This is a genomic window from Pseudidiomarina marina, from assembly GCF_003987045.1.
GTDB lineage: Bacteria > Pseudomonadota > Gammaproteobacteria > Enterobacterales > Alteromonadaceae > Pseudidiomarina > Pseudidiomarina marina.
In genome coordinates this window covers 57672-173014 of the sequence record NZ_PIPZ01000003.1, presented here as the reverse complement: position 1 = coordinate 173014, position 115343 = coordinate 57672, and the positions used below count along the sequence as shown (strand labels likewise).

At 47.7% G+C, this 115343-nt stretch carries 109 protein-coding genes (2 of these 109 cut by a window edge); 47 read left to right on the top strand and 62 right to left on the bottom strand.

Translation table 11 applies throughout. The annotated features are described in order from the left end of the window. A protein-coding gene (locus CWI76_RS09370; RefSeq protein WP_126760085.1) for a nuclease-related domain-containing protein crosses the window boundary here: on the bottom strand, positions 1-440 show its 5' portion. The gene continues 331 nt to the left of window position 1, outside the view; the window shows 440 of its 771 coding nt (coding positions 1-440); its start codon is at positions 438-440; its stop codon lies beyond the left edge, outside the window. Between the two features lie 176 nt (positions 441-616). Here CWI76_RS09370 and upp point away from each other — a divergent pair, with 176 nt between their 5' ends. The 4 genes from upp to CWI76_RS09350 all read left to right on the top strand — a co-directional run bounded on the left by upp (position 617) and on the right by CWI76_RS09350 (position 4550). Next, positions 617-1246, top strand: coding sequence for a uracil phosphoribosyltransferase (gene upp / locus CWI76_RS09365; RefSeq protein ID WP_126760084.1), 630 nt, complete (start codon positions 617-619; stop codon positions 1244-1246). Between the two features lie 73 nt (positions 1247-1319). Then, positions 1320-2942: a hypothetical protein gene (locus tag CWI76_RS09360; RefSeq protein ID WP_126760083.1), complete on the top strand. Its 1623-nt coding sequence runs from the start codon at positions 1320-1322 to the stop codon at positions 2940-2942. Next, the gene (locus CWI76_RS09355) at positions 2935-3609 is read left to right on the top strand and encodes a hypothetical protein (protein WP_198678603.1); all 675 of its coding nucleotides are present in this window, start codon (positions 2935-2937) and stop codon (positions 3607-3609) included. The genes CWI76_RS09360 and CWI76_RS09355 overlap by 8 nt, the downstream gene beginning before the upstream one ends. After that, positions 3606-4550 (top strand): hypothetical protein, encoded by a 945-nt coding sequence (locus tag CWI76_RS09350; RefSeq protein ID WP_126760081.1) that lies wholly within the window; start codon positions 3606-3608, stop codon positions 4548-4550. Before CWI76_RS09355 ends, CWI76_RS09350 begins: the two co-directional genes overlap by 4 nt. Positions 4551-4559: 9 nt before the next feature. On the opposite strand, the gene CWI76_RS09345 is transcribed toward CWI76_RS09350, so the two are convergent. After that, positions 4560-5603, bottom strand: coding sequence for a GGDEF domain-containing protein (locus CWI76_RS09345; RefSeq protein WP_126760080.1), 1044 nt, complete (start codon positions 5601-5603; stop codon positions 4560-4562). Positions 5604-5739: 136 nt separating this feature from the next. Here CWI76_RS09345 and CWI76_RS09340 point away from each other — a divergent pair, with 136 nt between their 5' ends. Next, positions 5740-6540, top strand: coding sequence for a GNAT family N-acetyltransferase (locus CWI76_RS09340; RefSeq protein ID WP_198678602.1), 801 nt, complete (start codon positions 5740-5742; stop codon positions 6538-6540). Here the strand turns inward: CWI76_RS09340 and CWI76_RS09335 are convergent. From CWI76_RS09335 to CWI76_RS09325, 3 genes are all read right to left on the bottom strand, one after another. Next, on the bottom strand, positions 6530-7726 hold the full coding sequence (locus tag CWI76_RS09335; RefSeq protein ID WP_126760079.1) for an alkaline phosphatase family protein: 1197 nt from the start codon (positions 7724-7726) through the stop codon (positions 6530-6532). The genes CWI76_RS09340 and CWI76_RS09335 overlap by 11 nt on opposite strands. Before the next feature lie 98 nt (positions 7727-7824). Beyond that, positions 7825-10242: a YbcC family protein gene (locus CWI76_RS09330; RefSeq protein ID WP_126760078.1), complete on the bottom strand. Its 2418-nt coding sequence runs from the start codon at positions 10240-10242 to the stop codon at positions 7825-7827. Continuing rightward, positions 10239-11747, bottom strand: a complete 1509-nt coding sequence (locus tag CWI76_RS09325) for an NADH-quinone oxidoreductase subunit L (RefSeq protein WP_157980827.1) — start codon at positions 11745-11747, stop codon at positions 10239-10241. Before CWI76_RS09325 ends, CWI76_RS09330 begins: the two co-directional genes overlap by 4 nt. Positions 11748-11892: 145 nt before the next feature. On the opposite strand from CWI76_RS09325, the gene CWI76_RS09320 reads away from it, so the two are divergent. Next, entirely contained in the window at positions 11893-12762 is an 870-nt protein-coding gene (locus CWI76_RS09320; protein WP_126760076.1) for a LysR family transcriptional regulator, read from the top strand. 54 nt (positions 12763-12816) lie between these two features. On the opposite strand, the gene CWI76_RS09315 is transcribed toward CWI76_RS09320, so the two are convergent. Further along, positions 12817-14757 (bottom strand): S9 family peptidase, encoded by a 1941-nt coding sequence (locus tag CWI76_RS09315; protein ID WP_126760075.1) that lies wholly within the window; start codon positions 14755-14757, stop codon positions 12817-12819. 136 nt (positions 14758-14893) lie between these two features. On the opposite strand from CWI76_RS09315, the gene CWI76_RS09310 reads away from it, so the two are divergent. From CWI76_RS09310 to CWI76_RS09300, 3 genes are read left to right on the top strand one after another with little or no spacing between them, the layout of a single operon-like run. Next, positions 14894-15691, top strand: coding sequence for a DODA-type extradiol aromatic ring-opening family dioxygenase (locus CWI76_RS09310; protein ID WP_126760074.1), 798 nt, complete (start codon positions 14894-14896; stop codon positions 15689-15691). Positions 15692-15702: 11 nt separating this feature from the next. Then, positions 15703-15981: a peptidylprolyl isomerase gene (locus CWI76_RS09305; protein ID WP_126760073.1), complete on the top strand. Its 279-nt coding sequence runs from the start codon at positions 15703-15705 to the stop codon at positions 15979-15981. Positions 15982-16019: 38 nt separating this feature from the next. Next, on the top strand, positions 16020-16433 hold the full coding sequence (locus CWI76_RS09300) for a VOC family protein (RefSeq protein WP_126760072.1): 414 nt from the start codon (positions 16020-16022) through the stop codon (positions 16431-16433). A gap of 11 nt (positions 16434-16444) precedes the next feature. On the opposite strand, the gene CWI76_RS09295 is transcribed toward CWI76_RS09300, so the two are convergent. The 7 genes from CWI76_RS09295 to CWI76_RS09265 all read right to left on the bottom strand — a co-directional run bounded on the left by CWI76_RS09295 (position 16445) and on the right by CWI76_RS09265 (position 22717). Next, positions 16445-16690 carry a DUF1653 domain-containing protein gene (locus tag CWI76_RS09295; protein WP_126760071.1) on the bottom strand — a complete coding sequence of 82 codons (246 nt, stop codon included), beginning with the start codon at positions 16688-16690 and terminating at the stop codon, positions 16445-16447. 27 nt (positions 16691-16717) lie between these two features. Continuing rightward, the gene (locus tag CWI76_RS09290) at positions 16718-18049 is read right to left on the bottom strand and encodes an ATP-binding protein (protein ID WP_126760070.1); all 1332 of its coding nucleotides are present in this window, start codon (positions 18047-18049) and stop codon (positions 16718-16720) included. 146 nt (positions 18050-18195) lie between these two features. Then, positions 18196-18645, bottom strand: a complete 450-nt coding sequence (locus CWI76_RS09285; RefSeq protein ID WP_126760069.1) for a YaiI/YqxD family protein — start codon at positions 18643-18645, stop codon at positions 18196-18198. Positions 18646-18708: 63 nt separating this feature from the next. After that, the gene (locus CWI76_RS09280) at positions 18709-19293 is read right to left on the bottom strand and encodes an SOS response-associated peptidase (protein ID WP_126760068.1); all 585 of its coding nucleotides are present in this window, start codon (positions 19291-19293) and stop codon (positions 18709-18711) included. Between the two features lie 114 nt (positions 19294-19407). Further along, positions 19408-21285 carry a DUF885 domain-containing protein gene (locus CWI76_RS09275; RefSeq protein ID WP_126760067.1) on the bottom strand — a complete coding sequence of 626 codons (1878 nt, stop codon included), beginning with the start codon at positions 21283-21285 and terminating at the stop codon, positions 19408-19410. A 109-nt stretch (positions 21286-21394) separates the two neighbouring features. Then, on the bottom strand, positions 21395-22111 hold the full coding sequence (locus CWI76_RS09270; RefSeq protein ID WP_126760066.1) for a GOLPH3/VPS74 family protein: 717 nt from the start codon (positions 22109-22111) through the stop codon (positions 21395-21397). Between the two features lie 171 nt (positions 22112-22282). Further along, entirely contained in the window at positions 22283-22717 is a 435-nt protein-coding gene (locus CWI76_RS09265; protein WP_126760065.1) for a hypothetical protein, read from the bottom strand. Between the two features lie 130 nt (positions 22718-22847). On the opposite strand from CWI76_RS09265, the gene CWI76_RS09260 reads away from it, so the two are divergent. Continuing rightward, positions 22848-23729, top strand: a complete 882-nt coding sequence (locus CWI76_RS09260) for a LysR family transcriptional regulator (RefSeq protein ID WP_126760064.1) — start codon at positions 22848-22850, stop codon at positions 23727-23729. A 128-nt stretch (positions 23730-23857) separates the two neighbouring features. On the opposite strand, the gene CWI76_RS09255 is transcribed toward CWI76_RS09260, so the two are convergent. The 4 genes from CWI76_RS09255 to CWI76_RS09240 form a co-directional block, all read right to left on the bottom strand. After that, positions 23858-24223: a hypothetical protein gene (locus CWI76_RS09255; RefSeq protein ID WP_126760063.1), complete on the bottom strand. Its 366-nt coding sequence runs from the start codon at positions 24221-24223 to the stop codon at positions 23858-23860. Positions 24224-24362: 139 nt separating this feature from the next. Beyond that, the gene (locus CWI76_RS09250) at positions 24363-25460 is read right to left on the bottom strand and encodes a DUF262 domain-containing protein (RefSeq protein ID WP_126760062.1); all 1098 of its coding nucleotides are present in this window, start codon (positions 25458-25460) and stop codon (positions 24363-24365) included. A 67-nt stretch (positions 25461-25527) separates the two neighbouring features. Next, entirely contained in the window at positions 25528-26112 is a 585-nt protein-coding gene (locus CWI76_RS09245) for an SLATT domain-containing protein (RefSeq protein WP_157980826.1), read from the bottom strand. Positions 26113-26131: 19 nt separating this feature from the next. Then, on the bottom strand, positions 26132-27100 hold the full coding sequence (locus tag CWI76_RS09240; protein ID WP_126760060.1) for a 5'-nucleotidase: 969 nt from the start codon (positions 27098-27100) through the stop codon (positions 26132-26134). Between the two features lie 230 nt (positions 27101-27330). Between CWI76_RS09240 and CWI76_RS09235 the strand changes: the two genes are divergently transcribed. The 3 genes from CWI76_RS09235 to CWI76_RS09225 all read left to right on the top strand — a co-directional run bounded on the left by CWI76_RS09235 (position 27331) and on the right by CWI76_RS09225 (position 28994). Then, positions 27331-27642: a hypothetical protein gene (locus tag CWI76_RS09235; protein WP_126760059.1), complete on the top strand. Its 312-nt coding sequence runs from the start codon at positions 27331-27333 to the stop codon at positions 27640-27642. Between the two features lie 2 nt (positions 27643-27644). Continuing rightward, positions 27645-28151 (top strand): hypothetical protein, encoded by a 507-nt coding sequence (locus CWI76_RS09230; RefSeq protein WP_126760058.1) that lies wholly within the window; start codon positions 27645-27647, stop codon positions 28149-28151. Between the two features lie 117 nt (positions 28152-28268). Next, positions 28269-28994: an Eco47II family restriction endonuclease gene (locus CWI76_RS09225; RefSeq protein ID WP_126760057.1), complete on the top strand. Its 726-nt coding sequence runs from the start codon at positions 28269-28271 to the stop codon at positions 28992-28994. Between the two features lie 70 nt (positions 28995-29064). Here CWI76_RS09225 and dcm read toward each other — a convergent pair whose 3' ends face one another. The 3 genes from dcm to CWI76_RS09210 form a co-directional block, all read right to left on the bottom strand. Then, positions 29065-30333, bottom strand: a complete 1269-nt coding sequence (dcm, locus tag CWI76_RS09220) for a DNA (cytosine-5-)-methyltransferase (protein ID WP_126760056.1) — start codon at positions 30331-30333, stop codon at positions 29065-29067. 661 nt (positions 30334-30994) lie between these two features. Next, positions 30995-32626, bottom strand: a complete 1632-nt coding sequence (locus CWI76_RS09215) for a TIGR04141 family sporadically distributed protein (protein ID WP_126760055.1) — start codon at positions 32624-32626, stop codon at positions 30995-30997. Positions 32627-33141: 515 nt separating this feature from the next. Then, positions 33142-34005 (bottom strand): YicC/YloC family endoribonuclease, encoded by an 864-nt coding sequence (locus tag CWI76_RS09210; RefSeq protein WP_126760054.1) that lies wholly within the window; start codon positions 34003-34005, stop codon positions 33142-33144. 154 nt (positions 34006-34159) lie between these two features. Between CWI76_RS09210 and CWI76_RS09205 the strand changes: the two genes are divergently transcribed. The 4 genes from CWI76_RS09205 to pyrE all read left to right on the top strand — a co-directional run bounded on the left by CWI76_RS09205 (position 34160) and on the right by pyrE (position 36356). Beyond that, positions 34160-34510: a toxin-antitoxin system TumE family protein gene (locus CWI76_RS09205; protein ID WP_126760053.1), complete on the top strand. Its 351-nt coding sequence runs from the start codon at positions 34160-34162 to the stop codon at positions 34508-34510. Beyond that, on the top strand, positions 34510-34857 hold the full coding sequence (locus CWI76_RS09200; RefSeq protein ID WP_126760052.1) for an HVO_A0114 family putative DNA-binding protein: 348 nt from the start codon (positions 34510-34512) through the stop codon (positions 34855-34857). The genes CWI76_RS09205 and CWI76_RS09200 overlap by 1 nt, the downstream gene beginning before the upstream one ends. A 42-nt stretch (positions 34858-34899) precedes the next feature. After that, positions 34900-35613: a ribonuclease PH gene (gene rph, locus CWI76_RS09195; RefSeq protein ID WP_126760051.1), complete on the top strand. Its 714-nt coding sequence runs from the start codon at positions 34900-34902 to the stop codon at positions 35611-35613. 101 nt (positions 35614-35714) lie between these two features. Beyond that, positions 35715-36356 carry an orotate phosphoribosyltransferase gene (pyrE, locus tag CWI76_RS09190; protein WP_126760050.1) on the top strand — a complete coding sequence of 214 codons (642 nt, stop codon included), beginning with the start codon at positions 35715-35717 and terminating at the stop codon, positions 36354-36356. 143 nt (positions 36357-36499) lie between these two features. Here pyrE and CWI76_RS09185 read toward each other — a convergent pair whose 3' ends face one another. After that, positions 36500-38203: a type 1 glutamine amidotransferase family protein gene (locus tag CWI76_RS09185; protein ID WP_126760049.1), complete on the bottom strand. Its 1704-nt coding sequence runs from the start codon at positions 38201-38203 to the stop codon at positions 36500-36502. A 140-nt stretch (positions 38204-38343) separates the two neighbouring features. Here CWI76_RS09185 and CWI76_RS09180 point away from each other — a divergent pair, with 140 nt between their 5' ends. The 3 genes from CWI76_RS09180 to fieF are packed head-to-tail and all read left to right on the top strand — an operon-like array spanning position 38344 to position 41208. Further along, on the top strand, positions 38344-39765 hold the full coding sequence (locus CWI76_RS09180; protein WP_126760048.1) for a type 2 periplasmic-binding domain-containing protein: 1422 nt from the start codon (positions 38344-38346) through the stop codon (positions 39763-39765). 14 nt (positions 39766-39779) lie between these two features. Beyond that, positions 39780-40244: a tRNA (cytidine(34)-2'-O)-methyltransferase gene (locus CWI76_RS09175; RefSeq protein WP_126760047.1), complete on the top strand. Its 465-nt coding sequence runs from the start codon at positions 39780-39782 to the stop codon at positions 40242-40244. Then, positions 40234-41208 (top strand): cation efflux pump FieF, encoded by a 975-nt coding sequence (fieF, locus tag CWI76_RS09170; protein WP_126760046.1) that lies wholly within the window; start codon positions 40234-40236, stop codon positions 41206-41208. The genes CWI76_RS09175 and fieF overlap by 11 nt, the downstream gene beginning before the upstream one ends. On the opposite strand, the gene CWI76_RS09165 is transcribed toward fieF, so the two are convergent. The 12 genes from CWI76_RS09165 to CWI76_RS09110 all read right to left on the bottom strand — a co-directional run bounded on the left by CWI76_RS09165 (position 41141) and on the right by CWI76_RS09110 (position 59209). After that, on the bottom strand, positions 41141-42115 hold the full coding sequence (locus tag CWI76_RS09165) for an alpha/beta hydrolase (RefSeq protein WP_126760045.1): 975 nt from the start codon (positions 42113-42115) through the stop codon (positions 41141-41143). The two genes, fieF and CWI76_RS09165, sit on opposite strands and share 68 nt — an antisense overlap. Further along, positions 42116-43540: a HAMP domain-containing sensor histidine kinase gene (locus CWI76_RS09160; protein ID WP_126760044.1), complete on the bottom strand. Its 1425-nt coding sequence runs from the start codon at positions 43538-43540 to the stop codon at positions 42116-42118. 7 nt (positions 43541-43547) lie between these two features. Then, a complete protein-coding gene (locus CWI76_RS09155) occupies positions 43548-44225 on the bottom strand; it encodes a response regulator transcription factor (protein WP_126760043.1) in 678 nt (225 codons plus the stop codon). A 107-nt stretch (positions 44226-44332) separates the two neighbouring features. Beyond that, positions 44333-45727: a nitrogen regulation protein NR(I) gene (ntrC, locus tag CWI76_RS09150; RefSeq protein WP_126760042.1), complete on the bottom strand. Its 1395-nt coding sequence runs from the start codon at positions 45725-45727 to the stop codon at positions 44333-44335. Continuing rightward, the gene (gene glnL, locus CWI76_RS09145) at positions 45720-46916 is read right to left on the bottom strand and encodes a nitrogen regulation protein NR(II) (protein WP_241968002.1); all 1197 of its coding nucleotides are present in this window, start codon (positions 46914-46916) and stop codon (positions 45720-45722) included. The genes ntrC and glnL overlap by 8 nt, the downstream gene beginning before the upstream one ends. Continuing rightward, positions 46873-47466, bottom strand: a complete 594-nt coding sequence (locus tag CWI76_RS09140) for a DUF4124 domain-containing protein (protein WP_126760041.1) — start codon at positions 47464-47466, stop codon at positions 46873-46875. Before CWI76_RS09140 ends, glnL begins: the two co-directional genes overlap by 44 nt. Before the next feature lie 40 nt (positions 47467-47506). Further along, positions 47507-48919: a glutamate--ammonia ligase gene (gene glnA, locus CWI76_RS09135; RefSeq protein ID WP_198678601.1), complete on the bottom strand. Its 1413-nt coding sequence runs from the start codon at positions 48917-48919 to the stop codon at positions 47507-47509. A 910-nt stretch (positions 48920-49829) separates the two neighbouring features. Beyond that, positions 49830-52958, bottom strand: a complete 3129-nt coding sequence (locus tag CWI76_RS09130; protein ID WP_126760040.1) for an efflux RND transporter permease subunit — start codon at positions 52956-52958, stop codon at positions 49830-49832. Next, complete coding sequence (locus tag CWI76_RS09125) at positions 52951-53907, bottom strand: efflux RND transporter periplasmic adaptor subunit (protein WP_157980825.1); 957 nt, start codon at positions 53905-53907, stop codon at positions 52951-52953. Before CWI76_RS09125 ends, CWI76_RS09130 begins: the two co-directional genes overlap by 8 nt. Positions 53908-54027: 120 nt before the next feature. Further along, complete coding sequence (locus CWI76_RS09120; protein ID WP_126760038.1) at positions 54028-55698, bottom strand: 2Fe-2S iron-sulfur cluster-binding protein; 1671 nt, start codon at positions 55696-55698, stop codon at positions 54028-54030. Continuing rightward, positions 55695-56438, bottom strand: coding sequence for a PepSY domain-containing protein (locus CWI76_RS09115; protein WP_241968001.1), 744 nt, complete (start codon positions 56436-56438; stop codon positions 55695-55697). Before CWI76_RS09115 ends, CWI76_RS09120 begins: the two co-directional genes overlap by 4 nt. A 68-nt stretch (positions 56439-56506) precedes the next feature. Further along, the gene (locus CWI76_RS09110) at positions 56507-59209 is read right to left on the bottom strand and encodes a TonB-dependent receptor (protein ID WP_126760037.1); all 2703 of its coding nucleotides are present in this window, start codon (positions 59207-59209) and stop codon (positions 56507-56509) included. Between the two features lie 420 nt (positions 59210-59629). Between CWI76_RS09110 and CWI76_RS09105 the strand changes: the two genes are divergently transcribed. Both CWI76_RS09105 and typA read left to right on the top strand, forming a co-directional pair. Beyond that, positions 59630-60676, top strand: a complete 1047-nt coding sequence (locus CWI76_RS09105; RefSeq protein ID WP_126760036.1) for a CNNM domain-containing protein — start codon at positions 59630-59632, stop codon at positions 60674-60676. 89 nt (positions 60677-60765) lie between these two features. Further along, a complete protein-coding gene (gene typA / locus CWI76_RS09100) occupies positions 60766-62604 on the top strand; it encodes a translational GTPase TypA (RefSeq protein WP_126760035.1) in 1839 nt (612 codons plus the stop codon). 89 nt (positions 62605-62693) lie between these two features. On the opposite strand, the gene CWI76_RS09095 is transcribed toward typA, so the two are convergent. The 5 genes from CWI76_RS09095 to CWI76_RS09075 all read right to left on the bottom strand — a co-directional run bounded on the left by CWI76_RS09095 (position 62694) and on the right by CWI76_RS09075 (position 65106). Further along, positions 62694-62999 (bottom strand): helix-turn-helix domain-containing protein, encoded by a 306-nt coding sequence (locus CWI76_RS09095; protein ID WP_126760034.1) that lies wholly within the window; start codon positions 62997-62999, stop codon positions 62694-62696. After that, the gene (locus tag CWI76_RS09090) at positions 62992-63372 is read right to left on the bottom strand and encodes a type II toxin-antitoxin system RelE/ParE family toxin (RefSeq protein ID WP_126760033.1); all 381 of its coding nucleotides are present in this window, start codon (positions 63370-63372) and stop codon (positions 62992-62994) included. The genes CWI76_RS09095 and CWI76_RS09090 overlap by 8 nt, the downstream gene beginning before the upstream one ends. 170 nt (positions 63373-63542) lie before the next feature. Then, on the bottom strand, positions 63543-63953 hold the full coding sequence (locus CWI76_RS09085) for a GreA/GreB family elongation factor (RefSeq protein WP_126760032.1): 411 nt from the start codon (positions 63951-63953) through the stop codon (positions 63543-63545). A 193-nt stretch (positions 63954-64146) separates the two neighbouring features. After that, positions 64147-64803 (bottom strand): PAQR family membrane homeostasis protein TrhA, encoded by a 657-nt coding sequence (gene trhA / locus CWI76_RS09080; protein ID WP_126760031.1) that lies wholly within the window; start codon positions 64801-64803, stop codon positions 64147-64149. A gap of 21 nt (positions 64804-64824) precedes the next feature. Next, positions 64825-65106 carry a DUF3081 family protein gene (locus CWI76_RS09075; protein ID WP_126760030.1) on the bottom strand — a complete coding sequence of 94 codons (282 nt, stop codon included), beginning with the start codon at positions 65104-65106 and terminating at the stop codon, positions 64825-64827. Positions 65107-65246: 140 nt separating this feature from the next. On the opposite strand from CWI76_RS09075, the gene CWI76_RS09070 reads away from it, so the two are divergent. After that, the gene (locus CWI76_RS09070) at positions 65247-65870 is read left to right on the top strand and encodes a TetR family transcriptional regulator (protein ID WP_126760029.1); all 624 of its coding nucleotides are present in this window, start codon (positions 65247-65249) and stop codon (positions 65868-65870) included. A 10-nt stretch (positions 65871-65880) separates the two neighbouring features. Here the strand turns inward: CWI76_RS09070 and CWI76_RS09065 are convergent, their stop codons facing one another. The 3 genes from CWI76_RS09065 to CWI76_RS09055 are packed head-to-tail and all read right to left on the bottom strand — an operon-like array spanning position 65881 to position 67777. Next, entirely contained in the window at positions 65881-66393 is a 513-nt protein-coding gene (locus tag CWI76_RS09065; RefSeq protein WP_126760028.1) for an NADPH-dependent FMN reductase, read from the bottom strand. Next, positions 66393-67046 carry a DUF2959 domain-containing protein gene (locus CWI76_RS09060; protein ID WP_126760027.1) on the bottom strand — a complete coding sequence of 218 codons (654 nt, stop codon included), beginning with the start codon at positions 67044-67046 and terminating at the stop codon, positions 66393-66395. Before CWI76_RS09060 ends, CWI76_RS09065 begins: the two co-directional genes overlap by 1 nt. Positions 67047-67084: 38 nt before the next feature. Then, positions 67085-67777, bottom strand: coding sequence for an SDR family NAD(P)-dependent oxidoreductase (locus tag CWI76_RS09055; protein WP_126760026.1), 693 nt, complete (start codon positions 67775-67777; stop codon positions 67085-67087). A gap of 144 nt (positions 67778-67921) precedes the next feature. On the opposite strand from CWI76_RS09055, the gene CWI76_RS09050 reads away from it, so the two are divergent. From CWI76_RS09050 to CWI76_RS09035, 4 genes are read left to right on the top strand one after another with little or no spacing between them, the layout of a single operon-like run. After that, complete coding sequence (locus CWI76_RS09050; RefSeq protein ID WP_126760025.1) at positions 67922-68818, top strand: virulence factor BrkB family protein; 897 nt, start codon at positions 67922-67924, stop codon at positions 68816-68818. After that, the gene (gene dtd / locus CWI76_RS09045; protein WP_126760024.1) at positions 68815-69264 is read left to right on the top strand and encodes a D-aminoacyl-tRNA deacylase; all 450 of its coding nucleotides are present in this window, start codon (positions 68815-68817) and stop codon (positions 69262-69264) included. The genes CWI76_RS09050 and dtd overlap by 4 nt, the downstream gene beginning before the upstream one ends. A 2-nt stretch (positions 69265-69266) precedes the next feature. Beyond that, positions 69267-70172, top strand: a complete 906-nt coding sequence (locus CWI76_RS09040) for a bifunctional GNAT family N-acetyltransferase/hotdog fold thioesterase (protein WP_126760023.1) — start codon at positions 69267-69269, stop codon at positions 70170-70172. Positions 70173-70185: 13 nt separating this feature from the next. Beyond that, the gene (locus CWI76_RS09035; protein WP_126760022.1) at positions 70186-70434 is read left to right on the top strand and encodes a TraR/DksA family transcriptional regulator; all 249 of its coding nucleotides are present in this window, start codon (positions 70186-70188) and stop codon (positions 70432-70434) included. Here the strand turns inward: CWI76_RS09035 and hutH are convergent. Genes hutH through hutC form a run of 3 tightly spaced genes read right to left on the bottom strand, consistent with a single transcriptional unit; the run spans position 70431 to position 74426 of the window. After that, positions 70431-71972, bottom strand: coding sequence for a histidine ammonia-lyase (gene hutH, locus CWI76_RS09030; RefSeq protein WP_126760021.1), 1542 nt, complete (start codon positions 71970-71972; stop codon positions 70431-70433). The two genes, CWI76_RS09035 and hutH, sit on opposite strands and share 4 nt — an antisense overlap. After that, positions 71973-73649, bottom strand: coding sequence for a urocanate hydratase (hutU, locus tag CWI76_RS09025; RefSeq protein ID WP_126760020.1), 1677 nt, complete (start codon positions 73647-73649; stop codon positions 71973-71975). A 27-nt stretch (positions 73650-73676) separates the two neighbouring features. Then, the gene (gene hutC / locus CWI76_RS09020; protein ID WP_126760019.1) at positions 73677-74426 is read right to left on the bottom strand and encodes a histidine utilization repressor; all 750 of its coding nucleotides are present in this window, start codon (positions 74424-74426) and stop codon (positions 73677-73679) included. Between the two features lie 98 nt (positions 74427-74524). On the opposite strand from hutC, the gene hutI reads away from it, so the two are divergent. Continuing rightward, on the top strand, positions 74525-75715 hold the full coding sequence (hutI, locus tag CWI76_RS09015) for an imidazolonepropionase (RefSeq protein ID WP_126760217.1): 1191 nt from the start codon (positions 74525-74527) through the stop codon (positions 75713-75715). Here the strand turns inward: hutI and CWI76_RS09010 are convergent. The 9 genes from CWI76_RS09010 to rpmE form a co-directional block, all read right to left on the bottom strand. Then, positions 75697-76743, bottom strand: coding sequence for an arginase family protein (locus CWI76_RS09010; RefSeq protein WP_126760018.1), 1047 nt, complete (start codon positions 76741-76743; stop codon positions 75697-75699). The genes hutI and CWI76_RS09010 overlap by 19 nt on opposite strands. Positions 76744-76758: 15 nt before the next feature. Further along, positions 76759-77244 carry a ribonuclease E activity regulator RraA gene (gene rraA, locus CWI76_RS09005; RefSeq protein ID WP_126760017.1) on the bottom strand — a complete coding sequence of 162 codons (486 nt, stop codon included), beginning with the start codon at positions 77242-77244 and terminating at the stop codon, positions 76759-76761. Positions 77245-77338: 94 nt separating this feature from the next. Beyond that, positions 77339-78676 (bottom strand): HslU--HslV peptidase ATPase subunit, encoded by a 1338-nt coding sequence (gene hslU, locus CWI76_RS09000; protein ID WP_126760016.1) that lies wholly within the window; start codon positions 78674-78676, stop codon positions 77339-77341. Further along, positions 78669-79205, bottom strand: coding sequence for an ATP-dependent protease subunit HslV (hslV, locus tag CWI76_RS08995; RefSeq protein WP_126760015.1), 537 nt, complete (start codon positions 79203-79205; stop codon positions 78669-78671). The genes hslU and hslV overlap by 8 nt, the downstream gene beginning before the upstream one ends. A gap of 67 nt (positions 79206-79272) precedes the next feature. Further along, complete coding sequence (locus CWI76_RS08990; protein ID WP_126760014.1) at positions 79273-79824, bottom strand: SPOR domain-containing protein; 552 nt, start codon at positions 79822-79824, stop codon at positions 79273-79275. 2 nt (positions 79825-79826) lie between these two features. After that, the gene (gene argS / locus CWI76_RS08985; protein ID WP_126760013.1) at positions 79827-81569 is read right to left on the bottom strand and encodes an arginine--tRNA ligase; all 1743 of its coding nucleotides are present in this window, start codon (positions 81567-81569) and stop codon (positions 79827-79829) included. A gap of 150 nt (positions 81570-81719) precedes the next feature. Further along, on the bottom strand, positions 81720-83894 hold the full coding sequence (gene priA / locus CWI76_RS08980; RefSeq protein WP_126760012.1) for a primosomal protein N': 2175 nt from the start codon (positions 83892-83894) through the stop codon (positions 81720-81722). A 199-nt stretch (positions 83895-84093) separates the two neighbouring features. Then, the gene (locus CWI76_RS08975; protein WP_126760011.1) at positions 84094-85338 is read right to left on the bottom strand and encodes a malic enzyme-like NAD(P)-binding protein; all 1245 of its coding nucleotides are present in this window, start codon (positions 85336-85338) and stop codon (positions 84094-84096) included. Between the two features lie 271 nt (positions 85339-85609). Then, positions 85610-85825 (bottom strand): 50S ribosomal protein L31, encoded by a 216-nt coding sequence (gene rpmE / locus CWI76_RS08970; RefSeq protein WP_126760010.1) that lies wholly within the window; start codon positions 85823-85825, stop codon positions 85610-85612. Between the two features lie 366 nt (positions 85826-86191). Here rpmE and argC point away from each other — a divergent pair, with 366 nt between their 5' ends. Genes argC through argH form a run of 5 tightly spaced genes read left to right on the top strand, consistent with a single transcriptional unit; the run spans position 86192 to position 92014 of the window. After that, positions 86192-87211 (top strand): N-acetyl-gamma-glutamyl-phosphate reductase, encoded by a 1020-nt coding sequence (gene argC, locus CWI76_RS08965; RefSeq protein WP_241967999.1) that lies wholly within the window; start codon positions 86192-86194, stop codon positions 87209-87211. Next, the gene (gene argB, locus CWI76_RS08960) at positions 87208-87975 is read left to right on the top strand and encodes an acetylglutamate kinase (protein ID WP_126760009.1); all 768 of its coding nucleotides are present in this window, start codon (positions 87208-87210) and stop codon (positions 87973-87975) included. Before argC ends, argB begins: the two co-directional genes overlap by 4 nt. A 44-nt stretch (positions 87976-88019) precedes the next feature. Then, positions 88020-88934, top strand: a complete 915-nt coding sequence (gene argF / locus CWI76_RS08955; protein WP_126760008.1) for an ornithine carbamoyltransferase — start codon at positions 88020-88022, stop codon at positions 88932-88934. Beyond that, a complete protein-coding gene (locus tag CWI76_RS08950; RefSeq protein WP_126760007.1) occupies positions 88931-90169 on the top strand; it encodes an argininosuccinate synthase in 1239 nt (412 codons plus the stop codon). The genes argF and CWI76_RS08950 overlap by 4 nt, the downstream gene beginning before the upstream one ends. 3 nt (positions 90170-90172) lie before the next feature. Further along, complete coding sequence (argH, locus tag CWI76_RS08945) at positions 90173-92014, top strand: argininosuccinate lyase (protein ID WP_126760006.1); 1842 nt, start codon at positions 90173-90175, stop codon at positions 92012-92014. 52 nt (positions 92015-92066) lie between these two features. Here the strand turns inward: argH and metJ are convergent, their stop codons facing one another. After that, positions 92067-92393: a met regulon transcriptional regulator MetJ gene (metJ, locus tag CWI76_RS08940; protein ID WP_126760005.1), complete on the bottom strand. Its 327-nt coding sequence runs from the start codon at positions 92391-92393 to the stop codon at positions 92067-92069. Between the two features lie 206 nt (positions 92394-92599). On the opposite strand from metJ, the gene metL reads away from it, so the two are divergent. Further along, on the top strand, positions 92600-95050 hold the full coding sequence (metL, locus tag CWI76_RS08935; protein ID WP_126760004.1) for a bifunctional aspartate kinase/homoserine dehydrogenase II: 2451 nt from the start codon (positions 92600-92602) through the stop codon (positions 95048-95050). A gap of 22 nt (positions 95051-95072) precedes the next feature. Here metL and CWI76_RS08930 read toward each other — a convergent pair whose 3' ends face one another. Continuing rightward, positions 95073-97535, bottom strand: coding sequence for a penicillin-binding protein 1A (locus tag CWI76_RS08930; RefSeq protein WP_198678600.1), 2463 nt, complete (start codon positions 97533-97535; stop codon positions 95073-95075). Positions 97536-97747: 212 nt separating this feature from the next. Here CWI76_RS08930 and pilM point away from each other — a divergent pair, with 212 nt between their 5' ends. The 13 genes from pilM (at position 97748) to CWI76_RS08865 (ending at position 109123) form a co-directional block, all read left to right on the top strand. Then, on the top strand, positions 97748-98815 hold the full coding sequence (pilM, locus tag CWI76_RS08925; RefSeq protein ID WP_126760003.1) for a type IV pilus biogenesis protein PilM: 1068 nt from the start codon (positions 97748-97750) through the stop codon (positions 98813-98815). After that, positions 98803-99396 (top strand): PilN domain-containing protein, encoded by a 594-nt coding sequence (locus tag CWI76_RS08920; protein WP_126760002.1) that lies wholly within the window; start codon positions 98803-98805, stop codon positions 99394-99396. The genes pilM and CWI76_RS08920 overlap by 13 nt, the downstream gene beginning before the upstream one ends. Before the next feature lies 1 nt (position 99397). Continuing rightward, a complete protein-coding gene (locus tag CWI76_RS08915; protein WP_126760001.1) occupies positions 99398-99988 on the top strand; it encodes a type IV pilus inner membrane component PilO in 591 nt (196 codons plus the stop codon). Continuing rightward, entirely contained in the window at positions 99985-100524 is a 540-nt protein-coding gene (locus tag CWI76_RS08910) for a pilus assembly protein PilP (RefSeq protein ID WP_126760000.1), read from the top strand. The genes CWI76_RS08915 and CWI76_RS08910 overlap by 4 nt, the downstream gene beginning before the upstream one ends. Next, positions 100524-102713: a type IV pilus secretin PilQ gene (locus CWI76_RS08905; protein WP_241967998.1), complete on the top strand. Its 2190-nt coding sequence runs from the start codon at positions 100524-100526 to the stop codon at positions 102711-102713. The genes CWI76_RS08910 and CWI76_RS08905 overlap by 1 nt, the downstream gene beginning before the upstream one ends. 124 nt (positions 102714-102837) lie before the next feature. Then, a complete protein-coding gene (gene aroK, locus CWI76_RS08900) occupies positions 102838-103356 on the top strand; it encodes a shikimate kinase AroK (protein ID WP_126759999.1) in 519 nt (172 codons plus the stop codon). A 30-nt stretch (positions 103357-103386) separates the two neighbouring features. Further along, positions 103387-104490: a 3-dehydroquinate synthase gene (gene aroB / locus CWI76_RS08895; RefSeq protein ID WP_198678599.1), complete on the top strand. Its 1104-nt coding sequence runs from the start codon at positions 103387-103389 to the stop codon at positions 104488-104490. Positions 104491-104505: 15 nt separating this feature from the next. Next, positions 104506-105384: a Dam family site-specific DNA-(adenine-N6)-methyltransferase gene (locus CWI76_RS08890; RefSeq protein ID WP_126759997.1), complete on the top strand. Its 879-nt coding sequence runs from the start codon at positions 104506-104508 to the stop codon at positions 105382-105384. Continuing rightward, the gene (locus CWI76_RS08885) at positions 105381-105827 is read left to right on the top strand and encodes a GNAT family N-acetyltransferase (RefSeq protein ID WP_126759996.1); all 447 of its coding nucleotides are present in this window, start codon (positions 105381-105383) and stop codon (positions 105825-105827) included. Before CWI76_RS08890 ends, CWI76_RS08885 begins: the two co-directional genes overlap by 4 nt. Continuing rightward, positions 105824-106504, top strand: coding sequence for a class I SAM-dependent methyltransferase (locus CWI76_RS08880; RefSeq protein WP_126759995.1), 681 nt, complete (start codon positions 105824-105826; stop codon positions 106502-106504). Before CWI76_RS08885 ends, CWI76_RS08880 begins: the two co-directional genes overlap by 4 nt. Further along, complete coding sequence (locus CWI76_RS08875) at positions 106497-106979, top strand: peroxiredoxin (protein ID WP_126759994.1); 483 nt, start codon at positions 106497-106499, stop codon at positions 106977-106979. The genes CWI76_RS08880 and CWI76_RS08875 overlap by 8 nt, the downstream gene beginning before the upstream one ends. 4 nt (positions 106980-106983) lie before the next feature. Then, complete coding sequence (locus CWI76_RS08870; protein ID WP_126759993.1) at positions 106984-108174, top strand: BaiN/RdsA family NAD(P)/FAD-dependent oxidoreductase; 1191 nt, start codon at positions 106984-106986, stop codon at positions 108172-108174. 121 nt (positions 108175-108295) lie between these two features. Continuing rightward, entirely contained in the window at positions 108296-109123 is an 828-nt protein-coding gene (locus CWI76_RS08865; RefSeq protein ID WP_126759992.1) for a MipA/OmpV family protein, read from the top strand. Between the two features lie 65 nt (positions 109124-109188). Here the strand turns inward: CWI76_RS08865 and dbpA are convergent, their stop codons facing one another. The 7 genes from dbpA to CWI76_RS08830 form a co-directional block, all read right to left on the bottom strand. Then, positions 109189-110577, bottom strand: a complete 1389-nt coding sequence (gene dbpA, locus CWI76_RS08860) for an ATP-dependent RNA helicase DbpA (protein ID WP_126759991.1) — start codon at positions 110575-110577, stop codon at positions 109189-109191. A 63-nt stretch (positions 110578-110640) separates the two neighbouring features. Beyond that, positions 110641-111327, bottom strand: coding sequence for an SGNH/GDSL hydrolase family protein (locus CWI76_RS08855; RefSeq protein ID WP_126759990.1), 687 nt, complete (start codon positions 111325-111327; stop codon positions 110641-110643). A 13-nt stretch (positions 111328-111340) separates the two neighbouring features. After that, complete coding sequence (locus tag CWI76_RS08850; protein ID WP_157980824.1) at positions 111341-112069, bottom strand: DsbA family protein; 729 nt, start codon at positions 112067-112069, stop codon at positions 111341-111343. After that, complete coding sequence (locus CWI76_RS08845; protein ID WP_126759988.1) at positions 112066-112575, bottom strand: protein disulfide oxidoreductase; 510 nt, start codon at positions 112573-112575, stop codon at positions 112066-112068. Before CWI76_RS08845 ends, CWI76_RS08850 begins: the two co-directional genes overlap by 4 nt. Then, positions 112572-114644, bottom strand: a complete 2073-nt coding sequence (locus CWI76_RS08840; protein WP_198678598.1) for a protein-disulfide reductase DsbD family protein — start codon at positions 114642-114644, stop codon at positions 112572-112574. The genes CWI76_RS08845 and CWI76_RS08840 overlap by 4 nt, the downstream gene beginning before the upstream one ends. A 75-nt stretch (positions 114645-114719) precedes the next feature. Then, positions 114720-115088 carry a hypothetical protein gene (locus CWI76_RS08835; RefSeq protein WP_126759987.1) on the bottom strand — a complete coding sequence of 123 codons (369 nt, stop codon included), beginning with the start codon at positions 115086-115088 and terminating at the stop codon, positions 114720-114722. A 51-nt stretch (positions 115089-115139) separates the two neighbouring features. After that, positions 115140-115343, bottom strand: partial view of an SDR family NAD(P)-dependent oxidoreductase gene (locus CWI76_RS08830; RefSeq protein ID WP_126759986.1) — the 3' end only. Its footprint extends 567 nt past the window's final position; only the last 204 of its 771 coding nucleotides appear in the window; its start codon lies beyond the right edge, outside the window — the gene reads right to left on this strand; it ends in the stop codon at positions 115140-115142.

Sequence of the window (115343 nt, the reverse complement as noted above, 5' to 3'; positions counted from 1 at the left end):
CTCGATTTCGACATAGTTTTCGTTTCAATCACGAACACACCAGAGCGGTGAATCACAACATGATCGAGGTTAAAGTTTTCACCTTCAATATCGTGAAATACTTGCGCACCATCCAAACGAAGCCGTTCAAGAAATTGACCTACCGCTTTTTCGCCGTCGCGGCCGAGTTTGATTTTATTTGTTTCTTTGAGCCCTCTAAAGATCTTGAAAATACAAAATAGAATAACTGGGACCAAAATAATTGAACTTATAATCGGATTCGGAATTTCTTGCTTGTACCAAATCCACCAGATGTTTCCTAACAAAAATGTTAATGCGAAGGCTAATATCACATAAAAGATGACTTTATCTAAAAAAATATCCATCAAGCGCCGATCAAGTGATTCACCCGGATTTCTGAGAGGCTTGTCTTTGAGGGGTGAAATTTTCTGACTTTTCATGGCTACTCCTTAGCGCTTCTTTCACTATTTAATAGCGTGAACAAAATGAAATGTCCATTAATGCACACAAATGCCAAGCTGTATCAATTTGTTAGGTCGCCAATTTGATGGAAATTTCCTAAACTACGTCACAGTTACTTTACGAAACAACAGATCGACTTAAAAGAGACTCCCACATGCCACTACACGTGATTAAACACCCGCTGATTCAGCACAAACTTGGTTTAATGCGCGAAGCAGATATTTCAACCAAGAGCTTTCGCGAACTTGCCAATGAACTTGGTAGTTTACTGACCTACGAAGCGACCAAAGATTTTGAGCTGGAACCACATACGATTAACGGTTGGAGCGGCGAAGCGATTGAAGTTGAAAAACTCAAAGGCAAGAAAGTGACAGTGGTACCTATCTTGCGCGCGGGAATTGGCATGTTAGATGGTGTACTCGATTTAATTCCTAGCGCGAAAGTGAGTGTGGTTGGGTTATATCGCAATGAAGAAACCTTAAAGCCGGTGCCCTATTTCCAAAAGTTGGTAAAAGACATCGACCAACGAACAGCTTTGGTTATTGACCCCATGCTAGCAACTGGCGGCACGATGGTGGCGACACTCGATATGTTGAAACAACATGGTTGCAAAGATGCGCGAGTTTTAGTGCTTGTTGCCGCGCCAGAAGGTGTGGATAAAGTGCTCGAAGCTTACCCAGATATCCACATTTATACCGCTTCGCTCGATTCTCATTTAAATGAGCATGGCTACATTGTTCCAGGTTTAGGTGACGCCGGAGATAAGATATTCGGCACACGATAAATTGTTTACCTTTTGTTGACGTTTGTTGAATAAAAATACTATAAAAGAACAAACGTCACACAAAAGTTAAGCTATGAAAACAATAAAAATACTCGGCTCATTGGCCTTGATTAGTATTTCTACTCTCTTCTCGCCTTCAAGTCACAGTTCTGATGTTTTAGTCTCGGCAGATTTTAATGTCGGCCAAGGGTTTAATTATTTGGTCAATGGCACCTGCTTTGTCGTGACTCCAAAACATGTGATGGGCGATGCCAAAACCGCCAATATCATGCTGCCAACGCGGCAATACTTCACTGCTGATCTTGCCCATGTATTTGATGTCGACATGGCCGTTCTTGAGTCAAATATTCCTGAGGCGCAATGTAATCGAAACACGTTCTTGCAGGTGAGTGATTTAAAGAAGCTGTTGGATGTATATCAAACTGGTGTTCTGAAAACACGTTTGGCTGATGGTAGTGTGTTGCAGTCGAAAATCGTGATAAATACGGTTGATGAAACAGAGTACTTAGCAATAAAGCCTGAGCGTGCCGACGAACCATTTAAGCAAGGTTATAGCGGTAGTATTTTGTTCGTGGCTGAACAGGCTGCTGGCGTGTTACTTGAAGTGGATGACCAAGGTGGTGTGGTTTATCGAGCGGATGCACTCACAAATATGCTAGATGATCACTTCGGCGTCGACGATAAACCTGCGGCGGCTACAACAACTGAATCTCCAACTGATACAACCGACGACTCAGCGGTTACAACCAACTCACACTTAACTGGTCGCTTGGCGGCAAATCAGGTTAAAGATCACGAAGTGAAAATGCTGGAAAATAGTCCGGTAGAGTTTGTTTTGAAGCGTACTGATGGCAATCAGATGCGGTTCACGATTCAAATAATGGATCGGCGCGAAAATATGTTGTTGGATTACGACTTTTATAGCAGTGACGATTATAACTTTGCCTTTACGCCTCCAAAATCAGATACCTATATTGTGCGTCTTTTAGGGCTTCGATCCTTTGGCGAATTTGATATCCAGATGACTGACTTTGCTTTCGATTCTGAACTTCGTGGCACTGGAAATACAATTGAGATACCAGCCACAATAACACCGAAAGTAGCTAAAGATTCAATTGCCGAATATCGATTTAATGGAGAAGAAAATAGTCCAATCGAGCTCATCTTAAATAAAGTATCAGGACAACAATTTCGATATAACGTGAAGATAATAAGCAGTGCTGGAGAATCTCTTCAAGATTATGATTTTTACTCAACTGATAACTACGCTTATGCTTTCACCCCGCCCAAAAATGATACATATACCATCAGGATAAGTGGGTTAAGAAGCTACGGCACAACAGATTTCCGCATTGAGCAATGGATTACAGACGCAGAGTTAAAAAGTGCCCAAAACGTTGTTGTTGCTGGGGACATAATGGCTGGAAAACTCGCGAACAACGCTGTTGCGGAATATCGAATGATGATGACAGCAAACGCACCTATCGATTTCAAATTTGAGAAGAATCCTGGAAATATGAGATTCCGTCTTGAGATTTTTGATGAAACAGGTGAAAAAAAATACGATGGCGATTTTTACACAAACGAGGACTATCGAATTGTGTTTACGCCATTGTCCTCCGACGTACATGTCATTCGTTTGACGGGAATTAGAAGTCATGGCACCTACACCATTAAGTTATTTGACTATGATTAAACGTCTATTTGCGGTTGCTGTGCTGGGCGCGTATGCGGGTTTAACGCAAGCGAATCAGGTGAGTGAATTTACCGAGTCATACAGTGAAACGGTGAAAGTGTCTGGGCAATTTTTAAAAGGTCTACAGTTCACGGATGTGGACTATGCCGTTGCGCCTCACCTTTATTTTCCAAGTGCTTATCAAGGCCGCGTTTGTATTTTTGTTAGCAGCGCCGATGGCCGCTATAAATCTCAATATCAATATACCTTTACAGAACCTGCAGAAGGGTTAGTCAGCATTGAATTCCCAACTAAATACATCGATGAGTTAGAAGAATTCGCACCGGGTGAATTGGGTTTGCTTGCAACGGCGCAACCAGATTGCTCGTCCCTAAATGGTAATTATTTAGTGGGTTCTTGGGGTACACCAAAATCGATGACCAATATCGCCGTATTTCTTCGTAGCAATGCGCGTCGGGATGTAGCGACAGTTTTTGGCAATAGTCATGAAGTAAGTGATACGTCACCTGTTACCGTGAAGTGCCAAGATCTGCGTAGTAATTATCGCGTATCTTATGACAAAGAATGCGTATTACAGGATGTTGATGCCAGTCAAATGACACGTGTGATCATCAAACGTAGAAATTTGCGCGCCATGCCAGATGAAGTCGTCGAGTTATTTCAATGAAATCATTCAACTTCAAAACCATATTTCGCAAAACCGCCAAATTTTTATTCGGTATTTTTCTAACGAACGAAGATTTACCCTATTCTGCAACCGAGTTTCGTGATCGCATAGCGACAAGCCCATTGCGGTGGTTATTACATATTTTGGTAGGGCTATTTTGGTTACTCTTAGCATATATTGTCTTTATTTCGCTTCGATTTATCACTACACCCGATACTCTTTATAACGTCACCGCGCGGTCGGAAATTATCGCCATTGATTCATTCCAAAACAGTGCTTTTGTGCCGTGGCAACTTGATGGCGTTACCCGTTACTCAGAGTGTGGTAGCGAAACATCCCTTGTATCTGGGCAACTTCAAGTTGCTCAAGATACCTCCGTTTATATTGAACGCATTGGAACTGATTCGGTGTGGATAACGTTAAGCTCCGCGACACTTGCACCGGTTGGGTTTATTCAAACCCCAAACGAGCGAATTGAATTAAGCGACTGTGAAGCATTTGAATTGCAGGCTTCTGCGAACAACAGTTATACGTTACCAATAGATGGTGTGATGACGATTGGTGGAGAGGTGAAGGAAGCATCAGCGCGTGAGCCTATATTGCATCAAGGTTCTGTCGCAATTTCGGACAAAGGCGCTTGGTCTGGGCAATATTATCAAACGGAGCCGTATGCGCTTGAACTAGGCGATAAGTTCTTTATTCAGAATCCATCGATTCAAAGCTCTGGATTTATTTATGTTGATGATTCACCTGGCATGCAGATTACTTTTAATGGCAAAGGTGATGCAGGTGCCATTCAACGCTACAAATCTGAAGATATTATTCTAAAGAACAGTATTTGGACCAAGTTAGCGCATGATGAGAGTTTATTATTTCTTTGGCTATTTCTCGTTGCGGCCTTTTCACTCTTGAAGTTTGTCATTCGAGTGAATATTGAATAAACGGTAGCCTTAGGGTGTACCAAGCACTTGGTTGCGCCCTGCATGTTTTGCGCGATATAAGTTTTGGTCGGCACTAAGCAACAGCTGATCGATCGTGTCTTCGCCGTCATTCATATACGTTGCCGAACCGATACTCACGGTAATATGGATATCATTTTCGATCGCCTCAGCACGCACATTTTCGATAATTCTCTGGCCTAATTGAATTGCCTGTTGTTGGTTAGTATTCGGGCAAATAATCAAGAACTCTTCGCCACCCCAACGGCCTACAGAATCTGTTTCACGAATCGTTTCTCGCAGAACATCACAGAGTTTGATAAGAACTTTATCCCCAACAAAATGGCCATATTTATCATTCACTGCCTTAAAATGATCCACGTCGAGAAGTAAGACGGAAACCGGTTGATTAAAACGATTTGCCTGAGCAATCACTGCGTTAAGTGTGTTATCTAAATGCAGTCGATTAAATACTTTGGTCAATGGATCAGTGATCGCCGTTTTCTGTAATTGATCATAGGCCTCTTGACGTGAGTTTTCATAAAAACGAAATAGAAATACTTGTGCGGTGGCCACTTCAATAAAGTTAAATAAAGCACCGAGGCCCAAGTTAGCGGTGACTTGTTGATTAATGAGCTGATACAGATACCAACTGCAATATCCCAATATGATGGCACTCACCCAAGAGCCATCTCGACGCCCCAATAAAAAGAATGCAAACGGCGGTAAAATTGTGACCCACATCAACGAGTAGTTACGTCCTTCAGCTAGGTGCACAAACGCCAACAATATGGTCGCAATGGAAATGATGACAGCCCAGCTCGCAATTCTGAAATTTCCGCCCTGGCTAACATACCGAAGAATTAATAACGCAAGAATAAGACCAAGATAGTCGAAAAATGCAATTTCGGGAGCATGAAACAAGGTAACGTTAAGCGTACCGATAATGGCAAAATAAGCCGTCATGATCAGTAATACGCTATAAATTAGCGAAACTTGTTTGAAGCGCGGATCTGCTGCATCAATATCGGGATGGTATTTGCGCCAAAATTTCATAACGTCACTTCGTTGTATCACTTTGAAGTATCCTAACGGTGTTTTTAAGGAAATGGAATTAACTTTGTGAACGACTAGCCGAAAGTCTTAATCCATGATTTGATAGTGACTATACGAAGCAAATATTGAGTGCAAAATGAACGAAACAACGCAAGTTAAACTGCTCAGAGGCGCCATTATTTTGGGCCTTGCTTTATTGGTTTGCGGGCACATTATACTTGGCGTGACGTTTGCCAGCGACGATATCGGCCACCAAGGATTTATCTTAGGAGCTGCGTTAAGCGCATTCGGTGTTGTGCTCTCATTACCAACTAAAATTTATTTAACGCTATTGCTGATGGAACACGAAGAGAAAACCAACCCCAATTTTACGCGTTCTGCTGACGGTCAGGCTCGTCGCGGCACTTCTGTTGCACATATTAGAACAGCAACCGAAGAAGATGCGGCACGCCTTTCAGAAATTGCTCGGCGGACTTTCGTCGATACCTTTGCGGCTGACAATACCGAAGAAAACATGCGCTTGCATTGTGACGCAACTTACAGCGAAGCGTTGCAACTGGCGGAAATTCAAGACCCCAATCGATTAACACTACTGGCGACGCATGAGTGGAATATTGTCGGATTCGTGCAACTTCGCTGGGGCAATACACCAGAATGCGTTCAAGCTAAATCAGCTGGCGAGCTACAGCGTTTATATGTAGATAAAGACTGGCATGGCAAAGGCATTGCACAAGATTTAATGCAGGCAGCTATTGATGCCATGCTACACAAAGGTAACGACGTGATGTGGCTAGGCGTTTGGGAGCATAACCCGCGCGCCATCGCATTCTATAAAAAGTCAGGATTTATTGAGGTTGGTTCACATGTATTCCCGCTGGGGAATGACCCACAGCGGGATATTATTATGATGAAACCGTTAGCCGCTGCTACCGAATAATTGGCGTTAACACCTCGGCATCACCGTCAATTTCGGTCATCAATTCCAGTTCTAGCAACTTGGCCATAAACGGATAAATATGGATGTTGCTGAAACGATTAATTTGAGTGCCCTGCTGAATAGCTGGTCCAGCTGCTACGAATAAGCCATCCATGTCGCGACTTGAATGGAAACCGTGGGTGCCGCCATCTTTGCGCTGTTCTTCCGGACGCGTCGTAAAAGTTGCTGGTGCCGTTGTTCCCAATACTATAGCTGGCTTGCGCGGCCCGTCAGTTACACCGAGTTGCGCCAATTGCTGCTCAGATTCGATGACAAAGTTACCTTGTTTTTGCTTCAAGCGCTGTTCAAGTTGCTGAATCTGATCCGCAGATACGTCTTCTTTCGGATAAATCATCAAACGTGTTGATGCGTTGACGATTTCAAACAGTTCTTCGTCGATATTGAGCTCTTTCACATCAATCATGTCTTTCGCGGTAATTTGTGACATGCCGTGATCAGACACTAAAATGAGATTGACCGGCACCTCGGTTTCGTCATGAATACGTTGCCATAACTCGCCAATAAGCTCATCCACATGCTTTACAGCTTTTGCCACTTGATGTGACTCTGGGCCAAAACGGTGCCCCATGGTATCGACAATCGAAAAATAACCGGTGACCAAACGTGGGCGCGCGGCTTCGGGTAACTTCAACCATTCAACTATTTGATCGATGCGCTGGCGATTCGGTGCCGGTGTACTGTAGTTGAAATAGTAGCTTGGTGTACGTCCATTGATGCGCGCTTCCGACTCAGGCCAGAAGAAGGTTGCGGCTTTCACGCCCTGAAATTCGGCAAGGTTCCAAATCGGCAACGTGGTCAGCCAGGTACTGTCTTTCACGCCATCGCCCATTTTGTAGCGCTGCTTACGCTCGGTATCGTAGAAGTTGTTATCCACAATGCCGTGATTCGATGGGTATTGGCCGGTCACAATTGAAATATGATTCGGGAAAGTCTTTGACGGATAAACCGGAATCAAGCCCTCACTGCGAACACCCTGCTCGGCAATTTTGGCAATGTTTGGTGCGCCATGCAGCTCAATATAATCGTGGCGAAAACCATCAATTGAAATCAATACCACCGTCTGCTCTTCCGTTGCCTGCGCTTGCAGGCAAGCCAACGCCAGTAACAATCCAACTACATATTTCATCTATCTTTCTCGATTAGTTAATAATGCCGCAAAGTTTACCACAGCTTTATGACAATGGTGTGTAGGAGGAGGGGTGCAGTCCTTGGACTGCACCCCACTTAATGCTTAAAGCGGCGGGGCGGAGAGCCGGGCTCGGGCAGTTGAAACACGTAGAGCCAGTCGTTGCCGATGAGTTGCTGGAGTATTTCATGCTCAGCGACAATCGCAGCGATGCGCTCCATTGGCGCATCAATGTAAACGTTCAGGCGCAGCGGTTCGTGGCGGTATTGCTGGCCGTCGTGAATCGATTGCCAGGCGAGGCCGATACGCAAATCGCCACCGTTACCTTCAAACACACCCAAGCGACCGCCCACCACGTTATGCAGGGTTTTATTGCCACTACCAAAGCGCTGATTATCAACCGTCGAACCAAAGTACTGCAGGTTAATCCAGTTGGTGACAATCATTGGTGCGGTCATAATCTGCGTGAGTACGGCACCGTCGGCATCTTGCTTAGGGTGATAGTCGTGCAAGAAGCTACGCCCCTCTAGGCAAAGCCCTCGCGTGCGTTCACGCGGCGCAATCACAAATGCCGCGTTGTTGGTTAAACCCCATTCTGGGCGCGTTTGCGACCAGTCATAGGCGCGGCGAACAAATGCAGCACGGCGTTTTTCAATGCTCGCCTCAGTAAGTTCCAAACCTAAAGTTGGTGCTCGCTCTAAGCGTGCCGCATCACTGGCGCGCGCCAACTGCAACTCGACCTGTGCTAACTGCGATTGCCAACTAGCTGGAACCGCATCGGCCTCATACAGCGTGACATCTTCTGTCGTGGTATTGTGCAAAGCAGCCATGAAATAAGTGGTTTTCGGAATGACAATGCCACGCTCAGCTAAACCGCGACGAATTTCTTTGTGATTCAGCAGCTGCGCTAATGCGCGGGCGTTCACTTCGCCGGTTTGGCCACAACACGCACCACAATCCAAACCTGCCCGCTGCGGATTATTCTGGCTCGTACTGCCATGCCCCACTAACAATACCAGCGGCGCAAAGTTCGAGGTTAGCCCCATTCCAGTCAACACACCCGCGGCGAGATCCACGCGCGACGGCAGCACTTCAGCATCCACACCCAAAGTTGGTCGTAATGAGCAGCAGTCGTCTTCCGAGAGTCCAAGCTTATCAACGCCGTTATTATCTGCTTTAAAGAAGCTTGCCTTCAGTAACTTACCCAAATACCCCATGCCCAGCGTTTCAACCAAACTAAACGATGAAGCCGGCACATTACTAAATGGCCACAAGCTGGCTTTTTCTTGGAGTTTCACCCGACGAATTGTCGCTAACTCAACGTCTTTTGAAGCATCACCGCTGCTGTCAGTTACATTCAAGCTCGGCGCCAATAAGCCCGGCAACTGCGCGCGAGTGCTCTGCGTACCCAGCGGCGTGTAATCAATTGGAAGCCCAAAAAATCCAGCGAAACCACCGGTGCGAATGCCATCAGATTGAGCTTCAAAGTGGCGGCGGAAAACTTCGGAGCGCACATCAATACAGAAGAATGCTTGCACCTCAGGAGCCCCAGAAGCCGCCGAAGGTTTCTGCATTAACACTTGCGCCAACTGCTCTTGATAAGCGAGTTCATGCGCACGTTGCCAAACTAAAAGTTTGCTACGTGACAGCGAATCATAGTTGCCAATTTTGTCCCATAGTGCGCGCCAACGCACCCAAACGCTATCGTCTTCGCGACCACCACTGTCAACCAACCATTCCCAACTTGCGCGAATAGCCAATAGCTCCATCAGCGTGGTATCTGTTTCGCCGCGCAAGTTCGCTTGCCACGCACGATACGAGCAAGCAGCCGCCCACCCGCTCACACGCATGAGAACCGTTTCCAGCCACAAATCCCATTGCTCAGGTGGAATATCCAAAGATCGCAACACCTGCGTCAATTGTTCAATCGGGTCGCTATGCATGGCATCGGCACGCGCAATTAAATCATCGCTATGCATTAAGACTCGTACGCTACGATCATGACGAACCTCATTCAACCAACTCGCATACAGCGGCGCATCTTTGTGCGGATGCCAAGCGGCCTGATATTCATCAAAATAGGCAGCACAAAATTGCGACACTTGGAAGGTCACTGTTTCATGCCAACCTGGCTCATGATTTAAATCGCGCGTTTTGTCGTAGCAGTCACTCAGAAGCGGAAGAGCAAGCGGTTTATAATTTTTCCCACCGACAAAACTGACCAAGTGCGTCATGGAATGCTCAGAGCTCAGCTCATCCATCGCCTGCTGCAAATGTGATTCTTGTATCACCCCATCTTGCCAGAGCTGCGCGTAATAATCGTTGCGCATTGAAAGCGGCGACGCCGCAGTAAGCTCTAGTAGTTTTGCGGCTTTCGCGAACGACTGATGGGCACGTCCCCAATATGGGTTCACTGCAATCATCTGATCTAAAGGCCATGCCGGCGCAATGTGGGCACATGCAGATACAACAGCCGCTTCTACTTGCGCTCTTAAAGTGTCTTGCGCCTGACTCATGAAATAATCTCCTTCGAAGCATCTGTTTGAGCCGGCGGCAATGGCCAGATCTTAAAGGTTACCAAGGTAAACCGTTCATCGAGGTAAAAACCGTTGTAGGCCCACGGATATAAACTCCGCGACCATTTGTGTTGTGGGTATAGCTGCACCAATAGCTGTAAACCGAACAACGCCACAAACACCAATGCCACCCAAACAACTAAAGCAATGTGTGTCTTGCCCTGACTTGGTACTGCGGCAGCAAATAGTAGATGCCAAATAAAATACAGCTGAGTTAGTAACAATACACGTAGCAAACCCAGCCTAAAAAGCTTCGCCGTCATGTCGCGTTGCGGCCACAATAAGGGCGCAAAACCAATGGTAAGAATAATCAGCGCCACCCAACTTACATGAAACTGCGGCAGCACCCACTGCCAAACGACGAATGACACACCAATTACTGCTGCACTAATTAACGGGCTCAACACATACAATTTCTTACGCGTCACACTGTAAGCTGGCGCTAATAGACGTTGCAGCCGTGCCTGTTCTACCGCCTCTCCAGCGCTTAAGAACGCATAAGCTTTATAGAGTGAATGCGCAACAAGGTGTAACAACGCGAGCTCATATAATCCCAGCCCTATCTCCATGAGCATAAAGCCCATCTGCGCACAGGTTGACCATGCCAATCGCACCTTAATACTGATTCGGGTAAGCATCACCAGTGCGGCCAGCGCCGCTGATAAACTACCCACCACCACCAACAAGGCTTGAGCAATGTCACTTTGCGCCAGCATCGGTGCCATGCGTAACAGCACAAAACCAGACAGGTTGACGACACCGGCGTGAAGTAATGCCGAGATTGGTGTGGGCGCCTCCATCACTTGAATGAGCCAGCCGTGCAACGGCAACTGAGCGGTCTTTAAAATTGCAGCTAGCGCCACCAACACAATGGTCAGCTCTAGCCATATCGAAAGCTCTGAAAACTCCGCAACATGCGCATTAATAGCCGCAAGATTCAACGAGCCAACGTCAATATAGGTCAACGTAACCGCCAGTAATAACAACACATCGGCAAGGCGGCTAATGATGAACTTTTTGTGTGAAACAATTTGTGCAGCGCGGCGTTGATGATAAAACAGCAGTAGTTTATGTAGCCCCACACTGGTCAATGACCACCCTAGCAACATCAGAAGTAAGTGGTCACTAACAACAATTAAGCCCACATTGGTTAACGTGAACAACGTAAACTGAATGAACATGATTTGATTTGGTTCGCCTTGCAAATAATGCTTCGCAAAACGGGTCACCACCCAGCCCAATACGGCCACTAAGGCAATTACCACCAGCCCAACTCGGTCGGCAGGCGCAGCACTGAAGGCAGAGAACAGAACCAACATAACAGCACACAATAACGCACTGAGTGACGTTAACTTTGCGACTTGCCACAACATACGTGGCGGCGCGACTAAGCTAGCGAGCCAGCCAATCAACCAAACCGCGGCAAAGGGCCATGTTTCAAGCATGTGATTCATCCATATAACGTATCTAGTGTTATGTTAGTGTGCATGTTGCCAAAAAGCATACCTTCAGTAAAATAGATATAAAATATACAACCGTTCTGTTTTTACGAACATTTTACCGAGCAAACGCCACTGAGGTGCTCCGACCATGCGTGAACTGAACTTTCATCACTTATTTTACTTTTGGACAGTGGCCAAAGAAGGGCATTTAACTCGTGCCGCACAGCAGTTACACGTGTCTCAATCTGCGTTATCGTCACAAATCAAACAGTTGGAAGAGCGCCTAGGACAAGATTTATTTGTGCGTGAAGGTCGTAGCCTTAAATTGACCGAATTCGGGCATGTGGTACTCAACTACGCCGAGCGAATTTTCAATTTAAGTCACGAAATGATGTCAATGGTCGAGCGCGGCGACACGCACGTGGTACAAACATTTCGGGTTGGTGCTGTGGCAACGCTCTCACGAAACTTCCAAGAAAACTTCTTAAGACCCATTCTTGGTAACCCCAACATTCAGCTGACGTTGTTGTCAGCTAGTCTTGAGCAATTACTCGAACAACTGAGTATGCATAAACTCGATTTAATTCTCTCAAATCGAGCCGTCGCCTCTGATTTTCATTTGCCAATTCGTTGCCAGTGCGTAGCACAACAAAGCGTGAGCTTAATTGGCCCCAATACCGAAGCGTTACAAGGCAAAGAATTCCCTCGTGATTTAGATAAAGTTCCGGTACTCGTGCCCGGCGTAAGTAGCGATATTCGCACGCAATTTGATATGTATTGTGAGGAAAACAACCTGCAACTGACACCTTATGCTGAAGTGGATGACATGGCGATGCTACGGGTGATGTCGCGCAGTATTCAAGGCGTGACGGTAGTACCTGAAGTTGTGGTGCAAGACGAGTTACGAGCTGGTGTGCTAAAGAAATACTGCACGCTAGAAGGCGTGGTCGAAAAATTCTATGCCATCACGGCGAAACGCGAATTTGAATCAACCATTATCAGTACGTTACTGAATTAAAAACGCCGTACCTGCTCGGTAAGAATCGCAAGCACGGCGCTTTGTTAATTACACTTACTGTTTTAAGTGGGTATTGAGGAAATTAACGTAGGCTTCTTGTGCCTCAATTCGATTCGCTTTCGAGCTAAAGCCGTGCCCTTCATCATCGAATAAAACATATTCAACTGGCACGTTGTTGGCACGTATGGCTTCCACCATCTCGTCGCTTTCCACTTGTAGCACACGCGGATCATTTGCACCCTGCACCACTAATACCGGTGCTTTTATGTTGTCGGCATGGAACAACGGTGAAATACGGCGCAAGCGCTCGCCATCGGTTGCTGGATCACCTAACTCGTCGTATAGCGACTGACGGAAGCTTTCCCACCACGGCGGAATACTCTCAAGTGTGCGCACCCAGTTGGTGACACCGAAAATATTGATACCGGCATCAAACTCATCAGTAAACGCTAGCGCCGCCATGGTCAAATAGCCACCGTAGCTGCCACCCATGACTGCGATGCGATCGGGGTCAACCCAATCGAGGGTTTGCAGATATTTTTTGCCATACACAATATCCTGCAAGTCATCTTCGCCGTGGCGTTGATCATCAAGGTGGAAGAAAGTTTTGCCATAACCTGATGAGCCGCGGTTGTTCACTCCAAGCAAAGCATAACCATGATTGATCAAATGCTGAATCATTGCCGAATAGCCTTTACGCGCTTGTCCGCCTGGACCACCGTGAATCACGATAACAGCTGGTACTTTGTTTTCGGCACTAGCTTGATGTGGCTTATATAACAAGGCTGGAATCGACAGTTCGTCAAAACTTGGGTACCGAATGACTTGACTGTGAACAAGGTGCTCTGGTTCCATGCCTTCGGCTAACGTATTGGTGAGTTGCACCACGTTTTCACTACCGACCTGCCAGAACATCAAATTTGACGGCGACACATCAGAGTTGACATAAAACACCATGGTCGTATCATCATCTGAGAAATTCACGCCACGTAAATCACCCGGAGGATGCTCAGGTAATACAACTTCAGAGCCAGTCGTTGTATCAGTGATCGTCAGCTCAGTACTTGCATCAGCGTTCACGCCAACCACTTGGTACTTCCCAGAATCAGAGAAATACAAGAACGACACATCCCAATCGGCAACAAAGTGCTCGCTGTGTTCTTCTGATGCCATATCGTAAGCCCAAGCCTGATAGAACTCACCATGGCCGTCTGTGCCATAAATAAGTTTGCTGCTATCGTGCGTAAATGTGTAGGCATTATGCTGAACATTGCCATCAGTTGGGGTAATTAATTGAGGTTCAACGGCCTCTGCTTCAAGGTCAACCAAAAATAAATCAGAATCGGCGTTCGAATTGGTTCGGCTGAGCGCCATATAACGTCCGTTCGGACTAATGGCATCAACATTAAAGCCGGTATTATTTTCGAACACCATTTCACGACTGTAGTCTACCGCGTTGTACTGATACACATCGAAATAGCGATTATCGCGCTCGTTGGTCATCACGTAAAAATGCATGTCGTCTTCGTGCCAACCGCCAAACATCGCTTTTAAATTCTCGCCCGGTGTTAAATCTTGTGTTGTGCCATCTTCGCGGTGCACATATAAATGGTTCAGCTCGTTACCGCCTTGGTCTGCGGTATATAACATGCGTGCGTCGTTGGGGAACCAGCTCACCCCCATCATGGCATCGGTGGTTGAATTGGTCAGTTGCGTCGGTTCGCTACCATCAAGCGGATAACTATAGACATTAAAAATGCCGCTTTCATCGCTGGTAACAAGAACCGCAGTACCATCGTGATTAATTGACGACCCAAATAATGTCACGGTGTTGTAGAAGGTTTCAGCGCTAAACGTTGGCACCTCCGCTTTAGCGGATGCCTGTTGCGTTGACTGTGCATCCGCCGCTGGCTGTGTTGTCTCTGGCGCCGGTTTACCGCATGCCACCAGCAATAAACTGATGGCGACAATGGGAAACATGGAAATGAATCGCATAGCTCTATCCTGTTGTTCGTTATCGATAACTGCTCTCAAAGCTCTAGAAGTTTAGTTCACAATTACTATTCAACAAGAAATCAGGTATAAAACACTTACGGCACTTTCATAGCGTCGAAAATGAGGGAAGCGGTGAATGAAATACATTCTATACATTGCGCACGGTGGCGGGCCGATGCCGCTGTTAGGCGACAAAAGTCACGAAGATATGGTGACGAAATTACGCGAAGCCGCAGCGAAAATGCCTAAGCCGAGTGCCATTTTAGTGATCAGCGCTCATTGGGAAACCGACGTGCCGCACGTGACGACCGCGGCCAAACCTGAGCTCATCTACGATTACTATGGTTTTCCGCCTGAATCATACGCCATTGAGTACCCAGCACCTGGAGAGCCGACGTTAGCCGAGCAAGTATTAGGAGCAATTACAGCCGCCGGCATTGAAGCAAAAGGCGATGCAATACGCGGCTTTGATCATGGTCTATTCGTACCGCTGAAACTGATGTATCCCGATGCCGATATTCCCTGTGTGCAACTGTCGTTAATGAATCATTTAGATGCCGAAGCTCACATCAAACTAGGGCAAGCGTTACAAACTCTCGACTACGACAACCTGCTCATTTTGGGCTCAGGATTTTCGTTTCATAATATGCGCGCATTTTTCGCGCCTAATCATGCCGAGGCAGATAGCCAAAATGCCGCGTTCCAAGCATGGCTTGAGCTAGTTTGTAGCGACCAAGATATGAACGAACACCAGCGGCAACACATGCTGGCAAATTGGCAAGAAGCGCCTCATGCACGTTTTTGCCACCCTCGCGAAGAGCATTTACTGCCGCTACATGTGTGTTACGGCGCGGCTAGCCGCGCATGTGACGAAGCAACCACGGTATACGCACTGAATAAAGAATCGCGTATGTTCTACTGGCAAATTAATTAAGGTGATTAAGAATGGCACGCGCGCACGCTTTGCATATTTTGGTGAAAACTCGAGAAGAAGCCGAGGAATTAAAGAAGCAATTAGCAACTGGTAAGAAGTTTGGCGATCTTGCACGTAAGCACTCACTTTGCCCATCTGGCAAGAAAGGTGGTGACCTTGGTGAATTTGGTCGGGGCCAGATGGTGCCGGCTTTCGACAAAGTGGTATTCGGTAAGCCAACTCTTGAAGTGCATGGCCCTATAAAAACGAAATTCGGTTGGCATCTCATTAAAACATTGTCACGAAATTAACAGGTAAAAAAATGAAAATTAAATTAGGAGTTTTAATCATGTGTCTTGTTGTTTTGAGCGCAGGTGCAAGCGAACGTGAGAAAGTACTTGGTTTTGGCGGCGTCTTTTTCAAAGCAGAAGATCCGAAAGCTTTAGCGCTTTGGTATGAAGAACATCTCGGCGTGAAACAAACACCAAAAACTTACGAAGAACAACCTTGGGTTCAAGCAGGTGGTACCACGGTATTTGGGGTTTTTAATAACAAAACCAAGTATTTCGGAGCAGATAACCAACAGTTTATGTTTAATTTTCGCGTTGGCGATTTAGACGCGATGGTTCAGCAACTCCGCGAAGCTGGTATCGAGGTTGACGTTGATCCTGAAACCTACCCGAATGGTCGCTTCGCACGATTGGCAGATCCTGAAGGCAACCCGATTCAATTATGGCAAGAACTGACGCCAGTTACGGATTAACTGGCGGCACGTTATTTAGAAATGTCCTGCTCGTCACCCCACTCTTCGCCGAGGTATTTAAAGCGCGGCACTTCTAAACCATCAACACTAACTGACTGCAAAAACATGTCATAGGGGCGTACCCACAAACCCTGTTCGTCGCCATATAACGGTCGATACAACACCATCCATTCTTCGGTTTCAGAATGGCGCACCGTATCGACTACCTCGTACATCGGGCCTTTGTAGTGCTGATATTTACCTGGGGTAATTTTCATCTGTATTGCATGTCCAAATTAAGAACTTCACCAATCGTCACTCAAAATATGTGAACGAAGTGCGTGTTCGGTAAAGTATAGCGGGTATACAAAATGCTGTGTCTCTGTCGCCCCAGAACCCTGTGTACCTGTTAACTTGATTGTTTTACTCGGATGACACTTTTGAATATACGACTGAAGTGATTTTGCGCGAGTGCGCTTACCACTCTTAACTTCAATTGGAATAATTTGTCCTTGCCTATCGCTGATTATAAATTCAATTTCGGCACGAGCATCATTCCAAGAATAAGTTGGCGAGAAGCCAACTACTGCCATTTCTTGCTGTACAAAGTTTTCAGCAATATATCCCTTGTATTCGAATCCCTGTCGTTTTAGCTCTTGATAGCTAACCCCCAACATGTGATTGAGTAGCCCCACATCAAACATAAATAGCTTGAATTTGTTTTCCTGTGCATATGCTGCAAGGGGACTTCTTGGCCGTCCTTCAATTGGAAAGTTTTTTAACACCAAGCGACATTTTTCCAACCAAGCAATCGCACTTTCAAACTCTTGATAACGAGATTTCCGTGCATAAACATATTTGAATTTGAAACGTTTCACTGAGTCATCCATTACCTCGGAGAGTTGTGCCGGAACCGCATTGAATACCGCTTCAATTAAGTTTGCATCGGTTTTTCCTGAATATTTACCAAAATCACGTTGATACCCAGCAATCAGATCGCGTTGAACCTGTGAAACAGCATTAATTCGCTCCAGAATGCTACGATCCGACAACGCATACCAAGTACTTACGGCCTCTGGCATACCGCCAGTAAAGTAGTAGTCGGTTAGTTTATCGAAGAGTTGTTTATGAGCAGCAACAGAATTCATCTGCGCATCATAAGCTTTCAGCAATGGAAACTCGTTGCCTGCTAAGAGAAACTCTCTAAATGATAAAGGTCTAAGATAATGATGCTCAACTTTGCCAACAGGGAAACTGTTAAGTAAGCCAATGTTTGAACCACTAGCTACCACATACATTTGAGGTGCTTTTTCCGCAAAATATTTTAGAGACGTTACCGCTCTCTCGCATTCACCAATTTCATCGAGAATTAGTAGATCAGTCTGCGGATTGAACGGTTTCCCCGTCAATAATTCAATGTTTGTTAATACATCAGTGGGGGCTAACGAATCTGCAAAAGCGTCGGCCATCGCTGGCGATTCAAGAAAATCGATACGTACTACATTCGGAAAATCTTGACCAAATAATTGTTGAAGTAGATAAGTTTTCCCAGTTTGACGCGCTCCATCAACAAGCAAGGGCTTGCGTTCAGCCTGAGATTTCCAAACCAATAGCTCATCTAAAAGTGCACGATTCATGGTATCGCTCCGTTAACCTGTAGGGGTGAAAAACAGAAACAGAACTAGATATTACACTTTTATGCGCATAAATTCACAATAAACCAGCACTTTTATGCGCATATTTATGTATGAAATATCTTATTGTTGCGCATAAGTTTGATTGTTTAAATTTTTATACGCGAAAGAATTTTATCGAGCTCATTCGCGAAGGTCATACGATCGCGTTGGTGTAACGGTGGTGGGCCGCCTGTGTGCTCGCCGCTACTGCGCAACGTATCCATGAAATCGCGCATGTTTAAGCGGCTACCGATGTTCTCTTTTGTGAACAACTCGCCACGCGGGCTCAGTGCTTGGCCATGCTTTTTAATCACATCGGCCGCTAACGGAATATCGGCCGTAATCACCAAGTCACCCGCTTCACAAATTTCAGCGATGTAATTGTCGGCAACGTCAAAACCTGACTCAACTTGCTTGGTTTTTATCCATTTTGATGGTGGTACGCGCAAAGGCTGATTCGCCACCAAAATTAATTCAAGCTGTTTCCGCTCAGCAGCGCGATACAAAATGTCTTTAATAACCGCTGGGCAAGCGTCCGCATCTACATATATTTTCATTGAGGTTTCTGTGTTTTAATCAGTTTCATAAACCATAGATTAGCATTAAGCTAAACGCATCACCTAACGCGCAACAACGTTCAAAGCGATATCTTCTGGAGCTGCAAGCAGGGGCGTTAATGCTTCTGCTTGGCTGTTGAGCCAAAATTCGACTTCTGTAGGACGAATCAATAAAGGCATGCGGTGGTGATACGCTGCGCACTGTTCGGTTGGCGCTGTCGTTAGTGTGACCAGCTGTGCGCGCGAATCAACATGGGGGAAATAAATACCAGCCATATACAACGGCTGACCGGTCGCTTCGCTGAACAAGTACTTGGTTTTGCGCGATTGCCCTTCTTGTTGCTGCCATTCATACCAACCGCTACACGGCACCACACAACGATGCTGCTTAAACGCCAATTGAAAGGTGCGTTTGGTTGCAACCGTCTCGGCCTGTGCGTTAATGAGAATTCGGTTTGCCCAACTCGGTTGAATACCCCATTCCGTGCTGAGCTGATGCAACAAATCGTGACGCTGGGTGGTGGTGATCACTTCGACTTGCTGGGTAGGCCGCAAGTCTTGATTGGTGGGTGCATGAAATTTCAAGCCAAGCTGTTCGGTTACCAGCTGGCATAAAGGGTCAGTGACAACATTGAGCCTTCCACACATAGAAGCCTCCGTTTCAAATGAACGAAAAAGCCGCTCAGTTGCGCCAAAATTGATACAACTGAACGGCTGTTTTGATTGCGAGACTAGGAACTAATACCTTTTAAAAAAGTAATATTAGCTGGCGTTCTTAGTCTCGCGAATGTAGTCATCCACAAACTGCTCAAGAATATTGAGCGGCAACGGACCGTTTGCCAAAATCACATCGTGGAATTCACGAATATCGAAGTTGTCGCCTAACTCAGCTTTCGCTTTCTCGCGCAGCTCAAGAATCTTCAACATACCGATTTTGTATGCTGTTGCTTGGCTTGGCATCACAATATGACGCTCAACCATTTTGCGCGCGTCGGCTTCAGCGTTTGGCGTATTGGTTACGTAAAAATCGATACCTTCTTCACGAGTCCATTTTTTCGCGTGAATACCCGTATCAACAACCAAACGAACCGCGCGCCATAGCTCCATCGCTAAGCGACCAAAATCTGAGTATGGGTCTTTGTAGAAGCCATATTCTTTTGGCAATAATTCGGTGTACAAGCCCCAGCCTTCGCTGTACGCGGTATAGCGACCGAATTTACGGAACGATGGAATGCCTTCAAGCTCTTGCTGAATCGCAATTTGCATGTGGTGACCTGGAATACCTTCGTGGTAGGCCAGAGCTTCCATTTGATAGGTTGGCATAGAAGCCATGTCGTACAAGTTCGCGTAGTAAACGCCTGGACGTGTGCCATCCATTGACGGCTGCTGATAGAACGCTTTACCGGCTGATTTCTCACGGAATGGTTCAACCGCTTTTACAATCATGTCGGCTTTTGGCTTGGTGATAAACAACTCATCCAAAAACTCACGCATGTTGTCGATATACGCCGTTGCTTCTTCTAAATAACGCTGACGACCTTCTTCGGTGTCCGGATAAATAAAGTCTTGATTGTTACGCATGTGTACAAAGAACTCTTGCAACGTGCCTTCAAACCCGACTTTTTCCATGATCACACGCATTTCGTTGTGAATACGCTCCACTTCACTCAAACCAATTTCATGAATTTCTTCAGCGGTTAAGTCAGTGGTCGTGGTGCGTTTCAACGCATTGTTGTAGAACGCTTCACCATCAGGGAATTTCCACGCACCGTCTTTGGTGTCAGCCTGTGCGGCAATATCTTCCACGGTCGCAATCAAGCTTTCATAAGCTGGTTTCACCGATTCCACTAATGCTTTTTCAGCGGCGCTGGTTAGCTCTTGATATTGGCTTTCTTCAATATCAAGGTTACCTACTTTCTTGGTGAAATCTTCGAGCAACACGCTTGGCTCACCGTCTTCAAATGGTGCGCCTGAAATAATATTTTGGCTGTCGCTGATCACGTATGGGTAGACGAATTTAGGCGCAATAATGCCTTTTTCAGCGCGCAAACGAAGGTTCTCTTCAAGTTGCTCAAACAATGCTGGTAAGCCGTTCAAACGCGCAATATAGTCTTGGGCATCGTCAACTTCTTGAATGCGGTGCTGGTTGATTAGCATCGACACCACGCTTGAGTGCATGCCGAACATTTGATTCACAGGGTAGTTGTAATGACGCCATTTGTAGTCAGCAATATCTTCTTCTAAGCCCTGCTTCATCAGCATCCAGCTAATCTTGGTTTGCTCGTTTAGCTTGGCTTCGTCAATTGCATTCACTTTCGCAAGTTGTTCTTTTTTCAGCGCGAGCTCTTCTTCAGAAGCCTGCTCAGAAATGTCGTCCCACTTATCTTGGTCTTGCTTTATACCCAAGTACGACTGGTACATTGGGCTGCGCATGACATTTTCCATGAAAATGTCTTCGAACAGCTTGTTGGCTTTTTCAGATTCGGCTTTGATTTCCGCTTCGGTCACCGCAGCCGTGCTTGCTGCTTGGGTTTCTGCTGCAGGCGCTGTCGCTTCAGGTTTCTGCACATCAGAACATGCCGCTGCGCTCAGCGCCAGCGTCACCGCTAAGGCTAAGTGCTTCATTTTTAAATCAGACATCGGTTGTCTCCTTATTGTTATATTGGCCTTAGCTTAGCACCATACTGACTAGGCGGTCTATTTACGCGCCAGCGCTTGGGGTGAATCGCCGCCACTCTGCGGCAAGGTGTTAACAGCCGCTGGAACTTGATGTTGAAGCGGTTGTTGCAGCGAGCATCGCGGGTAACATGACGGCAACCATCACCGCGGCTTGCACCGCATCAATCACATCTTGCGTTAGAGCGCCGAGCTCTTCGCCCTTAGCAATTTGTTCAATGCGCTTTTTGTGGGTTTTCAGCTCTTCTTTGCTGAAGACATCTTTTAAAAGATAGGCACTTTTCGCCAAAGCCACCATCAACGCGACGCGCGGATCAATTTCTAATGGCTTATCCAGCACCAATCGACGCATCTCGTGACGCAAATGACGTTCTGGCTCTGGGTTCACTTCGGGATAGATTTTCTGGGTGAAAATCCACAACACCTTCTTTTCATCGCTTTTGATAATGCCGTCAGCCACCAATTGCTCAGCAACTTTGTGCTTCAATTTGGAAATGTTGGCGATGGACATAACCCAGTTTTTCAGGGTATCCGGACGCTTCTTGTCTGCAATTTTCTGCAGCACTTCATCCATAACTTGGTCACCCGTTGGCGAAGCATCAAGCACCTCAATTTTGTCTTTATTGTCAGCGTTCACCTGAATACGTTTGGCTAACAACAACTCAGCCAGCACGGCCGCCGCCACGGTGTACTCAATGTACCAACCTTCAGCGGTGCCCTTTTCATCGTGCAAGGACAGCAGCACAAGGCCTTCGTAGAGTTTTACTTGTAGTTCGTTAGTGTGATGCATGCGTCACCTTTTTATTGATGTTGTTTTAACCATCATAGGGAGGTTGGTGCGAATGCTCAATTTTAGTGTGTAAGTTTTTGTATCAACGAGAGCGAAGTGAATGAATCACGATTATTCGGCTCACACAATGAGCCGAAAACTGAAGTTAATCGGCTCATTGCTTCGTTCACGTTACATCCGATAACCATGATGGCTTGCCAAGTCAGCAAACACTTTATTCAATCCTGACCAAAATAATACGCGCGAGCTATTTTCAGTTTTCGGCTCAGTGACGCATTCACGGCATAACGCCACATCAGAATGACCAGGCACCCGCAAACGAATTGGCAATTCACATTCGCGTGTTGCGCCTACTGCAAACTGATGGCTGAACAAAGCACCATTGCGTTCTAATGCTGAAAGTAAACGCTTACTTAATGGCAAGCATTTCGTTGATCGGCTAGTAACATTCGCTACCGACGATGAGCAAACCGCTAAGCGCGAATCATCGGCTAATTCGAACTCAGCACAGGCTGCGTTTTGTGACACCATCGGCAAACGAAGTTGGTTTTGAATATAGTGAATACTTTCAGATAACTGACGGACAACAAGTGAATAGGTTTTCATGGCTGACACTCCAAAACGTTAGGTTGTATTCGATGAGAGGAGTATACTGTTTCCAAAATAAATGATTAGATAGCAAAAATAGAATTCATTGTTTCGCTTGAGAAACAATAGATAGTTAAAGGGGCTTCTCATGCTGAACCGCTTAGCCGATATGGCCATTTACGCCACCGTGGTCGAACAACAATCGTTTACTGCCGCGGCTGAGCACCTTGGTATTTCCAAAGGTGCTGTGAGTAAAGCCATTAAGAAACTTGAGCACGAGCTCAATTTACGGTTGCTGCAACGCACCACGCGAACCATGGCCGTAACAATTGAAGGCCGCGCGTTTTACGAATACTGCCGTGAAATGATGAGCCAGGTTGAGGCCGCCGATCAGCACTTGGGAAGTTTCCGCAATACACCAAGCGGCTTAATTCGCATTACCGCGCCGGTAACCTTTGGCAGCGTACAAATCGCCCCGTTAATTCCTGAGCTCCTTCAGCAATACCCTGATATCAACATCGACCTATTACTCGACGACAAACGCGTGGATCTCGTCACACAACAGGTGGATATTGCGATTCGCTGTGGTCGACTGGAGAGCTCTTCGTTGATTGCCAAGCGTTTAAATGACTTACCGTTGGTGGTGGTCGCTACGCCAGCATTTATAGACAAGCATGGCGTGCCAGCACACCCGCAAGAACTAACAAACTTCCCCTGTTTGAGTCACAGTTCGCATGTGGTGGATAGGCGCTGGACGTTCCTCGAAAACAATCAGGAAATAACCGTGCGCGTGAAGGGGCCAATGAACGCCAATAACAACGCGGCGTTGAAGCAAGGGTTGTTGGCATCGCTCGGCATCGCGTATTTACCTCGGTATCAGGTGACTGAGCAACTTGCCAACAGTGAGTTAGTGTCACTATTGGAAGACTATTTACCGACACCAACACCGGTGCATGCGGTTTATCGCCATCGGCAACATTTGAGTGCGGCCATGCGCGCTACGCTTGATTTTTTGACCGCGCGGTTGTGATGTGTTGTTGGATGTTCTGGATCTAAATGGATGATGTAAATATTGTATTCTTATACAAAAAATGATTACTTGCTTTAAGGCTAGCGTTTTTCGCATTTATGATCCATTTTTGGATCCAGTTGGCGCTTTTAAATACGACAAGCAAACGAATATAGTTTTGTGAAAATCGGATATGCTGCATCCAAGTTACCTAATAACATCGAAGGTGCTGGAAACACCGCGCCGGATAAGTCAGACCAAGTATGTGCAGCTTTATCTCTGTATTTTTTCATTTGATTCAACTGCGCTTCTAGAACCTGATAACTTCCGTCAGCTTCTAATAATCTTTCGAGTCGCTCCGCCTCAACAATCCCAACTGTTCTTATGACCATTGGTAAGAAATGTTTGTCATACATAAATCCATACGTTCGACCGACTATTTCTTTCTGAAATTTGCGCTTAAATTTATCTGTCTTGAGTTTCCCTTTAATAGATCTCTCCACAATCTGATCCATGCAATGCTCAATCCATCCACAATATTCAAGTACCGCAAGTTTGGAATAATAAATTGTGTCGGCGATATCCAATGTAGCGGCATTGTATCGTCTATCGAGGGTTTGAAGTGACCGTTGTATATCTCTTTTTTTTATCATGTTACGAGAATAGCTCAATCGCTCTTCCAATTCGGGCCTTAACCTTCTCGGTTGACGCAATACCTTCGTTGAGGTTTTCAAACGAGAAGTTTTGGTCTTCTCTTAGTGATTGATACTTTTCCCTCAACTGATCAGTATTGAGGTGTTCTAATTCATTGATGTTAATATACATGCCTACAAGCAATGCTTCAGTAGTTGCTTTGCTCAGCTTGGGAAGCTGGTTTCCTTCCATAATTCGTTCATAAAAAAGGTCGATGACTCTTATAAATTCTCTAGTCCTTTGGCGTATTTCGTCATCATCGATATTTCTATTTTTCTCCATATAGTCGTTCAAAAACTTCGCCAGCTTTCCGTTGTACGACTCGTACTCATCTGCGAACGCAAATACTCGAAGCACCAGTTCCTCATACGCATAACGCTTGGTTTCATGGGGCTTGAGTCCAAAAAGATGTCGCGTATTGGAATAATTGACTATGTCCTTTAACATGTCATTAAATGAACCTTGATAAATACAGTTTCGTATCTCTTGATTACTTAGCTTGTTACCTCCCGTGTTCAATCGATGAAAGATGGTGAATAAATAATTCAAATGGCTTTTTTTAGAGTAGTCACAACGAAGAACAGTAACCGGGATCGTCAGGTTTTCGATTCGGCTATAAATTTGCGGATATTTTTTCTTAATAAAACCGCTTGTCTTTCCTGATATTTTCTCATCAATATCATCGAGAGATGATAATCTCCAGTCTGCATCAGTTAAAAATTTGATTATACTAAAAATTCTTTGCAGCCCATCAATCATCAAGCGCTCTTGAGTGTTGTAATCAAGACTCAAACACATACTTGGGATCGGTAGCTGTTTAACTAATGAATCGATAAAACGAGTTTGTGCCGGATTGGGCCAAACTATGTCGCGCTGGAAATCGGGCTTAATGATTAACTGGTCATTCTTATACATACGAACCAAATCTGCGCAAGACCTTAACTCATTGAAGGCTACAATATCGGAGGGGGGAGTTTCAGAATAGTCATCCTCTGCAAGAAGTTCATTTTCTATTTCCTCAATTTTTTTATCTTGCTCATCTACATTTTCATTGGTCATAATATTTAGCTCTGCATTGGTAATCGGTAAGTTTCTAAAAATGAATTTGAGTCTGTGATGCACATCGTCACAATGCAACAAGAGGCCAAATCAATATCCCCTCAAATATAATAATCAACAAGTAGAAAACATACTCACTAAACCTTCGTATTCTTGTATAGCCATAAAACCACCATGGATTCTTGTAGTAATTAGTCATGTGAGATTTGGTGTACAGGTAATCAATTCTCGAGTGATTATCAAACCGTTGTAACGCATTGTCATAATCCTGAACATACTTTTCGTATTCTATACCACCTGCGTTTTCGTCAATCTTCTGATGAACCCGACGTGCAAGTGCATTGAGAATTAGTCCGCATTGGTGAAAGCGTTCAGCTCTTACTGAAAAATTGGTCATATTAAGAATAATAGATATAACCAAAATTACTATGGCGAAAAAGGTCTGTACAAATGCTGAATAACCCGACCGCAAGCCCGAATCTAAATCAAATGTTTCCAACAAGGGAACTAGGATTAGACCAATAGATAGTAAAGTGATTGTCCAAAGCGAAAGGCTATGGTGTAGCTTCAATCGGTTATGCGCATTAAACCTATTATTTGCAGTTTTTTGGATGCGATCATGAAGCTCTTCGAAAGGCTTTTTCTTTTGCACGTTAATAGTCCTCTTATCCTTAATTAGTATTCTTATCAAGCTGGGACATCGGAGATTCACTCGAATAAGGGACTTTCCCTGAGGGAACAATATTAGCGGCAGCGTCCAAGTGAACGTCTTGGTCGTCAAAAAATATGTGCGGATTGAATGCCTCTAGAACTTTTCGCTTCTCCACTCCACCGAGAAAGAATGCCTCATCAACATAAACGCCCCAAGCTCTGAGAGTTTTAATCACGCGCATTTCAGAAGGGCTGTTCCGCGCAGTAACTAGCGCAATTCGCACAGGTGAATACTCAACTCGAAACGGAAGCCTATCTTGTAAATTAGATAATTTTTTAAGGAAACTCGCATATGGCCCCTCTGATAGCGGAATGTCTTGATCGCGATCTTCGGCTGCGTGAAATGCCTCAAGCCCCTCCGTCTTATATACCAATTCACTCTCTTCTGAGAACAGGACAGCATCACCATCGAATGCCAATCGTACTTGACCCTCTGGTATGTTTAAAACTCCCCTTGGAGGTTCTTTTAAAACTGCGGCAGCGCAGGCTCTAGAATCAATAACAGTCTGAGCATCTGTCGCCGATGTGGTCAGAAATAAATCGACATCAAATGCATCAAGATATGCTGTAACAGCCTCTCCTGCTGTAAACGCAGACCGTGAAATGGACAATCGATCATGACGAATCGAGTTTAACACTCTCACACCTGTTTCAGGGCTATTACGTGACATAACTACAACTTCGACAAGAGGGGATGCATCAGTATTACTCTTATACTGATTCAGTCCAAGTAATGCTTTTACTAAATGAAATCCGGTACCAGGAAGTAAAGGTTCACTTTCATGTTGAAGCATAAATTCACGATATTTCTCGATAGCGGTATCAGGATCTCGCTCATATTCTTTAAACAAATTCTCGGAATCTGACATATCATACAAGGCAGTTGCAGAGATGCCTATGACTAAGGTATTTGAAAGATCCAATGGCATGAGTGCCTCCTTAAAGGGTTTAGTAAAACTTCATATCTTTTGTCTCATAATCACTTTTTATACAAGTACTATAACTAATGATTAACCAATGTATCAGGATTGTTCATACCCGATACAGTGATAGGTAACGTGGAATTTGGTCTCAAATATTTGAAAGATTACTAAGCTCAATTTGACTTTAAATTGCGCTTGGCATCAAATGGATTGTATAACAACGACAAGGATGCGACATGAACCAACTATTAAAAGTAATCACTTCTCTATTCTTCGTAATCATTCTTTCAGCATGCTCAAGCGATAAAGATCCCGGTCCTTTAGAAGGTACTTGGCAATCGGCTGATTTATTTGGACTAAAAGTAACTTTTCGAGAAGGTGAAACAGAATCGCTTGGAATGATTGATACAGTAACTTATGAAGTGAGAGGGAAAGACGTGATTGTGACATATCATGGCGGTATGACAGACGGTGCTAAGATGCGATTCACTGTTGAAAGTGAAAACTTTATGCACACTGAAATAGGTCGATTCACGCGAGTGAAATAATTATGGCATCAGGAGTTCATACTAGGCTTGTTGGCCAGATCGGAGAAAACCTTGTCGCCGCGAAATTGGGCACACTTGGATATTATGCATGTCCGTATGCGGGCAATGTCCCTGGATTTGACCTGACAGCCGTTGATAGCAAAACTCTGCGTTCCTTCCCCATTCAAGTTAAATGTAGTACTGGTAATACGCTGGTTCATTCGCAGATCGATAAATGGATTGATACAAAGATTGACCAAACGGGAAAATATTCGTTCGGTAAATTAAAAGAGATCGAACATCCTAATATGCTTTGGATTATCGTTAATCTTCCAAATGCCGAGATAGAGAGCGCGAAGTACTACATTTGTCAGCACAAGGATATCCAGCGACTAGCTGTTAAAAGATTTATGGAATTTATGGAAAGGAACTCATATAGAAGACCTAACGGTGGCACTTCAACTCAAGCAATTCTGACGATTCGAGAACTTGAGGTATTTGAAGACAACTGGGAGTTACTTAGCTCTTGAAGAGCGTCATAGGGTCAATCGTTCAAAAATATGGAAATATTTTAATAAATTTGTTTTGTTTTAGAGTGTGATGCTCTATTTTTCATTTCAAAGTAACTTACTTAATCGGTTGATATAATGTCATATTTAGAATATTTAGAAGATGACGTATTAATAAGTTTAGTTAAGGATGTTCTTGATGTTGGTCGGCACAAAAAAGAACAAGTCATCCGAGATTTTCAAAAAAATGTAATAGATCCTTTTGCATCTATATTTGATGCAGCAGTAAGTAATGTCGACCACGATACCTGGCGTGATTCCGAGATGGTCAGGCAATGTCAGAAAACTCTAACTAACCATATCGGTAACCTTCATCAGAAGATTTTAGGAAATGTAAGTGGTTGGCAAGATTTGGGAGTCGGCGGCGTAGTTGACTTGGTGTGTCATGACCGGAAAATCATAGCTGAAATTAAAAATAAGCATAATACTGTAACAGGTGGAAAACTCGCTGATCAGTATCAATCTCTCGAACGCCTCGTTACTCCAAAAGCTAGTCAATACAAAGATTTTACTGCTTATTTCGTCAATGTCATTCCCAAAAAACCAGAGCGTTTCAATATAACATTTGAACCATCTGACAAAGACAAAGGGATTAAGTGTTCAAAGAACGAACACATTCGTATTATTGATGGGGCGAGTTTCTACACACTAGTCACAGGGCGAGAGAGTGCACTTACCGAGTTATATGAGGCGCTACCTGAAGTAATTGAGCACATATTTCATGAAATTTACGGAGATAAGAAATTTTCTATTAGCGATAAAGAGCTATTTAGAAAGTACTTCGAAGACGCCTATGGCGAATAATTCGATTATACGCCATGAAAAATCTACTTTTTCATGGCGTATGTATCAATTTACCTGACATCACCTAACTTCATGTTTCTATTAGGTTTTCAGATTTTTCTGAGTGGTAAAGCTCAATTTTGTTGAGAGCCCGTACAACTGACTTCGCCACCGCTGTTGCAAGGTTTACAGGTACGGCATTACCAATTTGTTTGTACTGTGCTGACAATGGCCCCGAGAAAACCCAATTGTCTGGGAAAGTTTGAATACGTGCATATTCTCGAACGGTTAACGGTCTCGTTTCCTCTGGATGACATCGCTCAGTCTGCTTCTGTGCTGGAGCACAAGTCAACGTAAGACTTGGTTCATCCCATGATAATCTGCGAGCCATCCCTGTCTTTCCGCCACCAAGGAAGTAGCTTTTTTGCATATATTCACGCTGCAACTCGTCAGGTAGGTCTCTCCAATAGCCTCCTGGCGGGATAAGATCAAGAATCTGTTTTTTCTTTTCAGGATATTTTTGTCCAGGAGATGGTGGAACATCAGACTCGTATAGTTCTCCTGCTTTTAATGCATCTTTCACTGTCAATATTCGTTTGAACGGCGACGGCCAGTGGAATGTAAACTTGTCCGCAAGATCATTACGAACTCCAATCAAAAATAAACGCTCTCGCTTTTGTGGTACCCGATAGAAAATCGCCTTCAAGACTCTCGGCTCTATCAATGTGTAGCCTAGTTCGGCGATAACATTCTTAATGGCCTCTAGAGTTCTTCCGCCTTCATGGTTCAACAACCCTCTGACATTTTCGGCGATAAAAACTTTTGGCTTAATTTCTTTAATCGACCTAGCAAATTCAAAAAATAGAGTGCCTCGAGTATCCTCGAAGCCTAGCTTCTTTCCCGCGTAGGAGAATGCCTGACATGGAAAACCACCAGAGACAACATCTGCACCTCTGTATTTTTCAAAATCAACTTCACTTATATCTGATTGACACACATTCCATTCTGGACGATTAAATCGCAACGTATCACATGCATGTCTATCTATTTCGTTCAGCAAAAGTGATTTAAACCCTGCTCTTTCTAAGCCCAGAGCCAGTCCACCGGCGCCAGCGAAAAGTTCGACTAGCGTGTAGTTTCTATTAGGTTCAACCGAATGTTCTTCGTCCCAAGTGCTACTAAAAAGTAGTTTCGCTTGCTCGAACTCTTCCAATTGCTTTTTATGATAAACGCGATAGTTATTACCATCGTCTCTCACCGGTTTAAGTGTTCCATTTTTGTCCCAGCGTCTCAGGGTTTCTTTGGAAACACCCAAAATATCTGCCACTTGCGCAATACTAAAAAATTCGCTGTTTTTCATTTTAGGTTCCAATCATGTTAGGTGAGGGACTTCAATATCGAGCATCGGCAAACCCTTTTGACCTTGAAAAATACTGTATATCTATACAGCTAAAAAGTCAAACATTGATCATGGTTATTTAACGTTTCAAAGCTAGATTGGTCAATGGCAGTCGTCGCAAAAAATGAAATTTGTTGCTTGTTTCTCAGATTCTACAGCGTTGAAATCTATAGGGCGAAAGGAAAGGTAAAAACGTATGTGTAGGTTCCATTTAATACTATCGGGAGTCGATTCATACAGCATTAGTGAACCTTTCTTCCTCCACCAGTGCTTTGACATTATCGTCGGGGTATCCAGAGAAAAGGCATCAAAATAAACCACGCCAATCTCGATATCGCTATCTCGGCGAACGTTTACTCGATTTTGATAAGAACCTTGGATAAATACTCGAATATCTCGGTTCTGCAGTTTTGGACTTGCCTGAGTACGCTGCCTAATGTGGCGTTCAGCATTTTCCGCTATTTGTTGTTGCATTTTTCCGGCTTTGATTCCCAGTCTCTACTCATATGATGAACTTTCCTTCGCTGCGACTAGCAACTGACGCTAGGTTCACCGGAAAAATTGTAGTGTAGGGTAAAGTTTTTCCATTTGTAGCATCATTTAGAGAACTGCGAATCCGTGGTCATGTTTGTTTCTTTCCTTTTGCTGGTTTTCCTTTTTTCTTCACCTCTAGCAAAGGGTCAACCTTTATCGAAGTAACAGAGACCTTATAGTTTAACGTTTTCAGAGTCTTTAAAGCATTTTTAAGTGTGACTTTGGAAAAAAATGGCAATTCTTTCGGTACTGATTTATTGGTTGCAATCGCATAAACAATTCTATAGCTACTGGGATCAGGCCTGCTATCAGTACATTTGAGCTTTGTCGAATCGGGTAGTTTTTCATTTAACCGTTTTCTGAAAGCCGAGTCGCCGATAAATGCTTCTGATGCAACATAACCCTGTGAGAACAAATGGCTTAATGTAGAGGAGCTTCTATAGTATTTCACATGGATTAGTTCATATGAGTCCCTGATCAGATCACAAAACTCAAGTTTGTCATAAGGCCCGCCAACTTTTACAAACTTCTTATCCATGAGCTCAATATTATCATGTGTATCTGCGATAAAATCATTGTAGTCTTCCTCCCGATCATGTGAATAAACTGGAAATTCAAAATCGTATGGGTCGAATCCCTCCAGATACTTATCGATATACTCCACGAAGTTGCTGTTGACTATATACCACTGTCCGTTTCTAAGAATATATTGTTCTTTCCCAGCCGAAACCTCCGCATACAAACACCGATAAGCCGACCATTTTTTAACTGAATTGTACTCGTTATCATTGATGTGGATCGTCTGAAGCTTTAGGTTTTCTGTTGTTAAAGAGATGCCTTTATTTTTAAAATATTGAACCAAGTCTTCAATTTTTAATACAACGTGTCTTGGTGTTTTCTGGTAGAGATCGAAGGAATAGCCTATTTGATTTTCCCAATCAATTATCTCTGGTTCGCCAATCCACATTTTCTGGAATTCACTCTTAGACAAAACATCATCTAATTCTAAGTCGAGAACTTCTAAAAGCTCTTTATCTTTGACCCTTTGAATGTTCTCGACCCATTCAAACTCCTTTGGCAAGTCTTCTTCGTATTTGTTTAAGGCTTCTAAAAGAACATCCTTCAACTGTTTTAGATTGATGTCTAGCACAAGAGTTAATGCGTCTCTTCCGGTTACGTGTGAACCAAACTCGGGAACTCTTGATACCCCTGTGACCGCATACAACATATCCATCTCAGAGTCGACATCAAGATCAAACACTCCAAGGTCAATTGAACTCTGCGTTCTCGAGTTTAACGGATTGAGATCATAGTTGGCTTTGTCGAGGCTTCTCAGCTTATCCGAATCAACAGAGTTAAGTGTAACTCTAAGACCGAAGTCTCTCTCAATAGCTTCGTTTTTTACAAGGTGAAATCCTGTTCCAAAGGTCAATATAAACAACTTGTCCTTAAGATTTGCAACGAATGCTGCTCCTACTGCCCGTCTACTACCGAATAAATCATCTGGAAGTTCCTGATGTTCTGTAAACAGCCTTGTCCATGGAGGCGGGGGCTTCGGAGGCTCCTTTTTGACGTAGAGTGTTGTTTCCAACCCTTGAACCTTCATTTCGATTGGTGGCTTGGAGTTTTCAAGGTTAATCACCTTGGATGCATCGCTTCCCACGCCTCGCTTTGCAAGATATATGGACAACTTCTCTTTTCTTGTTTTTGTCTTTCTCATAAGCAATCCCTTATTTCAAATCGCTCTGGCAGCTAATATTGTACTAATGTGCACGCCTCATATCTCTAATACACCGGCATGTACACTTTAGAATTTTTCACTTTGCTTCTTATCTATCCCAGATTCACCCTAGAACATGCAGAAATAAAAGAACTAAAGCCGAAAAAAACACAAATAGAACGCAACAATGCAGCGAAACAAAATTTAAATAGGCGAAGAAAAACTTATGAGGAGGGCTCTTCCTTGAGGAAACAACTGAGCTGGCTCAATAATCGCTCGCCATAATTCCATTGGAGTGCTTTTTGCTAATGTTCGAGATTACTAAAACCGCTGCAGGGGAACAAGCGAAAGTAATGAGTCGTAGCTCAATCACTTATTGATATAGCTTTTTTGCTGCAACTGAACACAAAAATTTGGGAAAGGTATGGGGTATACCCTCAATGGTATGCATTGAGGGTGTGGTTAGCATAACGGCGTGAAGCGCCACCCGGCTTACCTTACGGAGCGAGCGACGGCTACTCGATGTTCTGGATCTGCTCACGCATCTGCTCAATCAACACCTTCAACTCCACCGCAGAAGCGGTAATGTCGGCGTTAATCGATTTCGAGCCTAAGGTGTTCGCTTCACGGTTGAATTCTTGCATCATGAAGTCTAAACGACGGCCACAGGCGCCGCCCTTGCGTAAAATCTTGCGCGTTTCCACAACGTGCGCGTTGAGGCGGTCGAGCTCTTCGGCTACGTCTACTTTTTGCGCCAGCATCACCATTTCCGCTTCAAGGCGCGTTGGGTCGAGTTCCACACGAGCTTCTTCAAAGCGCGCAAGTAATTTCTCACGCTGCCATTGCAGTACTTCTGGCATGCGACCGCGCACAAAGCTTACTTGCTCTGAAATACCTTCAAGGCGCTCTTCAATCATGCGCTCGAGTGCCTTGCCTTCGCTAGCACGGTTCTCAATGAATTCAGCAATGCAGGCTTCAAAAGCGCCAAGTACGTCGGCTTGAATCACGTCCATATCGTCTTCTTGCTGGGCAACAACACCAGGCCAACGCAATACGTCTAACGGATTCAACTGTGCGCTTGAGCTTTGGTTGGCGACCCAATTTGCTGATGAAATGACGCTACGAGCGAGATCTTCGTTCAGGCTTAAACCGCCTTCGGCTTTTTGCTCAATGTGCAAACGCAGGTTGCATTCTACTTTGCCGCGCTGCAATTGTTTGCGTAAGCGGTCGCGCAGACCATTTTCGAGTGAACGAATTTGCTCGGGTAAGCGAAAGTAGGTTTCTAAGAAGCGCTGGTTTACCGAGCGCATTTCCCACGTGGCTGTGCCCCACTCGGCTTTCAGTTCATGGCGCGCGTAGCCGGTCATTGATTGAATCATTGCTATTCCTTGTAAGCTTTGTCTGGTCATAGTTTAACACTGTTCGCTACGTCGTACAGTACGACTATTTCGCACGTTCAATTACGTTCGCCTAAAGAGTCGGTAGATGCTCAAATTATCTTAGCTAAATTAATTATCATCAGGTGATATTTATATGGATGTAGATTATACTATCGCGGCGCTTTTGGATTTAAGCGGAACCGCTCTCTATCAAGAAGAAGGTTACTGGGTTTTCATTGAGGCTCGAATTATTGACGCGAGTAAACGAGTGCCTCACGGAATCAAATATTCGCTAACACTTCATGACTTAAGCGGTAAACGAGTACTCGGAATGGATAATGCACACCGAATACGTAAAGCAACAGCATATGGGAAAGCACCTGAGCAAAGTGATCATATTCACAAAGCTGACGGAAGCGTCGTTCCTTACACGTTTATTAATGCGGCTAAGCTACTCGAGGATTTTTTCGACCTAGCCGATGCATACATGAAGGAGACTCATTAATGGCTATTTTACACATAGGCGTGAAGCCGCAAGAAGAAATTCGTGCCCGCCTTATTGCTATTGCTAAAGGCGAAGTGAAGCCAACTGAAAACGAGCCGAAAGTTTGGTTCCCTTCTATTCGCTCGCTCGCCGAAGTTCTATCTGATCATAACCGTGAGCTACTGAAAATGATTGCTGAAAGTGAACCGCAATCGCTTAAAGAGTTATCCGAACTTTCGGGCCGGGCACCGAGTAATCTTTCTCGCTCACTAAAAACCATGGCCAACTTTGGTTTAGTGAAAATGGAAAAATGCCAGAAATCAGTCCGACCAATTGCCGTCGCAACGGAATTTCACATCCATATCTGATATAATCGCCAGCCATAATTTTGCACAAAACAGGAGCCAACCATGCGTCCAAGTGGTCGTACTGCCCAACAGATCCGCCCGGTGACTATTACCCGGAATTTTACGCGTCATGCCGAAGGTTCGGTGCTCATTGAGTTTGGTGATACCAAGGTATTGTGTACAGCCAGTGTCGATAAAAGCGTACCGCGCTTTTTGAAGGGCAAGGGCCAAGGTTGGGTCACGGCAGAATACGGCATGTTACCGCGTTCAACGCACTCGCGTATGGATCGCGAAGCCGCCCGTGGTAAGCAAGGTGGCCGTACGGTTGAAATTCAGCGCTTAATTGGCCGCTCACTGCGTGCATGCGTGGATATGGCAGCGCTAGGTGAGAACACCATCACCATCGATTGCGACGTGTTACAAGCCGATGGCGGCACGCGTACCGCATCGATTACTGGTGCGTGTGTGGCATTGGTAGATGCGCTGAACTGGATGCGCAAAGAAGGCATTGTCAGAACCAATCCGTTGAAAGGTTTGGTGGCTGCGGTATCGGTGGGTATGTATGAAGGCCATGCGGTGGCGGATTTGGATTACACAGAAGATTCAAAAGCCGAAACTGACATGAACGTGGTGATGACTGAAGCGGGCAAATTCATTGAAATTCAAGGTACTGCTGAGGGCGAACCGTTCTCAAGCGAAGACATGAATGCCATGCTCGAGTTAGCGAAACACGCCATTCGCGAACTCATGGACTTACAGAAGCAGGCGTTGGCTTAAACATTAACGGCGCTTTGCGCCACCCGGCGTGCAACGCCGGGCTACGAACAGCGCGAAGCGCGCACGAACAGCAAAGCGTACGAAAAACGAGACACGGTTTTATGAAACAATATCAAAAAGATTTTATCGAATTTGCCATTGAACGTGGCGTGTTGAAGTTTGGTGAGTTTACTTTGAAATCGGGCCGCACAAGCCCGTATTTCTTCAATGCTGGGTTGTTTAATCAGGGTTCTGATTTGGCGCGTCTTGGTCGGTTTTATGCGGCGGCGTTGCAAGACAGCGGCGTGGAATTCGATGTATTGTTTGGCCCAGCTTACAAGGGCATTCCAATTGCCACAGCAGCGGCAATTGCCCTGTTTGATACGTATCAGAAAGATGTGCCGTATTGCTTTAACCGCAAAGAGAAGAAAGACCACGGCGAAGGCGGCAACTTGGTGGGTTCACCACTCAATGGTCGCGTGATGCTGGTGGACGATGTAATTACGGCGGGCACGGCTATTCGTGAATCGATGGAAATTGTGCAGGCCAACGGCGCTGAGTTAGCGGGCGTGTTGATTGCGTTAGATCGCCAAGAGAAAGGCAAAGGCGAGCTAAGCGCTATTCAGGAAGTTGAGCGCGATTACAATGCGCAAGTGATCAGCATTGTGCAGCTGAATGATGTGATTGAGTATTTGAAAGACTCGCCCGATTTAGCGCAGTACTTAGATAAAGTCACTGCGTATCGGGCGGAGTATGGGGTGTAGCTCGGCGTTGCACGCCGGGTGGCGCGTAGCGCCGTGAATGTCTGAAATTCTAGTGAATCTTGGATATCCCGAACAATCACCATGACTTCGTCATGTCCCGGCGTAAAACGCCGGGCTACCATGTCCCGGCGTGAGACGCAGGGCTAGAACGTGTCAGGTTGCCACGAGAGGCCGATGCGGGCATCGGTAACCTGACATTCGCCACCGGCTTTCACGCGTTTGGTGGCTTCGTCACCGGCCACCATCAAGCGGAAATCTTTCTCAATCAAGTTGAAGCTGTTGCGTTCTTGGCACAGCAAGCGCAATGAATCAACCATGCCGCGGTTGTTTAAGAAGCGCGTGGTAGGCGCCTCTTGCACCACTTCTTCACCTTTCGCAAACTTCACATTGGTCACGCCATCATCAGTGAACTGACCGCGAGCGCCCGCAGCTAAATAATGGAAAGTAGCAGCTACGGCATTCTCGGTTTGCTGTGCGCCAATACCAAAGAACACGCCACGCTCACCGAGCACCTCAAACGCACCATTCAGCACATTCACTGCAAGGGCCGTGCGCATATCAATACCCACCGCCACTGGCGTATTGGTCGTTGCGGCAACGCGTAACAAGCGGCCGTGACGCCCCATATCAGAAAACTGGCCATCGAGCGTGGCAACATTAAACAGCCCGACGCCACCAAGCGGATGATAGGTCGCGCTATCCGAGTTCATGTTGCGTGGGCACGAATCGTCTTTGTTACAGGCAAATGGCGGAGCCTCACCGGCAATAGCTCCGGCACGAAGGGCTTCTGCGCTCGTACCACTGGCTACCATTGAGCGCGCGGTCATCGCGTTCATGGCATCGCTGGTTGCACCTACCACGAGTTTATTCGCGCGCATTTTCAAATAAATACTGGTCATCAAGTCAGTTGGCTGACTTAACGGGTCTAAAAAGGCTTTTCGCACTAAGCTCGGATCATTACCGACAATCAACACCGCGTCGGCCCAATCCACAATTTTGGGTCCTTGCAGGGCATCTTTACAGAACGCTACTTGCTGCTTGTGTTGCTCTGGGAATACTCGCGCCCGTTTCCACGTACCGAGTTCTTGTTCGCGCAGTGCATCAAGATCATCGCATTTACCGCTGCGCTGTGCTGTATTCACGGCAGCGTCAATGGGTAACCAACGTACTTCAGCACCTAAACTTTCAAAGGCACTAATAAATGGTTCAACGGCCGTAATTGGGTCACGCGCACCCGCTGCTGCAATGGCGATGCGTGGCATATCGTCGCTGCCGCGTACCTTATCCGCTTGCCCTAACATGGCTTGCAGAATTTGGCGCTTCGCCAATATCTTAGTCAGCTTGATTCGCGCCGTATCATGTTTACCCTTAGGAGCCGGCATTTCGAGGTGATCAATAATGAGGTTCCACTCGCGCTCCGACAAACTATCATATAAATGGCGTGTGGCACGGCGAGTAAACTCATCTTGGAAGCTTCGCTCAGGCACCACTTCTGAACGCATGCGGTCGTACAATATCTCGAGCGCCATTTTCACGTCATCGCGCGTTTTACGGCGGTGAGCAGGCCACAATTTGTCGTCAAGTAACGGTTTAGTGTAGTTATCGCTTAAATTAATGTAGCGATCGGTTCGCATGGTTTTACCATCGAGCCAGTCAGTGTCGTTGCAATGGGTCCACGCCATACTTGAGCACAACGCCATCTCATCGCCCATCAAAAAGAGTTGATAATTCGGGCCAGTGGCGCGCTCAGCGTCTTGTGCTGACGCAGATTGCGGAAAAAACGCACTGCCTAGCGTTACAAAGGAAGCGCCAAACAAGAGCGAGGCAGCGAGTATTGATGTTTTCATGGTGTGCTCCTACAACTGAAGACGGTCAACCTAACGGCATTGACCGCAAAGGTCAATTCTAGTCTAGTTTCATAAAAGCTTCGACCTGATATACTGCTAAAGGTTTAACCAACAAGCACAACCACGAAAGGAAAGTTGTTTTGGCTATGTTTCTGCGAATATTCTGCGTATTGCTGATGGTCGCTTCGACAGTTGGTGCCGTGCGCGCTGAGCAAACAACATTAACTTTCCGTGCCCCTGATGATGGCCCTGTACCTGCGGCTGTGCAGCAAATTCTCGAAGAAGCCTACGCTGAGCTCGGCATCACATTGCGTTATGTGAATATGCCGCGTAATCGCAGCTTGGTTGAATCAAATGCAGGGCGAATTGCCGGCGAACTTGGGCGTTTGCCCGAGCTCGACAATGAGTTTAAAAACCTCAAGCAAGTGCCGTTTCCACTATTCGCATTCGAAATTGTGTTGGTGGCTGACCGCCGTGACTGTGGTTTATGCACCATTGATGATGTGGAAAATTTGGCCTTTATTAGCGGCATGCAAACCGTTATGGGTCTGATTGAGGAGCATCAGTTTGAAGGCCCAACGGTGCAAGCGCTCGATATTCAGCAACTCAATTTAATGTTCACTAATAAGCGCGTCAAAGCGGTGATGCTCAATGATTTTGAGGCGCGTCAATTAGGTTATTATGATAACCCGCACTTAATTATCACCCCCATGCTGGCCCTAATTGGCTATCACTTTTTACATGAAAAACATGCGCACTTAATTCCATCGTTGAACACAGTGCTTGAAGACATGCATGCTACCGGGCGAGTCGTCACGATATTCCGCGAGCATGGCGTAACCTTTGAACGGCGTAATGAGTTTATTGAACCGCCCACCTTCCCGACCCTGTCAGTAACCGCCGGATTAATGGAACAGCGCGCCCATGTTGATGGTTCGGGCAGATACTGGCAGCTGATACAAACTATTTTTTCGCCCATTACTGAAGAGCTTGAGCTGCATACCAACAGCTATCAGCGCGCCGTACTCGGCTTCAATGAGAATCGCTTCGATATGTTAGTCGGCGGTACGCGCACGCAAGTTTCGATTGATGGGGTGCCGTCGTACACCCACTTTGACTACGATAGTCCGATTGCCGCATTTGCGCTTGAACAAGCCGATTTGGATGCGATGTTAGCGGGAACATTGAAGCGGCCAATTTGTTTTGTGGCTGGCTACGATTACCACAGCTTCTTCAAAGAGGGGCTGAATTACTATCTGGCCAACAGCGTGCTCGATTGTTTTGCCATGCTCGACATGCAACGGGTTGGCGCAGTCGTGACTTTTGACGATAATAACGCCCCGGATTGGGCGGCGGCCGATTATGTGAAGCACCAACTGCGCGAAGCATTACCAATTCATGTGATGTTTCACGATACGCCACGCGGACGCGAGCTCAGAGATTGGTTTGATAAACGATTACGCGAACTTGTGAAGAGTGGCGAGATTGCCGACATCATGACCAAATCCCAATTACAGCATGCTCGTCTTAATACGAGTACTATTGATACATCAACGCCATAACGTCGAGTCACGGAATGTTCCATATCGCTTTATTTAATCCAGTAATGCCAGCCAATACTGGCAATGTGATCCGCCTTGCTGCTAACAACGGTTGCACGTTGCACCTGATTGAACCGCTTGGGTTTGATTTTGAAGAAAAAAAGTTACGTCGTGCTGGGTTGGATTACCATGATTTGAGCCGCGTTGAGCGCTACCCTGATTTCAACGCATTCAAAGAAGCGATGGGCAATCGTGCTATTTACGCCATTACCACAAAGGGCACCCGAGGCTATACTGAGGTGCAGTACCAACCGGGCGATGTGTTGCTGTTTGGCTCTGAAACCAGTGGCTTAGCGCCCGATGTCATGGCGCAGATTGCACCCGAGCAACGTATTCGTATTCCGATGATGCCAAATAATCGTTCGCTTAATTTATCCAACTCGGTTGCCATAGTGAGTTATGAGGCGTGGCGACAACAAGGATTTACTGATGGCAGCTAACAGCGCTCACGAGAACTATGTATTCTGGGTAAAAACGGCGACCCGTGCGTCAGTTTCTGTCGCACTAATCTTAATTGCCGTCAAAGTCGTTGCTTGGTTAATGACCGATTCGAGCAGTATGTTGGCGTCTTTAACCGATTCGTTGTTAGACAGTTTAGCCAGTTTGTTTACCTTTTTTGCGGTGCGCTACGCCGTGCAACCCGCCGATAACGAACACCGCTTTGGGCACGGCAAAGCCGAATCATTAGCGGCGCTCGTTCAGTCGGCTTTGATTACCGGCTCAGCTATGTTGCTGCTCATACATAGCGTGCAGCAGTGGATTCAAGGTACGCCGGTGCGACAAGCGGAAATTGGTGTGTATGTTTCGGTGTTCGCGATTGTGTTAACGCTGGCGTTGGTCGTGTTGCAGCGGGTGGCGATTAAAAAAACCGGTTCGCAGGCAATTTCAGCCGACGCTTTGCATTTTACTTCCGATTTACTCCTCAACAGCGCCGTTATTGTCGCACTAGTTCTCAGTGCCTACGGTTGGCTTTGGGCGGATAGCATCTTCGCCATTATTATTGCGGTGTTCTTGGCGCAAGGCGCGGTGCGTATTGGTTGGAGTGCATTTCAATCGCTTATGGATCGTGAGCTACCGGATGCTGAGAAACAGCTGATTATCGATACCATCAAAGGCATTCAGGGTGTTCGTGGACTACATGGCTTAAAAACGCGCTCGGCGGGCCCGACTCGCTTTGTGCAATGCCATATTGAACTCGACGATAACCTCAACCTTCGCCAAGCCCATGATATCGCCGATAAAGCGGAACTCGCTGTCGCCAACCTGTTCGATTACACCGAGGTGATTATTCACATGGACCCGCTATCCGTGGTTCCAAAAGAGATTCGCGACGAAGTTAGTCAGGCTGAAACCAGCCCAATACCGCATCAAGCGCCGGCTGACGATAGCGATCCGACTCCATAAAGAGCTCGTGTTTGGCGCCGTCGATGCATTTGATTTGGCTTTGGTCATTGCCAAGCTTATTGAAAAACTTAAGTTGCGCTTGATTATCCACAACCGTATCGGCACCTGATTGAAGCAGCAGAATTGGCACTTCAATACGATCCGCTTGTTGATGGGCGGCACGTATGGCGGCAAAGGCCTGCGCCAGCCAATTGAAGGTAGGGCCCCCTAATTGTATTTGCGGATTTTCTTCATAGGCATCGCGGAACATTTGATAGCGCGCTTCGCTATGGGTAAGTTCGTTTTCGTCAAAGGGCACATACCGATAGTCAGCCATGCCAAAAAAGTACCATGGATGCTTTGGGCTGAACCAACGATTTAATAGCGCGCCACCAATGGCAAACGTTTTTGCTAACCACTGTGGCTTATCACCGGTAAGCAACCCGAGCATAGGTGATGACAATACAGCTTTGCGTATGCTGTGTTTGTGCTGCGCTAAATACAATGCACTAATGGCACCGCCCATAGAGTGCGCCAGCAAATAATGGGGGACGCGAGGATAAATACGCGTTGCTTCTTGCGCCACAGCGTCAAGGTCATCAACAAAATCTTGAAACTGATCAATATGGCCGTGGTGTGGATTGTTGCTAAGACGGTCAGAGAAGCCCTGGCCGCGGTGATCGACAATAGCCACCGCATAGTTTGCTTGCGCCAACTGCCAAACCAACTCCTGATATTTTAATGACGCTTCAATGCGTCCTGGGCAAATGATAATAAGCCCTTGCGGATGCACTGGTCGGTGTAAAAACCAATGCAAGACCACACCATCAGGGCGAGGTAAGTGATTAGCTTCAACGTGATCGCGCCAAAATGGTTGTATTTGTTGCGTGAAGAAACGGATCCATTGCGGGTCGTCATCCGTGTACATTTAATTAGACTCCTGCGGCTCCTGCTCCGATATTTCAGTTTCGGTTGGTTCGTCTTCGGTGATGGTATCGATTGGCACAATAGGCAAGTTGACCGATACTTCAAGGCCACCGTCTGGGTGGTTGCGTGCGGAAACTGAGCCACCCAACACATTGGCTGCCCTTAAGCTTAATGCCATACCAAGCCCAACGCCAGCTTTATGATGACGCAATGGGTCACCGCGGAAAAACGGTTCAAACAGTTGGGCAAGTTGCGCTTCTGGTACACCATCGCCGTGGTCACGTACCAAAATAGTAAAATTTTTGTCGTCATGGCGTACGCAATCTAGCTCGATAATACCTGCGGTGTATTGCAGTGCGTTGCGCACTAGGTTTTCGATGACAAGACGTAGCAACTCGTCATCCGTTGCCGTAATTGGCCAGTCGGCATCGAGTACCAACACGCGCTCGCCGTATTTGGCATCCACATAGGCCAAATCCGCCGCTAACCTCTTCGCTAATTCATGTGTATTGATTGGTTGCGGATCAAGCTTCACCAAACCGTTCTCAAGCCGTGACAACGACAAGATACGCTCAATGATGGTGCCGAGGCGCTCCACATCACGGCTCATTTGTGTCAGATGCGGGTTCGTCGCATCGGGATTGTCGTCATCTTGACTGAGCATTAACGCCACTTGCATACGTGCTAGTGGCGAGCGTAATTCATGTGACACGTCACTCAAAAGACGGCGCTGGGCATCGCGTGACACTTTTAAATCGTGGGCGGCGGTTTCTAGTGCTCGCGCAAGCTCACCGAGTTCGTCGGTACGGCGCGGTAAACGTTTGAGGTGAAGTTTGTCTGCGCCGGCAGCAATTTCGCGCGTAGCACTGATTAATCGCTTCAACGGTAGCACCAACCAAAAACCGAGTAATACCGCAATTGCAAGCGAGCCAAACAACAGCACCATGGTTTGCGCTTGTTCGGCACGCTCTGAATTTATTTTCTGATCGACACGCTCGTCTTCGCTCAACGGACGAATCAACAGAATACGTTGCGTATCCAGTTTGAATGGCCCCACGAGCATGCCGTTTGGCAAGCGCAGTTGTTCAGGCTGGTCGGCATCGAGCTGACGTAGTAATTCGCGGCGGTGAGTATTGGCCAAGTTCGGTTCAAGTTGCAGCCGATTCGGGCCTTCTTCTGGCGTAACGGCGGCGGCAACCCGATAGTTACCGGCCAGCAGCCGCCCTGGCGTGAGTGATGCAAATGTTACCTGGTCACTCAGCAGCGGTGACAGCGTTTCTTGCACTTCTTGTGGAAGCGGCTTTGCCGTTTCCGGCTGGGCATACCAAATCGCTAACAAGAAACCGCTGCTGGCCACTGCGAAAAGCAGCGCCCAGAACAGGAGCAACAGTCGGAGTGTTAGCGAATGGTACCAGCGAATTTGCATGGCGGCCTCATGCTAATTGAAGTAAACGATATCCTCGGCCACGCACGGTTTGAATGCGCTCTGGATTATGATCAATTTTCTTACGAATATTACTGATATGCACATCAAGGCTACGATCAAATGGCGCCAATTGACGACCGAGTGCCGCTACTGAAAGTTGGTCTTTACTGACCACTTGGCCTTTGCCCTGCACCAGCGCCCGCAAGATATCAAATTCAGTTGGCGTGAGTTCTAATAGCTGCTCGTCACAACGCACTTCGTTCTGCAGTGGGTTCACGTGGAAACCGGCATACTCAAGCGGCTCTGGACGCACTGAGGTATTTGGCGTACGACGCAATAACGCTTTTACACGCGCTACTAATTCGCGTGGATTAAACGGTTTTGGCAAATAATCATCTGCGCCAAGTTCAAGGCCTTGTACGCGATCGTCATCATCGCCACGCGCGGTTAACATAAGTACGGGCGTACTGCGTAGTTGCTGACGTAAACGCTGTAATAGTTGGAAGCCATCAATACCTGGCAACATCACATCAAGTAGAATCAAATCATAAGAGCCGCTTAATGCACGTTGTAGGCCAATTTCACCGTCTGGTGCTAGGGTTAATTGATAACCTTCCTTGGTGAGAATTTGCTCCAACATACTGCTTAATTCTGCGTCATCATCTACAAGTAATAACTTAGTCATGGGGATGTCGTCCTGCCTGTTAGTCTACAGCTTATAATCGGTGTTCTTAATTATGTAAAGATTCAACGGCGCTTGATACCGTGTTTACAGAACTTTTACCGGTGCTGTTATTTTGATTCGTTCAGCTTACGAGCCACGGTATTGCGGCCCCAACCTAAAAGTTCGGCAGCTTTTTGTTTATGGCCTTCGGTATACTCTAAGGCAACATCAAGCGCTAACCGTTCAATGCTAGGTAGCAGGTCATCTAAGATATGGGTATCGCCTGCTTCGCATCGATTTTTTAATTCGGTGCGTAACAGTGTATACCATTGAGCGGAATTTTCCTGCGCCATTTTACTAACTTCAGGAAATAAATCTTCAGGTAAATCAGGCACATCGATCATTTGCCCCGGCGCCATGACGGTTAGCCAGCGACAGGTGTTTTCTAACTGGCGAACGTTTCCAGGCCATGGTGCTTGTTGCAATACTTGCTCGGCAGCTGCGGTTAATCGCTTTGCTGAGCCACCGAGTTCTTTGGCCGCATTTTGCAAAAAGTGTTGCGCCAGTTGCGGAATATCTTCGCGTCGCTCAGCAAGACTGGGGAGTTGCAGGCGAATGACATTGAGCCGGTGAAAAAGATCTTCGCGAAACGCGCCTTCGCTTACCCGTTGTTCAAGATGCTGGTGCGTGGCTGCAATAATTCGGACATCGACTTTTACCGGTTGATAGCTGCCCACCGGATAGAACTGCCCTTCGGCCAATACCCTCAGCAAGCGCGTCTGCACCGCCAATGGCATATCACCAATTTCATCAAGGAACAAAGTACCGCCGTGCGCTTGTTCGAAACGACCTTGGCGTTTGTGTGTGGCGCCAGTGAAGGCCCCTTTTTCGTGACCGAACAGCTCCGATTCAATGAGATCAGCAGGAATAGCCGCCATATTCAGGGCAATAAATGGCTTGTTGGCGCGCGGGCTGTGTTGATGCAAAGCGCGCGCGACTAACTCTTTCCCGCTGCCGGAAGCACCGGTAATCAGCACGGTGACACTTGAGTGGGATAAACGCCCGATAGCGCGGAAGACATCCTGCATGGCCGGTGCGTTACCGATAATTTCGCGTACTTCTGTGGCTGTATCTGCGTCATGATTGACATCTTGCGCGGTGGTTTCTCGCGTTAACGCACGACTGACAGTATGTACCACTTCATCTAAATCGAATGGCTTGGCGAGGTACTCAAAAGCGCCGCCTTGAAAGGCGCTAACGGCAGAATCAAGATCGGAGTGCGCGGTCATCACAATGACTGCCACCTGCGGATAGTCAGTCGATAGCTTCCGCAAAACCTGTAGGCCGTCGTCGCCCGGCATACGAATATCAGTCAGCAGTACCTTCGGCGTTGCTTGTTCAAGTGCATCATACAGGCTTTGCGCATCAGCAAAACTGGTAGTGGCAAGGCCTGCCCGCGCGAGGGCTCGCTCGAGTACCCAGCGAATGGAGCTATCGTCATCTAATATCCATATGTCACTCACGGCGGCTTTCCTTATTGCTTGTCGATTTCTGTTTGTCACCAAGCGGCGTGTCGACACGGGTTTCAATGTACGGTAAATAAACGCTAAATTCGGTATGCCCCGGTTCAGAACTCACTTCTATTTTGCCAGCATGTTGGTGTACCAAATTTTGCGCGATGGATAAGCCCAAACCGGTTCCACCAGCGCGACCACTCACCATCGGATAAAATAATGTGTCTCGTAGCGCCGCCGGAATTCCTGGTCCATTGTCTTGCACCACAACCACCGCACACTGGCGGTACCGCGTGCCATGTATGGTCTGTTGGTGCACGATGCGGGTACGTAAGCATATCGTCGGTTCGGGCGTGTGACTTTCTTGCAACGCATCGCAGGCATTCATGACTAAATTCAATAACACTTGTTCAAGTTGCTCAGACGCCATCGTGAGATCTGGCAGACTCGGATCGTAATCTTTCACCCAGCGGACATTCAAGTCAGCACCAAGACGCGCGACCTGTACGACATGTTCCAACAACGCATGAATATTGGCTGGCTCGCGGGTTTGAATTTGATTCGAGCCGAGCATCCGGTCTACCAGAGTACTTAAGCGGTCGGCCTGGCGAATAATCAAATCGGTGTATTCACGCAACGCTGGGTCATCGAGTTCGCCTGCTAATAATTGCGCTGCACCGCGCAAGCCGCCGAGCGGATTTTTAATTTCATGGGCCAGCCCGCGCACCATACTTTGCGCCGCTTGTAGTTGCTGTTGCTGACGGGTTTCTTGATTAATGCGGCGAATTTGATCAATTTGACGCAGCTCGAGCAAGATCGTGAGGCGACCGTCAGATTGCCGCAACGGCTGTGCGATAAACTCAATGGTAATGCGCTGGCCGTCATGCAGCACCAACGATACGTCGCTATCAGAAACCGATTGTTCGTCTTGGAGCGCTTGTTGTACAACCGAGGGATCAAGACTGCTGAAATGGAAGAGACTAAAAAAAGGCTGATGTTGAAAGCGCCGCAAGCTGCCATCTAAAATCGCTTCTGCTGCGGCGTTCATGTACTCAATATGAAGTTGCTCGTCTAACAGAATCACTGCCGTGAGCAATTGATTTAAATGCGGTTGCACCACGGTGGTGCAATCGCTTATCGGCAAACTATCGCGCTCAGGCTCCGCCGCCATTTGAACCCGCACCTGAAATTGCAACACGCAGTACATACACCACTAAGGTATCTGAGCGCGCTACTTCACCACCATTTGCATCAACAATGCGAAGGTAGATACGACGCTCACCGCGCGCAACATCCATCAGTGTGGCTTGATTGCTATCGCTACCCGACCACGACATCACGCCGTCAACGTATAACTCATAGTTGTAGCCTTCCGGCAGTTTTTCTGGCTCCGATTGCCAGAGCACATCAAACTGACCGTTATTGGCACGAATTGGTGCCTGATACTCCGGCGAGGTAATCGTCACCGAGAATTCTGTTGGGATTTCGTCACCGCCCTCTGCTTCGCCAGCTTGCTCGGCGGAAGGCTGCGACTGCTCAACTTGAGCAGCCGCATTTGACTTCGCGAACTCTGTCACTGGCGCCGCTTCCACTTCAACTTTCTCAGCACCTTGAATCGGCTGATCGCTGTAAGTCACGGTGCCATCCGCATTCCGTTTTTTATAAACCTGCGCCGTTGACGGATCAACGTGCAGCGCCAAGCCAATCAAAAACGTTAACAGAATGGCTGCGAGTGCCAGTGGTTTCATCGTTCGTTGTTTCCTCTTATGTAACTAAAGCGCTCTTTCGTTAAACGCTATAGTACAAATCAAACTCAATTGGGTGCGTGGTCATTTTCAGTTTCATCACTTCGTGGTGACGCAACTTAATGTACGCATCAATCATGTCATCAGTAAATACACCGCCAGCAGTTAAGAACTCACGGTCTTTATCCAATGCTTCCAAGGCCATCTCTAATGAGTGACATACGGTTGGAATTTCTTTCGCTTCTTCTGCTGGCAAATCATACAAGTCTTTATCCATCGCATCGCCAGGATGGATCTTGTTCTTAATACCATCAAGACCAGCCATCAACAGCGCTGCAAAACACAAGTAAGGGTTCGCCGCTGGGTCAGGGAAACGCACCTCAATACGACGCGCTTTTGCACTAGCAACCACAGGAATACGAATTGACGCAGAACGGTTACGCGCAGAGTACGCCAACATAACCGGTGCTTCGTAGCCTGGCACCAAACGTTTGTACGAGTTGGTGGTTGGGTTACAGAACGCGTTCAAAGCACGCGCATGTTTGATGATACCGCCAATGTAGTAAAGCGCCATTTCGCTCAAGCCACCGTACTGATCGCCTGCGAATAAGTTCTTGCCGTCTTTGCTAATTGACATGTGAACGTGCATACCAGAACCGTTATCACCAACAATTGGCTTCGGCATAAAGGTAGCGGTCATACCGTATGAATGCGCAACGTTATGTACTACATACTTATAGATTTGAATCTCGTCAGCTTTTTTCACCAACGTATTAAAGCGGGTTGCCACCTCGTTTTGACCGGCAGTTGCCACTTCATGGTGGTGCGCTTCAACGACTAAGCCCATGTCTTCCATCACGGTGCTCATGGTGCTACGAATATCGTGCGCTGAATCAACGGGTGGTACTGGGAAGTAACCGCCTTTCACACCTGGACGGTGCGCCAAGTTACCATCTTTGTATTCTTTGCCCGAGTTCCACTTCGCTTCTTCTGCTTCAATTTTATAGAAGCTACCGCTCATGTCGGTGTGGAAACGCACATCGTTGAACAAGAAAAACTCAGGCTCCGGACCGAAGAACGCCGTGTCGCCAATGCCCATGCTTTGCAAATACTCTTCCGCACGACGCGCAATTGAACGCGGGTCACGGTCATAACCTTGCATGGTGTCTGGCTCAAGAATGTCGCACACCACATTCATCGTTACTTCGTCAGTGAACGGGTCAAGTACAATCGAGCTACAATCAGGCATAAGCACCATGTCTGACTCATTGATGCCTTTCCAGCCACCAATAGACGAACCATCAAACATCTTGCCTTCTTCGAAGAACTCTTCATTAATTTGCGAAACCGGGATGGTCACATGCTGCTCTTTACCTTTAGTATCGGTAAAGCGTAAATCCACGAATTTGACATCGTGTTCTTCAATGTAAGCCATAACGTCTTGTGGTGTTGTCATGTGATCCTCCGCGATCGTGCATGTCTAGTTTCAGAATTGAGTATAGCAAGCATTGCTTGTTGCGCTTGCACCTTTGCACCAAATTAAAGCAAAAACGATGCCAAGATTGGTTTTGGCTCACTTTTCAATGGGTTAACGTTGTTCTGGTACGGCTAGGGTGCTGTGCATTGGCTATATTTGCACCATTGTAGTGCAAATTCATGCACCACGGAAGTGCAAGGGCTCGAAAAGCGTTGTTCGTTGTTCGTTATTCGTTATTGGTTATTCGTTATTCGAAAGAGCGAAGAGCGAAGAGCGAAAGACGAACTGCGTAGTTCTTGGTTTGTGCGCTACGCTGTTTTTAGGAGATCAACTCTGTTTGGCTCTCGCTCCCACAGAGCCTAGAGATCCCATTCACCTACTCACGTCATACACCTACTCACGTCATACACCTACTCACGTCATACATTTGTTCATCTCATACACCTGCTCATCTCGTACACTTACTCACGTCATACATTTGCTCATCTCATAGATCTTTCAGGCGAATCGTGTGATTTTCCGTGTTGAACCTATTCAACTTACCAAAAAGATAGATGTATGGGTGTGGGGCATGTGCTTTTATTTTGGCTGTTCAGTTGCATCAAAAATGGAGCAAAAAAGCCCCCTTCAAATGCTGCATTTTTGATGCAACTGAACACCCTTTTTCTGAGCCGACATACATGCTTGATAGGGCTTTCTATTATGGGTTCGGGGTTCGGGGTTCGGGGTTCGGGGTTCGGGGTTCGGGGTTCGGGGTTCGCGAACAGGGCGAAGCCCGGACGAACAGCGTAGCGCACGAAGCACGAACTACGCTGTTTGTTTGAGGGTTTCGTTATTGGCTTTCGCTTTTTCAAATAACGAATAACGAATAACCAATAACGATTAACGATTAACGCTCTCGAGCGGTCCGGCGCCGCAGGAGCGACGCGTACAGCAATGGAATGACCACCAGCGTCAACGCCGTAGAGACCGCGATGCCGAAGATCAAGCTGACGGCCAGGCCGTTGAAGATGGGGTCATCGAGGATGAAGAAAGCACCCATCATGGCCGCGATTGCGGTCAACGTGATTGGTTTGGCACGTACGACAGCAGCTTCAATCACGGCGGTGTTGAGGTCTTTGCCGGCGGCGACTTCTTCACGGATAAAATCGACCAGCAAGATGGAGTTCCGCACTATGATTCCGGCCAAGGCAATCATGCCGATCATGGAGGTGGCGGTGAACTGCGCACCGAGGATGGCATGGCCTGGCATGATGCCGATGAGCGTTAGCGGTATGGGTGCCATGATAACCAGTGGTGTCATGTAACTACCGAAGTGGCCGACTACCAGCAGGTAAATCAACAACAAACCGACTGCGTAGGCCAAGCCCATATCACGGAAGGTTTCGTAGGTGATTTGCCATTCGCCGTCCCACTTCAACGCGGTTTGGTCCCAGATATCAGGCTGCGCTATAAAGGTTTGTGGCAGTTCGATATCGCCGGCAGCGTCGAATAGGCCGTAGAGCGGGCTATCGAGTTCGCCAGCCATATCGGCAGTCACATAAACCACTGGGCGCAAGTCTTTGTGATACACCGGTTGCGCATAAGGTCGCTGTTCGCGCTCAATGAGCTCCGCCACTGGAATGGCTTGACCGGTGGTTTGGCTGGTTACGGTAAGGCTCTCAAGTTGCGCTAACTGGCCTTGCCAATCCGCTGGCAGGCGTAACTTCACCGGTACCGGTTGGGTTTGACCGGGAATCGCCAAGTAGGTGACATTCATGCCGCCAAGTGCGGTTTGCAATACCTGAACCACTTGTCCAGCGGTCACGCCGAGTTGTGCGGCACGCTCACGATTCACTTCCCAAACTTCTTCGGTGGCTTCAGCCACGAGAGTGCTATCGATATCGACGACACCTTCGGTGGCGCGCAATTGCGCAAGCACGTCACGAGCACCTAATTCACGTGCTGCCTCTGACGGACCATACACTTCTGCGACTATTGGTGCGAGCACGGGCGGACCCGGCGGCACTTCAACAATCTTTAGGGACGCACCAACGGCTTCGGCAATTGGCGTTAGCATTGGCCGAATTGCCAAAGCAATCTCGTGACTCGCACGATCGCGCTCACCAAGTTCAGCGAGCGTGACTTGAATGTCGCCCATGTTGGCGCCTTCGCGCAAATAGTACTGGCGCACAAGGCCATTAAAGCCAATTGGTGACGCGGTGCCGGCATAGATTTGGGTGGCAACGACTTCGTCCACTTCGTCGAGTTTCTGTGCCAATTGCATGAGCGTCGCATTGGTCTCTTCTAAGCTACTGCCTTCTGGCATATCCAGTACCAGTTTGATTTCACTCTTGTTATCAAATGGCAGCATTTTCATCACCACGGCCTGCACCACCGCAAGACCCATCATTGCGACAATGAGAACAATCAGGCCAAAGCCCATGAAGTAACGCCGCTTACGATGTGTGAGCAACGGCTGCATGATGCGCTCAAAGAAGGTATGTAGTTTGCTACTATGCGCTTCACCTTCATGATGTTCGTCTTTTAATAAATGACGAGCCAACCACGGTGTTACGGTGAGCGCGATAATCAGCGACAACAGCATGCCCAACGACGCGTTAATTGGGATGGGGCTCATGTACGGACCCATCAAGCCACTCACAAACGCCATCGGAAGCAGGGCGGCGATTACAGTAAAGGTCGCCAAAATGGTCGGTCCCCCAACTTCGTCGACCGCTGCCGGAATGGAGGTTTTCAGAGACTTACCCAAACCTAAATGGCGGTGAATATTCTCCACCACCACAATGGCGTCATCAACCAAGATACCAATGGAGAAGATCAGTGCGAATAGCGACACACGGTTCAGCGTAAAGCCCCATGCCCAAGACGCAAACAAGGTCATAGCGAGGGTCAGCACGACGGCGCTACCCACCACAACGGCTTCGCGTTTACCGAGGGTGAATAACACCAGTGCGACAACTGATATGGTTGCGAAGATGAGCTTTTGAATGAGCTTTGAGGCTTTATCGTCTGCAGTTTGGCCATAGTTGCGTGTAACGTCGATTTCTAGCTCAGGCGGCAGCCATTGTTGCTTCAACGTATCGAGGCGCGCTAAAACTTCCTGCGCTACCACCACCGCGTTTTCACCGGCTTTTTTAGTGACGGCAAGCGTCACCGCTGGCTGTGCTTCGCCACCCGCTGGACGCGACCACACGTAACGAGATGGTACCACTGCGCTTTCGCTGATTTCGGCCACTTGCTCCAGGCGAACCGGCTTGCCGTCAACGTTGGCAACAATCAGATGACGCAATGTGTTCACGCTATCGATAAAGCTACTCGCTTGCACAGGAATTTGCTGGCCTTGAGCCAGTCGATAACCTGCTTGCGCGCTTTGGTTTTGCCCCGCCAAGGCTTGGCTCACCGCATTAAAATCTAAGCCGATACGGCTCAGCGCGGTGTTATCTAAAGTCACGTTAATTTGCTCGGGCTCAGCGCCAATGACATTTACTTCGCGCACGCCGCTAACGTTTTGGAGTGGCTCGACTAAGGTGTCAGCAACCGATTTCAAATCAAGTCCGTCGGAGGTAATGGTTAGCCCAAGAATTGGTACATCATCGATACCTCGAGCTTTCACTAGAGGCTGTGAAAAGTTGGGGTGGCGAACTTGCCAGCTTGCTAGGCTATCAAAGAGCTCTACTAACGCTTTATCGCGCGGTACACCCACTTCAAATTGCACCGTCACCAGCGCTTGGCCTGGCTGTGATACCGAGTAAATATGCTCAATACCCTGCATGCGTGCAAAGTGCTGCTCTAGCGGCGTCGCTAATTGATCTTCAACTTGACTAACGGCGGCGCCCGGAAATGCCACCATGACATCGGCCATGGTGACGTCAATTTGCGGCTCCTCTTCACGCGGCGTAATTAGCGCCGCCATGATGCCAAGAATTAGGCCAAAAATTGCCAACAACGGCGTGAGCTGAGAACGTTCACCCCATGCCGCAAATTTACCTGCGATACCAAGGGGCTTGTTACTCATAGCTGATCACCTCACCGGCTTTCAATCCACTCACAACTTCTACAAAACCGTCTTGGCTTAAGCCTAAACGCACCGCACGCCAGCTATTATCTTGCATGCGAACCATGGTGAGCTCGCCTTGGTTATAAATGGCCTCGGCAGGCACTTGCACGCCTTGGTGCTCGCCCACCTTCACCAATACTGGCTGCCACTGCCCCGGCATCAATCCACTATCACTTGGTAAAATTAACCGCATGCGCACGGTACTCGATTGACTGTGCACCGTAGGAAACACTTGTTGCGAAGTTGGCTCTAACCCATTAACACGGGCCCACTGGTAGGTAGTTGCTAGATGGGCATAGCGGGCTGGCAAGTCCACATGTAAACGTAATTCAGCAGGGTCGAAACCAGACAATAATGGCATACCAGGTTGCACTAATTCGCCGGGCTCGACAAAACGCTCGCTGACAATACCACCGTAAGGTGCTTTCACCTCAGTGTAGCTGAGTTGTTCTTCGGCGCGCTCAACCGCAGCTTCGGCTGAGCGTAGTTGTGCTTTGGCGTTATCGAGACGCGCCTTGGCGCGGTCGCGCTCAGCCACCGGTACTAAATCGCGCTGCACTAAGCTAGTTACCCGATCAAATTCTTGCTGTTCGGCAATCAGTGTGGCACCAGCTGCGGCTAGTTGCGCTTGTGCCTGGGTTAGCATTTGATATTGCTCAACTGAGGTAATGGTCACGAGCGTTGCGCCGGCTGGCACATTGTCGCCGACATCAACCAATACCTTCTCAACGCGACCAGAAACTTGCGCTGATACGGTTGCACTGTTGGTTGACTCAACCAGCCCTTGCAAGCGCAGATATTCTGCAATAGTCGTAGACTGAACTTGATGCTCAGCTGCGACCGTCGAGGTTGCAACACTGGCAGTACTGACAACAAACAGGGCGATTGCCCAAGCACGCAATGACATATTCATCTCCTTGCCGAATTTTGCTCAGTTGAATTTCGTAAGTAACTAAAATTCACTAAAGTATAGAGCAAAAAACGGCAAGTGTGGATGATTTATTTCGTATTTATCTAAAGTACATAATTAAATTCCGAAATCATCGTAACGCACCTGTTCCGGTGCAACGCCGATTTCATCCAGCATCGCTCGCGTTGCGGCTAGCATGGCCGGAGGCCCACATACGTAGACATCAAGTTGCTGCACATCTTGCGTTTGAATCCACGCTTTCGCAATCTCATGAACAAAGCCGCTAAGCCCACGCCATGTGTCATCTTGTTCAGAAATAACCGGGTGGTATTGCAAACGTTGCTGCTCTTGTAATGCGATAAATTCATCGTAATAGCATAACTCTGATCGATTACGAGCTCCGTAGAAGAATTGAAGTGGATGCGCGGTTTCCACTCGTTCAAGTGCGTCTTGAATGAGCGCGCGCAACGGTGCAATACCCGCTCCACCACCGATAAACACCTGTTGTCGTTCACCAAGGGTTGCGGTGTTTAACAGAAAGTCACCCAGCGGACCAACTGCACCAACCGTCTCACCCATTTGTAAACCACATAGGTATGTTGAACCAATACCTGGCTGACATTTAGTATTCGGCGCTGGCATTTTACGGACTGTAAAGGTTAACTCGGGTTGCCCTGATGCTGTTGCGAATGAATAATTGCGATGCACGGTCACAGTGTTCTGACCAGCGTCACAAGGAATGAAAAACTGCATAAACTGACCAGCTTGGTATGAAAGGTCTACGCCATTCGCTGGTACAAACGTCAGCTCATGAATACTCGGCGTCAACACCCGATTATGGACTAATTTTAGTGTCAATGAACGGGCATCAGTGTTGGTAAGACCAACATTGTAGTTTTTGTTTAACCTATGCTGGCAGCTTAAGCGCAACCCTTCATTGAGTTCAGATGTCGATAAAATCGCTTGTTCGCTATCCGTTGGCGAGGGAGCACCTCCTTGGAAACGCACCTTGCAAAGCCCGCATGTGCCACCCCCGCCACAAGCGCTAGCAATCGTTTTCTGCTGTGTTTGAAAAAACTCTAAGTAGGTTTGCTTACGCCAAGGATTCAAATCTCCGCGTACGAGATTTCGTCCTAACAAAATAAGTCCAGATAAGGTAAACCATAACATCATCACGCCAGCGCTCACGATCAGCAGATGATTAAAGTTTCGCTCTCCGCTGTAATCCATAAAATGCAGTTTGAACGCCCAATCAGCCCATAGCCAAGGCGTATTGCGGTGTTCAACCACAGTGCCTGATGCGGCATCGATATAGATACGTGTATTCAAGTCATCACGAATATCAACACGATAACCTGGTTCACGCCAACCATTAACCTCATCGCTACCTTCTGTTAAGGGTGTCACACCAATAATTTCACCTGAGCCCGAATAACTTTCTTGAGCCAAGGTTGCCGCCATCTCTTCTGATGTTGACCAAGGTTGAGCTGTGGTCGCATCGATGTAGCTAACTCCGTCAGCATGTTCAATAACATATTGTGGCGTACCTAAAATTGTACGTAACTGAACATCTCGAATATCGGAAAATTGATTGGATATTTGCGGCCAGTCTAACGCTTGAGATGTGCCAATTGGTGAATGACTGTGTTCCATTTTAAAATAATGGTGACCAGACATCGCATGATGGCCAGCTAACGAAAAATAAAAGCCACTGATTATCCACAATAGAACTTGAATGATGATTATCAAGCTGGTCCACCGGTGCAACCATTGCAAAAAGCGCATCATAGCGAACCCTCCACATTAATTTTTGATTCGGGCTTAGTTTTTCGGAGGGTGTAGACCAAGAGCACGGCGCCAGTCATGAGGAAAACAAAATTGGCGATAATAAATCCTTTGAGTAGCCAACTCTCAATATCAACACGCTCTTCGTAATCCATAATATGAAGCATCCACATAATGTCGAAGCCTCGCCAGAAAGTGTGCCGTTTCGTTACAAGTTCACCAGTTGTTGGCGAAAAATAAAGACTTGTGCTGCCAAAGTCATCGAAATCCACTCGCCATACTGGTAAATGCGCTGGGTTTAGCTCAGTTGGCGGATTGTCAGCTAACCATTCAATACGGCTGGCGGGTTGATCGCCCAATGCATATATTTTTTCTGCAATGGCTTTAACCGCCGATTGTTCAAGATGAATCGATTCTAAGTTTTGCGCATCGATGAGCTCAGTAGTGCCATGATGACTAACGTGATAGACCGGTTGCCATTGGTTATTTAGCCACAACGATGACAGCTTTATGTCTGATGCATCGGGGTATTTATCCAATACATTGGTAAATGGTGCCACAGCTTGCGAATCGTGAATAACAGCATCATGTTGTTTTACTAAGTGGTCACCGTGAATAAATGGCAATTTAAAGAAAACCATGTAGGCACCGCTGATACTCCAAACGACCATTTGTAAGCCCACGATTAACGCCATCCAGCGATGCCAGACTCGCCAGCGGCTATTGGCTATTTTGACAGCCATAAAACTCTCCAAAAAATTCCAAAAAAATGCGGGAGAGCGCAACCTCTCCCGCAATTAAACGTCCAGGGTTAGAACGTGTAACGCATTTTAACGAACAACTGACGTCCCAAAAGGTTGTAAGTCATGGTATCTGTGTTCGCATCAGTCCAGCTTTGAATAAATGGAGGTTTCTTATCAAACAAGTTATTAACGCCACCAACGAGGCTCATTTTTGAATTAACAAAATAAGTGCCCTGTACGTTATGGTAAAACACACTTGGAGCGTGATCCCCGATGTCGCCAGGCGCCGCATTTATATCATCAGCGCCACCAATGTATTGAACACTCCAATGGGCTTGCCAGTCATCACGATCGACAGTGACCGACGCATTTGAACGCCAATTTGTATAACTACCGCTTCCTCCAGTAATTTTCCCAGCATAAGCAATTGGTGTGCCGCCGGCGAATGGCGTTACGGTGTATTCATCGAGATAACTAACTGTCCAGTTCATCGTTGTCGCAAAACCAGAAAGATCAGTTTTGTAGAATACCGCTGCATCTACACCCGACACTTCTTCGGTTGCAGCGTTCGTAGGTTGTGCTGAGAGAAAGTTAATTTCTCCAGTTAAACTATCCCGAGTAAATTGGCTGTCGTTACAAAACGGGTGCGACAGATTTTCTGAGTTATAACAAACCGATAATTTGGTTGAACCCGGGATGCGCTGAATGGCATTCTCAATATCAATTTTGTAGTAATCAACCGTGAACTGCAGATTTTCGGCGAAGGACGCATCCCACACCACACCCGCGGTAAATGTTTTTGCATCTTCAGGTTCAAGGTTAGGGTTGCCACCAACGGTGGTCAAAATAGTTGAACCTAGTTGTGTATAGCCTGCTGGAACACCATCAGCTTGACAGTTTGCCGCTACTGTAGCGTTTTTCCCAGGTTGGTCCCAACCATCACACGGATCCGTTGTGGTCAAATTTCCTTCGGCCACACCGCCAAACAATTCAGGAATGTTCGGCACGCGAAACGCAGTCGAGTTTGTTGCTCGAAGTTTCAAAGAATCGTTCAGTTGCCAGTGCAAACTCGCTTTATAGTTACCATCACTACCGAAAGTGTCATAGTCGCTATAACGATATGCAAGCTCTAAGTTCACACTTTGTGCAAATGGAAGGTCATTCAATAATGGCAACGCTGTTTCAACATAAATTTCATCAACACTGTAGCTACCGCTAATCGGATCGGCTTGGTTAGTATTCATTACGCCAGCCACAACTGCAGAATCTGGATTACGCCAACCTTTTTCCTCACGATGCTCTACACCAAATGCAACCGGAACAAAGCCTGCTGGCAGTTCGAATAAATCACCAGTAATATTTGCAGTTATCGACCGTTGCTCGTTACCACCTTCGGAATCTATGCGAAACATGATGTAATCAATCGCATCTTGACCGAAACCACCGAATCCAAGCAGGTCCAAACATGGAATGCCAGCCTGCCCACATTGTTCTGGATCAATAGAGCGGTTCAATCGCTCCATATTGGCGATATTAGTTGCGCCATCAATACCTGAGGTACGACCGAAGTTGTAAGCAATTTCCCAGCTCCAATCAGCAGCAAGCGTTCCATTTAAACCACCAACAAAACGCCAAGTGTTTACGTCTTGGAAGAAATCACGAGGTCCGGCTTCCAGCAAACGACGACTGTCAAGACGAATCGTCTCACCTGTCGGGTTATCAGGATGATCGGCTGCATATTCAATTCCGCCCACAGTGCCAGAGGTTGCGAGTTGGTTCGAGCGTCGATTGTTGTAAAGTACTTCGACAAAGCCGTAGGTATCACCTGTCAGGTGATAATCTGCAAAAGTTGAAAAATTCCAGTTGGTAATTGGGTTAACCGAGTTCAGTTGCGAGAAGAAATCAAAATTATGCTTGGCTGGATCATACGGTTCATAAAAATCGCTATCGCCACCCTGCTCTTGATTAAAGTTAATACGACTGCCTGCGTCAGGCCCAGTCAACACTGTTGCTCGGCCGCCAATAGTGCTTGAACTACCAAAACAACCGAGCTCGCCTGGGGCAACTTCAGCTAATGCACAACCAGCTTGCTCTTGCATATTGTAGGCATCACTTGAACGATAACCCACAGTACCCACGATTCGGGCACGATTCGTGCTCGCTCCAAATACGACATTTACAGCTCTCTCTTCGGCATCACCGCTATCTGTGGCACCTAATCGAGCATCAAGTGAAAAACCGTCATAATTTTTACGCGTAATAATGTTAACCACACCGGCAACAGCGTCAGCGCCGTAAATGGCTGATGCACCGTCTTTTAGTACTTCAATGCGCTCGATCATTTCAACCGGAATCATATTTAAGTCAACACTGCTGTTGGCTCCAGTACCACCATTAACAACACGACGACCATTTAGAAGAACAAGTGTGCGGTTAATACCTAAACCACGCAGGTTGACTTGTGCTGTTCCCCAGCCATTGCTGGTCCAGTAAGCATTGCTTTGACCGCCAGCGGCGCCAGCGGAAGCCGACATCCGTTGTAGAATAACCTCTAACGAATTCACACCGGAGTTTTCAAGATCCTCTGCGGTAAAAACTTGAATAGGTGCGGCACTTTCAGCTTCAGTGCGCTGCAAACGAGAGCCCGTTACCGTAACGCGCTCGACTTTATCTTCGTCAACTTGTTGTTGGGTGTCTTGAGCTACAGATTGAGTGGGTAATAGCAACGCAGAAAGTGCGGTTGCCACACCTGATAAGGTTAGTTTATTCATAGTGCCCTCTGAATATATTTTCATTGTGATTTTTCGTTCTAATTATTGATCAACCCGACGGCCCAACTGAGTTGTCTATACATCTACAACATAGCTAGTTTTGACGGGCTGTAAAGTGAAAATTCACATAAGTTGTCTAAATTTAAGCCTTTCAGGCGGGTTGTATAGTCAACTTTGGTACACATCGATGACAGGGTAACTTGTTATTTTTTGCGAAGGTTTCACAAAATAAGGCGGGTCTAAAAAAAAAGTTGTCGAACTATGCTCTAATTAAGAGTGAATATAACCTATCAATAAGTGAATATTTATTCAAATCATCGTTCGTTTCGTCTTTGCTTTAATGAAGTACAATACCTATTTATTGCTAAATAGACCGCTCTCTGCGAGAATTCATCATCATATTAACCATTCGTGAGCTTCATGTTTTTATTAGTTACCTTTGCCTTTATTGCTATTGGTATTTCATTTATATGTTCTATTTTGGAAGCGGCACTGCTTTCAATTACCCCAAGCTATATTGCGCATCTGAAAGAACAGCGCCCCAAGCTACACGCAAAATTACAGAAATTAAAAACCAATATTGACCGTCCGTTAGCGGCTATTTTGACATTAAACACCGTTGCGCACACCGCTGGTGCAGCCGGTGTTGGTGCGCAAGTTGGTGTGGTATTTGGTGATGGCTATTTAGCGGCTGCTTCAGCCGTCATGACAGTTCTTATTTTGGTGCTTTCAGAGATTTTGCCAAAAACGATTGGCGCGAAATTTTGGCGTCAACTCGCACCGACGTTACCAAGCATTTTAAATTTCATGATTATGATCTTACGTCCATTCATTTGGCTGTCTGATCAAATCACCAAGCGCATTGGCGGCGAAGAACATGTCGATGTGCGTTCGGAAATTAAAGCGCTCGCCATTTTAGGTTATGAACAAAAATTAATTGATGCCGATGAACGCCGCGTGATTGGTAACATGCTCGATTTGCATACCATTCGAGTTCGCGACGTAATGACGCCGCGAACTGTTTGTGAATCGGTGCGTCCTGACGAAACCATTAGTGAGTTTCTATATCGTGCGAAAACGATGCCTTACTCGCGTTTTCCTGTAATTGACGCCGACGAAGTACCGCACGGCATTATTTTGCGTAACGAAGCGCTCGAATCGGATACCGACAAAACCATTAACGAGCTGGCGCGCGATGTCGAAGTGGTTTCCGAAACCGTCAACGTAGAGCAAGTGATGCGGATGCTCTTAGATCAACGTCAACACATGGCACTAGTATTTGATGAGCACGGCACTTGGATGGGGTTAGTTACCCTCGAAGATATTATCGAGACTATTCTGGGCCAACCCATTATGGATGAAACCGATACCATTCCAAGCCTACGTCGCTATGCTCAGCAACGCTGGGACAAACGTCTGAAGCAATCTGACGCCGACAACGGCGACGCCACCAACGAAAAAAACTAGCTTGTATAAGCGCGCAAGCGTATAATACGCCGCTATTTTAACCAATGGCGGCTCATACCGTCTCCTCGCGTTTTTTACAGGCTTTATCAATGACAATTCAAGCGACTGAACTTTCCAAGCTGCGTAATATTGCAATTATTGCGCACGTTGACCATGGCAAAACAACCTTGGTTGATAAACTTTTACAGCAATCGGGCACTCTTGAGAGCCGCGGTGGCGTAGAAGAACGCATCATGGACTCCAACGATCTTGAGAAAGAACGTGGCATCACCATTTTGGCGAAAAACACTGCGGTAAACTACAAAGACTACCGCATCAATATTCTGGACACGCCAGGACACGCCGACTTCGGTGGTGAAGTAGAGCGCGTATTGTCGATGGCCGACTCGGTATTATTGGTTGTTGACGCGGTTGACGGGCCAATGCCACAAACTCGCTTTGTTACACAAAAAGCGTTCGCACACGGTTTGAAACCAATTGTGGTTATCAACAAAATTGACCGTCCGGGCGCACGTCCTGATTGGGTTATGGACCAAGTATTCGACTTATTCGATAACTTAGGTGCAACCGACGAACAGTTAGACTTCCCAGTGGTTTATGCTTCAGCGTTGAACGGTTGGGCGACTCTGGATTACAACGAGCAAACCGATAACATGACGGCCTTATTCGAGACGATTCTTGAGAAAGTATCGCCACCGGATGCCGACCGTGATGGTGCGTTGCAAATGCAAATCTCACAGCTGGATTACTCAAGCTACGTGGGCATCATTGGCATCGGCCGTATTAAGCGCGGTACATTGAAGTTGAACCAGCAGGTCACCGTAGTTGGCGCTGACGGCACCAAACGTAACGGCAAAGTTGGTCAAATCTTTGGCTACTTGGGCCTTGACCGTATTGAAACGGATCAAGCCAGTGCCGGCGATATCGTTGCAGTAACCGGTTTGGGTGAACTTAAAATTTCTGACACTGTGTGTGCAGCGGGTGCAGTTGAAGCGCTACCGCCACTTACCGTTGATGAACCAACAGTAACCATGACCTTCCAGGTCAACACCTCACCGTTTGCCGGTAAAGAAGGTAAATTCGTGACTTCACGTCAAATTCTTGAGCGTTTACAGCAAGAGCTGAAGCACAACGTGGCGTTGCGTGTTCAAGAAACCGACAACCCAGATCGTTTCCGTGTTTCTGGTCGCGGTGAATTGCACTTAGGCGTATTGATTGAAAACATGCGTCGTGAAGGTTTCGAATTAGCGGTATCACGCCCTGAAGTGATCATGCGTGAAGTGAACGGTGTGAAAGAAGAGCCGTTTGAAAACTTAACCGTCGATATCGAAGAGCAACACCAAGGCTCAGTGATGGAAAAACTTGGCTTACGTAAAGCTGAAATGACCAACATGACGCCAGACGGTAAAGGCCGTGTTCGTATCGACTTTATCGTACCGAGTCGTGGTTTGATTGGTTTCCAAACTGAGTTCATGACGTTGTCGTCAGGTACTGGTTTGATGTATCACAGCTTTGACCATTACGGCCCATTCAAAGGCGGTAACATTGGTCAGCGCATCAACGGTGTATTGATTTCAAATGCTCAAGGTAAAGCCTTAGCCTACGCCTTGTTTAACTTGCAAGAGCGCGGCCGTTTGATGATTGGTCACGCGGAAGAAGTATACGAAGGTATGGTGATTGGTATTCACAGCCGTTCAAACGACCTTACCGTTAACTGTTTGAAAGGTAAGCAGCTAACTAACATCCGTGCCGCGGGTACTGATGACGCGTTGTTGTTAACCCCACCAATTCGTATGTCGCTTGAACAAGCACTTGAGTTTATCGATGACGACGAGCTGGTAGAAATTACGCCAAAATCAATTCGTATTCGTAAGCGTATGCTGACCGAAAACGAGCGTAAACGCGCTAGCCGTAGCAAAGACGACTAAGCTATAATCGTTTACCTGTTTAGCAATACACAATAAGCGCCTTTTCAGGCGCTTATTTTTTGCTTATTAAATAGGTAGATAAACGTCTTTTAGCCAATCCTCTTAATCGTCATTTGATCGCCATCGGGAAAAACCGCCTGTAGCTTAAGTTCACCGCCCAAAGCTGCCACATACTGCTCCAGTGTGCTTAGCAAAGCATCAGGTCGCGCCTCAATCTGCGATATATTTGGTTGCGCCATTCGTAGCCTCTTGGCTAATTCAACCTGTTTTACGCCGCGGTGCTTTCGAACTTCAGCTAACGTCATTTCCGCTACAATATTTAATGCTTTTTCACGAGCTTTCGTTTGAACCTCGGGGGCAATTTGCTTACGGAATTCATTCAATGATCTAGTCATTCTTACTCCTCTCATTCGAGCGAATAATGTTACTCAAATGATTTTCAAATTCTTCTTCGGCCAGTCTTATCATTCGTTGATAAAAATGCTTATCTCCTGAGCCATCCTTGCGGCCACCACACAAAAGCACCGCCATTCGGTTTGGATCAAAGGCGTAAAATACCCGATACGGTTTTCCACGATGCTGAATCCGGAGCTCCTTTAAATTTGAAACTTTGGATGCTCCTTTTACGCTGTCACTCAACGGACGGCGCAAATATGGACCCAGTATTTCAAGCACATCAACCGCGGTTTGAATTTCGATTTGCTCTTCAGTCGTTAAACAAAGAAACCAGCTTGCGTATTTTTCCGTTAATAATATTTTCCATTCCATGGATTCACTCATTATAAGTTAGAAATTATATAATTCAAAAATTATATTGACTCGATAGGGTAACAAAAAGAGCACCCAGTGGGTGCTCTTGAATCTAGTCGTGACTCTTGTTTTTCTTCTCACGACGTTTTTCTTTTAGTGTTTTTTGTGGCTTCTTTTTCGCCTTTTCTTTACTCATTGCTCGCTCCTTTACGATTGAGTGCCATTAATCGCCAGCGACTCTCGCTAGCCCCTGAAACAACCGAAAACTCTGCGCCTAACGGCAATGCAAGTAGTGCCAACCCAACCGGGGACAAGTATGAAACAAGGCCCTGATATGGGTTGGCACGACTTGGCTCGACAAGCTGGAAAGTGAATACATCGCCCACACACCCGTGCGTTAGAATGTGTCGTATCGTGACTTCCGATCCGATTTCGACACATGGATGAATACGTGATTGTGGGTGCTGTATACGCTCTAAACGTTGCAGCAAATCAGAAAGCAATAACGGGTGTTGTAACACTCGACGTTGCTGACACTGAAAGAGGTAATGATTAAAACACGAGGTTGAACTGCAATAGTTCATTACACGCGCAAGCACGGCATTTTCTCCTACCGAACTGAAACACGAAAAATTGAATTTTGGGAATAACTACAGGTGCCGATTGCTAGGCTGCAATCGGCTTAAACTGGAAAGGTAAGTGCGGTACTTTGAATTGAAAAATCAGCTTTAAACATGGCTTCCTCACTATGCGGAGCAGACCATAGCCCGTTCCGTTCAGAAAGGCAAGCCACTAAATCACATCGGGGTGCGGTAGCACAAAATAGAACACTGAGAAGAAGTGAAGTACGCTGCCGGCGAGCACGAATACGTGCCAAATGGCGTGATGAAAGCGCAGCGATTTCCACACGTAGAAAATGACGCCGAAGGTATAGGCAAGGCCGCCAGCTAACAGTAACCACAAACCGCCTGCTTCAACGGTTTCAAGCATCGGCTGAATCACCACTAGAGCCATCCAACCTAAGCCAAGATAGAGAGAGAGCGACAACCACTTTTTACGCTCTTTCATGGCAACTTCCATGATGACGCCAATCAGCGCAATGCTCCACACCACAGCTAACAGCGTCCATCCCCACGCACCACGCAAATTAACCAGTGCAAACGGTGTGTAAGTACCGGCAATTAGCACATAAATAGCAGCGTGATCCATCTGTTGGAAGAAAGCTTTGATACGTGGCCACGGAAACGCATGATAGAGTGTTGACGCGAGGTAGAGCAAAATTAAGCTCGCGCCGTAAATGCCGGCGCTCACCACATGGAAGGTATCACCGTAAGATACTGCCCACACCAACATAAACACCAACCCGACTATAGCGGCAATGGCCCCAACGCCATGCGTCAGTGCATGAGCTATTTCTTCAGCCAAACTGTAGGGTTTATGTTTACTCACGACGTTTACCTTTTGGTTAAATTATTCGCCACGTTCAGGGGTATAGTGGCCTTTGCTGATATTTTCAATGGCCTTCATAAAGTTTTCGAACTGCCGTTCATTTTCGTAATCGAGATGATACTTGTTGTGGAATTCGAGGCGCATGTTGACACCTTGGCCTTCCAAAAACACCGTATAGCCATCAAAATCGGTATAAGCCGTTATACCTTCGAGCGTTTTTCGCCCTTCGTCATCTGGTTTGCCATATTCAATAATGGTTTCAAACGCGTCTAACACGAGGCGTTGGTCAATATCATTTTTCATGGTCGACCTCCAACAAAATTAAGTGTCGTTAACAGCATAGCATCGTTTTATGACCAGTTTATTGATCTTTTTACATACATACATGCATGTTTGTTTAAAATCGATTAGAATGTCATCACTACTACGTAATGAGGTGAGATGTGGTTCGTCGTACCAAAGAAGATGCGTTAACAACAAAAGCTGAATTGCTTGATGCTGCTGAACGTTTGTTCAGTGAACAAGGAGTTTCTAATACTTCAATGAATCAAGTGGCTGAAGCGGCTGGAGTGACTCGGGGGGCTATTTATCACCATTTCCAGAATAAACTGGATTTGATTGATGCCTTGATGGAGCGAGTGCGTCTACCGGTAGACGAAATGCGTGACGAACTAGCGCAAACCTATCAAGGTGATCCGGTGTCATTGTTACGTGCCCGCTGCTTCCACATCATCGGTCAAGTGCAAGATGATCCGCATACACAGGCTCTCGTGAATATTCTCCTGCATAAATGTGAGTATGTTGATGACGCATTGCCGATTCATTTACGTCACTTAGGTGGCCGTAATGCTTGTATCACTGAATGCGTGTTGCTGGCTGACAAAGCCAAGGAGCAAGGTTTAATTGATGAGAAATATGATTCAAAAGCGACTGTTATGGGCTTGTTTAGCCTAGTAGACGGATTGATGTATAACTGGCTGCTGGATAAAACTTACTTTGATTTATCACAAACAGCCAGCCAAGCCATTGATACTTATCTCGCCGGCTTAAAGCCGCGCGGCGCATAAGCTTCAGCTGTTAATCGCCTTGCTTTAAAAAGCCTTTGATTTGTTCGGCATCGAAGTTCGCGATGGTTTCATCGCTCGCTTGCGGGCAACTTAAGAACATTGGCGCCACGTAGCTCTTGATCGCCGCCATAACCACCATTAAATGCGTCATCGATCGCATCGCACCCATACGCCCTGGCGATGCACCTGCCAATAACACGTTCTTACCCACCCAAGGGTTTTGCTCAAGCCGCGTTGTCCAATCAATCGCATTCTTAAGTAATGGCGGCACCGAGCTGTTGTATTCTGGCGTGACAATGACGATCTTGGTGGCGTCAGAAATTGCGGTTGCGAGCTTCTGAATGTTGGATGGCACACCATTTTCATCTTCATAGTCACCATTGTAGATAGGTGCATCTAACTCTGCTGCAGGATATAAATAACACGCACGCCCGTCACTTTCTGCAACTTCAGCAATACGCTTCTGAAATTTACCATTGAGTGATTCTTTACGACTGCTCCCAGCGAGAATCAATAAACTCATTACGATCCCTCCTTCATGGCTTCAATGAATGCATTCGACTCTTGAATGGCAGATTCCATTTCACGAATTAAAACATCAACATCGGTGCGCAAACTGCGATACTCACCACGAATTGCATCAACGGCTTTCGCGTTTAAGTTATGTTTTAAATACAGTACGTTGTCTTGTAGTTTCTCGAGAACTGGCGCCATCGTGTCGGCGGCTCTTTCCATGCTTTGTAACAAACTCGTGTAACGACGTTCGGTTTCGCGAAGTGACCGCTCACTTTCGCGACGCATAGAGTCATTACTATACATACCGAGCTCTTCTTGCCACTCATCAAATAATGCTTGAGCAACATCATCGATGGCCTCAATGCGTTCATAAACGCGCTCGGCGGCCGCTTTGCTACTCTCATAATCGTCGTTTAAAGCATTGTAACGCGCTTCTAACTCACCACCATCGAACTGCAACAACTCATCGAGGCGTTGCAATGCTGATTTAAATTCTTCCTGTGCGTCAGATTGTGCGTCGCGAGCATCGTCGACACGGTCGACCAAAATGTCACGTTTGTGGATGCCGACTTTCTCCATGGCACCGTAGTATGCGCTTTGGCAACCTGCCAAAACCACAACGGCGAACATAACGCCAGTCCAATTCATCAAGTAACGCATAACCACTCCTTAGTTGGCTGTTGTGCGGTCAGTATAGCTTAATACGGTAACGGCGAGCCATCCCAATGCCAAAAACCGCCTGAATCTTCAGCAGTTAATTGCTTGATAACGGTAGCGATTCGCTCAGCCGACTGCGCTGGTGTATACAATTTATCGGCCGCTATACGTCGCTGAAACGGTTGCGATAGCTCGGTATCGGTGGTGCCCGGATGAATTGCCGCCAAGCAGAGCTGTTTGTGGGTGCGCTTGAGTTCAACTGAGGCGGTTTTCAACAACATGTTTAATGCCGCTTTACTGGCTCGATAACTATACCAACCGCCTAAATAGTTATCGGTAATACTTCCGACTTTCGCGCTAAGCTGCGCCCACACACATGGACTCTTTTTTGGCAAAATAGGCAGCAACTGCTGCAGTAGTAAAATGGGAAGTACTGCATTCACGTAATAAGTTTGCTGCAATTGATGCCAATTCAAATCAGCAAGGCGCTTTTCTGGCATAAAATCATCGTTATGCAAAATGCCGAGTGTACTTATCACAACATCCGGTTGTTGCAACTGCGACACAATGCGTTGGAGGCTGGCTTCGGTATAATCAGTTACTTGCAACCAGTGGCCCGGTAATTTCGACACCTGCTGACGGCTTAGCGCTTGCACACGTGCACCTTGTTGGTGGTAATACTGCACCAACGCTTGCCCAATACCACCACCGGCACCAATGATGAGTACCTGCATAGAATCACTCCTCACAAAACCAACAATCTGTCTCTATAATTGGCGATTAGCCAAGAACAAGGTATGTTATTTACGTGATTTGCACGGTTTGGGATTATAGTGATGCCAAAAGTTGCAGCAAACGGCAATTCAAAAGAGAGCGGAATGAGCGAAACAACACCTGAGCAAACCGCATTAATACGATGGCAAGAACGTGGCCGGAAGGCTTGGCGGTTCTTGAAATATTTTGGCAAGCGCTGTCTAGATGACCGCGTGACCATTGTTGCTGGCCATTTAACCTTTGTGAGCATGCTCGCGTTAGTACCATTGCTTGTGGTGATGTTCTCGGTGTTCTCGGCTTTCCCGATGTTCGAGCAATTAAAAGAAGAGCTCGAAAAATTATTGTTTGCGAATTTATTGCCGACGTCTGGCGAAGTGATCAGCGAGTATTTGAATCAGTTTGTCAGCAATGTTTCGAAAATGACAACCGTTGGGGTGATCTTCGTCATTGTCGTCGCTGTCAATTTGATCAGCACAATCGATGGCACCATGAACCGCATTTGGCGGAATCACAAACGCCGCCGGATGGTGGTTGCACTCGCGGTTTACTGGATGATTTTGACTCTCGGTCCAATCCTGATGGGCTCAGGTATGGCAGTGACCTCCTATTTGATATCACTGACAGCGGCCGCTGAAGTTTATGTATCTGGGGTGCGTACGACATTATTAAGCATCGTACCCATTCTCACTTCGTTAGTGGCGTTTATGCTGTTGTACATCATGATGCCAAACCGTATAGTGCGCGCCCGACATGCATTTTGGGGAGCGTTGTTGGCCGCAATCTTGTTCGAACTTAGTAAAACTGGCTTTGCAGCCTACATTACGGCGTTTCCTAGTTATCAGGCAATTTATGGTGCGCTGGCAGCAATTCCAATCTTGCTACTGTGGATATTTGTGTCTTGGAACATTGTGCTGGTGGGCGCCGAACTTACCGCCAGCATTGAGGAGTTTTTCCACCCCCCAAAATCTGAATCTGAAGTAACAACCGAAGGAAGTGAATGAAAGCATTAATTCAACGCGTCAGTGAGGCATCCGTGACTGTTGCCGGTGAGCGTATTGGCGCCATAGCGCACGGCTTGTTAGTCTTGCTCGGTATCGATAAAACCGACACGCTTGATGATGTAACCAAGCTGGCAGCCAAAGTAGCTGGTTATCGCCTATTTGCTGATGCTGAAGATAAAATGAATTTGAGTGTGCAAGATGTTCAAGGCGGCGTGTTGGTGGTTTCGCAATTTACCTTGGCAGCCGATACCCAGTCGGGTCGACGTCCGAGCTTTTCCTCAGTTGCACCACCGAGCCAGGCTGAACCACTGTATTTAGCCTTTGTGGATGCGCTCAATCAGCTTGGCATTCACACTGCGACAGGTGAATTTGGTGCGGATATGAAAGTGGCTTTGGTCAACGATGGGCCCGTTACCTTCATGCTGCATTCTAACAACAAGGGTTAACTATGTACCGTGTTATCGCTCCGGAAACACCGGAACAATTTGCCACTTATTACGACTTGCGTTGGCGCGTATTGCGCGAACCTTTTCAACGACCGCGTGGCTCTGAACAAGACGAATACGATCAAGTGGGCTACCACCGCATGGTCGTCAATAGCGCTGGTCAAGCGGTTGCCGTAGGGCGGTTGCATTTTAACAGTCCCGACGAAGGGCAGATTCGATTTATGGCATCCGCGCCGGAGCACCGTGGTGAAGGTCACGGCGTTGCCATTGTTTATGAACTCGAGAAAGTCGCACGCGCGGAAGGCGCCAAGCACATAGTGATTAATTCTCGTGATAACACCTTAGGTTTTTACATTAAGTGTGGCTACGAGGTGGTAGAAGAAGGTGATACGGTCAAGAACCCGCAAGCAGAGCACCAACTGCGTAAAACGTTGACTGAATACAACCGCATTATTTATCGTCCAGACTGGTGCCAAGAGTTACAAACCACCTGGCATAGCGAAATTCCAATTTCAGAAACCATGGGCATTCGTATTACGCAATATACAGGGCGCGAATTTGAGACCACCGCAACGCTGTCACGTAACATTAATGTGCATGGCACCATGTTTGCCGGCAGTATTTATTCGTTGGCAACCTTGACGTGCTGGGGGTTGTTGCATTTACAATTGCGCGAACGACAGCTGCACGGCGCAGTGGTGTTAGCCGATGGCCAAATTCATTACCACAAACCCGTTAGCCGAGAGCCACGTGCGATTGCACGGTTGTCAGCAATGACCGGTGATTTATCGGCGTTAACGCTTGGTAAAAATGCACGGGCTACTTTAAAGTCACAGGTATTTGATGGCGATAAACCCGTCGCGGAATTTACAGGTCAGTTTGTCGTGCTAGCTAATAACGAAAAATAAGAAGGACGTTAACATGAGTGATAATTTATCCGCCCAGCAGTTGTTACGTATTCGGAGTAAACTTGAAACCGTGGTGAATGAGCAACCGGGAACGCGCCAAGCACAAAGCGCTGATGCTGCATTACAACGCATGCGTAGCGGCGAATATGGTTATTGTGTTGAGTGTGGCGAGGAAATTTCGGCTGCGCGTTTAGCCGCAAAGCCTGACGTCGCTTTATGTGTCGACTGCCAGGTTTTGAAAGATGAAGAAGAGGACGCTTAAGCGTCCTCGAGTACTGCTCCTTCCTGCACTAAATCGTGCAATTTGCCTTGTTCAATCAATGTCGCAATCGCGGCAATATCTGGCGCAAAATAACGATCTTGATCGTAAAAGCTAACTTGTGCACGTACACGGGCGTGAGCTTCTTCTACCGCCGCAGCAGCTTTTAACGGACGACGGAAATCTAAGCCTTGCGCCGCCTCTAACAACTCAATCGCTACAATATCCCGGATGTTGCGCGCGATGTCAGTTAATCGACGCGCAGCAAACGTTGCCATTGATACATGGTCTTCTTGGTTGGCCGAGGTGGGCAAACTATCAACCGAGGCTGGATGTGCTAGCGTTTTATTCTCAGACGCTAAAGCTGCGGCTGTCACTTGTGCCAACATAAAGCCAGAATTCACCCCACCATCGTTCACCAAAAATGGTGGCAAATTACTGAGGTGGTGGTCAATTAACAAGGCACTACGTCGCTCAGAAAGCGCACCGATTTCACTCGCCGCAATGGCAAGAATATCGGCTGCCATAGCAACTGGTTCAGCGTGGAAATTACCGCCTGAAATAATGTCGCCGTTGTCACTAAATACCAACGGGTTATCGGTGACACCATTGGCTTCACGCACCAAAATTTGACTGGCGTGTTGCAATTGGTCAAACACGGCGCCCATCACTTGTGGCTGACAACGCAAGGAATAAGGGTCTTGTACTTTTTCGCAATCCACATGAGCGGTAGCAATTTCAGAGCTATCACCCAATAATTGGCGGAAGCTTTGCGCAACAGCAATTTGCCCTGGCTGACCACGCACGGCGTGAATACGCGCATCAAACGGTGAGCGTGAACCCATCGCCGCTTCTACCGCCATAGCTCCGGTAACCAGTGCGGCATTGAATACGCGTTCAATTTGGAACAAGCCATGCAATGCTAGCGCGGTTGAGGCTTGGGTACCATTTAACAAGGCCAAACCTTCTTTTGGCGCTAATGCGTTGAGCGGCTTCAGGCCGGCTTTCGCCATACCTTCAACGGCTGGATAAATTTTGCCTTCTACGCGAACTTGGCCTTCACCAAGTAACGGCAACACGAGATGCGCGAGTGGTGCTAAATCGCCGGACGCACCAACCGAGCCTTTGCTCGGCACACACGGGTAGACTTGGTTGTTGAGCAAATCTATTAAAGCATCAATCACTTCACGGCGTACACCTGAGAAGCCGCGACTGAGCGAATTGATTTTCAGCAGCAGCATTAAGCGCACCACGGTATCGTCCATGAGCTCTTGTGTGCCGGCTGCGTGTGACAGCACAATGCGACGCTGCAAGTCTTCCAGTTTTTCTGGTGGAATGCGCGTATTCGCCAACAAACCAAAGCCGGTATTAATGCCATATACCACTTTGCCTTTAGCGAGCACGTCAGCAACCGTCTTGTGCGAGCGGGCAATCACGGCATCGGCTTCAGCATGTAATGCCAACTGTTGCGGCTCCTGCCACCAATGGCGCAACTGTGACAGGCTTAAGGTGCCAGGTTGCAATTCAAATACATCGTTCATTTATTTGCCCTCCAGCATCGGTAAGTCTAACCCTTGGTCACGTGCGCAATCTTTGGCAATGTCATAGCCTGCATCGGCATGGCGCATTACGCCGGTACCTGGGTCATTCCACAGCACACGGCTCAAGCGTTTATCCGCCGCATCGGAACCATCGGCCACAATGACCACACCTGAATGTTGCGAGTAGCCCATACCAACCCCACCACCGTGGTGGAGGCTCACCCATGTAGCGCCGCCCGCGGTGTTTAAAAGAGCATTCAACAATGGCCAGTCTGAAACCGCATCTGAACCATCAAGCATGCTTTCTGTTTCGCGGTTCGGGCTAGCGACTGAGCCTGAATCGAGGTGATCACGACCAATCACAATCGGCGCTTTCAGTTCGCCATTTTTGACCATGTCATTGAATGCTCGTGCGATACGTGCGCGATCTTTGAGGCCAATCCAACAAATACGTGCTGGCAAGCCTTGGAAGCTAATACGCTCACGCGCCATGTCTAACCAATTGTGCAGGTGCGGATCATCTGGAATGAGTTCTTTTACCTTGGCATCGGTTTTGTAGATGTCTTCTGGGTCGCCTGACAATGCCACCCAACGGAATGGTCCAATACCTTGGCAGAATAGTGGGCGAATATAGGCGGGCACGAATCCGGGGAAGTCAAAAGCGTGATCGACACCCACATCTTTCGCCATTTGGCGGATGTTGTTGCCGTAATCTAAAGTTGCCGCGCCACGCTCTTGTAGCGTTAACATGGCGCGCACTTGCACTGCCATCGACTGCTTCGCGGCGGTAACGGTGCCGGCTGGGTCACTTTCTTGGCGCTCCAAATAGTCTGCTAATGTCCACCCTTGTGGCAAGTAGCCATGCAGAGGATCGTGCGCAGATGTTTGGTCAGTTACTACGTCAGGCGTGATATTGCGCTCAACCAACTCGGCAAAAACATCGGCTGCGTTACCTAATAAGCCCACAGAAATAGCACGGCCATCGTGGCGCGCTTGCTCAATCAATTCGAGTGCTTCATCTAGCGAGGTCGCTTTATGATCGAGGTAACGTGTACGCAATCGAAAATCAATACGCGTTTCATCCACGTCCACCGCTAACATGCAATAACCAGCCATGGTCGCCGCCAATGGCTGCGCACCGCCCATACCGCCGAGACCACCGGTGAGAATCCAACGGCCGCTGGTATTCCCATCAAAATGCTGGCGAGCGACTGATACAAAGGTTTCATAAGTGCCTTGGACAATGCCTTGCGAGCCAATGTAAATCCATGATCCGGCGGTCATTTGGCCGTACATCATTAAGCCCTTTTTATCGAGCTCGTTAAAATGTTCCCAGTTGGCCCACTCTGGTACTAAATTCGAGTTGGCAATGAGCACTCGCGGCGCATCTTCATGAGTTGGGAATACACCAACCGGCTTACCCGATTGCACTAACAAGGTTTCCGTTGGCTTTAACCGTTCCAGTACTTCTACAATTTTGTCGAACGCTTCCCAGCTGCGTGCAGCGCGACCAATACCGCCATACACCACCAATGCTTGTGGGTGTTCCGCCACCTCGTCATCAAGGTTGTTCATCAACATGCGTTTAGCTGCTTCAATCTGCCAGTTTGCTGTGGTTAACTCTGAACCTCGGTCAGCGCGAATCTTTCGACTTTTATCTAAGCGAGTAAAACTCATCTGTTTATCCTTTTTCTTTACCTGCGTTTAAGCTTTAAACGTTAAATGGCCACCCAACACAAAACGCGATCCTGGGTGCGTCAATACGGCATATGTCACCACACCAGCGTCGCTCCAGGTGCGACGCACAATGCGCAAACACGGCTCTGGCTTCGTTAATTCAAGCCATTCGCAAACATGAGCGTTCGGTGTCACTGCTTCAATCTGATGACTCGCTTCGGTCAGCGGTGCAACAGCACTTAAATATTCATGCGGCGTGATCTGGCGGAAATCTTGCTTCAAATAATCCTTCACAACAGCTGGGTTCACGTAGCGCTCTTCAACTTGCACCGGTAACCCGTTCTCTAAATGGGTAATGACAGAGAAAAATACCGGTGTTTCAGGCGTAATTTGAAGTTGTTCGGCTACCTGTAAACTGGCCGGCACTTGCTTGAGAACGTGCACATGCGCCTCATAAGCGTGTTGGCGTGCACGAATCTCATCAGCAATGTTACGAATGGCCATAAACGATGTTTGCGACTTCAACGGCGCAACATAAGTGCCCGAACCTTTCGAGCGAATCACTAAGCCCTCATCGGCAAGCTCTTGCAGAGCCCGACGTGCGGTCATACGACTCACTTTAAACTGAGTTGCAAGTGCGTTTTCGGAACTCACCGGATGGTTTTCCGGCCATTCACCTGAGGCAATCTTGCTGTAAATATGCTGTTTAATTTTTGAAAATTTCACGAACGTTCTACCTATGTGGCTACCGCTTTGGCTACCTTTAACAGCAACCATGATGAAATCATTCAGACTGATGTTAGAGTGTGATAGAGTGTAGTCATGTTTAATTGTATATACAAGTTGTCGGTGGGAGATTTTTTATGACAGCAATCATGCAGTGCCTCGAAAATGTTCGGCTTGCTACCATGACAGGCGAGGGCTACGGCCTGATTGATGACGGTGTGATTATCTTTGATCATGAACGAATTCACTTCGCTGGTCGGCGCAGTGACGCGCCAACGGTCGCCGCCGAAACAATCAACGGCAACGGCGGGTTAGTCACGCCTGGGCTCATCGACTGCCATACTCACTTGGTTTGGGCCGGTTCGCGTGCCGATGAGTTTGCTAAACGTCTGCATGGCGCGAGCTACGCGGACATTGCCGCGCAAGGTGGCGGTATCGCAGCAACCGTGCGAGCAACACGTGCGGCATCAGAGCAAGACTTAGTTGCGGTGACAATGCCTCGGCTTGAAGCGTTGTTGCGCGAAGGGGTGACGACAGTTGAAATTAAATCGGGCTATGGTTTGAGCCTCGAAGACGAGCGCAAACAGCTTCGCGCGGCGCGCAAACTGGCTGAGTTGTTGCCAGTATCGGTTCAAACGACGTTATTGGCGGCGCATGCGGTTCCGCCTGAGTACAAAGACCACGCTGATGCCTATATTGATTTGGTGGTTGAATCGATTATTCCGACACTTGCGGCCGAAGGCTTAGCAGACGCCGTGGATGCATTTTGTGAGTCGGTTGGTTTTTCTACGGCGCAAACCGAGCGTGTATTTCAGGCTGCTCAAACTGCTGGTTTGCCCATAAAATTACACGCTGAGCAATTAAGCAATCAACACGGAAGTGCACTTGCAGCGCGTTACCAAGCATTGTCCTGTGACCATCTCGAATACTTAGATGAAGCCGGTGTTGAAGCCATGGCAAAGGCCGGTACCGTTGCTGTGCTGCTGCCGGGCGCGTTTTATTTCCTACGAGAAACCAAACTACCGCCACTGCAATTACTGCGCGATTACCAGGTACCAATTGCCGTGTCGACGGACGCCAACCCCGGCACATCGCCTATTTTGAGTGTGCAACTTATGCTGCAGATGGCCGCAACGTTGTTCCGGATGACGCCTGAAGAGTGTCTACGTGGCGTTACTGTGAACGCCGCTAAGGCTTTAGGTTTGACCGACCGCGGTCAACTGGTTGCAGGTATGCGTGCTGATTTATGTTTATGGCATGTGGATGATCCAGCTGCGCTCACTTATCAGTTTGGTACCAATCCGTTAAGCGCCTGCTGGTTTCAAGGTTCGCGCCGCTGAAAGCCGTGCAAGTAAGCAAGCACCAACTCACTTAGTAACTGTGCACAGGCCATATCACCTGCTTCGCGCCCCGCCGGGTGCAAGCTTGGTGCCGCTTCAGCTAAATGCAGGTAACGCGTGCGCGGTAAACTTGCCAAGGTTTCCACGAGACTATAGCCGTGCGCCACGCTCAAGCCATTGAAGTTAATCGCGCTTGCTGGCACTCCCTGTAATGCATCGACGTCAATTTCAATACCAAGCGGCACATGCCAAGCCTCTGCTTGTGCGGCAATGGCGCTCAGTTCAGTTGACCAATCATGGGTATATAACTCGTGCACACTGCGGTAGGTAAATTCAGCATCCGCGAGTTGCTTCAAACTCTCCGCGTTATTCTTGCCTTCGTGTAGCCCAACCACGTGGTAGTGCTTCAGCGCCCCCGCCATATAAGCATAGCTAAACCCATTACCACTGTGGCGGCCTTCACGCGCGCGAAAATCAGCGTGCGGATCAAGATTTACTGCACCAACACTTTCTTCTGAGGCTTGCTGCAATGAAGTGAGCAGTGGGTAGGCATTGTTGTGCCCCCCACCAATAAGTATCACGTCAAAGCCGGCTTCAAATAACGGCACAATAACTTGCTGAACACGTTGATCAAGACGCTCACAAAGCTCGCGTAATTGCGCTAATTCGCCGGCCTCCGTGTTGCGCAACGCATCGGCTTGCTGTTGTAAGTCAGCGCATTGTAGCTGCCCGACAATCAGCAACTCATGGTCGGCAATCATTGGGTTCGATTGCAACGCCAATAAGCCCTTGAGCGCCGCCGCGAAAGCATGTTCCGAGCCGCCACGACCTAAATTAGCGCGTGGCCCAATTGATTCGGGCACCCCAACAAGAGCAATGCGTTGCCCTCGCTCCCATGCTTGGTGTAACGCATGATGGTAGGTATCGATGGTATCGATTTCAGGTAAGCAATGAAGTGTTTGACCGAGGCGGATTTCGCCGCTACGTGGGGAAAACCACGCAGCGGGATCAATCGAAGTTAAAAACATAGTGGCTTATTCAACTCACTCAATATCAAGCGGTTCTGGTGAAATAATAATGCCTGTGCTATCGGCGTATAAATGGTCTTCAGGTAAGAAAGTAACGCCGCCAAAATTCACCGCCACATCGACTTCACCAACACCGTCGTTTGCGGCTCCAACCGGCATCGAAGCGATAGCCATAACGCCCATATCAAGTTCGTCTAATGCGTCAACATCACGAACTGCACCATAACAAATGATGCCTTCCCAGTCGTTTTCAAACGCTAAGTCGGCCACAGCAATATCGACTAGTGCGCGGCGTGTCGAACCGCCACCATCAATGAGTAGCACTTTCCCAGTACCAGGCTGCTGCACCACCTCTTCAATAATGCCCTTGTCTTCGAAGCACTTCACGGTGACCAACTGGCCGCCGAACGACACCCGACCGCCGTAGTGAATGAACATCGGTTCAACCACATCGACTAGATCTGGGTATAAATCGCAAAGTTCTGACGTGTTGTATTCCATTGCCGTACCCCGTTCACTGTGACTTAACGTCTTGAATGTTAAAGCACAGTATAGCCGCTTCTGCCCGAGTGCAAAAGCGGCGCGGGTCAAGCAATTACAAAATAAACCGGCTTAGGTCTTCATCTTGCGCTAACTCGCCGAGGTAACGGTCAACATAAGCGGCATCAATTTCAATGCTTTGCCCATGTAAGTCACTGGCTTTGAACGATATTTCTTCCATCAATCGCTCTAGCACAGTGTGTAATCGACGCGCACCAATGTTTTCAGTCGTTTCGTTCACTTGAAACGCTGTTTCAGCAATGCGGCGAATACCGTCCTGAGTAAACTCTACATTCACACCTTCGGTTGCCATCAGCGCTTTGTATTGTGTGGTTAGCGATGCATTCGGCTCCGTCAAGATTCGAACAAAATCGGCACTCGTTAACGCTTGTAGCTCAACACGAATTGGCAGACGACCTTGCAATTCAGGAATTAGATCCGACGGTTTGGACATTTGGAATGCCCCCGATGCGATGAACAGAATATGATCGGTTTTCACCATGCCATGTTTGGTCGAAACAGTCGTGCCTTCCACTAATGGCAATAAGTCACGCTGCACGCCTTCTCGTGAAACATCTGGGCCAGACACGTCGCCGCGCTTACAGATTTTGTCAATTTCATCCAAGAACACAATGCCGTTTTGCTCAACGGCCGTTAGCGCCTGCTCTTTAATATCTTCAGGGTTCAGCATCTTCGCCGCTTCTTCTTCAATTAGCTGCTTAAATGCATCTTTGATCTTCATTTTCTTCGGCTTCGATTTGCCGCCACCCATGTTCTGGAACATGCTTTGCAGCTGCGACGTCATTTCTTCCATGCCTGGCGGTGCCATAATCTCAACGCCCATTTGCGGCGCGCTGATTTCAATTTCAATTTCTTTTTCGTCGAGCTGGCCTTCACGCAGTTTTTTACGAAACGTCTGACGCGTATTCGATTGCTCGCGCGGCTCTTCTTGTTCGTCGGCCCAACCAGTTTTCTTCGCGGGCGGTAATAACGCGTCCAAAATGCGTTCTTCCGCAGCATCTTCGGCACGATGACGCACTTTTTGCATCATTTGCTCACGTGTCTGCTTCACCGCCGTATCGGTAAGATCACGAATAATCGACTCAATTTCCTTACCAACATAACCAACTTCGGTGAACTTCGTTGCTTCCACCTTAATAAATGGCGCATTGGCTAGCTTCGCCAGACGGCGTGCAATTTCAGTCTTACCCACCCCTGTCGGTCCAATCATTAATATATTTTTCGGCGTTACTTCTTGACGTAATTCATCGTCTAACTGCATACGACGCCAACGATTACGCAGTGCAACAGCGACCGCTTTTTTGGCGTTGTCTTGACCAACAATGTGACGATTCAGCTCATCAACAATTTCGCGTGGGGTCATATCAGACATTGCTTACCGACTCCTGTTCTTCAATGGTTTGGAAACTGTTGGTGAAGACACATATGTCGCCTGCAATCGTCAGGGCTTTCTCAACAATCTCACGTGCGCTTAAATCTGTATTTTCGAGTAACGCAGTTGCCGCCGCTTGGGCGTATGGGCCGCCAGAGCCAATGGCGATTAGGTCATTTTCTGGCTGCACAACGTCACCGTTACCGGTAATGATTAAGGATGTATGCTTATCGGCCACCGCTAATAACGCTTCTAAACGGCGCAAGGCTCGGTCGGTACGCCAATCTTTGGCGAGTTCCACTGCTGCGCGCATCAAGTTGCCTTGATGGGCTTCCAATTTTTTCTCAAAGCGTTCAAACAGGGTGAAGGCATCGGCGGTACCGCCTGCGAAACCGGCGAGTACTTGGTTGTTGTACAAGCGGCGCACTTTGCGAGCGTTGCCCTTCATTACGGTATTGCCAAGTGAAACTTGACCATCGCCACCGATGACAACTTTGTCACCGCGACGGACAGATACGATAGTAGTCACAAATACGTCCTCTTAGTTGCTATGAACCAGTTATGAGGTCGTATTTGTGATTTTCAATAGGTAGGGATTAATTCCAGTTCCAAATTTGGCAACCGCGAATATTAGCTCGTTGTAATTTGTGACGATCTGTCTCGGCGGCACGTCGACCATTGTAGGGGCCAAGAATCACTCGGTGCCAGACACCATTACTTCCGTCAGTTGTGCGAATTTGTGCTTCCAAACCAATCATCGCTATCATCGCACGTAGCTCTTCAGCATCACTGATGTTGCGGAATGAACCACATTGCATGAGTTTCGGCGGGCCGATCTCGCGCTCTGGTACATCCACAATCACTTCTTGGTTTTCCAATTCTTCAATGTACTGCCAACGCTCTTCTGGTTTTTCTGGCAGTGGCTCGGCCACCGGCTGCGATTGTGGCTCCGGCACATCAATTGGCACTTGTTGCTGTGGCGTTTGCTCTGACTTGCCCGAGATACTTACCAATAACCACACAAACCCACTTACCAAAACAATGGCGAGCAAAACCACCCACCACGACACTGCCGGTTTTTTGGCAGCTTTCTTGGTAGTCTTCGGTGGGGTACGTTTGGCCGGACGCTTACGGTTCGCGTAATCCATAATTACATCTTCTCAAGCGTCGGAATACCGAGCAATTCGAGACCCTGACGTAGGGTTTTAGCGGTCAATGCCGCAAGTTTCAAACGACTTTGACGCACACTAGCATCCTCTGTTTGAAGAATTGGGCAAGCCTCATAAAAACTTGAGAAAGCCCCTGCAACGTCATAGAGATAGCCACATAAAAAGTGCGGCATGGCTTTGTCAGCAACACTGTGAACCACTTCGTTGAATCGCACCAAGGTATTGGCTAGGTTAATTTCACGTTCGTCGTTGAGAACGAATGGCGCATCAATTTGCTCTGGATTGACACCCGCTTTGCTGAATACACTGTTCACACGCGTGTACGCATACAACAAGTATGGTGCGGTGTTTCCTTCAAAGCTCAACATGGTGTCCCAGTCAAAAATGTAATCGCTGGTACGGTTTTTCGATAAGTCGGCATATTTTACCGAGCTGATCCCAACAACTTTTGCCACGTGTGCTTGCTCGGCTTCGCTTAACGCACCGTTTTTCTGTTGTACTAATTCAAGTGCACGCTTTTCGGCTTCATCAAGCAAATCCGCAAGCTTGGTCACGCCACCGTCACGACTTTTATAAGGACGCCCGTCTTTGCCCATGACCGTACCGAAACCGTAGTGGTCCATTTGCAGATCTTCGCGGGCAAAGCCAGCCTTACGCGCTAAGGTAAAAATTTGCTGGAAGTGCAGCCCTTGGCGCTGATCAACGAAATACATCAAGTGATCGCCTTTAAGCACGTTCTGACGATAACGTACCGCTGCTAAATCGGTGGTCGCATATAAGTAACCGCCACCCGATTTTTGTACGATGACCGGCAGCGATTCACCATCTTTGTTTTTGAATTCATCAAGGAACACGCACTGCGCGCCCTGGTCTTCAACTAACAAGCCTTGTGCACGGAGGTCTTCGACGACTTGTGCTAAGTCATCGTTATAGGCACTTTCCGCCATCACGTCAGCGCGAGTTAGCTTCACACCCAAACGGTCATACACTTCCTGACAGTGGCTGAGTGACACATCAATAAACTGTTGCCATAGCGCGCGGCACTTTGGCTCACCCGACTGTAGGGCTACGACTAATTCACGCGCACGTTTGGCAAATTCTTCACTTTCATCAAAACGCTTTTTCGCCGCTTTGTAGAAGGTTTCGAGGTTGCTAAGCTCCATACCGAGTTCGTCGTTATCGAGCTCTTCCATATGCGCCAGCAACATCCCAAATTGGGTACCCCAGTCACCCACATGGTTCTGGCGAATAACTTTGTGACCGAGCAACTCTTCGACACGAGCGACTGCATCACCAATAATGGCCGAACGCAAATGCCCCACGTGCATTTCTTTGGCGAGGTTTGGCGATGAGTAATCAATCACCACGGTTTTGGTTTCAGCAGCAGGCTCAATACCCACGTTGACATCGCTGTATGCGCGCTCCAATTGATCTAATAGTTGCTGCTGGCTAATGGTAAAGTTAATAAAGCCCGGCCCCGCAATATCACACTGCGCGAGCAATTGATTCTCAGGAATAGCCGCAATAATCGCTTCGGCCAACGCGCGCGGATTCATTTGCGCAGGTTTCGCCAACATCATCGCTAAGTTGGTAGCAAAATCCCCATGACTTTTGTCGCGCGGACGATCCAACTGAATGCGTGGCTGCACGTCGGCCGGCAAAGTACCTTGTTGTTGTAGGGTCGCCACGGCGGCGCCAAGGAGGGATTCCAACTGTTCTTTCATGAATAAAAAACCTTAAAAACGTTAGTCGTTATTGGTTACTCGTTACTAGTTGTTGGTCATCCGTGTTTGGCTTTAACGAATAACTAATAACGATTAACGAATAACGATGAGCGAAGCGAACAAGGCAGTTATTTTATCTGCTTTTGCGCACTAACTGAAGTCTTGTGGGTCGATGTCGAGCGACCAACGCACTTTTCGTAACTGCGGCAATTTTTCTAGTTGCGGCAAAACATAGCGCAACAGCTGAGCCCGCATGGCGCGCTGCTGCGTTTGAATCAATAATTGATAACGATAGCGGCCGGCACGACGCTCCATGACGGCAGGAATAGGCCCCAACACAATCACATCATCGCGTTGCGGAAACAGTGTTGCGATAGCTTCGAGTGCGGCGATAACGGCATCGGCATTGTTGGCTTCAGCGCGGAACAATGCGTGTTGGCTAAATGGCGGTAAATGGGTGAGTTGTCGCTCGCGCAAGGCGCTCTGAGCAAAGTGTCCGTAACCGTTGTTGATTAAATCTTGGATTAATTCGTGTTCTGGGTGATGAGTTTGCAGCACCACAGTTCCCGGTTTGCTAGCACGACCGGCGCGCCCTGCCACTTGGGTAAACATTTGCCCAAGGCGTTCAGCGGCACGAAAATCTGCGCTATATAACGCGCCATCAACATCGAGTAAGGCGGCTAAGGTGACATCGGGAAAGTGGTGTCCTTTCGCGAGCATTTGGGTGCCAACTAAAATCGGATACTTGTTGTCGTGCGCATCTTGCAAGTGTTGTTGCAGGCTGCCTTTTTTCCGTGTGCTATCGCGATCAATGCGTAGAACTGGGTAGTCTGGAAACTGCTCTTGCAGTAGCTGTTCGAGTTGCTCGGTACCAACACCACGACCAATGAGCTGGGTTGAGCCACAGTCATGACACTGCCGTGGTATCGGTTGTTGCGCACCACAATGGTGGCACTGCAACTGTTTGCTCCCTTGATGCACGGTGTAATACGCATCACATCGACGACACTGCGCCAACCATCCGCACTCATGACAAAGTAACGCTGGTGCAAAACCACGGCGGTTTAAAAATAGCAGGACTTGCTGACCGGCATCCAAGTGTTCGCGCATTAAGCCAAGTAGGGGTTGTGACAAACCGGCTTTTAATGGCAGGTTTTTGATATCCATCACGACGTGACGCGCGGGCTTAGCCTGACCAGCTCGGCGACTTAACTGCAAGTGTGCATAACGCTTGTTCAGCGCATTATTGAGTGTTTCAAACGATGGCGTCGCCGAGCCAAGAATTACCGGCACTTGCTCTTCATGGCCGCGCATCACGGCAAGATCACGCGCATGATAGCGAAAACCGTCTTGCTGCTTTAATGAGGCATCATGCTCTTCATCAACAATGATCATGCCAAGTGCTTTGCACGGCGTAAATATGGCTGAGCGTGTGCCAATAATAATTGCCGCGCTGCCAGCACGGGCATCCAACCATGCATCTAAGCGCTCTCTGTCCGTGAGTGCTGAGTGGAGCATCACAATCGGCACGTCAAAGCGTTGCTGGAAGCGTTTTAGAGTTTGCGGTGTTAGACCAATTTCGGGCACCAGCATGAGAACTTGCTGACCGCGGCGTAAGACATCGGCCATAGCCTGCAAATACACTTCGGTTTTACCGCTACCGGTAACCCCTTCAAGCAAATAAGTTTGGTGCTGTTTCGCGGCACCAATTGCGGCAACAGCTAGCGCTTGCTCAGGATTCAACTGTAACGGTTCAGCGGCAATTTTAAGCGACCACGACTGCACTGCTGCCGGAATGTGTTCAACGGCTTCTACCCAGCCTTTGTCTTGTAGCGCTTTCAGTGCTGATGGCGAGAACTCCTGCATGCGAATGTCACGACTTAACAGCGGCTGTTGTTGTAGCGCTGCGAGTAAGCGTTGTTGCTGCACCGCTCGCTTCAAGTCATTCGGCGATATCTGCGCACCTTGCTCCGTCACTTGATATCGCGTCGTCGCTTGATAACTGGCGCGTTCACCTTGGCGCAATAACACGGGCATTGCATTTTGAATCACATCACCAAGCGGGTGGTGGTAATAATCCGCGGCCCACTCAAGCAATCGCCAAATCGGTCGCGGCCACAACGGTTCGTCATCAATCACTTCAAGCACGGCTTTGCGCTGAAAGCTATCGTCGGGCGCCGAAGCCTCACCCAAACACACACCAACCAACTCACGATTACCAAAGGGCACACGCACGCGCGCGCCGACTGCGGGCAATTGCTCGCAGTCGTAATCAAATTGTCGTGGTAGGGGTACCGGTAGCGCGGTTTGGATTATCGTCGTCATACCGCAAAGTGTAACTTGAAAGCGGAGATATTAGCTATTGGATATTAGATATTAGATAAAACACAAATACCCGCTACATCAGCTCTAGTATCTAATATCTAATATCGTCTTTGCTTTTCTAATATCTAATATCCAATAGCTAATATCGTCTTTGCTTTTCTAATATCTAATATCCAATAGCTAATATCGTCCTTTGCTTTTATTCAGTCATGTAATTCTTGGGGAGTTCGATGCGGGCGGCGCCTGACGCCACCGCCGCTTCAGCAACCGCTTTCGATACACGGGTGCGCAAACGCGGATCCAGCGGCTTCGGAATGATGTAATCAACACCGAATTCAAGTTTGTCGACGCCTGATGCTTTTAGTACGGCCTCTGGTACTGGCTCTTTTGCGAGCTGACGAATCGCTTCTACGGCGGCCAATTTCATCTCATCATTAATGGCTTTTGCACGAACATCGAGTGCCCCACGGAAAATGAATGGGAAGCAAAGCACGTTGTTCACTTGGTTCGGGTAATCTGAGCGACCGGTTGCCATAATTAGGTCGTCGCGCACGGCCAAGGCTAATTCAGGTTTAATTTCTGGGTCTGGGTTTGAGCAGGCGAATACAATTGGCTTTTCCGCCATGAGCTTTAACGCATCTGGCGACAACAAATTCGGCCCTGACACACCGACAAATACATCGGCTTCGGTGATGACCTCTTCGAGGGTACGCTTGTCGGTGTTGTTGGCAAATAACGCTTTGTATTCATTCAAATCTTCGCGACGTGTGTGAATCACACCTTTCGAGTCCAGCATATAAATGTGCTCACGCTGGGCGCCACATTTAATCAGCAATTCCATACAGGCAATAGCAGCTGCGCCAGCACCTAAACAGACGATTTGTGCTTTGCGTAAGTCTTTACCCTGAATTTCTAACGCGTTTAGCAAGCCTGCCGCTGTAACAATAGCTGTGCCATGCTGGTCATCATGGAAAATTGGCACTTCACAACGCTCAATCAGCGCTTGTTCAATTTCGAAACACTCTGGTGCTTTAATATCTTCTAGGTTCACGCCACCGAAACTGTCGGCAATATTTGCCACCGTATTGATGAAATCTTGTGTGGTACGGTGCGTGACTTCAATATCAATGGAATCAAGGCCAGCAAAGCGCTTGAATAACAGTGCTTTACCTTCCATCACTGGCTTCGAAGCCATGGGCCCTAAATTACCCAGCCCCAAAATAGCGGTACCATTGGAGATAACAGCAACCATATTACCTTTCGCTGTGTACTTGTAGACATCATCCGGATTCTCAGCAATGGCGCGCACTGGCTCGGCCACACCTGGACTATATGCCAACGCTAAATCTTTACTGGTTTCAGCTGGTTTGGTCAGCTCAATGCTGATTTTTCCTGGCGTTGGGTAGGCGTGATAATCCAAAGCTTGCTTGCGAAAATCGGTCATAAGTGCGTGTACCTGATTCGAAATAAAGAAAATAACATGTGTGAATAGTGCCATTGTAGAGCTATTCGACGCAATAAGACATCTTACCTGATACGCCGTTGCGGCCAGGCGATTAAGAATAACTTAGATAATCAGAGGAAAGTTGACGGTTGTTTAAATTGACACCATCGATTAATTCAATGGTGACGCGACCTTGCGCCGAATATGAAAATAAAAAAGGCGCCTTCTGGCGCCTTTCTCATAATTTCGAGTAGAAATGTCCAAAACTGGATTATTTCTTGCCACCCAACATGTTGAAACGCTTGTTGAATTTCTCGATACGACCGCCAGTATCCATAATACGCTGTTTACCAGTGTAGAATGGGTGACACTCTGAACATACGTCCAAGTGCAACTCGCCGCCTTTAGTTGAGTTAGTCACAAAAGAGTGACCGCAAGAGCATGATACTTTCAGCTCGGTATATTCTGGGTGAATACCTGGTTTCATGGGGTTACCTCGTTAGGCTGCATCGCCACCCGACCCGAAGTCGAGCACCACGCAAATTACAGTTTCAAAAAAGCGCTGATTTATTAATCAACGCGACAAATTAGGGCGCGAATTATAAGCGCCAAGCCCCTCAAGATCAAGAGCGCTATTAGCTATTGGATATTAGATATTAGAAAAGCAAAGACGATATTAGCTATTGGATATTAGATATTAGAGCTGATGTATCGGGTATTTGTGTGTATCTAATATCTAATATCCAATAGCTAATATCGAACTTGCTTTGTATTTTTATTCTTGTTTTGTGCATTTTTATGCAGTATTATTTAGCCATCTTTTGAGTCATTTTCTAGTGAGCGAGTTTGATTGGTGGAACAAGGTAAATCAATTCCATGCGCAGTGTTTGGGGCGAGCGGTTACAGCGGCGTTGAACTGGTGTGGCTGCTGCATAACCATCCACAATTCTCGCTTGAGTATGCTTTTTCTTCCAGCGCACGCGAAGACGCAGAGCCAATTGCTAGTTTGTATCCCCAATTAGCGGGACAGCTTGATGTTATTCTGCAACCTTGGCACTCGGATTTGCTGAGCCAATTGTCTCAGCAAGTTCGAGTGGTTTTTTTAGCGCTACCTCATGAAGCCAGTGCGGAACTTGCACCTGTTTTGGTGAACGCGGGGTTGGTGGTTTTTGATCTTTCTGGCGCATTTCGGCTTCGTGATCCTTCGATACATCAGCAGGCTTACGGTTTTGAACGCGCTGCCAATATCCCTGAAACGATTGCCTATGGTTTAGCCGAATGGACAACACTGGCTGGTACTGAGCAGCTTATTGCTGTGCCTGGCTGTTATCCGACAGTGACCAGTTTGGCGTTGAAGCCCGTCATGTCATTCATTGATGGCGTACCCTTGGTGAATGCCGTCAGTGGTGTCTCGGGGGCTGGCCGTAAAGCGGCAAGCCATACTAGTTTTTGTGAAGTAAGTTTGTCTGCCTACGGTGTTGCGACGCATCGGCACCAACCAGAAATTGCGCAAGCAATTGGTCATGATGTGATTTTTGTGCCGCACTTAGGTAATTTTAAACGCGGCATTTTGGCGACCATTTATGTCCCGCTACAACAGGGTGTTTCACAAGCGAGTGTCGATACGGCCTATGAGCAGGCCTACTCTGCTACGCCGCTGATTCGTTTGCGTCAGCAGCCACCGGCAATTCGTGATGTGGTCGGCACCGCATTCTGCGATATTCACGCGGTTGTACACCAAAATCATCTGATTATTTGTGCTGCTATCGATAACTTATTAAAAGGGGCAGCAGCGCAAGCAGTGCAGTTAGCCAATCAATATTTTGGTTGTGATAGTGCACTCGGTCTGCAGCAACGCGGCGGTGTGGTATGACATCACCTCTAGTAATTAAACTTGGCGGTCGGGTATTACAAAGCGCCAGCAACTTAGAGCGGCTGTTGACCACGGTTCAGCAGCTCGCATTATTGCGCCCTTTAGTGTTAGTTCATGGTGGCGGCGATCAAGTAGAAGCCTTGTTGTTGCAACTTGGCCACACGAGTTTGAAGGTAGACGGCCAGCGCATTACCCCGGCCGCACAGATGCCCATTGTTGCGGGGGTTTTGGCTGGCGATGTTAACTCGCAATTAGTTGCCCTTGCTCAGCAACATCAACTGAACGCCGTTGGATTAACTCTGGCTGCTGGTCAGAGCATTACTTGTGACGTGGATGCAAATCGCGGTGCTGTCGGTATTCCGAAACCCAATGACGCGACCTTGTTGCAGGTACTGCTGGATAAAAATTTCTTACCTATTCTGAGCTCAATTGGTAGCAGTGATAGCGGTGCTCGGCTCAATGTGAACGCTGATTTAGCCGCGGCTGCCGTCGCTCAATTACTACATGCTGATTTAATTCTCCTCACCGATGTGCCTGGAATTTTGGACAAAAACGGTGACCTCATTGAAACCATTCTTGCCGACCAAGCAGATGCCCTGATTGCTGATGGCACTGTGCGTGACGGTATGTTGGTCAAACTTAACGCGGCCGTGCAAGCGGCACGTGCCTCGCGACGAAGTATCGCGGTGGCCGGCTGGCAAGACGCCAAAGCGCTCACCCGATTGGCAAGGGGTGAAGCAGCCGGAACCCGCATCCGTCTCTAATTGCCACGCTATTTCGAATTTTTTAGTTGTAGGTAACAACATCCATGAATGATTTACTTGAAATGCCGGCGCTAAGCCCGCAACAAACCACTGAGTTATTGCAGTTAGCGCAAACCATTAAACAGCGTCCGACCGCGTGGTCGACTTATTTGCAGGGCAAAAGCATTGCACTGTTGTTTGAAAAGCCATCGTTGCGTACGCGTGCAAGTTTTGCCGCAGGTATTCACCGTTTAGGTGGTCACAGCATCTATTTAGATGCACAAAACTTAATTGGTGAGCGTGAACCTGCCACTGACGTTGGTGCGAATTTAGCACTTTGGCATGATGCGATTGTGGCGCGCGTTTATTCACAAAGCACATTAAGTGACCTTGCGTCAGCTTCAGATAAGCCGGTTGTAAACGCCCTTAGCGATACCTGTCACCCGTGCCAAGCATTAGCTGATTTACTCACACTACAAGAACAACTCGGTGATTTACGCCAAGTGCACCTCACTTTCATTGGCGACGGTAATAACGTTTGCCAAGCGTTAATGGCCGGTGCTGCGCGCACTGGTATGCACATGCAGGTTGTGACACCTGAAGGCTATGCGCCTGATGCGGAACTCACTGCTGCAGCACAGCAACAAGCAGCGCAAACTGGCGGCTCAATTTCAGTGTTGCACGATTTAACACAACTGCAATCCACCGATGCTATTTATACCGACACTTGGCTCTCTATGGGGCAGAGCCGCGATAACAATTCGGTGATGCATGATTTTGCACCGTACCAAGTGAACAGTGATTTAATGAAACGCCTCGGTGCGAAGTATTTTATGCACTGCTTACCAGCTTATCGTGGGCGTGAAGTCACTGCAGAAGTTATCGATAGTTCACAAAGCTTGGTTTTACAGCAAGCTGAAAACCGGTTACACGCGCAAAACGCAATCTTGGTCAAACTTTTTGAAGGAGCTCAGGCATGAGTAAGTCAGTGAATAAAGTTGTTCTCGCGTACTCAGGTGGCTTGGATACATCGGCTATTGTGCCTTGGTTGAAAGAAAATTATGACTGCGAAGTGGTCGCCTTTGTTGCCGACGTGGGCCAAGGTGATGAGGAGCTTGAAGGGGTTGAAGCGAAGGCCATTACCTCTGGTGCCAGCAGTTGTCACATTGTCGATTTAAAAGATAAGTTTGCGCGCGAAGTCATCTACCCAACCTTAAAAACTGGCGCCATTTATGAAGGCCAATATTTGCTGGGTACCGCGTTAGCTCGCCCCATTATTGCTGAAGCGCAGGTTGCGGTTGCTCGTCAAGTTGGTGCCGATGCGCTTGCCCATGGCTGCACTGGTAAAGGCAACGATCAGGTTCGGTTTGAATCGGCATTCGCGGCATTAGCACCTGAATTAACTGTTATTGCACCATGGCGAGAGTGGACCATGCGCTCACGTCCGCAGTTATTGGCTTATCTAGCAGAGCGCAATATTCCATGTAGTGCGTCGGCGACAAAGATTTACAGCCGAGATGCAAACCTTTGGCATATTTCAACCGAAGGTGGCGAACTGGAAGACCCGTGGAATGAGCCAACTGAGCAAGTGTGGACATGGACCGTTGCACCGGAGCAAGCTCCCGATAAGCCCGAGTATTTGCAACTCTCGTTTGCCCACGGTGAACTGACGCATATTAATGGTCAAGCGTTTGCGCCTGTTGATGCCATTTTGCACCTGAATCAACTTGCCGGTGCGCATGGCGTCGGGCGCCTCGATATGGTGGAGAACCGCTTGGTTGGGATGAAATCGCGTGGTTGTTATGAAACCCCAGCTGGTGAGGTACTTTACGCCGCATTGCAGGGCCTTGAGAGCCTAGTACTTGACCGCACCACACAAGATTACCGCATTCGTTTAGGTAACGAGTTCGCGCAATTGATGTATGACGGCCGTTGGTTCACGCCTTTGAAAGACGTTATGTTGGCGGCAGCAACCCAAATTGCTGAGCCGCTTAGTGGCGACATTGTGGTCAAACTCTACAAAGGCAAGGTGACAGTGACTCAGAAGCAATCGCCGAACAGTCTGTATTCAAACGCATTTGCCACCTTTGATGAAGACGAAGTCTATAATCAGAAGCATGCCGAGGGCTTTATTCGTTTGTATAGTTTGGCCAGTCGAATTCGAGCATTACATCAGCACGCCGCTGATAACACCTCGACTGCTGGCAAGGAGTAAGTCATGAGCTTATGGGGTGGACGGTTCAGTGAGCCCAGTGCCGCTGAATTCAAACAATTTAACGACTCCTTGCGGTTTGATTATGTGCTTGCACCGTTTGATTTGCAGGCGTCAAAAGCTTGGGCGGGTGCATTGCAGCAGGCTGGTTTGATTAGCACAGAAGAAAATCAGCAGTTACAGGAAGCGTTATCCGCGTTAGTTAAACAAGTAGCAAAGCAACCTGAGTTACCACTACAAAGCAATGCTGAAGATATTCACAGTTGGGTGGAAGCTCAGCTGATTGAACAAATTGGTGCGACTGCCAAGAAATTACACACCGGTCGCAGTCGCAATGATTTGGTGGCAACCGATCTGCGTTTGTTCTGCAAGCAGTTTGCGCAACATTTGGTGACGGCTAACTTAGCTGCCATTGAAAACTTGCTGAGCTTTGCGCAAACCTATCAGGATGCCATGCTGCCGGGTTATACCCACTTGCAGCGAGCACAGCCGATTGTTGCCGGGCATTGGGCAATGGCTTACGTGAGTATGCTGCAACGCGATGTCAGTCGCTTACGCGAAACTATCCGTCGGCTTGATGTGAGCCCTCTGGGCAGTGGTGCGCTGGCGGGCACAACTGCAGCGATTGATCGGGAGGCGTTAGCCCACGAATTAGGTTTCCGTTATGCCAGTGAAAACAGTCTTGATGGGGTATCCGATCGCGATTTCGTGCTGGATTTATTAAACGCCGCAAGCACCGGCATGATTCATTTATCGCGCTTAGCTGAAGACGTTATTTTCTATTGTTCAGGCGAATCGGGTTGCTTCAGCATGAGCGACAAGATCAGCAGTGGTTCATCATTGATGCCACAGAAGAAAAATCCTGATTTGTTTGAGTTGTTACGTGGCAAAACCGGTCGCGTGATGGGTCATCAGCACGCCATGCAAATTACCTTAAAAGGGCTACCGCTGGCGTACAACAAAGACATGCAAGAAGACAAAGAAGGTTTGTTTGATGCCTTGCATACCTATTTGCAGTGCTTGCAGATGCTTGCCTTTGCGATACCTGAATTAAAGGTGAACAAAGATCATGCGGCTTTGCAAGCAGCATTAGGGTATAGCAATGCAACCGAGCTAGCTGACTACCTCGTTAGTAAAGGCGTACCGTTTCGTGATGCGCACCACCTTACCGGTGAGTTAGTCGTAAAAGCCCAGCAGCAGGGGCTTGCGCTTGAGCAGCTCGCTCTCGAAGACTTTCAACACGTGTGTGAGCTCATCGACAACGACGTATATGCCACGTTAGATCTCGAGTACGGCTTGCAGCAGCGCAAAGCCATGGGTGGCACAGCGCCAAGTGCCGTGAAGGTGGCGATAAAACATGCCCAAGATTGGTTACACGCGGCCGAAGCGGCGAGCAAGCATGTACGCCAAGCGCGCTTAAGCGATGTGGATAAAATCTGTGAGCTCATTGCGTACTGGGCCGATCAAGGTGAAAACTTACCTCGTGATAAAGCGGACATTCTGCAAGCGATTCAAAGTTTTGCTGTCGCTGAAATTGACGACGAAGTTGTTGGTTGTGCGGCACTTTATGTGTATAGCACTGGCTTAGCCGAAATCCGCAGTTTGGGCCTATTCCCAAGTGCTCAAGGCAAAGGTCTCGGCGCTGAGTTAGTCGCATTTTTATTGTGGAAAGCACGAGAACTGGGCATTACACGTACGATTGTGCTCACTCGCGTACCGGAATTTTTCGGTAAGCTAAATTTCCGCCTGACGCTGAAGGAAAAGCTGCCAGAAAAAGTCATGAAAGATTGTGAACTGTGCCCGCGCAAACACAATTGTGACGAAACTGCTTTGGAATACTTGCTGTAGAAGCTTTAAGTGGCATGAAAAAGCTGCAGTCTAACGGCTGCAGCTTTTTTTATTAATCAACGTCGTCGCTCATATCTTCAGGAATCGGTAAGCCGCGACGCTCTAATTCTTCACGCACAGCTTTTGGAATTTTATTAGGATTATCTTTGCGAAGGTCGTCGTCGGTTGGTAACGGTTGGCCGGTAAACGCATGCAAGAATGCTTCGCAGAGCAATTCGCTATTGGTTGCATGACGCAGGTTCTTCACTTGGCGTCGCGTGCGCTCATCGGTGAGTACTTTGAGTACACGTGTGGGAATCGACACGGTGATTTTCTTCACGTGCTCACTTTTTTTCCCGTGTTCAACATACGGGTAAATATAATCACCGTCCCATTCCATACTACACCTCGTGTTCAATGTGTGACTAAAAGACCCTGCACAATGTGTTGAATTGTACTGGTGAAATTGGCACAGTCAACTTTATACGCATAGCTGTCTATACGTCTTTTTGTGCTAACCTTGCGTAATGGCGCTTTATTGGCACAACAACGCACCGTATAATCGAGTTTTTATTTTCTTTTCTCACAGGAGAACGCACACGCATCATGACGGTTGAGGTTCAGGTTACCCCAGAGCAGATACAAGCTGTAGCCGATACGGTTCAGGTTCATAAATTTGGTGGCAGCAGCTTAGCTGATGCTTATTGTTACCGTCGCGTAGCACGCATTGTTACTGAATATGCTGGAGCCAGCGATTTAGTAGTGGTGTCAGCTGCAGGTGATACCACCAACCGAATTCTCGCCATTATTGATGCAAAGGCCGACGACTTAGGCGTCGCTGAAGTGCTCCTGAAGCAGCTCGAAAAATACCAACAGGGTCTTATCACTGAGTTGCTTAATGGCGATATGCAAGCGCGCGTGCTTAAGCAATCGCAGCATGATTTTAAGCGTTGGTGGGCATGGCTAAACGGCGAAGAAGAAATTACCCGCCGACCTGAGTTGTTGTCGTATGGCGAACTTTGGAGCGCCCGTTTGTTATCGGCGTTGTTGCAACAGCAAGGCGTCACTTCAGATTACATTGATGCTCGCACGTTCTTGGTGGCCGATGATGCTCCTGAGCCTCATATTCGTGTGCCCGTTTCGCGTGCAGGCCTGTTAAACCGAATTGCGCCGCACCCTGGCACTCGCTTTATTGTCACCGGGTTTATTTGCGCCGACCCTGAAGGCAATTCATTAATTCTTGGTCGTAACGGTAGTGACTATTCGGCTACGCTAGTTGGCAGCCTGATTGATTCTAAGCAGGTTACCATTTGGAAAGATGTTGCTGGTGTTTACTCAGCCGACCCACGCAAAGTTGAGCGCGTTGTTAGCTTGCCTATTTTAGATTGGCAAGAAGCTGAAGAGTTAGCGCGCTTGGGCAGCCCAGTATTACACCCGCGTACCTTCCAACCGGTAAACCGCGAGCGCATGGTTATCGCCGTGCGTTCCAGTTTGAAAGTTGAGAATCAACAAACACGAATTGGCCAGTACGAAGATACTGAACCCAAAGGCAAAGTGCTCACGTCGTTAGCTGACGTTGTTCTGTTCCGCGTTGATTTAAGTGATGCCAAATTAGTCCAGCAATTTGAAGATCTTGACCTCACGCCATTGATTAGCTGGAACGAAATTGCTCAGCATCATGCTTACTATGCGTATCACCAGAACCATTTAGAGTTTTTGGAACGCTGGCTGGAGCAGGTTGATAAAGCGGATCACGTGGTGCAAATGCAAGGTTACTCGATGATTGCCTTGGTAGGTAATCGCATTCAGGAAACCGACCAGTACAGCACCTTCAAAACCGAATTAAGCGCGCAGAACTTGCGCCGCTTGGCATTTTCGCCAGACAGTAATGCGGTCATCGCAATTCTTGAACAGAAACTCGATAATCGCTTACTCAATCGCTTGCACAGTCAGCTGTTTAACTATCGCCGTAGCCTTGGTGTGTTGGTGGTTGGTCGTGGCAACATCGGTAGCGCATGGTTGTCGCTATACCGCCGTCTGCGCGAGCGTATCAATGAGCAAATGGATGTACGTATTCTCGGCATCTTAAACTCAACCCGTATGTGGCTAGATTACAACGGCCTTGAGCTGGATGACTGGCAAGCGAGCTTCGATAAGTTCGCACGCCCATACGAGCTGAGCCAACTTATTCCAGAGTTACCAAATGCACCGTGTGATGAACTGGTGATGCTCGATTTAACTGATTCGGTTGCTGTGGCTCAATTGTATCCAAGCTTTTTTGCGAATGGGCTACACATTATCAGTGCGAACAAGCGCGCGGGTGCCTCAGGTGAGTCGCAGTACAATGAAATTCGTACCATTCAGCGTGAGTACGAGCGTGAATGGTATTACAACACCACGGTAGGTGCGGGCTTACCATTGAACTATGCGCTAAATGACCTGCGTAACTCGGGTGATACCATTCGCAGTATCTCAGGCATTTTCTCAGGAACCATGAGTTGGTTGTTTGAAAACTTCAATTCTGAAGTGAAGTTCAGTGATCTTGTGCGGGAAGCGAAGGCTCGCGGTTTGAGTGAGCCAGACCCGCGTGAAGACTTAACGTGCCAAGATATTGTCCGTAAACTGCTGATATTGGCACGCGAAATCGGCTTAAAGCTGGACTGGAAAGATATCGATGTCGAAAGCTTATTGCCCGAACAACTCGAGGATATTTCACTGGAAGAGTTTATGCAGCGTTTGCCCGAACTCGATGACGCCATGCATCATTTGTACACCGATGCACAGAAGACTCAGAAGGTACCGCGCTTGTTAGCAAGTTTTGCAGTACAAGACGATGACAGCGTTCGCGCCCGTGTCGGCATTGAGTACATTCCAGAAGGTGACATGCTGGCGAATTTAATACCAGGTGAGAATATTTTCGTGATTTATACCGACTGGTATCACGAAATGCCACTGGTTATTAGTGGCCCGGGAGCAGGTAAAGAAGTGACGGCGGGTGGCGTTCAATCAGACTTAAACCAGTTGCTGAGTCGTCTCAGCAACCGGCATCAGGGTTAATTCCTTACTTTAAGAACGTGAGTTAGAAAATCGAGTCGTCGTCACTGAAAATATCTTTTGACGACGACTTCGAATCCGCATACTCCGTTGGCGCAGTGCCCGGCAAGAAATATTCAAAACGCGTGGTATAGTCGTTCTTACGACTCAATTTACCGGTCGCTAAATCAATCCGCGCCATCACCAATCCAGGCGGCACTTGGAACGGTTCAACGGTGGCATCTTCTAGCGCTGTTTCCATGTAATCAATCCACATTGGTAACGCCGTTTTTGCCCCGCCCTCAGTACCTGAAATAGGCTGCTCGTCACTGTCTAAATTTTCATTCATCGTCGTGCTGCCAAGCGCACGTTCAAGGTTGTCAAAACCAACCCATGCTGTTGTCACCAAACCACTGACGAATCCAGAGAACCAAGTATCTTTCACGTCGTTTGTTGTACCGGTTTTACCGACGATGTTACGACCAGCTAAATCGATAATTGGCTTCGAGCGTTGAATACGCCATGCTGTCCCATTCCAGCCCGTGCGGTGTTGCCAACTACCACCCCCCCACACCGCTGAATTCATCGCTTCGGTAACCAAATACGCATTCTGTTCCGAAATTACTTGTGGTGCCTGCACCACTTCTCGCTGCTCGTCCTCACATAATACGCAAGCAACAGCGGGACGCGCGGTGTAAACAACTTCGTCATTGTTATCGACAATGCGTTCGATGAAATACGGATTGACCAAGTAGCCACCATTGGCAAAAACCGCATAGCCACGTGCGACTTCTAACGGCGTCATCGATGCCGAACCAAGAGACAATGATTCGTTACGCGGTAATTCATCCATCGCAAAACCAAAGCGGGTCAAATATTCAACCGTGGTATCAATACCCATTGCCCGCATCAGACGCACCGATACAACGTTTTTCGACTTAGCCAAGGCTTGGCGCACTCGAATCGGACCTTCATAAACATCTGGCGAATTCCGCGGACGCCAAGCAATACCACTTCCAGGGTTCCATTGGTTGATAGGTGCATCGTTCACTAACGTTGCTAGGGTAAAACCATTTTCTAGCGCCGCTGAATAAATAAACGGCTTGATGTTCGAGCCGGCTTGACGTTCGGCCTGAATTGACCGGTTGTATTGGCTAATGGCAAAACTGTATCCACCCACGGCTGCCGCAATACTGCCGTCTTGTGGGCGCAAAGAAATAATCGCACCACTTGGTTCTGGTACTTGCGCTAAGCGAAGTCCTTGCTCGGTCGCTCGTATACGAATCAGCTCACCAGGCGCCAATACATCAGCCGCTACTTTGGGCGCCGGGCCTTGACGATCGGCATGCATATAAGGGCGTGCCCAAGCAAGCCCAGACCATGGTAATTCGCGTGCTTCGCCACTGGCGGTTAGAACTTGTGCGGATTGCTCAGAAACGCTCAAAACAACTGCCGGTACGGTTAAACCAATCGATTCTTGTTCGCGCAAAAATTCACGAATGGCATCAAGCTCCCAAGCTTCGTCTTCTGGCTGCCATAACACTTGCTCGGCACCACGGTAGCCATGACGCTCGTCGTACCCATGCAGATTCAACTGCACCGCACGTTGCGCCGCCCGCTGTTGCTTCGCATTAACCGTTGTATAAACTTTAAAGCCAGAGTTGTAAGCAGCATCTTCACCGTAGCGCGCAACCATATCGGCACGCACCATTTCCGCCAAATACGGCGCACTCATGGTCACTTCTGCACCGTGCAAACGCGTATCGATTGGCTCGGCTAACGCTTCGCGATATTGGCTCTCTGAGATAAAGTTTTCAGCGAGCATCCGGCCAAGCACAACTGCGCGGCGTTCGCGCGCACGCTCTGGATTCGAAATTGGATTCATCGTGGAAGGTGCTTTTGGCAAGCCAGCGATCATCGCCATTTGTGCCAACGTGAGATCTTGTACCTCTTTCCCGTAATAAACTTGCGCCGCAGCGCCAACTCCGTGGGCGCGATGACCAAAGGTAATCTTATTCAGGTACAGTTCAAGAATTTCGTCTTTGCTCAGCTCTTTTTCCATTCGCAAAGAAATAAACGCTTCTTTTATTTTTCGCGTCCAGGTTTGCTCAAAGCTCAAGTAAAAGTTTCGCGCTAGCTGTTGTGTGATGGTACTACCACCCCCTTGAATTTCGCCAGTACTAACTAGTAGTGCGAAAGCGCGAGCAACACCAATCGGATCAATTCCAAAGTGGTCGTAAAAACGTTGATCTTCGGTGGCGAGAAAAGCATTGATAAGTGGTTGAGGAATATCTTCTAATTGCAGAGGAATTCGACGGATTTCGCCAAATTGCGCAATCATTTCACCATCAGATGAATACACTTGCATTGGTGTTTGCAAACGCACTTCTTTGAGTTCTGCCACACTCGGTAAGTCGTCTTCCCAATAGAAGTACAATCCAACCACGGCAATGGAGCCGAAAATAGCTAATGCCGCACCGACGCCAAGCACCCACTTAAAAATCTTCAAAGACAGCCCCTTTTTTCCTTTCGACTATACTGTTTTACAGGTTGCGCAATTTACGTTCATATTATAGAAAGATAAGGACAGAAACGTAATGTTTATTTAGATAGTGCAAAGAACTTTGCACAATGCTTACCTTTCTGCTTAATATGAGGTTCGGCATAGAACAATTTTAATAATATAATGCCATAGAAACCGGTCCAATTCAGGGGAGCATTATGGGGCTATTTGGTCTGGGAAAAAAGCCAGGTCTGGGAATTGATATCGCTTCGGATGCAGTAAAGGCTATTGAGCTTGTGCCTAGCGGCGATACTTACGACATTACACATGTTGCTGAAGTATCACTACCGAAGAATTTAATTACCGACGACGAAATTTCAGATATCGAGAAACTTGCGAAGATGATTACGCAGGTGCGTAAGCGTATGGGCAGCACACGGGTCGCTGTCGCTGCTGTATCAGGTACGCAAGCAATATCAAAGCAAGTACCAATGAGTCTCGATTTAGATGATGAAGCGATTGCTGAGAAAATCGAAAGCGAAGCTGAAGCACTTATCCCGTTCCCCATCAACGAAGTGCGCTATGACTTTGAAAGCCTCGGCGAGCATCAAACGCTTCCGGGACAACAACGCGTTTTAGTAACCGCTACCCGAACCATCAGTGTCGACAGCCGCGTACAGGCGCTTGAAAGTGCTGGGTACAAGGTTGCCATTATGGATGTTGATAACCAAGCCATTGCGCGCGCTTGCGGTCATTTGTTGCCGCACATGCACCCAGAAGTGCTCGAGAGCAAGCTCCCGTATTTGATTCTCGATATTAGTACCAGTGCAATACAAATTATTGTTGTTCATCAAGGTGAAGTGGCCTTCCACCGGCCACAGTCCGGCGGCTTAACACCGTTGCTGAGTGCACTCGACGAAGATGGTAGCATCGACCATGGCGAAATTATGGCGAAGCTGCGCTCAGGTGATATTGACGATTTCCCTACCCTGATTATTCAAGACTTTTTAAGCAACTTGTGGAACCAAGTTAGCCGTAGCGTCCAAATGTATCAAAGCAATGCTGCGGACAAGGGCTTCGCTGCAATATTACTGATAAACACCGGCGCCATGCTACCGATGATTACGGAAGCTTTGAGCGAGCAAGTTGAGTACCCCGTACATGCGCTAAACCCTTTTGAGCACTTTATTTTGCCAAGTAAGTTTTCGCATCTACAAAATCACGGGCCACGATTTGTTGAGTCGATAGGCCTTGCGTTACGGAGTTTTGCAACATGGCACATGTAAACCTACTCCCGTGGCGCGAAACCGCACGCCAACGCGCAAAAACCCGCTTCGGCATTCATGCTGGTATTGCGGTTGGTATTGCTGGAATTATTTTTGGCGCCGCGTATATGGTCATTGGCGACTACAAGAGTTACCAGCAACGCCGTAATAACTTCTTGCAATCACAAATTCAAATTCTTGATTCGCAAATTGCTGAAATCAACAGCATTAATAAGAAGAAACAAGAAATTTTAAACCGCATCAAGTTGATTCAATCGCTGCATGAAGATCGAAACACAGCCATTACTATCTTTAATGAATTAACCGAACGCACACCAGACGGCGTGTATCTGCATTCACTTGAGAAGCGTGATTTGCAGTTGATTATTAGTGGCCGCAGTATTTCCAATAATCGGGTTTCCGAATTTTTACGTGATTTGAAATCGTCGTCCGTGTTCGCTGATCCCGAACTGCGAAACGTGGTTTCGGCCAGTTTTGGCTCGCGTGGTCGCGCCCGTGGCGCCGATGCGAATTCCGATTACGATGCATTTTCATTGGTGGTAACGATTGTTCCACCAACAACCACGGAGGCGAAAAAGTAAGATGAGTATGGATAGCCTACGTGAATTAGATATCAACGAGTTGCCATTTTGGCCGCGCCCGTTCCGCATTGCGGTATTGGTTATTATTGCCATTGCCGTGCTTGGTTTAAGTTATCACTTTATCTTGGCCGACGAATGGGCAAATTATAAGCGTGAAGTCGCAAAAGAATCACAGCTCAAACAAGATTATCAAACCAAGTATCAAACGGCGGTGAACTTGCCGTTGTATCGCGAACAACTTGAGCAACTTAATAGTGACCTCGAAACACTTTTAGCCATGCTCCCGAACGATGATGAGACGCCTAAATTACTGGACGACATTAGTCTGATTGGGACGAAGAGTGGTTTACGTTTTGATCGCATTGAATGGTTGATGCCGCAGCCGCGTGAGTTTTATACCGCGCTACCAATGCGTATTGAATTAAAAGGCGCCTACCATCAAATCGGTGACTTTGTTGGTCAAATGTCGAGCCTCGATCGCATCATTAGTGTCAAAGATTTCAAAATGCAACTGCAAGACGATGAGGGCACTTTAAGTTTATCGATTAACGCCGAGACTTATCGTCAGCAAACGTTGAGGGCACAACCATGATGAAAAAATTGCTTGTGTCAGCGGCTGCTTTTGGGTTTTTGGCAGGTTGTGCGCCAACTGGGCATCAAGATCTTGAACAGTTTACTGCTGAGGTTCAGCAAACCGCGAAACCCGGTATTAGCCCGCCTCCTGAATTGCCTGAGCTAGAGCGTATTCAATACACCGGGGCGGATATTCGTAATCCATTCCAGCCAACACCGCTGCGTGACAATGCAGCGCAAGCGTCTGGACAAAACTGCCCGCAACCAACTCTCGGAACCCCGAAAGGTAACCTACAGGGCGTTGCTCTTGACCAACTCGCATTGAGCGGTACGATGCGCTCCGGAGATGGCCAGCTCGTGGCACTGGTTGTCTCCAACGAGGGTAAATTATTCCGCGTACAACGTGGTGATTTCATTGGCCTCGATAACGGCCGCATCACCGCTATTACTCCACAACAAATTTCGATTCGTGAATGGTTAGCTACCGGCGACGGCTGCTGGCAACAACGCGACGTATCGTTAACCTTGCTGAACTCGCAAAGGAGCTCGAACTAATGAAGCACTTAATCCGTACCTTTTGTCTACTGCTGTTGATGCCCCTTGCGGTATCGGCCAATGAGCTCTTACGGGTTGAGCAGATTGCGCTGAATAAAGATCGTTTTAATCTTGAAGCGCATTTTTCAAAACGTGTCGAGTCACCAGTTGTTACCCGTAGCAGTAATAAAAATCTCCACGAGTTTTTATTGCTCGGCACCAGCGCTGACATGCCAGATGGCCGTTTAGATCTGCCAAACCACCCTTTGCTCGATTATGTCGAAATTGAACAGCAGCGCGAAGATCTCATGCTTCGCGTGTATACCAAGAAGCCTCTTGAGAACCTCATGAGCCGATTTGGCGAAGTCATGGTGTTAGTATTCGTCGCACCAAAAGATGGTAGCGAGCCGGCACAATCGACCGCGAAAGCAGCTGCCGATAAGCCGACAGCAAGCCAACCGGCAGCGACCCAGTCGACCCCGGCTAAGCCAGCTAAGCCAGAAGCAACGAAAGAAGCGGATAGCAAGCCGGCGCCAGCGAAACCAGAGCCAGTGAAACAGCAAGCCGCTAAGGAAACAGCGCAGCCTGCTGAACAACCACGAGCTGAGGTTCGCACCGATAGCAAGCAAGTGCCGAAAAAAACTGCCGTGACGAACATCAATTTCTTCCGCTTATCGAATGATGTTGGTCAAGTTAGTATTGCCTTGAACAAAGACAATGTTGAGCACGAAGCGCGTATGCGTGGCAACGATCTTGAGCTGATTTTGTATGACACAGAACTGCCAGAAGACTTGTTGTATGTGCTTGATGTGAGTCAATTTGCAACGCCAGTGGCTTATGTTGAAACGTTCCGTGATGGTCGTCATAGCCGCATTAAGATTGCTGGTAAGCGTAAATTTAAACACCAGCTCGAGCAAATTGATGGTTATTTACGGTTGAACTTAGCTGAAGCACCACAAGTAGATGCTCAAGAAGCTCAAGCGGAATCGAGCCAGAAGCCGATTTCATTGAATTTCCAAGATGTTCCGGTTCGCCAGTTACTGCAAATTTTAGCTGACGAGAACAACTTAAACTTGGTCGCCAGTGAATCTGTTCAAGGTAACATCACGCTACGTTTAGAAAACGTGCCGTGGGAGCGTGCGCTTGAAACCATCTTGCGCGTGAAAGGTTTGGACAAGCGTTATGACGACAACATTCTAATTGTTGCGCCAGCTTCAGAACTTGCCCAACGCGAAGCCGAGCAGTTAGAAAGTCGCCAGCGCATGCAAGATTTAGCGCCTTTGGAAAGTTCGTACATTCAAATCAACTATGCCAAAGCAGACGAGATTGCACAGATTCTGCGTACTGATAGCTCAGATTTATTATCAAGCCGCGGTGCAGTGACTGTCGACGAGCGCACCAACACATTGCTAGTGCGCGATACGCCAGAGCAAATTGAAACCGTTAAAGCCATGGTTAACGTGCTTGACGTACCGGTAAAACAAGTAATCATCGAAGCTCGTATGGTGACCGTTCGTGACAATATCAGTGACGAGCTCGGTATTCGCTGGGGTATCACTGAACCGACTTTAGATACCTCTGTTCCGCCACCGTGGGGTACTGGAACTAATGTTACCGGTGACTTCAATGTGAACTTACCAATCGCATCACCTGCGGCCACTATCGGCTTCCAGGTTGCAAAACTCGCCGATGGCCGCTTGCTTGATCTTGAGTTATCGGCACTCGAGCGAGAAAACAAAGGTGAGATCATTGCTAGCCCGCGTATCACCACGGCGAACCAGAAAGAAGCTTACATTGAACAAGGTACCGAAATTCCTTACGTTGAAAGTGCTTCTTCAGGTGCAACGTCAGTTCAGTTTAAGAAAGCCGTGTTGGGCTTAACTGTGACACCACAAATCACGCCAGATAACCGTGTGATACTTGATTTGGTTATTACTCAAAACACCCGTGGTGAAACCGTCAGTACACCAACTGGTCCTGCGGTATCCATTGATACGCAAGAAATTAGCACGCAAGTGCTCGTTGAGAACGGTGAAACAATTGTATTGGGCGGTATTTATCAGCAACAAATCTTAAACGACATTTCAAAAGTGCCATTGCTGGGTGATATTCCTTACGTTGGCGTGTTGTTCCGTACCGACAGTCAGGTTAATGAAAAGCGTGAATTGTTAATTTTCGTCACGCCACGAATTGTAACGAATACGCCGTAAACCTTGCTTATGTAGCTGTGACTTGCGATAATCGCGCATCTTTTTGGTTGGGTAAAGGAAGGTCTTGAGACACTCCGGATTCCGTGAGTCACAGCTAGTTAAATAAGTGAAGTAACACATCAATATGGCTGAAAAACGTAACATTTTCTTAGTGGGCCCTATGGGCGCTGGTAAAAGCACAATCGGGCGACAACTAGCCCGCCAACTCCATCTCGAATTTTTTGATTCTGACACCGAAATCGAACGCCGCACTGGCGCCGATATCGCTTGGGTGTTTGAGTTAGAAGGCGAGGAAGGTTTTCGCGCACGCGAAGAAAAAGTTATCGAAGAACTGACAGAAAATACCGGTATTGTGTTGGCGACAGGCGGCGGTTCTATCTTGAGCAAAGAAAGCCGTAATCGACTTTCGGCGCGTGGTGTGGTGGTGTATCTACAAACTACAATTGAGAAGCAACTCGCCCGCACGCAGCGTGATAAGCGCCGGCCATTGATTGCTGAAGCAGACAATCCGCGCGAAGTGCTTGAGAACCTCGCAGAATTGCGTAATCCACTGTATGAAGAAATCGCTGACATTGTGGTGCGTACAGATGAACAAAGCACCAAGGTCGTGATTGATCAAATTATCGAGAAAGTAGGTTTATAACTTACCCAGTTTTTAATGTCGGAGGCGCTCATGCAAAACACCACACAGCAAATCATCGTGGGTTTAGGTGAGCGCAGCTATCCTATCGATATCGGCGCTGGATTACTTTCGCGAACCCCGTTATTCGAGCAACTGCCACAACAAATTTTACTCCTGTCGAACACCATCGTTGAGCCACTTTATGGCGACAAAGTACGCGCACAATTACAGCACCACACCGTGGTGACTCACCTCATTGAAGATGGTGAAGGCGCCAAAAGCTTTGCTAATTATGAAGCCGTGATGGACACTCTGATTCGCCACAATTTTAACCGCGACTGCGCCATTATTGCGCTTGGCGGTGGCGTTGTGGGTGATTTAGCTGGCTTTGTAGCGGCGACGTATCAACGTGGCGTCGCTTTTTATCAAATTCCAACCACGCTGTTAGCGCAAGTCGATTCATCGGTTGGTGGCAAAACCGCGATTAATCATGCGGGCGGCAAAAACCTGGTAGGTGCCTTTTATCAACCGCGAGCCGTGCTCATTGACACGGATTGTCTAACAACACTGAACGCACGCGATTATGCCTGCGGCTTAGCCGAAGTGGTGAAGTATGGCATCATTGCCGATGCGGAGTTTTTTGCCTGGTTAGAAGCGCATCAGAACGAGCTCAATCAGCGCGATGCGGCAGCACTCACGTACGCGATACAACGCAGTTGTGAGATTAAAGCTGAGGTTGTTGCGGCTGATGAACGCGAGCAATCGGTGCGCGCACTCCTAAACCTTGGCCACACCTTTGGGCATGCCATTGAAGCAGCTCATTATGAAAGCTGGAAACACGGTGAAGCGGTTGCCGCTGGCACCATCATCGCCGCTTATCTAATGCACCAGCAAGACCGCCTCAGTAGCAATGATTTCACCCGCATCGAAACACTATTACAGCAACTGAATTTACCAGTGCGTGCACCACAAATGCCATTAGAGCGCTGGCAGACCTTCATGCAACGTGATAAAAAAGTACAAGCCGGTGTGGTTCGGTTAGTGCTACCAACAGCTATTGGACAAGCCTGTCTTGAACCTTGGTCAGATTGGCAAGCGCTTGGTACCGCTATTGCGGCCATGAGCCACCCCGACGCACATAGCCCTTTATTATAAAATGAGCCGAGTAGCATGACGAAGCAGCGCGCCTTTCTGAAATGGGCAGGCGGTAAGTACAACCTCATTGAGTCAATCACCGCGGTTTTGCCTGAAGGCAATAAGCTGATTGAGCCATTTGTTGGCGCTGGCTCGGTATTTCTTAATACCGATTATCCGAAATACTTACTCAACGATGTGAATCCTGACTTAATCACACTGTTCAAGTTTGTGAAACGTCGTCCCAAGCGCTTTATTGACGATGCCCGTAAGCTATTTAGCATGGCAAATAATACGCCTGAAGCATACTATGCGCTGCGCCAACAATTTAATGCGAGCTCCGATCCGTACGAGCGTTCTTTGCTATTTTTGTATCTCAATCGCCATGGCTATAACGGCTTGTGCCGCTATAATTTGTCGGGGCAATTTAATGTGCCATTTGGACAGTATCAGCGTCCTTATTTTCCGCAGGCAGAAATCGAATTTTTCGCTGAAAAAGCACAACGCGCCACCTTTACCTGCATGGGCTTTGAACAAGTGTTTCGCCGCGCGCGAAAAGGCGATGTGGTCTACTGCGATCCACCCTATGCGCCGCTCAGCTTAACCGCTAACTTTACCAGTTACGCTTGTGGTGGCTTTGGTATGGATGACCAAACAGAATTAGCACGTCGTGCCGAACATACGGCGAGAAAACGAGGCATTCCGGTGGTGATTAGTAATCATGATACTGAGTTTACTCGGTTACTTTATAAGAATGCCGAATTAGAAAGCCTGCAAGTGGCACGGTTTATAAGTCCTAAAGGCGACAGCCGCGGAAAAGTCGCCGAACTCTTGGCACTGTATCAGCATGACCGCAATAATGTCGTCGCCCTTACTCCGAAAATAGGGCCTGAATTACGGAAGCGTTTACGATGAACTGGCAGTTAAAGGCTTTTGCAGAACTCACGACCACCGAGCTTTATGACATTATTCAGCGCCGCGAGCAGGTGTTTGTGGTTGAACAGACCTGTCCTTATTTAGATGCCGACGGCACTGATGTAAACGCCCTGCATTTATGGGCCAATAGCGATACCGAAACAGTCGTTGCCTACGCTCGTATATTTCTTGGTGAGGGTGGTGATGGCTACAGCCGTATCGGTCGTGTTCTCACTGCACAGTCAGTTCGTCGTTTAGGTCTCGGTCGTGAATTGATGCAACGCGCACTTGACGTTTGCCACACTTACACACCAACACTGCCAATTCGCTTGGGCGCACAAGTGTATTTGCGGGCGTTTTATGAAAGTTTTGGTTTTGTTGCTATTAGCAAAGAATACTTAGAAGATGATATTCCGCATATCGATATGGAACGTCAGCCATGAGCGACACCCCATCCGACAGCACCTTCGTTCTTGAACAAAGCGCGGAAGGGTTACAACTGCGTTGGTTGGACCAACCGAAAATGCACCCGCTACGCATTGATTTCTTAACCGGTAAAACCGCATTTCGTGCCGCGCAAGCGCGCATCAAAGACGAAGCGATTGCGCGTGCGTGCGGTCTGCACAAGGTGAAAAACCCAAGCATTTTAGATGCAACCGCAGGATTGGGCCGCGATGCCCAAGTATTAGCGCAATTAGGCGCAACTGTCGGCTTAAACGAACGGCACCCCATAGTCAAACAGCTACTCGCTGACGCCTTAGTGCGTTTGCACCAAGCCATGCCAGAGTGGCAGCATCGACTATACTTGGTAGACGTTAGCAGCTTAGACGAGATTGCAGACGACAGTTTTGACGTGGTTTATTTGGATCCGATGTACCCAAAAGGTGATCGCAAAGCCAAAGCAGCCGTAAAGAAAGACATGCAAATGTTTCAACAGCTCGTCGGTGCCGATGACGACGCCGACGAGTTGTTGCAACCTGCGCTACGAATAGCTCGTCAGCGGGTGGTTGTAAAACGCCCCCAGCATGCTGACTTTTTAGCTGGTGTTTCACCGCATGCCCAAGTGGTAAGCAAGAAGCACCGCTTTGATCTTTATTTTCCGGAGCAACATCATGATTAAAACGAATGACAGAATTCCAGCAGGTACGTTAACTGCGCTTGGCGATGTGGGTATGCAACAATTTAACCCGGCGGAATTATTTGCCAAAGGCACGCACATTTTATTCGCCGTGCCGGGTGCATTCACCCCAACTTGCTCTGAAAAGCATTTACCAAGCTTTGTGAAGCACGCCAATGATTTGCGCGCACAAGGCGTACAAACCATTGCTTGCGTTGCGGTAAACGATGCTTTTGTGATGAAAGCTTGGGGTAAAGCACTGAACGTTGATGACAGCGTGATGTTGTTATCAGACGGTGATGCTGCTTACCACCAAAAATTAGGTTTAACAAAAGAAACCGGTAGCTTCGGTGGCACACGTGCTGAGCGCTATGCCATGGTCATTACCGACGGCGTGATTACCCACTTATTTGTTGAAGACGAAAAAACCTACGGCGTCAGTAGCGCTGAGCACGTGCTCGAAGCCCTACAAGGTTAATGCCGTGTCGCAGTCTGCCGTACATGATGTGATTGTGATTGGGGCCGGCGCAGCTGGCTTGCATTGTGCGGCAACTGCAGCAAAGCGTGGTCGACGGGTACTGGTCCTCGACCACGCCAAGCAAGCCGGTAAGAAGGTTTTGATCTCGGGCGGTGGCCGCTGCAATTTCACCAATATGTACGCTAGCCCCGAGAACTATCTCTCCGAAAATCCGCATTTTTGTAAATCGGCACTGAGCCGCTATACCCAGTGGGACTTCATTGGATTAGTGAACGATTACGGCATTGCTTATCACGAGAAGACTCTTGGCCAACTGTTTTGCGACAACAGCGCCAAAGACATCGTCAATATGTTGATGCAAGAGTGCAGCAAGCATGGCGCTCATGTGCAATTACGCACCGAAGTACTGAGCGTCGAGCACTCAGCGGACGGCTATTTTGTGAAAACCTCCCAAGGGCTTTTGCAAGCTGAGAAAATCGTTGTTGCGTGTGGCGGGTTGTCGATGCCAAAACTCGGCGCAACCCCACTCGGTTATCAGCTCGCCGAACAATTTGGTCACCGTATTGTGCCCGTGCGTGCTGGACTAGTGCCGTTTACCTTGCACGAAGCCGACAAACAGCGCTATGCGGAACTCTCTGGGCTCTCGGTCGATGTCGTTGCCAGTAACCAGCGTGCCAGCTTCAAAGAAGCCATGTTGTTCACCCACCGCGGCGTATCAGGTCCTTCTATGCTTCAGATATCATCGTACTGGCACCCTGGTGAGTCAATTGAAGTAAACCTGCTTCCGCAGGATGACGTGTTCGCTCAACTCAACGAACTACGCCAAAGTCGACCACGCATGAGTTTGCGCACCGCCGTTCAAGAATGGTTTCCAAAACGTCTCGCACTCACCTTGTGCGAGCAATATCAGTGGCCCGATAAGAATCTCGCCGACTGCAATAATGCGCTACTTCAACAAGTGGCAGATACCCTGCACCAATGGCCTTTAAAACCGAATGGCACCGAGGGCTACCGTACCGCAGAAGTCACTCTCGGTGGCGTTGATACCAATGAAGTGAGTTCGAAAACCATGGAAAGCCGCTTGCAGCCAGGCTTGTATTTCATTGGTGAAGTCCTCGATGTCACTGGTTGGTTAGGTGGCTACAACTTCCAGTGGGCGTGGTCGAGCGGCTGGGTTTGCGGCGAGAGTTTGTAGTCTCTCTAGGGTTCGTTCTTCCAACATAAAATGCTTATCGGTGATCTACCCCCTTCAGCTTTCAGTACTATACTCAAGCTCTGAGCAGTGATTTGACCCATTCGGTGGTGGAGGAAGTTCTATGAAAAAGTCTATTAGTTTATTATCGGCACTCGTACTGTCCGCGTTATTGTCTCCTACAGCATTAGCGCAGGAAGAGAAAACCGCGTTAGTGCCGTTACCTTCACTTGATGATTTTACCCGCGGTGAAGATGGTTGGGCGGTCGGACTTGGCCTCGGCATTGAATATGAATCAGCTTATGAAGGTTCCGATGAATTCGGCTTCGAAATCGACCCTGCTGGTGCCGTGCAATGGCGCAAAGGTAACAACATTTTCTACTTTGCGGGCGAAGCATTAGGTTGGCGCGGTCTTCGCAATGACGTCTGGTTATTTGAAGCTACCGTGGGTTTCGATGAAGGCCGCGAAGAGGCTGATTCGGACGACGGCCGCCTGAATGGCCTCGGCGATTCGGATGAAGGCGCTGAATTTGTCTTGCAAGCACGCCGGGCGTTTAATGCTGACTGGCGTTATTGGCTTGATGGTCGCATTATCGCCGGTGAGGACGGCAATATTGGTCTATTCGGTGTAGGGCGTCGTTTCGGTGAGCAAAATGATGGCACCGGCTCTGAATTAGCCGTTGTTGCGGTTTACCACGATAGCGATCGGGCCAATAAAGATTTTGGCATTACCGCAGCGCAATCTGCCGCATCGGGTCTGCCTCAAACAAACCTAAGTAGCGGCATCCGTTCAGTTGGATTGCACTACAATTATCGCCAATATGTCGCCGAAAATTGGTTGGTTTTCGTTGAGGGTCTTTATGAGCACTACCTTGGCGATGTTGCGGATAGCCCAATTACCCGGAACAACTATGAAGCAGAATTAGGCGTCGGATTTATTTACTTGTTCTAAACTGCGATTAGCATAGGTACCTCAGGCTCGCAAAGTGCAAAGCACTTTTGCGTTCCTGAGCGGTTTTAAAGGGCGCGAGCGCGAAAGCGTTTGCCCTTAATTTTATCGTTATTGATGAGGTTGAGCGCGTGCTTGGCAGCGCCCTGTTCAACGGTAACAAACGCCCAATTACTCTGAACTTTTATTTTTCCAATGTGCTGCATGGTTAACTTATTATCGCGCGTCAGTGCGCCAACAATATCGCCAGGCCGTAGTTTGTCTTTCTTGCCACCACTTAACTGCAACGTCACCCAGCCTGATTGAAGCGGCTTACTTGCCGCTGATGCTGTCGGTAATGGTTGCAGGCGAATCGGTTCAGCAAAATCATCTTCTAACAGACGTAGTTTGTAGTCATCTTGCGCACCGACTAAGGTAATGGCCAAACCCTCAGCGCCCGCGCGACCGGTACGACCAATGCGGTGGGTGTGGGTGTCTAAATCATGTGCAATGTTCACGCTAATCACTAAATCGAGCTCAGCAATATCGAGCCCTCGCGCAGCAACATCGGTTGCCACTAACACGCGCGCACTTCCGTGGCTGAATTGCACCATGGTTTGATCACGATCTTTCTGCTCAAGATCGCCGTGGAGCGCAAGTGCGCTAAAACCTTTACCAATAAGTTTATCGGCAATTCGCTGTGCTTCCGCTTTGGTATTGCAAAACACCATGCAGTTTTGCGGCTGCTGGTTCAATAAGATTTGCTGCACCGCATACGCCGAATCGGTGTCATCTAATTGGTAAAACACTTGGCTTATTTTAGCTTGGGTTGGCGCTTCTGCTACTTTGAGCAGTTGCGCATTCTTCGATACTTGTTCAGCTAACTGTTTAATACCCTTTGGATAAGTCGCACTAAATAAAAGGTTCTGACGGGAATTCGGCGTTTTCGCCACAATTGCACGAAGCTCATCTTGAAAGCCCATTTCGAGCATTCTATCGGCTTCATCTAACACCAAGGTTTGCAGCTTGGCGAAGTTCAAACGGTTTTGATTTAAGTGATCAAGTACACGTCCTGGTGTTCCCACTAACACATGAGCACCATGCTCTAACGACGCAATTTGATTCCGCGTCGGCACGCCGCCACAAAGCGTCAACACCTTAACGTTAGCCATGTTTTTAGCGAGCTTACGAATCGCTTCAGCCACCTGCTCGGCCAGCTCGCGAGTTGGGCACAGCACTATAGCTTGTGGCGCAAATTCGGTCACTTCCAGTTTGGCTAGAATTCCTAACGCGAACGCAGCAGTTTTCCCAGACCCTGTTTGTGCCTGCACCACCACATCATCACCACGCAGTAGCAACGGCAAGCTCATTGCTTGAACCGGGGTCATCTGCTGATAGCCCGCCTCGTTTAGGCTTTTTAGAAGTTCATCGGTAAGGCCAACTTCTGAAAATTGTGGAGTGGGTACGGTTTTTGACATGGTGGGATTCTTCTTAATCGGGTAGCGAGGCGCAAGTATAACAGAGATGAACGGATTAAATGCTTAGATTTCTCGAATGGCGTGTGCCCATAGTTTTGCAGCTTTCGGCGATGGGTGAAAGCCATCCTCGGCCATGTAATCGGGCTCAAACGGGAGATCTAGTGCAAGATACTCGCAATTATTTTGTTCGCAGTGACGTTGCAATGCGTTATCTAAACGACGTGCCTGCTGACCTATAAACCAGCGCAGCGGCTGCGGTAACGCTGGGAATTTGTGCATGGGTGGCAAGGCCGTAAACACAATACGTTTTGCACGGCGTTGTTCGCGCAAATGCTGAGTAAGTGCCTGCAAATCGTGACGCCAATCAGATAAAGCGGTGCGCCGAGTGACATCATTCACTCCCGCCGAAATTAACACCAAATCAAAAGGCTCGGTTTCAGGTTGTTGCTGAGCCAACTGCAAAATACCGGCGCAGGTTAAGCTTGATTGCGCCCATAATTGCCAGTGAACTTGATAATATTCCGCCGCTCGAGCGACGAGATGACCACACACGGCTTCTTCTTGTGTGTTACATCCAACGCCTGCTGCAGCGGAATCGCCGAGTATAAGTAATCGAAAACGGTTACTTTTTCCCTGAACACCCGCACGAGCGCCAGCCGCTTCCGGCAAACGCAGTGTATTTTTTCGAACTTGACGCCCCTGCCATATCAACAGGGGCGCCAGCAGCACTAATGCGAGTTTTTGTAGCATTATTGGTTTCGCGCTATTGCGCGACCACTTGTTGAACAATTTTCTTCAGCTCAGCATATTCCACATAACCCGGAATGGTTTGTCCGCCAACCATAATTGCCGGCGTGCCGCGTAGCTGAAAATCAGAGAATACCCGATAGTTACGTTCGATAATGGTTGGCGTAGCTTTCGGGCTGTCTAGTTGCGAGCGAGTTCCTGTTTTGCGCGCAATTTGCTCCAGTGATTTGCCGGTATGCAACCCATTCTTTTTATAGAGAAGGTCGTGTACTTCAGCAAATTGTTCCGGCTGGTTTTGCCAAACATTTAAGGCAAAATTAGCTGGATTCAACTTGCCACCCTGCACACTTTGCTGACGCAGCGGCACCAGTACGTTTATCACTTTTACCTGCGGGAACTCGTCCACTAGTTTCTGCAAATGTGGCTCTAAACGTTTGCAATAAGGGCAATCATAGTCGGTAAAGACAATAACGGGTACATCACCGTTTTCTGCACCAAACCAAGGGTGCGCATCATCGTTATCGAGTAGCCACTTCCCATGCTCGCGCTGCGCCTGCTCGGCAGTTTTTTTGCTTGAAATGTATTGCTGCAAGCTATTTAAAACGCTTGGAATAACTTCAGGGTTTTGCTTCAGTAACTCGTTAATTTGCTCAAGCTGTTGTGATTGGTTTGCTGCTTGTTGCGCACTGACTGCAACACTGACAAAAAACAACAACGAAAATACTGTGCTTAAAAGGTACTTCATAACTTCTCCAATTTTTGCATGAATTGCGCCCAAGTTAGACGCAACCATAAACCCACCGGCGTTGAAGCGCCGCTGGTATACGAAACAATTTCGCCGTCAGCAACAATCACTACCGTTGGCGTAGCGTTGATTTGCCAGCGACGTGCTAACTCACCGGTGTTATCGTTTACTGTGGAAAACTGATAATCATGGTGCTGCAAATAGCTTTTTACCCGAGCATCATTGCCGGAACGAATGGCGATACTGATTACTTCGTGCTCATCCGCAAGCCAATTGATGGATGGCGAAACCCAGTCGCACACTGGACACCAAGTTGCCCAAAAGTACAACAGTACGGGTTGCTCATGACTACGCGCAAGAACATCGTGCTGCTGCTCGTCGATAGTCACCACCGAGAGCGTCTCAATTGGACCTGACGGCAGGCCACGACTGCGCCAACTATCCACCGCGAAGCTAATGGCAATAAAGAGGGCAAGGTAAATGGTTAATTGCTTAAGAAATTTCATTGGCGCGCCTGCTCGATTGCTTTAAGTACCGCTTCATCGGTAAGTATTACTGGTAACGCAATACCGTTCGGCGCACCTGGTCCATAAACCTGATTAAACGGAACACCATAACGGTTGTAGCTACGCAAGTAATCAGTGATTTGGTCACTTGGTCGCGTCCAGTCCCCCTGCATCAGAACCATGTCGTCAGCACGTAACGCACTAGCTACCGGCTCTTGCAACAACACACCGATTTTATTGGCTTTACAGGTCACGCACCAATCGGCCGTAACATCTACAAATACCACTTGCCCTTGCGTAACGGCGCTGGCAATGGCGCTGGGTTGCAGTTGTTTCCAAGCATGTTCCTCAAGTTGCTTAGGATTGCTTGTCCAACTACTAATCAGCAAACCAACACCACTTAGTAAAAGCGTGCCAGCGATGGCGCCGATCACACCAGCTTGCCCGAATCGACGGTAAGCCAGTAGCAGAGCCACTAACACAAATGCCGCAACAATGAATGTAAACACGCCTGTGCTGACGTGGTTGCTCAACAAGCTAATCAACCAGGCCGTGGTGAGTAACAAGAGCAACGCAAAAATCCGATTCACCCACTTCAGCCAAGGCCCCGGTTTGGGGAGTTTCATTGCCACACTTGGCCATACGGCAACAGCTAGCCACGGCAATGCCATACCAACACCTAACGCTACAAAAATTAGCAGTAGCTGTAGGTTAGATGCAGCTAGGGCAAAAGCCACTGCGGTTCCTAAGAATGGCGCCGTACAGGGTGTCGCCAGTAGCGTAGCGAACATGCCTTGAATAAAATGCCCGAGCGTTGATTGGTCACCTCGGGTTGCTACCCATTGCTGCATGCCCTGCGGTAACTGAATAGTCCACAAGCCACTCACTGACAGAGCAAACAAACCAATTACCAGTGCCATACCACCAATAAAATACGGGTTCTGGAATTGAATTCCCCAACCAATAGCGTGCCCGCCTAGCTTCAATAGCATTAGCATAATCGCCAGAATGACGAACGAGGTGATGATACCAAGTGCTGAAGCGATAAATTGACGACGTACTTGGTTACGCTCGCGCTCGGCTACAATCACCGACTGCAGCTTTAACCCCAGCACCGGCAATACACACGGCATAATATTCAGAATAAGGCCACCCAGCAATGCCAACGGCAGTATCATCCACCAGCTTGTAGACACCGCAGATGGTTGCACGCTACCAGCAATAGCTTCGGCGCTCATTTCTGCACGAATCAGCTCATCCGCTATGGTCACCTGGAGTGTCTCTCCAGTTAATTCAGGCTGTTCGAGCCAATGCGAAATTGCAAACTTTGCGGTTAGTTCGTTGCCTTGTTGCGTCTGCTCTAATAGCTCAATGGTGAGGTCGGCGTAATCTTCGCGCAGGCTATCTACGAAAATACGCGGTTGTTGCCATTGCTCAGTATTTGTCACCGTTACCGCTAACTGCTGCTGTGACGCCGACCAAACCATGTCAGATACAGTCAATTGCGGGTGGTCACGATGGGGCAACGCGCTTTGCGCTTGCTCATAGGCAAATAACCCATCCATGTCGGCATTCAACTTACTTGGGGTGAAGCTGAGGGCGAGTGGAAAGTCAGAGATCACGCAGATATTGGTGCAGCTGGCTAATGTCAGCAATCCTTCTAATGCCACTGGCTGTTGCCAATCTTCCACACTAATTTGCAGCGGGAAATTGATATCACCTTGGTAACCAACGGTTTCGATGCCCTGCACGTCAAAGCGTTCAGGCACTGGAAAGCGCCACGAAACATCGGTGATATTGGTGGAGTCAGCTTGCCAAGCCAACTGTGGTGGCACCCCGCCTTCACCTGGCGTTCGCCAATAGGTTTTCCAATCATCCGCAAGCTTCACCTGCAACAAAGCAGCTACTTGCCGTTGTTCAGGATTGGTTTTTCCTGGAATCAGCAACCGCACCTGAACTGGTGGGTGCTCTTCGAGTTGAATCCAATTCGTTGCAACTTGAGCCTGGGCACTAGCATTTAGTAGCCATAGCAGCATCGCAGCCAACCAGATTTTTAAAATATTCTTCATATAGTTATCTCATGTATTCATTCATACGTATCGCACATGTTGAGGATGTGCGCACAGAGCTAAATAATGTCTGTGTTATTCATTGAATACACAAAATAAAAGGTGGGGGCGACGTCGCCGGTAGCCTGGCGGCGCCTGGGAGTAACCAATAAAAAAGTGTCGAATAATGACCAGTAAGACGATGCCGACAAACAACGATACTGCAGCGCCACCATCCAAGATATTCAGGTGTGCTTGTTGCAATAACTGCGACGAACTATCGCACTCGGCCACCAAAACGGTGTTATCGATATCACCAGCCGTACTAGCTTGGTTATGATGTTGCGATTGCGGACAGCTTGCTGCGACCCAGTTACTTTGTTGGCCCCAACACAAAAACAGCACGCAAAATACCGCCATTAAGGCGGCAAAAGCACGTTTTTTGTCAGTACCAAATCGCAACATAAACCTCGTAACTAATATCTAATATCGAAGAGCTAATATCGCTCTTGCTTTTCAACTGGCGCCCATACCGCCGTCGACGCGATATTGGCAACCCGTAATAAAACTACTTTCATCAGACGCCAAAAACAAAACTAAGTTCGCAACGTCAATCGGCTCACCATAATGCTGCATTGGAATGATTTGTTCAAATTGACTTTGCACTTCTTTACCGTGACCAGGATTCATCGCCTCTTCAATAGCTCGCATCATGCGCGT

Coding starts and splice junctions, on each gene's coding strand:
- upp (WP_126760084.1), top strand. CDS start 617: ATGCCACTACACGTGATTAAACACCCGCTGATTCAGCACAAACTTGGT.
- CWI76_RS09360 (WP_126760083.1), top strand. CDS start 1,320: ATGAAAACAATAAAAATACTCGGCTCATTGGCCTTGATTAGTATTTCT.
- CWI76_RS09355 (WP_198678603.1), top strand. CDS start 2,935: ATGATTAAACGTCTATTTGCGGTTGCTGTGCTGGGCGCGTATGCGGGT.
- CWI76_RS09350 (WP_126760081.1), top strand. CDS start 3,606: ATGAAATCATTCAACTTCAAAACCATATTTCGCAAAACCGCCAAATTT.
- CWI76_RS09345 (WP_126760080.1), bottom strand. CDS start 5,603: ATGAAATTTTGGCGCAAATACCATCCCGATATTGATGCAGCAGATCCG.
- CWI76_RS09340 (WP_198678602.1), top strand. CDS start 5,740: ATGAACGAAACAACGCAAGTTAAACTGCTCAGAGGCGCCATTATTTTG.
- CWI76_RS09335 (WP_126760079.1), bottom strand. CDS start 7,726: ATGAAATATGTAGTTGGATTGTTACTGGCGTTGGCTTGCCTGCAAGCG.
- CWI76_RS09330 (WP_126760078.1), bottom strand. CDS start 10,242: ATGAGTCAGGCGCAAGACACTTTAAGAGCGCAAGTAGAAGCGGCTGTT.
- CWI76_RS09325 (WP_157980827.1), bottom strand. CDS start 11,747: ATGCTTGAAACATGGCCCTTTGCCGCGGTTTGGTTGATTGGCTGGCTC.
- CWI76_RS09320 (WP_126760076.1), top strand. CDS start 11,893: ATGCGTGAACTGAACTTTCATCACTTATTTTACTTTTGGACAGTGGCC.
- CWI76_RS09315 (WP_126760075.1), bottom strand. CDS start 14,757: ATGCGATTCATTTCCATGTTTCCCATTGTCGCCATCAGTTTATTGCTG.
- CWI76_RS09310 (WP_126760074.1), top strand. CDS start 14,894: ATGAAATACATTCTATACATTGCGCACGGTGGCGGGCCGATGCCGCTG.
- CWI76_RS09305 (WP_126760073.1), top strand. CDS start 15,703: ATGGCACGCGCGCACGCTTTGCATATTTTGGTGAAAACTCGAGAAGAA.
- CWI76_RS09300 (WP_126760072.1), top strand. CDS start 16,020: ATGTGTCTTGTTGTTTTGAGCGCAGGTGCAAGCGAACGTGAGAAAGTA.
- CWI76_RS09295 (WP_126760071.1), bottom strand. CDS start 16,690: ATGAAAATTACCCCAGGTAAATATCAGCACTACAAAGGCCCGATGTAC.
- CWI76_RS09290 (WP_126760070.1), bottom strand. CDS start 18,049: ATGAATCGTGCACTTTTAGATGAGCTATTGGTTTGGAAATCTCAGGCT.
- CWI76_RS09285 (WP_126760069.1), bottom strand. CDS start 18,645: ATGAAAATATATGTAGATGCGGACGCTTGCCCAGCGGTTATTAAAGAC.
- CWI76_RS09280 (WP_126760068.1), bottom strand. CDS start 19,293: ATGTGTGGAAGGCTCAATGTTGTCACTGACCCTTTATGCCAGCTGGTA.
- CWI76_RS09275 (WP_126760067.1), bottom strand. CDS start 21,285: ATGTCTGATTTAAAAATGAAGCACTTAGCCTTAGCGGTGACGCTGGCG.
- CWI76_RS09270 (WP_126760066.1), bottom strand. CDS start 22,111: ATGCATCACACTAACGAACTACAAGTAAAACTCTACGAAGGCCTTGTG.
- CWI76_RS09265 (WP_126760065.1), bottom strand. CDS start 22,717: ATGAAAACCTATTCACTTGTTGTCCGTCAGTTATCTGAAAGTATTCAC.
- CWI76_RS09260 (WP_126760064.1), top strand. CDS start 22,848: ATGCTGAACCGCTTAGCCGATATGGCCATTTACGCCACCGTGGTCGAA.
- CWI76_RS09255 (WP_126760063.1), bottom strand. CDS start 24,223: ATGGATCAGATTGTGGAGAGATCTATTAAAGGGAAACTCAAGACAGAT.
- CWI76_RS09250 (WP_126760062.1), bottom strand. CDS start 25,460: ATGACCAATGAAAATGTAGATGAGCAAGATAAAAAAATTGAGGAAATA.
- CWI76_RS09240 (WP_126760060.1), bottom strand. CDS start 27,100: ATGCCATTGGATCTTTCAAATACCTTAGTCATAGGCATCTCTGCAACT.
- CWI76_RS09235 (WP_126760059.1), top strand. CDS start 27,331: ATGAACCAACTATTAAAAGTAATCACTTCTCTATTCTTCGTAATCATT.
- CWI76_RS09230 (WP_126760058.1), top strand. CDS start 27,645: ATGGCATCAGGAGTTCATACTAGGCTTGTTGGCCAGATCGGAGAAAAC.
- CWI76_RS09225 (WP_126760057.1), top strand. CDS start 28,269: ATGTCATATTTAGAATATTTAGAAGATGACGTATTAATAAGTTTAGTT.
- dcm (WP_126760056.1), bottom strand. CDS start 30,333: ATGAAAAACAGCGAATTTTTTAGTATTGCGCAAGTGGCAGATATTTTG.
- CWI76_RS09215 (WP_126760055.1), bottom strand. CDS start 32,626: ATGAGAAAGACAAAAACAAGAAAAGAGAAGTTGTCCATATATCTTGCA.
- CWI76_RS09210 (WP_126760054.1), bottom strand. CDS start 34,005: ATGATTCAATCAATGACCGGCTACGCGCGCCATGAACTGAAAGCCGAG.
- CWI76_RS09205 (WP_126760053.1), top strand. CDS start 34,160: ATGGATGTAGATTATACTATCGCGGCGCTTTTGGATTTAAGCGGAACC.
- CWI76_RS09200 (WP_126760052.1), top strand. CDS start 34,510: ATGGCTATTTTACACATAGGCGTGAAGCCGCAAGAAGAAATTCGTGCC.
- rph (WP_126760051.1), top strand. CDS start 34,900: ATGCGTCCAAGTGGTCGTACTGCCCAACAGATCCGCCCGGTGACTATT.
- pyrE (WP_126760050.1), top strand. CDS start 35,715: ATGAAACAATATCAAAAAGATTTTATCGAATTTGCCATTGAACGTGGC.
- CWI76_RS09185 (WP_126760049.1), bottom strand. CDS start 38,203: ATGAAAACATCAATACTCGCTGCCTCGCTCTTGTTTGGCGCTTCCTTT.
- CWI76_RS09175 (WP_126760047.1), top strand. CDS start 39,780: ATGTTCCATATCGCTTTATTTAATCCAGTAATGCCAGCCAATACTGGC.
- fieF (WP_126760046.1), top strand. CDS start 40,234: ATGGCAGCTAACAGCGCTCACGAGAACTATGTATTCTGGGTAAAAACG.
- CWI76_RS09165 (WP_126760045.1), bottom strand. CDS start 42,115: ATGTACACGGATGACGACCCGCAATGGATCCGTTTCTTCACGCAACAA.
- CWI76_RS09160 (WP_126760044.1), bottom strand. CDS start 43,540: ATGCAAATTCGCTGGTACCATTCGCTAACACTCCGACTGTTGCTCCTG.
- CWI76_RS09155 (WP_126760043.1), bottom strand. CDS start 44,225: ATGACTAAGTTATTACTTGTAGATGATGACGCAGAATTAAGCAGTATG.
- CWI76_RS09140 (WP_126760041.1), bottom strand. CDS start 47,466: ATGAAACCACTGGCACTCGCAGCCATTCTGTTAACGTTTTTGATTGGC.
- glnA (WP_198678601.1), bottom strand. CDS start 48,919: ATGACAACACCACAAGACGTTATGGCTTACATTGAAGAACACGATGTC.
- CWI76_RS09130 (WP_126760040.1), bottom strand. CDS start 52,958: ATGAGTAACAAGCCCCTTGGTATCGCAGGTAAATTTGCGGCATGGGGT.
- CWI76_RS09125 (WP_157980825.1), bottom strand. CDS start 53,907: ATGTCATTGCGTGCTTGGGCAATCGCCCTGTTTGTTGTCAGTACTGCC.
- CWI76_RS09120 (WP_126760038.1), bottom strand. CDS start 55,698: ATGATGCGCTTTTTGCAATGGTTGCACCGGTGGACCAGCTTGATAATC.
- CWI76_RS09115 (WP_241968001.1), bottom strand. CDS start 56,438: ATGGCTGTCAAAATAGCCAATAGCCGCTGGCGAGTCTGGCATCGCTGG.
- CWI76_RS09110 (WP_126760037.1), bottom strand. CDS start 59,209: ATGAATAAACTAACCTTATCAGGTGTGGCAACCGCACTTTCTGCGTTG.
- CWI76_RS09105 (WP_126760036.1), top strand. CDS start 59,630: ATGTTTTTATTAGTTACCTTTGCCTTTATTGCTATTGGTATTTCATTT.
- typA (WP_126760035.1), top strand. CDS start 60,766: ATGACAATTCAAGCGACTGAACTTTCCAAGCTGCGTAATATTGCAATT.
- CWI76_RS09095 (WP_126760034.1), bottom strand. CDS start 62,999: ATGACTAGATCATTGAATGAATTCCGTAAGCAAATTGCCCCCGAGGTT.
- CWI76_RS09090 (WP_126760033.1), bottom strand. CDS start 63,372: ATGGAATGGAAAATATTATTAACGGAAAAATACGCAAGCTGGTTTCTT.
- CWI76_RS09075 (WP_126760030.1), bottom strand. CDS start 65,106: ATGAAAAATGATATTGACCAACGCCTCGTGTTAGACGCGTTTGAAACC.
- CWI76_RS09065 (WP_126760028.1), bottom strand. CDS start 66,393: ATGAGTTTATTGATTCTCGCTGGGAGCAGTCGTAAAGAATCACTCAAT.
- CWI76_RS09060 (WP_126760027.1), bottom strand. CDS start 67,046: ATGCGTTACTTGATGAATTGGACTGGCGTTATGTTCGCCGTTGTGGTT.
- CWI76_RS09055 (WP_126760026.1), bottom strand. CDS start 67,777: ATGCAGGTACTCATCATTGGTGCCGGTGGTGGTATTGGGCAAGCGTTG.
- CWI76_RS09050 (WP_126760025.1), top strand. CDS start 67,922: ATGAGCGAAACAACACCTGAGCAAACCGCATTAATACGATGGCAAGAA.
- dtd (WP_126760024.1), top strand. CDS start 68,815: ATGAAAGCATTAATTCAACGCGTCAGTGAGGCATCCGTGACTGTTGCC.
- CWI76_RS09040 (WP_126760023.1), top strand. CDS start 69,267: ATGTACCGTGTTATCGCTCCGGAAACACCGGAACAATTTGCCACTTAT.
- CWI76_RS09035 (WP_126760022.1), top strand. CDS start 70,186: ATGAGTGATAATTTATCCGCCCAGCAGTTGTTACGTATTCGGAGTAAA.
- hutH (WP_126760021.1), bottom strand. CDS start 71,972: ATGAACGATGTATTTGAATTGCAACCTGGCACCTTAAGCCTGTCACAG.
- hutU (WP_126760020.1), bottom strand. CDS start 73,649: ATGAGTTTTACTCGCTTAGATAAAAGTCGAAAGATTCGCGCTGACCGA.
- hutC (WP_126760019.1), bottom strand. CDS start 74,426: ATGGTTGCTGTTAAAGGTAGCCAAAGCGGTAGCCACATAGGTAGAACG.
- hutI (WP_126760217.1), top strand. CDS start 74,525: ATGCAGTGCCTCGAAAATGTTCGGCTTGCTACCATGACAGGCGAGGGC.
- CWI76_RS09010 (WP_126760018.1), bottom strand. CDS start 76,743: ATGTTTTTAACTTCGATTGATCCCGCTGCGTGGTTTTCCCCACGTAGC.
- rraA (WP_126760017.1), bottom strand. CDS start 77,244: ATGGAATACAACACGTCAGAACTTTGCGATTTATACCCAGATCTAGTC.
- hslU (WP_126760016.1), bottom strand. CDS start 78,676: ATGTCTGATATGACCCCACGCGAAATTGTTGATGAGCTGAATCGTCAC.
- CWI76_RS08990 (WP_126760014.1), bottom strand. CDS start 79,824: ATGGATTACGCGAACCGTAAGCGTCCGGCCAAACGTACCCCACCGAAG.
- argS (WP_126760013.1), bottom strand. CDS start 81,569: ATGAAAGAACAGTTGGAATCCCTCCTTGGCGCCGCCGTGGCGACCCTA.
- priA (WP_126760012.1), bottom strand. CDS start 83,894: ATGACGACGATAATCCAAACCGCGCTACCGGTACCCCTACCACGACAA.
- CWI76_RS08975 (WP_126760011.1), bottom strand. CDS start 85,338: ATGACCGATTTTCGCAAGCAAGCTTTGGATTATCACGCCTACCCAACG.
- rpmE (WP_126760010.1), bottom strand. CDS start 85,825: ATGAAACCAGGTATTCACCCAGAATATACCGAGCTGAAAGTATCATGC.
- argB (WP_126760009.1), top strand. CDS start 87,208: ATGACATCACCTCTAGTAATTAAACTTGGCGGTCGGGTATTACAAAGC.
- argF (WP_126760008.1), top strand. CDS start 88,020: ATGAATGATTTACTTGAAATGCCGGCGCTAAGCCCGCAACAAACCACT.
- CWI76_RS08950 (WP_126760007.1), top strand. CDS start 88,931: ATGAGTAAGTCAGTGAATAAAGTTGTTCTCGCGTACTCAGGTGGCTTG.
- argH (WP_126760006.1), top strand. CDS start 90,173: ATGAGCTTATGGGGTGGACGGTTCAGTGAGCCCAGTGCCGCTGAATTC.
- metJ (WP_126760005.1), bottom strand. CDS start 92,393: ATGGAATGGGACGGTGATTATATTTACCCGTATGTTGAACACGGGAAA.
- metL (WP_126760004.1), top strand. CDS start 92,600: ATGACGGTTGAGGTTCAGGTTACCCCAGAGCAGATACAAGCTGTAGCC.
- pilM (WP_126760003.1), top strand. CDS start 97,748: ATGGGGCTATTTGGTCTGGGAAAAAAGCCAGGTCTGGGAATTGATATC.
- CWI76_RS08920 (WP_126760002.1), top strand. CDS start 98,803: ATGGCACATGTAAACCTACTCCCGTGGCGCGAAACCGCACGCCAACGC.
- CWI76_RS08915 (WP_126760001.1), top strand. CDS start 99,398: ATGAGTATGGATAGCCTACGTGAATTAGATATCAACGAGTTGCCATTT.
- CWI76_RS08910 (WP_126760000.1), top strand. CDS start 99,985: ATGATGAAAAAATTGCTTGTGTCAGCGGCTGCTTTTGGGTTTTTGGCA.
- CWI76_RS08905 (WP_241967998.1), top strand. CDS start 100,524: ATGAAGCACTTAATCCGTACCTTTTGTCTACTGCTGTTGATGCCCCTT.
- aroK (WP_126759999.1), top strand. CDS start 102,838: ATGGCTGAAAAACGTAACATTTTCTTAGTGGGCCCTATGGGCGCTGGT.
- aroB (WP_198678599.1), top strand. CDS start 103,387: ATGCAAAACACCACACAGCAAATCATCGTGGGTTTAGGTGAGCGCAGC.
- CWI76_RS08890 (WP_126759997.1), top strand. CDS start 104,506: ATGACGAAGCAGCGCGCCTTTCTGAAATGGGCAGGCGGTAAGTACAAC.
- CWI76_RS08885 (WP_126759996.1), top strand. CDS start 105,381: ATGAACTGGCAGTTAAAGGCTTTTGCAGAACTCACGACCACCGAGCTT.
- CWI76_RS08880 (WP_126759995.1), top strand. CDS start 105,824: ATGAGCGACACCCCATCCGACAGCACCTTCGTTCTTGAACAAAGCGCG.
- CWI76_RS08875 (WP_126759994.1), top strand. CDS start 106,497: ATGATTAAAACGAATGACAGAATTCCAGCAGGTACGTTAACTGCGCTT.
- CWI76_RS08865 (WP_126759992.1), top strand. CDS start 108,296: ATGAAAAAGTCTATTAGTTTATTATCGGCACTCGTACTGTCCGCGTTA.
- dbpA (WP_126759991.1), bottom strand. CDS start 110,577: ATGTCAAAAACCGTACCCACTCCACAATTTTCAGAAGTTGGCCTTACC.
- CWI76_RS08855 (WP_126759990.1), bottom strand. CDS start 111,327: ATGCTACAAAAACTCGCATTAGTGCTGCTGGCGCCCCTGTTGATATGG.
- CWI76_RS08850 (WP_157980824.1), bottom strand. CDS start 112,069: ATGAAGTACCTTTTAAGCACAGTATTTTCGTTGTTGTTTTTTGTCAGT.
- CWI76_RS08845 (WP_126759988.1), bottom strand. CDS start 112,575: ATGAAATTTCTTAAGCAATTAACCATTTACCTTGCCCTCTTTATTGCC.
- CWI76_RS08840 (WP_198678598.1), bottom strand. CDS start 114,644: ATGAAGAATATTTTAAAAATCTGGTTGGCTGCGATGCTGCTATGGCTA.
- CWI76_RS08835 (WP_126759987.1), bottom strand. CDS start 115,088: ATGTTGCGATTTGGTACTGACAAAAAACGTGCTTTTGCCGCCTTAATG.